Here is a 115,343-nt window from a genome sequence, read left to right as displayed (position 1 = left end):
GGCGTCGGGCCGCACCGCCTACAGCCATTCCGGCGGGTTCACCCTCGGCGCGGCCACCAACTTCCTGGTCATCCCGTCCGCCGACGTGGCCATCGTCGCGCTCACCAACGCGGCCCCGATCGGCGTCCCGGAGACGATCACCGCCGAGTTCGCCGACCTGGTCCAGTTCGGTGAGATCCGCGAGGACTGGCGCGGCCTGTTCCGCGACGCGCTGAGCTCACTGTCCGATCCGGAAGGCGACCTGTCCGGCCAGGCCCCGCCACCGAATCCGGCGCCCGCCCAGCCGCTCGCGAGCTACGTCGGCACCTACGCCAACGAGTACTGGGGTCCGGCGCGGATCACCGAAACCCCGACCGGCCTCGAACTCGCCATCGGCCCGGCCACCGAGCACTACCCGCTGCGGCACTGGGACGGCGACACCTTCGCCTTCGAACCCAGCGGCGAGAACGCCCCGCCCGGCAGCGTCTCCTCGGCGACCTTCACCGGCGGCGAACTCACCCTGAACTACTTCGACGAGAACGGCCTGGGCACCTTCACCAGGTGATCACGCCAGCGAATTCCAGGCGGCCGCCAGGCGCGCGGCCCGCACCTTGCCCGCGACCCCGAGCAGCGGCAGGTCCCGCTCCCAGCGCTGCCTGATCTCCGGGTCGACCCGCGCCCACAGCGGTTCCTGGTCGGCGCACAGCCGCGCCAGCCGGTCGAAGACGCCGCCCAGCGCGATGTGCACGCCCACCGAACCCGGGTCCTCGGCACCGAGGCCACGCACCGCCGCAAACAGCGCCAGCAGCTGTTCTACGGCCTCGGCGGGCCATTGTCCTTGCCGGGCCACCCGCACGAGCTGTCCGAGCAGAGCGGCGAGCACGTGGACGTCCTCGACGGTCCGGAAGGGCTTGAGGAAATCGGTGTAGCCGTCGCCGGGCAGCATGTCGCCGGGCGCGGCGTCGAACACCACGCTCGCGTGCGGGATCTCCGGCGCGAACGGCAGTTCGGGCAACGGTGTCACCACGGCGGCCGGACCGGCGGGTACCAGCACCGCGCGCAGCGCCGGCCTGCCGTCGGGCTGCTCGCCCGCGCGCGCGATCACCAGATACCGGGTGGCGAAGGTGCCGAGCGTGACGAAGGATTTGGTGCCGGTGACGTGCCCGTCCGCGGTGACGGTGGTGGCGATCGCCGAGGGCCGCCCACCGCCTGCTTCGGTGGCGCACATCGAGACGAGATCGGTGGGGGCGAGCGCGGGAACCAGCGCGCGCAATGCTTCGTGGTAGCCGGCGAGGAAGGCCGATCCTGTTCCCGCGCTGTCGAATCCACCGATCGCGGCACGATCGAGCGAACTCGGGAAATCAGCGGACAGTGCCCGATGCCGGGCCAGACCCGCCGGCGCGTCGACCGCGGCGGAATCGCCGGGGACGGCGGTGAGCAGGAAATCGAAAACCATGGAATTCACAGAAGTGGAGCCTAGGGGAATCGAACCCCTAACCCCTGCCTTGCAAAGGCAGTGCTCTGCCAATTGAGCTAAGGCCCCTTGCTGGCGTCAAACCAGTTGGCACACCCGAATCAGCGGGTGGTGACCTCTTTCCAGAGGTCAGCGTCATCGCGCTTGCGGAATTTGGTGATACCGATGAGAACCGCGATCACAACACCGACCGTGAGGACAATCTTCATGATTCCCACCCTACTGTGATGTTCGGGAGTGGGCCTAGGAGGACTTGAACCTCCGACCTCTTCGTTATCAGCGAAGCGCTCTAACCGCCTGAGCTATAGGCCCGAATGCATTCCGATCCCCTGCCGGAGCAGTGAACCGCAACGAGAAACGAGATTACCCCACCGCACCACGGAGTACCAAAACGGCCGGTCAAACCCGTTTTCCGGGTTCGACCGGCCGTGGCACGGCAGTGACTTTCCTAGTCCGGATCGGCCAGGGTCACCTGGATACCGCCGACCAGATCGCAGCACTGGTTGTAGATGAACACCCCGACCGTCGCCAGCGCGGTGAACAGCACCACATTGATCAGACCGATCACACCGGCATAGCCGAAGATCGTGCCCGCATCGATCAGGCTCGACGAGCTGCCCTCCTGGTTGAGCATCTCACCCAGCGAGTTGTCCAGGTTGTCCCACACACCCATGCCGGCCAGCACGATGTAGAGCAGGCCGACGGCCACCATCCACACGAAGAACAACGCCACACTGATCACCAGGGTGATCTTCAGCGTCGACCACGGGTCGATCCGGCGGATCTGCACCGTCGCGCGCAGCGGCTCACCCGTCGCGGCGGCCGCGATGGCCACCGGAACCGCGGGCGAGACCGACGGCGCCGCCACGGCCCTGGCGCTCGGTCCGGGATGCGACGGCACCTGGGCCATCGGTAGCCCAGGGGGCGCCGCAGGCGGCGCGTCCGGCGTGGGATGACGGACCTCGGACAGATCGGGCATGTCCTTGACCAGCTCCGGCCGCGCGATGCTGCGGGTCGGCCCGTCGATACCGACGGACTTCACCATCGCCGCTTCCTTGCGGGCCGCCTTGGCCGCGAGGTCGGCCGTGGTGCGGGCGTTGGACGCGCCGCTGCCCTTGAGCCCACCACCGCCGCCACCGGCCGGGGCGGGCGAGGACGGCCTGCCCTGGCTCGGCGACTCGCCGGGCCGGTACAGGTTCGACTGCGGCTCACGCTGCGGCAGCTGCGCCCACCCGTCCTGGTAGGGCGATTTGCCGCCCTTCCCGTTGTCGAACGATTCGCCGCCCGCGGCACCGGATTCCGGCGCCGGGGCACCTTCACCCTGGGCGCCCTGGCGTGGGATCGGTCGCGGCTGGATCGGAGACGCGGCGATCCGCTCGGTGACGCCGTTGGTCTGGTTCCGATCGTCGTTCGACTGATTCGGTGTGGTCAATGGAATCCTCAGATCCGTTCGTTGCCGCCGCTGGTTGGGTTATTGCTCCGAAGCCGCGTCGCCGGTGAGCTGATCGGGATCGGGCTCGTCGGCGTTGCGCGCGATCGCTAGCAAGGTATCGCCATCCGCGAGGTTCATCAATCGCACGCCCTTGGTCTGGCGTCCGGCCTTGCGAACTTGCTTGGCAGCGGTGCGGATGACGCCACCACTGGAAGTGATCGCGTACAACTCGTCCTCGTCGTCGACGATGAGCGCTCCGACCAGGCTGCCACGTTTCGGATCGTATTGGATTGTCAATACGCCCTTTCCGCCACGACCCTGCGCGGTGTACTCCTCGATCGCCGTACGTTTCGCATACCCACCGGCGGTCGCCACCAAAAGGTAGGTCTCGGCGCGCACCACATTGAGCGAGAGCAGTTCGTCGTCGGCGTTGAACCGCATGCCCTGCACACCGGAGGTGGCGCGGCCCATCGGGCGCAGCGCCTCGTCGGTGGCGGCGAACCGGATCGACTGGCCGTGCGCCGAGACCAGCAGCAGATCGTCGTCGGCCGAGCACAGCACGGCGCCGACCAGCTCGTCGTCGTCACGCAGGTTCACCGCGACGATGCCGCCGGAACGGTTGGAGTCGAAATCGGTGAGCTTGGACTTCTTCACCAGGCCCGCCCGGGTGGCCAGCACCAGGTACGGCGCGTCCTCGTAGGTCTTGAGCTGGATGATCTGGGCGATCTTCTCGTCCGGCTGGAAGGCCAGCAGGTTGGCCACGTGCTGACCACGCGCGGTCCGGTTGGCCTCGGGCAGCTCGTAGGCCTTGGCCCGGTAGACCCGGCCCTTGTTGGTGAAGAACAGCAGCCAGTCGTGGGTAGAGGAGACGAAGAAGTGCTTGACGATGTCGTCCTGCTTGAGGCCGGCGCCCTGCACGCCCTTGCCGCCGCGCTTCTGCGAGCGGTACAGGTCGGTCTTGGTGCGCTTGGCGTAACCGGTCTCGGTGATCGTGACGACCACGTCCTCGCGGGCGATCAGATCCTCGTCGGCGACGTCACCGTCATTGGCGATGATCCTGGTCCGGCGGTCGTCACCATACTTCTCGACGATCTCGGCCAGCTCGTCGCGCACGATGGCGCGCTGCCGCTCGGGCTTTTCCAGGATGTCCTTGTAGTCGGCGATCTCGAGCTCGATCTTGGCCAGATCGTCGACGATCTTCTGCCGCTCCAGGGCCGAGAGGCGGCGCAGCTGCATGTCCAGGATCGCGGTCGACTGGATCTCGTCGATGTCGAGCAGCTGCATCAGGCCGGTGCGCGCGGTGTCGGTGTTGGCCGAACGCCGGATCAGCGCGATGACCTCGTCGAGCAGGTCGAGCGCCTTGACCAGGCCGCGCAGGATGTGGGCCCGCTCCTCGGCCTTGCGCAGCAGGTAACGGGTGCGCCGGACGATCACTTCCAGCTGGTGATTGGTGTAGTACCGGATCATCTGATCCAGGCGCAGCGTGCGCGGCACCCCGTCGACGATCGAGAGCATGTTCGCGCCGAAGCTGGTCTGCAGCTGGGTGTGCTTGTACAGGTTGTTCAGCACGACCTTGGCGACCGCGTCCCGCTTGACCGTCACCACGATCCGCATCCCGGCGCGATCGGAGGACTCGTCGTGGATATCGGAGATGCCGGCGATCTTGCCGTCCTTCACCTGCTCCGCGATGGAGTTGATGAAGTTGTCGGTGTTGACCTGGTACGGCAGCTCGGTGATGACGATCTGGGTCTGCCCGCGGCTGCCCTCCTCGATCTCCACCACACCGCGCATCCGGATGGAACCGCGCCCGGTGGTGTAGGCGTCGTGGATGCCCTGACCGCCCACGATCAGGCCGTGCGTCGGGAAGTCAGGGCCCTTGACCCGCTCCATGCAGGCGGCGAGGGTGGATTCCTCGTCGGCGTCGAAGTTCTCCAGCGCCCAGTAGATGGCCTCGGCCAGCTCGTTGAGGTTGTGCGGCGGGATATTGGTCGCCATACCGACCGCGATGCCGTTGCTGCCGTTCATCAGCAGGGCGGGCACGCGCGCGGGCAGCACGGTCGGCTCCTGCGAGCGACCGTCGTAGTTGGGCACGAAATCGACCGTCTCGTGGTCGATCTCGCGCAGCATCTCCATGGCCAGCGGCGTCAGGCGGCACTCGGTGTAACGCATGGCGGCCGCGCCGTCGTTGCCGCGCGAACCGAAATTGCCCTGGCCGTCGACCAGCGGATAGCGCAGCGACCAGGGCTGGGCCATGCGCACGAGGGTGTCGTAGATCGACGAATCGCCGTGCGGGTGGTAGTTACCCATGGTCTCGGCGACCGGACGCGCGGACTTCACATAGCCGCGGTCGGGGCGGTAGCCGTTGTCGTACATCGCGTAGAGCACGCGGCGGTGCACCGGCTTGAGGCCATCGCGCACATCGGGCAGCGCGCGGCCGACGATCACGCTCATCGCGTAGTCGATGTAGCTGGACTGCATTTCGTTCTGGATGTCGACCGGTTCGATCCGGTCGCCCGCACCGCCGTTGGGGGGCAGCGTGGTCTCAGTCATCAAATCTCCTTCGAGGGCACGGCGTGGGGACGGGCGCGCGGGTCACCGCGCTGCGCCGGCTACACGTCGAGGAAGCGGACGTCCTTGGCATTGCGGGTGATGAAGCTGCGACGCGCCTCCACGTCCTCGCCCATCAGCACCGAGAACAGCTCGTCGGCCGCGGCCGCGTCGTCGAGCGTCACCTGACGAAGCACCCGCACCGACGGATCCATGGTGGTTTCCCACAGCTCCTTGGCGTTCATCTCGCCCAGACCCTTGTAGCGCTGGACGCCATCGTCCTTGTTGATCTTCTTGCCCGCGGCCAGACCGGCCTCGAGCAGACCGTCGCGCTCCCGGTCGGAGTAGGCGAACTCGGGATCGCTGCGCTGCCACTTGAGCTTGTACAGCGGCGGCTGGGCCAGGTACACGTGCCCGTGCTCGATCAGCGGGCGCATGAAGCGGAACAGCAGGGTGAGCAGCAGCGTCGAGATGTGCTGGCCGTCGACGTCGGCGTCGGCCATCAGCACGATCTTGTGATAGCGCAGCTTGGCGATGTCGAACTCGTCGTGGATGCCGGTGCCGAAGGCGGTGATGATCGACTGGACCTCGTTGTTCTTGAGGACGCGGTCGATGCGGGCCTTCTCGACATTGATGATCTTGCCGCGCAACGGCAGGATCGCCTGGTACATCGAGTCGCGGCCGGACTTGGCCGAGCCGCCGGCGGAGTCGCCCTCCACGATGTAGATCTCGGACTTGCTCGGGTCCTTGGACCGGCAGTCGGCCAGCTTGCCGGGCAGCCCGCCCAGATCGGTGGCCGACTTGCGGCGCACCAGCTCACGCGCCTTGCGCGCGGCGACGCGGGCCTGCGCCGAGGAGACCGCCTTCTGCACGATGGTCTTGGCGTCGGCCGGGTTGGCCTCGAACCAGTGCGTCAGGTGCTCGTTGCAGGCACGCTGCACGAACGACTTGACCTCGGTATTGCCCAGCTTGGTCTTGGTCTGGCCCTCGAACTGCGGCTCGCCGACCTTGACGCTCACGATGGCGGCCAGGCCCTCGCGGATGTCGTCACCGGTGAGGTTGCCGTCCTTCTCCTTGAGGAGCTTCTTCTCCTTGGCGTACTTGTTGACCACCGTGGTCAGCGCCGCGCGGAAGCCCTCTTCGTGGGTGCCGCCCTCGTGGGTGTTGATGGTGTTGGCGAAGGTGTGCACGGACTCGGAGTAGCCCGAGTTCCACTGCATCGCGACCTCGAGCTCGTGGCCGGTGCCCTTGCCGGTGAAGCCCACCACCGAGTTGTGGATGGCGGTCTTGGTGCGGTTGATGTGGCGCACGAAGTCGACCAGGCCGCCCGGGTAGTGGTAGGTGCGGGTCTTGACCTTGGGCTCGGCCGGGGCCTCGGCACCGTCCTCGGCATGCTTGGGCGCCTCGGCGGTCTCGCTGACGACCTCGTCGGTGACGTCGGATTCGCTGACCCGCTCGTCGGTCAGGGTGATGGTCAGGCCCTTGTTCAGGAAGGCCATCTCCTGCAGGCGGCGCGAAACCGTCTCGAAGTTGTAGGTGGTGGTCTCGAAGATGTCCGGGTCGGCCCAGAACCGGATCGTGGTGCCGGTGCGCTTGGTCGCCTCGCCCTGGATCAGCTTGCCCGGCTTGGCGTCCTTGTAGGTCTGGGTCCAGTGGTAGCCGTCGTTGTCGATCTCGGCTTCCAGCTTGCTCGACAGCGCGTTGACCACCGAGATGCCGACACCGTGCAGACCACCGGAGACGGCGTAGGAGTCGGAGTCGAACTTGCCGCCCGCGTGCAGCTGGGTCATGACGACCTCGACGGTCGGCACCCCCTGCGCGTGCATGGCGGTGGGGATGCCACGGCCGTCGTCGATGACCTCGACGCCGCCGTCGGCCAGCAGCGTGACATCGACACGGGAGGCGTAACCGGCCATCGCCTCGTCGACCGAGTTGTCCACAACCTCCCAGATGAGGTGGTGCAGACCGCGTTCACCGGTCGAGCCGATGTACATGCCGGGGCGTTTGCGGACCGCCTCCAGCCCTTCGAGGACCGTGATGGAGGAGGCACCGTAGCCCTGCTTGTTGCCCGATGCGTTGGAATCGTTGGCAGCCACTTGTCGGTAGCTCTCCTTACTTGCTGATCCCTGGCGCCGGACAGCTCGCGAACGGCTGCACAGCACGCGCCGAGGGTTCGCCGCTGGTTACGTCACCATCCTACTGGTAAGCCCAACTTACAGTGCACCTACGACACCCCTGGCGCCGCCGTGAATGCAAGAAATCGATCCACGGCGAGATGTTTCCGCCACGCAGAGAATTTTGCCGGTCGTAGACGCGAATAGGCTCGCGTCCGGGCCGGTGGTCGCCGGCGCACTGCCCACCAGCGGTTTATCCACTACCCGTAGGTGTCGCGCGGGCCACGGCCCTTGATGTGCCGTTCACCCTTGCGCCAGCTCGGGGCGGCGGGGCCGGTGATCCGCAGCTGGGTGACCACACCGTGGCCGACCGCCGCGTTGATCTTGGCCAGAAGCTGGCTCTGCAGCATGCGCAGCTGGGTGGCCCAGGCGGTGGACTCGGCCGCGATCTTGAGCACGCCGCCCTCGAGCGTCACCGGGGTGGCGTGCGCGGCGATGTCCTCGCCGACCACGCCGGCCCAGCGCCCGAACACCATGCCCTCGGCCACCTTGCCCGACCAGCCACGACTCTTCGCGATCGAACCGGTCAGCGCCGACAGCAACTGGGGATCGCGCGCGTCGGGACCGGCGCCGGACCAGCCGCTACGGCGGCGGCCACCGGCGCGCAGCTTGCGGACCGGGGAGGCCCTGCCCTGCCCGACCGACTTGCCACTGGCCTTGGCCGCGGCCCGCGCCTCCTCCAGCGCACGGCGGGCCAGATCGATCCCGCGCAGCTCCGGTGCCGGTTCGTCCTGCACGGGTGTTCCGCCTTCCGGGTCGCTGGGGGCTGAGTGTGCACAGAGTCTACGCCGGGGCACCGACAGCGCCGCGATGCGCCGAACCGGGATATGTCCAGCATGTTGCCGGTTTTCCACAGGTGCTGTTGATAACTATCGCTACCTGTGCATATCTTCGGCCGGCTCGGGCACGATCCGCGACACCCGCTGATCGGCCTCGCCGGTGGTCTGCACCCGCAACGGCTCGGCGGCCAGCTCCGGCGGCACATCCTCGGCAACCGCCGCGGTGATCAGCACCTGCTCGGCACCGGCGGCGAACTCGGCCAGCGCGGTCCGCCTGCGCCGGTCGAGTTCGGCGAACACGTCGTCGAGCAGCAGCACCGGCTCGGTGCCCGCGCTGCGCAGCAACTCGAACGAGGCCAGCCGCAGCGCCAGCGCGAACGACCAGGATTCGCCGTGGCTGGCGAATCCCTTGGCAGGCGCGCTGCCGAGCATCAGGTCCAGGTCGTCACGGTGCGGGCCGACCAGACACACCCCGCGATCGAGTTCGCGCCCCCGCGCGGCCGCCAGCTCACGCAACACGATCGCGTGCAGCTGCTCGGTGTCGTCGGCCGCGGGCGCCCTGGCCGGGTCGAGGAACTCCGGCGGCAGATAACCCGACCGGTAAGCGATTGCGGCAGGCCGTGATTCGGGCGCGATCGACCGATACGACTGTGCCAGAAAGGGATACAGGTCGTGGACCAGCCGCAGCCGCTGCGCCAGCAACACCGCGGCATGCTCGGCCAGATGCCCGTCCCACACGTCGAGGGTGCTCAGATCGGTCCGCGAACGCACCTGCCGCCCAGCGGTTTTCAACAGGGCCGAGCGCTGCCGCAACACCTTGTCGTAGTCGGCGCGCACCCCGGCCAGCCTGGGCAGGCGGGCTGTGCACAACTCGTCGAGGAACCGGCGCCGCTCCCCCGGGTCGCCACGCACCAGCGCCAGATCCTCCGGGGCGAACAGCACCGTCTGCAGAATGCCGAGGATCTCCCTGGACCGGCGTACCGGTGAACGGTTGATCTGCGCGCGATTGGCGCTGCCCGCCCGCAACTCGACATCGACTCGCAGCTCGCGGCCGGTGTTGACCACACTGGCCCCGATCCGCGCCTGGGTGGCACCCATCCGGATCAGCGGCGCGTCGGCGGAGACCCGGTGCGAGCCGAGCGTCGACAGGTAACCGACCGCTTCGAGCAGATTGGTCTTGCCGTTGCCGTTGGACCCCAGCAACACCGTGCGGCCTGGGGACAACTCCAGCTCGGCGTGTTCCCACGACCGGAAATCACGGACCGACAGCGCACGGATGAACATGCCGGACTACCCGCGCGGGCCGGCTCAGCCGGGCAGCCGGACCGGCATCAGCAGGTAGATGTACTGGCTCTCCAGCGCCGCGAACGCACCGGACTCCAGCACCTTGGGCTCCTCGTCGGAGGCGGGCAGCAGCACCGCGGGGCGGCTGGGCGTGGTGAATCCGAAGGTGACCCGGTCCGCGTGCAGCGCCGACAGGCCCTCGGTCAGGTAGCCGGGATTGAACGCGATGGTCAGCGCTTCGCCACGGAAGTCGGCCTCGAGCCATTCCTCGGCCCGGCCCGCGTCGTCCCCACCCGCCGACAGCAGCACGCCGTCGGTGGAGAACTCCAGGCGCACCTGGGCGCCGCGCTCGGCCACCAGGGCCACCCGCTTGATGGCCTCGGACAGGGCCGACACGGGCAGCGTGGCGATGGAAGTGTGCTCCTTGGGGAGCAACTGGCGGAACTTGGGGAATTCGGCGTCCAGCAGGCGCGTGGTGGTCCGGCGGCCCGCGTTGACGATGCCGAGCAGGCCGTCGGCCCCGCCACCACTGCCCAGCGAGAGCTGCACGGGCGCGTCGGTGGCGCCGAGGGTCTTCGCGGACTCCGACAGTGTGCGCGCGGGGATGAGCACCGCGGTCTCCATGTCGGGGCGGGTGGGCTGCCACTGCAGGTGCCGCACGGCCAGCCGGAACCGGTCGGTGGCCGCGAGCACCACGTCGTTGCCCTCGATCTCCACCCGGATACCGGTGAGCATGGGCAGGGTGTCGTCCCGGCCAGCGGCGACGGCGACCTGGCCGACCGCCTCGGCGAAAACATCCACACTCAGTTCACCGGTCTGCTGGGGAACCTCGGGCAGCTGGGGATAATCCTCGACCGGCATGGTCGGCAGCGAGAACTTGGCGCTGCCACAGGCGATGAGCACGCGGGTGCCGTCGACGGAGACGTCCACCGGCTTGTTCGACAGCGCCTTGGTGATGTCGGCGAGCAGCCGGCCCGAGACCAGCACCTGGCCCGCACCGGCGACCTCGGCCGCGACGCGCATCTGCGCGGAGACCTCGTAGTCGAACCCGGAGACCGTCAGGCCGTTCTCGTCGGCCACCAGCAGCACACCGCCCAGGACGGGCACGGGCGGGCGGGACGGGAGACTACGGGCCACCCAGGCCACCGACTCGGCGAAATCCTCCCGGGCGACCCGAAACTTCATGCTCGCAAGCTCCATCGCCCGATTTGTCCTCTCACCGAGTCTCGCACACCTGTCGACAACCAAACGGTACCCGGATTACCCGCGAACCCCACATCGACCCTCCCGGCGGATCCACACGTGCTCGACGGTCCCCCTCTCCTCCTTGCTGCCTGTGAGTGAACGAGCAACCGAGCCGAGCGTCCCGATCCGACTTTCCACACACCCTGTTTTCAAGAGATCTCTCCAAGAATGAGAACTGAAGTAGTAGTAGGCACTGTGGAATCTGTGGACTTCGCCCGAATCCCCAGGTCAGCGGGCATGTCGGCTTGGGGATGGCCGTGGAGTGACTCGAGGATGAATCGGAGCCGTCTGGGGACGGACGAAGTTGTCCCAGATCCATCCTCGAGTTGTCCTCGAGTTGTTCCACCGGATTCACCCTGTTGTTCACATGCGGGGGCACCCTGGTAGCAACCCCGTGGATTCCTCGAGGACTCCACACGAATTCCTCGAGGAATCCACAGGGCGATTTCGGCAGCGGCGCAGGTCAGCGAGCCTGTCTGCCTGTGAGCGGAGCAGCCTGTGGAAGATGTGGACAACTCCCTGTGGGTAGATTCTCCCCACTCGCTCCCCAGCCCCTGTGCGCAAACCGGTGGACAACCGGTGGATTCCTCGAGGATTCCACAGGGATTCCTCGAGGAATCCACAGGGCGAAAAAGAACACCGCCCCAGGTCAGGGCGGTGTTCGGGGCTGTGGATGAAATCAGCGCGAGCGCTGTTTGATTCGGGCTGTGAGTTCTTGAACCTGGTCGTACACGCGCCGGCGCTCGGTCATCTCCTTGCGCACCTTCTTCTCCGCGTACATCACCGTGGTGTGGTCGCGGCCGAAGGCCTGGCCGATCTTGGGCAGCGACAGATCGGTGAGCTCACGGCACAGGTACATGGCGATCTGGCGGGCCTGCGCGAGCGGGCGCGCCTTGCCGGGACCGGTGAGCTCCTCGAGGGTGGTGTTGAAGTACTCCGCCGTCACCGCCATGATCGTCGCGGCATTGATCTCCAGCGCCGCGGTGTCGGGCATCAGATCACGCAGCACCACCTCGGCCAGCGACAGATCCAGCGGCTGCCCGTTGAGCGAGGCGAAGGCCGTCACCCGGATCAGCGCGCCCTCGAGTTCCCGGATATTGCGTTCCACCCGGCTGGCGATCAGTTCCAGCACGTCGTGCGGCACGTCGAGCCGGTCCATCCGCGCCTTCTTCCGCAGAATCGCGATGCGGGTCTCGAGCTCGGGCGGCTGCACATCGGTGATCAGGCCCCACTCGAAGCGGGTCCGCAGCCGCTCCTCCAGCGTCGCCAGCTGCTTGGGCGGGCGATCCGAGGACACCACGATCTGCTTGTTCGCGTTGTGCAGGGTGTTGAAGGTGTGGAAGAACTCCTCCTGGATACCTTCCTTACCCTCGATGAACTGGATGTCGTCGACGAGCAGGATGTCGGTCTCGCGGTAACGGCGCTTGAACGCGACCTTGCGGTCGTCGCGCAGGCTGTTGATGAAGTCGTTGGTGAACTCCTCGGTGGACACGTACTTCACCCGCATCCCCGGAAACAGCCGCTGGGCGTAGTGACCCGCCGCGTGCAACAGGTGCGTCTTGCCCAAACCCGAGGCGCCCCAGACGAACAGCGGATTGTAGGCGCGCGCAGGTGCTTCGGCGATGGCCACCGCGGCGGCGTGCGCGAAGCGGTTGGACGCGCCGATGACGAAGGTCTCGAAGGTGTACTTGGCGTTCAGGCTCGCCGAGGACGACTGGTGGGGCGGCGCCTCGGGCGACTTGCTGAAATAGGTCGGCCAGTTGTTGCGCGCGTCGACCACGGGCTCGTCGTCGGTGGACTCGGCGCCGGGCTGGCCGGGGAACGGCCCCTCCGCGGCGGCCTCGGCCGGTGCTTCCTCGACCCGCGCGGCGATCGGCTCCTCGGCCTGCGGTCGCGGCCTGCCCGGCGCGCGCTGCGGCGGCGGATCGGGCGTGAACAACGATTCCTGACCGGGTGGGATGTGCTCGCGCCGCGGCGAACCACCCTGCTCGCGCCGCGACGGCGGGGCCGTCTCGGGTGCGCGCTGCTCGGGCCTGCCACCACGGAACTCACCGCGGCCACCGAACTCGCCACCGGCGAAGTCGGACACGGGGTACGCGGCGGTCGGCTCGTAGTCGGCACCGGGGAACTCGCCACGCTCGCCCGGGTACTCCTGGCTCTTGTACTCGGCGGCCTGCTGGAAGTCCGGCTGCTGTTGGTAATCGGACTGCTGCTGGTAGTCCGACTGTTGATAGTCGGCCTGGCTGTGCAGCTGATCTTCCCGTCGCTGCTGGTATTCGGGCTGCTGGTACTCCGATTCGGCCGGGTACTCCCGGTGCGCGGCGTAGTCGGGGCGCTCGCCGTACTCGCCGCGGCCGCCGTAGCCGTTGGCGTACTCCCCGCCGCCCGGATATTCCGGTGCGGACTGGTACTCGAACTCGCCGGTGCCGTAGCGCGGCCTGCCGTACTCCCCGCGCGCGGCGTAGTCGGGGACGCTGAAATCGGGACCGGGGTAGCCGGCCGGCGGGCGCGTCTGTTCGCGCGGGCGCTCGGGCCTGCTGGTCATCCTGGCGTGCCGGGGCGAACTACCGGCCCGCTCCCCCGCGGCCGGGACCGGCGCGGCGATGCGCACGCCGAGTCCTTCGACCTGCGGGCCGAGCCTGCGGCCCAGCGAACGCAGAATCGGTTCGCGCAGATCGCGCTCGATCGCTTCCTGTGCCAGGGAGGAGGGAACGGACAGCAACGCGAAGCCCTGCGCGACGGTCAGCGGTTTGACCAGTTTCAGCCACGCCTGCTGGGCGCGGCTGACCGCGGGAATGGCGCCGTCGGCCGAACCGGTGGTGAGTTCGGCAACAACTTCCGGCCATACCGTGGCCAACACGTTCTGCTCGTCATCCATGCAGAGTCCTCCCCGGACCGGTTCGTTGGAGCACCGAATATGCCACTCCGGCCGTTTGTCCACACAATTATCCACAGATGTGGACAAACCTGGGGATAGAGGAATTCTGCCAGCGTGTGGCAGTGAATGGGGCTGGTACCTGCGGTTCTGCAGCAATCCCCCGGCTACAGAGGCTAGCTGGCCGGGCCGCAGAAGGCCAGAGGTGTGGAAGAACTCACGAAAAGAGCCCCGGATAGGCCCCTGGCGCCGGGCGTGTCGAGCGACGCAGCGCCGGTTATGCCGGACTTCGTACCCGCTGCGCGGAGCTGGGGGCCGAGTTTGACCCTGTCCAGCGGTATCAGTACCCTCAGACAGTCACCCCTTGGCGCGGTGGCGGCTGTGTGCTGCACGTCGATCGCCAAGGCAATCTGCGCGTAGACCGCGGTCCGCTGCGCAGACATCCGAATCACCGAAAACTTCGGGCACCTCACCGGTGCCCACCAACTCGAGGAGTGTTGACCGTGGCCAAGGGCAAGCGGACGTTCCAGCCGAACAACCGTCGTCGGGCGCGCGTGCACGGCTTCCGCCTCCGGATGCGCACCCGTGCGGGTCGCGCCATCGTTTCGGCGCGCCGCCGTAAGGGCCGTGCCGAACTGACTGCCTGATCGCGCGTAGTCGGACGCTCGGGTGTTGCCTGAGCCGTATCGGTTGCACCACCGTGCCGAATTCTCCCGCACGGTGCGCCGCGGTCAGCGAATCGGGAGGCGAGATCTCGTCGTACACGCGTTCACGCACGCGTACGACGATGTCGCCGACGGCGATTCGCTGGTTCGCGTAGGCGGTCCGCGGTTCGGGCTGATTGTCAGCAAGGCGGTGGGTAACGCGGTGGTTCGCCACCGGGTGGCCCGCCGCCTGCGTCATATGTGCGGCCAGGTGGTCGACGAAGTACCCATCGGCACCGATGTCGTGATCCGGGCGCTGCCCGGCGCGGCGACCGCCGATTCCGCCGAATTGCTGCGCCAGCTGCGCACCGGACTGCGCAAGCTGGGCTTGCATCAGGCTCCGGAGCCCGCGCTCGGTCGCACCTCGGCCGGTGCCCCCTGATGCGGACCCTCACCCGACTCCCCGCGAACGCGCTGATCTTCCTGATCGAGCTGTACCGGACCTATGTCTCCCCCACCCGGATGCCGATCTGCCGGTTCACCCCCACCTGTAGTGAGTACGCGGTGACCGCGCTGCGGACGCGCGGCCTGCTGGTCGGGTCGGTACTGACGGTCGTGCGCCTGGCCAAATGCGCGCCCTGGCACCCTGGGGGGTGGGATCCCGTGCCGGAGCGCGGGTCGAATGCCTTCACAAAGTCATCGCCCGCGCTGATCGGCGATACGAACGACGGGAGTACCTAGAGCCGTGCTCGACATCATCTATTGGCCGGTATCCGCGATTCTGTGGTTCTGGCACAAGGCCTTCGGCTTTGTGTTCGGAGCTGACAGTGGGCTCGCCTGGAGCCTCGCCATCGTCTTCCTGGTCTTCACGCTGCGGCTCGTGCTGTACAAGCCGTTCGTGAAGCAGGTCCGCACGACCAAGCAGATGCAGGAGCTGCAGCCCCAGATCAAGGAGCTGCAGAAGAAGTACAAGAACGACCGCGAGACCATGGCGCGGGAGATGCAGAAGCTGCAGAAGGACCACGGCTTCAATCCCCTGATGGGCTGTCTGCCGGTCCTGGTGCAGGTGCCCGTCTTCCTCGGTCTGTTCCATGTGCTGCGCTCGTTCAACCGCACCGGCCACGGCTTCGGCCAGTTGGGTCTGACGCCCGAAGAGAACGCCAATATCGGCAACTACATCTTCTCGGCGGCCGACGTCCAGTCGTTCCTGAGCGCCCGCATCTTCGGTGCGCCGATCGCCGCCTTCATCACCGCGCCGCAGAACGAGCTCGAAGGCTTCGCCGACTGGGGCGGCACGCCGACCCGGTTGACCATCGCCCTGGTGGCGATTCCGCTGATGGTGATCGCCGGTGTCGCGACCCACTTCAACGCCCGCGCCTCGGTGCAGCGGCAGACGCCGGAAGCCGCGGCCAACCCGCAGGCCGCGATCATGAACAAGCTGTCGCTGTGGGTCTTCCCGCTCGGTGTGATGGTCGGTGGCCCCTTCCTGATGATCGGCATCCTGCTCTACTGGGTGGCCAACAACATCTGGACCTACGGACAGCAGCACCTGGTGTTCGGCCGGATGGAGAAGGAAGAAGAAGAGAAGAAGGCCAAGAAGCTGGAGCAGCGCGCGCAGAACGCGCCGAAGCCCGGCGTCAAACCGGTCGACGTCCGCAAGAAGCAGGACGCTCCGGCCGCCGACGGGTCTTCCTCGAACGGCACCGCCGCGAGCAACGGCACCCCCAAGCAGTCGGCCAAGCAGGGCGGCAAGCGCCGGCCCGGCGGGCAGCAACGGCCGGGAAACCGTGGCCGTGCGAACCAGAAGCGTAAGCGCTGAGACGCGACCGGATAGAGGGAATCCAATGACTGTTGAGACCGAGACCGACGGAGGGGACGCCACTGTGGCGACGACTGTTGACGTCGTGAACGACGCCGAGGAAGCGTTGATCGAAGAGGGCGAGATCGCGGGCGACTACCTCGAGCAGCTGCTGGATGTGCTCGACTTCGACGGCGATATCGACCTCGATGTCGAGGGTGATCGCGCCATCGTGAGCATCGACGGCGGCCGCGATCTGACCAAGCTGGTCGGCCGCAACGGCGAAGTCCTCGACGCGCTGCAGGAGCTGACCCGCCTGGCCGTGCAGCAGGCGACCGGTGTGCGCAGCCGCCTGATGCTCGATGTGGCCGGCTGGCGCGCGCAGCGCCGCGCGGATCTGAGCGAGCTCGGCGTGGCCGCGGCCAAGCGGGTGCTGGAGTCGGGCAAGCCCGAGGCGCTGTCGGCGATGACGCCGTTCGAGCGCAAGATCGTTCACGACGCGGTCGCCGATATCGAGGGCGTCGCGAGCGAGAGCGAAGGCGTGGAGCCGAATCGTCATGTGGTGGTCGTGCCCGAGTAGGCTGATTTCGCCGCTACCACGATTGCTTGTGGATAGGCCTCCGGTCGCGGACCGGGGGCCTTATTCATGCCCGATGATGCGAACGATCTCCACTCGGAAGGATGTTTCACGTGGAACGAGAACTGGGTGCGCTGTCCGCCGAGCTCGAACCGCCCGCCGCTGCCGCGCGGGTTTTCGGCGACCGCCTGGACCTCGCCCGCCGCTACTGCGCGGCACTGGCGACCGCCGGCGTGGAACGTGGTCTCATCGGTCCCCGTGAGGTGCCCCGGCTATGGGAGCGGCACATCCTCAACTGTGCGGTCATCGGTGAGCTGATCGAGGAGGGCGCCTCGGTCGTCGACATCGGCAGTGGCGCCGGGCTCCCCGGCATTCCGTTGGCCATCGCGCGACCGGATCTGCGCATCACTCTCGTGGAGCCGTTGCTGCGCCGCACGGTGTTCCTCAGCGAGTTCATCGAGGAGGCGGGTCTCGAGGTGCGGGTGGTCCGCGGCCGGGCCGAGCAGTCGGGAGTCATCAAGGAAGCGGGCGGCGCGGATGTCGTCACCTCGCGTGCGGTCGCCCCGCTCGCCAAGCTGGCGCACTGGTCGCTTCCCCTGCTGCGCGACCACGGCCGGATGCTCGCACTCAAGGGCACCAGTGCCGCCGAGGAACTCGAACGCGATGGCGCCGAGCTGATTCGCGATGGCGCCACCGATCTTCGCGTCGTCGGCTGCGGTGCGGGGATCGTCGAAATTCCGACGCTGGTGATCAGCGCGGAACTGCTCCCCCGGGCCGAGCGTCCGACGCGTCGCGCGGGACGCAAGGCCGCGGGTGCGGAGAAGAAGGCGCGCAAGCGCCGGTAGCCCTGACCTGATCCTTGCGGGAGCGGGTTTCCGCTTACGTAACGTGACGAAAGTGTCCGAGGGTGGTTGCCTAGGGTGCCCCACTTGCCAAATCCGGTTGCTCCGACGGAGAGTCGGAAACAGGCTCCGAGAAGCCTGCTGCACGAGCTGATTCGGTCAACCCGGCGCGTGTTTCACGTGGAACGCGGGCGGGCGCGCTGCGATGATTCGGCACCGCCCCTCCCCCGGTGTTTCCCGTGAAACAACTTCGCCGGGGGCGGAATTCGACACAGTCGGGCGTGTCCTCGCCGCCGTGCCGCGATTCAGCTTTCCTAACTGTCGTAGTGCTGGCAAGCTGTTCACAGTCGGGCGTGTGCCTCTGAACCACGGTGATGTGGATGATGCCACGCCGCACTGATATGCGATGACACGGCGCCGACGCTCGGTCGGGTACGTGATCTGAAGTTTCTCGGGTTAGGAGCAGTCTATGTCGAGCGGTCCGGCGAATGTTTCACGGGAAACAGCGTCGCGGGTCCCGGGGATGCTGGATTCCAGCAACTTCGACGCGGAGACGTTCGGGAATACTCCTTTCGGGCACATCTCCCCGGCCGAGACCCCGATCGCGGCGGAAGCGCAACGCGCCAGCCAGATTCTGCATCCAGGAAAGGTCACTGTGCCGAAACCCCGCGAGCAACGGATCATCACCATCGCCAACCAGAAGGGCGGCGTCGGTAAGACGACGACCACGGTCAATCTCGCTGCTGCGCTAGCGCATCAGGGCATGACGGTGCTCGTCGTCGATCTCGATCCGCAGGGCAACGCGAGTACCGCGCTGGGCGTCGCGCACCACTCCGGGGTGCCGTCCAGCTACGAGCTGCTGATCGGTGAGGTCGCGGTCAAAGATGCGATCCAGCAGAGCCCGCACAGCGAACGGCTGCTGTGCGTGCCGGCCACCATCGACCTCGCCGGCGCGGAGATCGAACTGGTGTCGATGGTCGCCCGCGAGGGTCGGCTGAAGACGGCGATCCACGAGGCGGCCATCGCCGGTTACGACATCGATTACGTCCTCATCGACTGCCCGCCCTCCCTCGGCCTGCTCACCGTCAACGCACTCGTGGCGGCCAAGGAGGTGCTGATCCCGATCCAGTGCGAGTACTACGCGCTCGAGGGCGTCGGCCAGTTGATCCGCAATATCGGCCTGGTGCAGTCGCATCTCAATCCCGAACTCCACGTGTCGACCGTGCTGCTGACGATGTACGACGGCCGCACCAAGCTGGCCGACCAGGTCGCCGAAGAGGTGCGCAACCACTTCGGCGATGTTGTGCTGAAGTCGATGATCCCGCGCAGTGTGAAGGTTTCGGAGGCGCCGGGCTACGGGATGACCGTGCTCGATTACGATCCGGGTTCCCGTGGCGCGATGAGCTACATGGACGCCGGCCGGGAACTGGCGAGTCGCGCTCAGCTGAAGCAAGACGCGTCGTAGTGGTGTGTTGGAACGAGGAAGGGATCGGTAGCCGATGAGTCAGGCGAAAAAGGGCGGTCTCGGTCGCGGATTGGCCGCGTTGATCCCGACGGGTCCGGCGGCGACGCCGGGTCTCAGCAGTGCCGCGGCGAGCGTGATCGGCATCAATCCGATCGGGCCGCAGCCGGCCGAGGCGTTCCTGCATCGCGTTCCGGATGCCGAACCGGAGCCGGAGCCGGCCGCCGAGCTGGTGTCCCCCGGCGACGCGGTGTACCGCGAGATCCCGGCGGATCAGATCGAGCCGAACCCGAAGCAGCCGCGTTCGGTCTTCGAGGAAGAGGCGCTGGCCGAGCTGGTGCACTCGATCCGCGAGTTCGGTTTGATGCAGCCGATCGTCGTGCGTCGCGTCGCGCCGGGGGCCGACAAGTTCCAGTTGGTCATGGGCGAGCGCCGGTGGCGCGCGTGCCAGGAAGCCGGACTGGCCACCATTCCGGCGATCATCCGCGATACCGCCGACGGCTCGATGCTGCGCGACGCGCTGCTGGAGAACATCCATCGCGTCCAGCTGAACCCGCTCGAAGAGGCGGCCGCCTATCAGCAGCTGCTCGAAGAGTTCGATGTCACGCACGAGGAATTGGCTACCCGAATCGGGCGGTCCCGACCCGTCGTGACGAATATGATCCGATTGCTGAAGTTGCCGATTCCCGTGCAGCGTCGGGTGGCGGCCGGAGTTCTCTCGGCCGGCCATGCCAGGGCGCTGCTCGGTCTGGATGCCGGGGCGGACGCACAGGAAGTGTTGGCGGCGCGGATCGTCGCCGAGGGACTATCGGTGCGAGCCACCGAAGAAGCGGTGACGCTCGCCAATCGCAACCCCTCGGAGGTCGCTCCCCCGGCGCCGAAGCGCAAGCCGATTCACATGCCGGGTCTGCAGGAAGTGGCCGAGCGGCTGTCGGGTTCTTACGACACTCGCGTCACGGTCAGCCTCGGTAAACGTAAGGGCAAGATCGTAGTGGAGTTCGGCTCCGTCGAAGATCTCGAGCGCATTGTGGCGCTGATGGAGCAAGCAGGCCCTGAAACGTCACTGTGACGGGGACCTCCCAGCCTAATTGAAAGAGGCGGCATTACTGTGGATAGTGATGTGGCGTGAGCGTGGATGAATCGGATAGCTGGAGGCTGAGCAGAGCAGTGTCGACCAGCGTCACGGCATTGACCCTCGACGGACTCGATCGGCTTCCGGCGCACACCCGGCGGTGTGTGTTCTGGGAGCTCGATCCGGCCGTCGCTGCCGACTCACACGCTTTCAGTGATCCGGTTTTCGAAAAGGAAGCCTGGCTCTCGACCGTGATGCTCGAATGGGGTTCGTGCGGTCAGGTGGCTCAGGTCGACAACAATATCGCCGGCTGCGCCCTGTACTCGCCCCCGAGTGCGGTGCCGCGGTCGTCGCTGTTCCCCACCTCCCCCGTGAGCCCGGACGCGGTCCTGCTGACCACGCTGCAGGCCGAATTCCCCTACGACGAGGCCGATGTAGCCCACCGGCTCGTGCAGGCGGTGGTGGCCGATCTGGTGCGTCGTGGCGTGCGCGCGCTGGAGGCGTTCGGCATTCGCAACGGACCGCCGACCAGCGCCCTGGCCGACCGTGGCCTCGGTTCGTCGATGCGGCTGATGGAACGGATCGCGGCTCCGCTGCGTGATCCGGCGGCGGCCACTCAGTGCACGCCCGAAACCTGCATGATCGACGCCGATTTCCTCACCGACGTCGGTTTCGAAGTGGTGGCCCCGCATCACCGCTTCCCCCGGCTGCGCCTGGAGCTCGACTCCGATCACGGCTGGAAGGAAGACGTCGAACACGCCCTCGACCAACTCCTCGCGCAGGCGCAGCTGCGATTGGTGACCACCGGCCAGGTCTGACGACAAACGGCCCCTGGAAAACCAGGGGCCGTTTTCGTAGGAATCCTCAGACGCGCGGGGCGGGGACGCTACCTGACTCCGCGGCGGCGAGTTCTTCGGCGAGGAGTTCGGCGAAGGTGTAGGTGCCGGTGGGCTGGTCGTCCTGGCCGAGGAGGTAGAGCCGCTTCACCGAGATGAGGATGGCTTCGGCGATCACATCGCGCATGCGCGGATTGGTCAGCACCGAGGCGTCGTAGTCGTTGGTGAGGTAGCCGAGGTCGACCTGCACGGTCGGCATCTTGGTGAGCCGCAACAGATCCCAGGTGCGCTGGTGGGTCCGGCAGTCCTGCACCGAGGTGCGGGCGACGACCTCGCGCTGGATGAACCCGGCCAGCACCTGCCCGATCATCGACACCGAGCCGTGCGAGTTGCCGAAGTAGAAGCCGGCCACGCCCTTGGCGGACGGGTTGTCGCTGGTGGCGCAGCGCAGCGAGATCATCAGGTCGGCGTCGAAGTCGTTGGAGGTTTCCGCGCGTTCGGCATCGGTGGGGTTGGCGCCCCACGGCCGCGACAGGAAGGTCTCCATGCCGGTGGCGGCCATCCGGCCCTCGAGCCGGGAGGCCAGATCCCACAGGATCTCCGACTCGAAGACGTCACCGAACTCGGTCGGCACCGCGAAACCCTTGTCCGGGCCGCCGAATCCGGGATCGATCACGATCCGCTTGCCGGTGAGCTGCGGGCCCGCCCGGTGCACCACCTCTTCCTCGGCGATGCGGTGCGGGTTGCCGCCGGTGACGCGGGCGCCGAGCAGATCCAGCGAGCGCAACGTGTCCGGACCGCAGATACCGTCGGCGGACAGGCCGATCTCGCGCTGGAAGGCGCTGAGTCCCTCGTGGGTGTGCGGGCCGAAATAGCCGTCGACGCGGTACACGTAGAAGCCGAGGTCCTGCAGCTTGCGCTGCAGGGTGGCCACGTCGTCACCGTAGAGCGGGGCGGACAGTTGATAGATCAGCGTGCGAGCACCCAGGCGGTAGGAAGCTTCCTTCAGCGCGCGATAGGTGGCCGGACCGACCACCCCGTCGACGAGCAGTCCGCGTTGCTGCTGGAACGCCCGCACCGACGAATCGAGCGGACGATCGAACACCGCGTCGGTGTCCTTCCAGGAGTCACCGTGCGGCGAATGCAGGAAACCGAGGCTGGCGAGGGTGCTCCGAACCTCTGCTACGGCTGGTCCTGAATCGCCGTGACGAAGTCGGTGCATGCGTGAGAGCCCTTTCCTTCGGCCGGAGCGTCCGTCGATTGTCTCAGACCCGGGCCGTATTGCGGGAATCCCGGGTGCAGGCATCCTACGGCGCGTCGGCCGGTAGGAGGCGCTTTTGTCAGATGCCGTCCGGCCCTAGATGAGGCCGTCCAGCTCGCGCAGCAGCGCCGCCTTACCCTTGGCGCCCACGATCTGCTTCACCGGCTTGCCCCCCTGGAACAGGATCATGGTCGGCAGCGACAGGATCTGGTAGTCGCGGGCAATGCCGGGGTTGGCCTCGGTGTCGAGCTTGGCGATCGTCAGCTTCTCGGCGTGGGTGCCCGCGATCTCCTCCAGCACGGGGGCGACCATCTTGCACGGGCCGCACCAATCGGCCCAGAAGTCGACCAGCACCGGCTTTTCGCTGAGCAGGACGTCGTCGGCGAAGGACTGATCGGTGACGGTGATGGTGTTGGCGCTGTCGGCCATGGGGTGTCTCCTAGCGAGGGGTGGAACTAGTTGGCGGAGCCGTCGGCGTTGGCAAGGGTGTTGGCGGTGATGTCGCCCTGCTCGGCGAGCCAGCGCTCGGCGTCGATCGCGGCGCGGCAGCCGGTGCCCGCGGCGGTGATCGCCTGCCGGTAGGTGTGGTCGACCAGGTCGCCCGCGGCGAAGACGCCGGCGACCTCGGTGGCGGTGCCCGGATCATTCACCTGCACATAGCCTTCCGCGTCGAGCGCGACCTGGCCCTTGACCAGTTCGCTGCGCGGGTCGTGGCCGATGGCGACGAACAGGCCGGTCGCGGCCAGCTCGGACTCCTCGCCGGTGCGGGTGTCGCGCAGGGTCAGGCTGCTGACGCTGTTCTCGCCGTTGACCTTCGCGACCTCGGCGTTGAGCACGAACTTGATCTTCTCGTTGGCCTTGGCCCGCTCGAGCATGATCCGCGACGCGCGGAACTCCTCGCGACGGTGCACCACGGTGACGCTCGAAGCGAACTTGGTGAGGAAGGTGGCCTCCTCCATGGCGGAGTCGCCGCCGCCGACCACCACGATGTCCTGGCCCTTGAAGAAGAAGCCGTCGCAGGTGGCGCAGGCGCTCACGCCGCGGCCGAGCAGGTCTTGCTCCCCCGGCACGTTCAGGTAGCGCGCGGCCGAACCCATGGCCAGGATGATCGCGTAGGCCTCGTAGGTCTCCTCGCCCACGGTGACCTTCTTGATCGGGCCGGACAGGTCGATCGCGTCGACGTCCTCGGTGCGCAGGTCGGCGCCGAAACGCTTGGCCTGCTCACGCATCTGCTCCATCAGATCCGGGCCCATGATGCCTTCGCGGAAGCCCGGGAAGTTCTCCACCTCGGTGGTGGTCATCAGGGCGCCACCGAACTGGGTGCCCTCGAAGACCAGGGGCGACAATTCGGCGCGGGCGGCGTAGACGGCGGCCGTGTAGCCGGCGGGTCCCGATCCGACGATGATCAGGTCGCGAACTGGCGTGCTCATGGGGGCCTTCCGAAAGACGAGCTGGGACGTGTCGGTCAACAACAGCCTAAACGGTGTTGTTCCCGGTGCGACGCTGCTCCCGCGACAGGTCGGCTCAGCCGATGTCGCGCAGCGCGAGCTGCTGCGGCGCACCGGTGGTGCAACCCGGGCCGACGACCAGCGCGGTAATGGTCGGCACGGCCGGCCCCTGCACCAGCACCAGCACCGCGTCGTCACCGCGGAAGGTGATGCTCGACGCACCGAGCACGCCGCGGTCGATGCCGTTGGCCTGCACACAGCGGGTGAGCGCCGTCTCGTCGGACAGTGGGCCGCGCACCTCCCGTTTGCCGAGCGCGCTGAGCGCGGCGGCGGTGGTGAGTTCGTCACCGGACGGGTCGGGGGCCGGGGCGGCGGTCGGGGTGCCCGCGGTGGTGTCCAGGGTGGTGATCACCGCGCCCGCCCCGGCCAAGACGACGACAGCGGCGGCGGCCGCGGCCAGCAGACCCATCCGGCGCCGGGAGCGGGATCGGTAGGCGTCCAGCGAGATCGGCGCCGGGCTCGGCGGCGCGGTGCCGAGTCGCTCGGTGGGACCGTCGTTTAGTGCGGTGGACAGCCGTTCGGTTGGCCCGTCGTCGAGTTCGGCGGCGGGTGCGGTGGTGAGCCGTTCGGTTGGCCCGTCCCCCGCGTCGAGTTCGGCGACGAAGCGGAACATGCGGTCGGCCACGTCGTCGGGCATGCGGTGCACGACGCGGTCGTCGGTGCCCAAGGCGCGTAGGTGTGCGTTGACTTCGTCGAGTTGGTTCAGGTAGCGCAGCGCGTCGGGGTCGGTGCTGACCTGGGGCCACAATTGCTCGCTGAGTTCGGGCGCGAGATTGTCGGCGTGCAGATCGGCCAGCAGTTCCGACGGGAACGGCGGCTGCGGCACGGATCGGGCCACCCTCGCACCTCCCCTGTTCTGTCGATATCGGATCGCAGGATTTACATCGCTGACTTGTTCGTCACTGTTAATGACGCATCCCGACTAGATCCGGTTCCCTGGATCCCGGAAAAATTCCAAACGTTCTTGCAAACGTACGCGCGCCCGGGAGCAACGGCTCTTGATCGTGCCCTCCGCCACGCCGAGCGCGGCGGCGGTCTCGGCCACGCTGCGGCCTTCCATCTCGGTCATCACCAGGGCCAACCGCTGATCCTCGGGCAGCGTGAACAACGCCTCCGCCACCACCGTCGACAACTCGTACTCGGCGAACTCGTCGCGCGGCTCGACCGCCTCGGGCATGGTGTCGGGTGTGATCGAGATCGCCCGGCGGGTCTTGTTGCGCCGGATCCGGTCCAGGCAGGCGTTGACGACGATGGCGTGCAACCAGCTGCGCACCTCGGCCTCGGCGCGGAACGAGCTCGCGGTGCGGTGCGCCGAGAGCAGCGCGTCCTGCAGCGAATCGGCGGCGTCCTCGCGGCTGTAGGAGGTACGCAGCGCCGTCTGCCACAGATGGTCCTGGTGCCTGCGCAGCAGTTCGGCGAACGCGTGCGGCGGCGCACCGCGCACATGGGCGGCCAGTAACTGCTTATCGCTGCTGTTCTCGAGAAACGAACGATCATGGGCCGCGTTCGGCCGAGTTGTCCCCCCACGGACTTGCTCGTTGACTTCCGGCGACAACACCTGACCCCTTGGACAGCGCTCATTACGGCGACAACACGTCGGCGAACGAGGCCGAACCATCACCTGACTACACGCGGCGTCCAGGACCGACGTCGACAGATCCTGGGTAGCTCCCTGCCGGGAGCGCGGCTGTGATCATATCGCCGATAACAATCGTGCACCAACCGGACCGCGGTTCGGTGAACAGCGGCTCTCGATCCGGAAACAGGCGTCGACCAGCGCTGATGGCGGTGGGAGGAGGTGCGGCGCGGGGCTAGGGCGCGGCGTCGAAGCGGACCTCGGCGATCGAGGTCTGGAACTGACCGCCCGAATTGGCCAGTCCGGTGATCCACACGAGCACGAAACGAGCTGCCTGATCGGTCTGCACGGCGATATCGGTGACACCCTCACCGAGTTCCGCCGAACCGATCAGCTGGGTCTGGTCGAGCGTGGGCGTCTCGGTCGGCGAGGTGCGGATCTCGACCTTGCTGCCCGCGCTGGGCGAGTCGATCGAGACATTGGTCAGCTTCGCCGGCGTGGGCAGGGTGGCCAGCAGGCCGACGCCCTTCTTGAGCGCCGGGAACTGCTGGAAGTACTGATCGGTGCGCCACAGCGTGGTCGGGTTCTGATCCAGGATCGCGCCTGCCGACTCCGCCCCGTCCGGGGTGCCCTCCGGGGAGAACACCGCGGCGCCGGTGACCGGCACCGGCACACTCGTCGACGACGGCTTCGGTTCCTCGGCGGGCGGCGCCGACGCGGCAGGCGGCGGCGCCACACTCGAGGTGAGCCCGATATTGATCTGCTGGTCCAGTGGCTTGTCCGAGGCCCCGGGCGCGAAGATGCTGACCATCCACCAGATCAGGATGCCGACCACCAGCGCGGCCAGCACACCGAGCCCGACCATGATCCACATCATCCGCTTGGAGCGTTCCCGCTCGGCGGCGAGCAGTTCCGGATCGGCCAGCGAATCGGGACCACTGGCCACCGCCCGCTGACCCAGCCGCAGCACCGGGATGAAATCGGTCTTCTGATCGACGACCGAGGCCTGCTCGAGCACGTGCTGCACAGTCGCCGCCGTGCGCACGCCCTTGTTCGACTCCAGCGAGCGGACCGCGACGGCCGAGATCTCGAACGGCACCTCGGGCCGGATCTGACGCGGCTCCACCGGCGTGCCGTCGGGGCCGAAATCGGCCAGGTGCAGGCCGCCGATGGTGGCCGCGCTGCCGGTGACGCCACCGACCCGGATCGGCCAGCGCGCGGTGATCAGCGCGTAGAGCATGGCGCCGAGACCGCGCACATCGGACTGCGCGTCGGAATCGCCGAGCGTGCCGGGGAAGGCCAGCACGGCGTCGCCGGAGGCGCTGATCCGGATGCGGTCGGGGTGATCGATCGACAGCGAGCCGCCGCCGCGATGAGCGAGTTCGGCCGCCGAGGCCAGCGCGCGGATGGCCCTGGCCGCGCCGATCGGCGATGGCACCGTCTCGGCCATCTCCCGCAGCGACCGGCCCGGGGTCCACTCGGCGACCACGATGCCGCCGGAGCTGCCACGCACCACGTCGAGGACCCTTGCCAGACCGGGCGAGTTGATCCGGCCGAGGCGCAGCGTGCGCGACAGGATGGCCTGCGGGCCGTCGTGGCCGGAGTTCTCGCCGGACTTCTGGTCGGCGTCGACGAAAGTCAGCGCGACCTCGCGGTCGAGCTTGATGTCGAGCGCCTGCCAGAACCGCAGCCCGCGCGCGCCGCCGTGTCCGGCCAGCAGCCGGTACCGGCCGCCGGCGACGGAGGCACCGGGGATCAGCTTGGGGCCGCGCTGGGACCGGCGAGCGTCGGCCGGCGGTACCGGGATCGGCAGCATGCCGGTGTCGTAGGCCGGATCGTGTGGCGGCATGGCCTGGGAATTCGCCGCTTTGTTATGCGGCGATTCGGCGTCGTCGGGCGTGTCGGCATGGTCGGATCCCATGGCGCCGGACGCGGCAGGATCGACATCGGTGGACATTCCTCCTGCTGCGCGCGCCGCAGAATCAGCGGCCGGGTCGCCGCCCACCGCGTCATCGCTCACCCTCGGTCCTCCTTCGAGCTGATCTTTCGAGGTTATGGCGAATTCGCCACCCGTGTCGGTCTGCCGAACAGCGTACGGGAACTGGGCCTGACCGGTGATGTCAACAGAGCCCGGCCGGATGATGGGCAGCACCATCGTCTGGGTGTCCAGCGAATGCTCGTAGGACGGGAACGCGTAGGTGTCGGGCCTGCGCAACACGGTGGTCGCGTAGATGTCGTCGGACGGCGTGTCGTCGAGACCCAGATCCGGCGCCGGGTCGGTGATGCCGAGCCGGCGCGAGATCGCCACCGTGATCGCCACGACCTCGGGAATCCCGGCCAGCCGCATCAGCGCGAACGCCACCGAGAACATCACCAGCGCGCCGACGAAGACCCGCAGCAGCGAGGCGAGGCCGCCGTCGAGCTGGTTCATCCGGGTCACGGTGTCGACGATGAGCATCACCGCGCCACCCGCGATCGAGGCCAGCAGCACCCGGGTGACGGTCCGGCCGACATTGGCCATCCGCAGATCACCGAGGCTGCGGTGCAGCAGCATGCCGCCGATCACCGCGCCCGCGGTGAAGCCGAGGCCGGTGGCGACGCCGAGGATGATCACCACGTCGTCGCTGTTGCGGGCCAGGATCGGCGCCAGCGAGGAGAACAGGATCTTGATCGCGGTGATGCCGAGGATGATCCAGGTCGGGGTCCAGGCCTGTTCGCGGGCGTAGAACACGCGCAGATGGATGAGCACCAGCGAGTACGGGATCAGCGAGAACGCCGACCAGCTCACCGCGGCGCCCAGGCGTTCGGCGTCGCCGGCGAAACGGGCGTAACCGTAGAGTGCCTCGCCGACCTGCGGTCCGGCCAGTGTCAGGAAGGTGACGACCGGGATCAGCGCGATCATCGTCAGCCGGGTCGCGACCGAGAGATCGTCGACCACGGCCGGGGTGTCGTCGGCGGCGGCGTTACGGCTCAGGCGCGGCATGATCGCGGTCAGCAGGGTCACCCCGAGCACGCCGTAGGGCAGCTGCAGCAGCAGCCAGGCGTTCTGGAAGATCGCCGGGCCCGCTTCGTCGGCCGAGGACGCGATGTGGTTCGCGACGACCAGGCCGACCTGGCTGATCAGCACGTACAGGATGATCGCGCCACCCATCCGGCCGAACTGCTTGAGCCGGGCGTCCACGCCCCACAGCGGCCGCAGATTGATCCCGTGCCTGCGGATCGCGGGTAGCAGGCTCAGCGCCTGGGTGGCGACACCGGCGGTGATGCCGATGCCGAGAACCAGCAGTTTCGGATCGCCCATCTTGACCGGATCGAGGCTGATCTCGCCCGGTGTGAGCGCGTAGACGGCCAGCACGACCAGCACGACGACGTTGTTCAGCACCGGTGCCCACGCACCCGGTTTGAACGCCTGTCTGGTGTTGAGAATGGCCGTGAACAGCGCGGACATGCCGTAGAACAGGATCGCGGGCACCAGCAGATAGGTGAGCGCGGTGGTGAGCTCGGTGTTCACCTTGCCGTCGGCGGCGACGAACACATGGGTGGCCAGGATCGGGGTCGCGGCCAAGGTCAGCACGGTGGCGGCGAAGAGCACGGTGAACGCCGCGGTCACCAGGCGGCGCACGAAGGCGGCGCCGTTGTCGGCGTCCTCCTGTTCGGCGCGGATGAGTGTGGGCACCACGATCGCGGTGAGCACGGCGCCGAGCACCAGTTCGGCGATCATGTTCGGGATCAGGTTCGCCGAGGTGAACGCCGAGGCGATGGCCGGGCCGAGCACGGTCAGTAACAGCAGCTGCTTGGCGAACCCGGTGATCCGGCTGATGAGTGTCGCGACCGCGATCGACCCGGAATCCTTGAGCAGCTTCGCGTTGGCGCTCTGCGCGGTCTCCGGCTTGTCGGCCTCGACCTTCTTCGGCCGCGCGATCCGCTGCGTCTTCGCCGAGGCGTTGTCCTCGACGGGCTGCCGATCGCGCCCGCGCTCGCCGCCGCGACGTGGGCGCTCGGACTCGGCGCCGAACGGTGTGCCCGGCATACCCGGATACGACGGCGGCGGCACCGTCCTGCGACCCTGCGGACGTCCCGGCGCATCGGGACGGCGATCACCGTGCCCGGCTCCCTGCTCAGGGCGCCGCTGCCGAGGAATGGCTCCGGACTGCGCTCCCCTGGCCGCAACACCGGGCTGACTCTGCTGCGCAGGGACGCTCGACTGCGCGCCACGAGCCGCCGGCTCACCCGGCCGATCGGCAGGACCGCGCCGGCCCGGTGGCTGCTGCGGGGAATCGCCCGGCTGCGCGCTGTAGGCCAACGGCGCACCGGGCACTTGCCCATCGCCACGGCCAGTCCCTGGCTGCTGCGGGAATTCGCCCGATTGCGGGCCGCGCGGCGGTGCCTCACCGGGGTACTGGCGACCATCGCGCCGGGGAGGCTCGCCGGAAGGGCCGCGGCCGCCGTATTGCTGGGGGAATTCGCCTGATTGCGGGTCGCGTGGGCGAACCTCGTCCGGGTTTCGTCGGCGAGGTTCACCCGGGAGGTCGCGAGGACCGAATCGCGGCGGCGGGAACTCGCCGGCTGGCCCGCGCTGGGGTGCCTCGGCGGGGTGGTTCTGGTCGGCAGGTTGCGCCGAATCGCCGGCGCGACTGTCCAGGCCGGGACGTTGTCCTGCTCGTGGGTGCTGCGCCTCGGGGCCACCGGGGCGGTGCCCGCCGCGAGGATCGGGACCACCAAGACGCTGCTGCGGTCCGCCGGGCTGAGGTTGCAGGGGGAACTCGCCCGATCGTGGGCCGAGCGGTTGCCCGGGGCCACGGTGCGACGGTTCGCCAGAGCGTGCGGCCTGGCCGGGGCGCTGCTGTTGCGCAGCGCCGGGGCGGTCGGTGAATCCGGCGCGGTTCGGGTACTCCGGTTCGCCGGGGCGTGCGGCCGGGCCTGGCCGATGCGGGGGTTCGCCGGGCCTGCCGGCGCCTGGCCGCTGACCTTGTTCGCGGTCGGCGGGTCCCAGACGACGGGTCCGCTCGGCCTCGTCGTAGCCCGGAGACTGCGGGGGCATACCGGGTCGGCCGGTCGCCGGGCGCTGCTGCGGGAACTCATCGGCCGGTGCGCCGGAGATGCGGGGCATCTCGCCGGAGCGGTTGGCCGGGCCAGGTGGCTGATGCTGCCGCGGATTCGGTTCGCCCGGCGGCTGGCGGAACTCATCGGCCGGTGCGCCGGGGACGCGGGGCATTTCACCAGAGCGGCCCGCGGGGCCCGGTTGTTGCGGCCGGTTCGGATCGCTCTGCGGCGGGCGCGGCTGGTTCCGGTAGGCCGACGGCGGTTGCGGCGCGCCGGGGTCGGCGGAACCGGGCCGGTATCCGGCTGCGCGCGGGTCATCGGCGTCGGCCGGGCCATAGGCGTAACCGGATCGAGGGGGCCGACCGGCCGGGTCCACCGAGCCGGGTCGTGTGGCCGACGCAGCGGGGTCCGCATCGCCGGAGTGGTAGCTGGGTCGCGCTGACGGGTCAGCTGAGCCGGGGTATTGGCCGGGTCGTGCGCCCGGGTCGGTCGAGCCGGGGTGGGATGTGGGACCTGGTGTGCCGTGGCCGCGGCCGGGCAGGTCGGGGGCGGGGCGGCGGCTGACGGGGGGTTGTTCGGTGGGGTCGTAGCCGGGGTGGTCCTGGTGGGGACGTGGGCCGGGGTCGGGTGGGTAGCGGCGGTCGGCCGGGTGGTCGACGCGGGGCAGGATGCCTGCGGATTCGTCGTGATCGCTGCCGGTCATGCCACGCTCCCACGGCGCGGCCGCCGCGCGGCGGGGTGCCTGCGGGTCGTCGCGTCGGTCGTCGTGGTCGTGCCGATGAGCGGATTCATCGTCGCCCATCATGCCTCCTGTACCCGGCGCGACCCGCGAATCCCGCCGGTCCGATGAGCGTTTCGCTCACCCGTGCCACTCTCGTCGTTTCACTGTCCCTGCAGCCGCTGTCGCGCGCGGCGCAGCCGACCGGCCCGTTCCACCGTCTCGGGAGAGAATCCCTCGTCGGCGGGATCGGGCTGTCCGCGGAATCGCCGCAGCAGCCGGCGCCCGGCCAGCAGCAGCAGCAATATCGCGGCACATCCGGTAATTATGGCCAAGGCCTGACCGTAGGCATTCGAGCGCACCGACACCGAGGTCGCCTCGCCTAGCGCGATTCCGTCCGGCGTGGTAAGCGCAATCGGAATGACCAGGCTACGGCTGTCGCTCACCTCGGTCGGAATCTGGAACGACCGGGTCCCGAACGGCGGAAGCAGCTGTTCGCCGATATCGGTGATGTTCGTCTCGGCCGGCGCCTCGATCCGGAACATCACCCGGATCGCGACCGGGAGTTCATTGCGCGCGACCAGCAACAACGGACTCTGCTCGGAGGCGAGGGTGTACACCCCGCCCGGCGGCAGCACCGACACCGACGCGAACATCGTGTCCAGTTCCTCGGTGGCCTGTTCCACCCGCCGCTGCGCGTATTGATCGGCCAGAGTGGTGTCGTCGTCGCGGCGATCCGACAGGCTCAGCACGCGCAGCAGATCCTCGCGCACCGGCGTCATGAAGGCATGCGGGGTGAGCTCGGACTCGGGCAGTTCGACCAGCGCCCGCATCAGATCGCTCACCCGCGCACCCTGATCGCGCACCGGCGCGAGGAAATGCTCGGGGACCCCGTCCTGGGCGGCGCGCGGCAGATATTCGAGGGTGAACGGGCGCGGGTCGGGCGCCTGGTTCACCAGTTCGGTGAATCCGCGCAGGCTCGCGAGATTATTGCTGACCAGCAGTTCCATCTGCTCGAGCAGCGCGATGCCCTCTTCCCGGCTGGCGCCCCACTGCTGCGGCGGCATCAGCAGCTGCGAACGCGGCCGCTCCGGATCGGGATTGAGCGCGGTCCAGGCCAGCGCGCCCAGCGCATCCTGCAGGCGTGCGGCCCGCGAGTCGTTGGTGACCTCGAAACGCACCTTCGACGGCGTGAACGAAGGCGTCGGCGGGTTGGAGCCCACCGCGGCCAGGGCGGTCGCGGCCCAGATGTCGTAGGTCGCCACGTGCAGGGCCGGGTCGGCGGCAGGCGCGGCGCCCGGCGCCGGCGCGGTGGCCGGCGGTGGCGTGCTCACCGCGGGCACCCGCACCAGATCCGGCGCGGCGTGCTCACCGCCGACGACCATGTCCGGTTCCTGGGTGACCGGTGCCGAGGTGAGCGTGTCCTCGGCGTCGACGGGCATGCCGTCGGTGGTCACGGCGGTACTGGCCAGCACGGCCGTGGTGTAGCCGTGGCCGCGCAGCAGGTGGCCGGCGGCGTCGTCGATGGTGCCCGAGTCGGGCAGGCCGACACCGCGCACCGAACGGGTCGCCAGAATCGCGTCGACCACGTCGGCCGGGGCGAGCAGCGCCCGCGCCGAGAGCCCCGGATCGTTGACCGCGGCCAGCGCCGACAAGTCGACCTGCGCGTACGGCAACGCCACCGTGCACATCCGGGCCGCCAGCGCCCGCAACCGGTCCAGCCAGGCCTGGGCATTGGCCGCGCCGGTACCCTCCCTGGTCGCGCCACCGGGATCGGACGGACTGGCCAGCACACGGTAGCCGCGCGTCATCGTCTGCACGGTCGACAGCAGGTCCGGATCGATGGCGATACACACCGCGCTCGCGATGCCCTTGTCCTGGCCGGGTTTGGGCGCCACCGTTTCCAGGGCGGCGACCAGCTGTTCGAGCCGTCCGCCCTTGCCGAGCGAGGCCGCGAGTTCGTCGTCGAGCAGTTCGGCCTGCCCGTTCACCGCCCCTGGCCTGCCAGCCACCATGCGCGGCCGGTCGGCCAACGGCCACAGCAGCGTGGTCGCCACCGGTGTGGCCTCCGGCGGCGCGGCGACCGGCAGCGACTCCGGCCCGCTCGTCGCGGTGCCGACCGGCGGCAACCCGAGTACCGGCAGCAGGAAACGCGCGTCGTCGAGGCGGGCCTGCTCGCCGTAGGCCGGCTCACCGTTGACATTGAGCAGCAGCGGATACACGCCCGGATCGGTCAACCCGAGCGAAGCGCCGTCCCCGCCGGCCCGCAGCGCGATCCGCACCGAGAACTGCTTGCGCTGACCGGGGCTCAGCTGTTCGGCGACATCCTCGAACGGCCCGGTGACCTCGTAGTTCACCTGATCCAGCCGCAGCGCGCTGCGCAATCCGCTCGGCGAACTCACCGCCGCGGCCCGCTGGATCCGCACACTGACATCGTCGACCACCCGGTCACCGATATTGGTGACCGTGCCCGAGACCGTCAGGATCGAATCGCTGGCCGTGGTGACCGTCCCCGGCGCCACCGCGTCGAGAGTGAGCTTGAGGAACTTCGGTGTCGCCGACCCGCTCGGCTGCGTGTGCGCGACCGCAGGGAGCAGCGTCACCGAACCCAAGATGGTCAGGACCGCCGTGATCAGCCGGAACAGTCCACCCGTCATCGCTTGCCGGTCTCCATCCGGTCGATCAATCGGTTCGCCACTTCGGCCAGCCGCCGTTCGTCGGCGTAGGCCAATCGGGAATCCAACTCGCTCAACGGGACCCACGCAACCTGGGTCACCTCGACGTCGGCATCGGAGAGTTCACCGCCGAGTGAGCGGAGCAGGAAATGGTGCACAGTCTTGTGTACCCGCCTGCCCTCGGTCACGAACCAATAATCGATACTGCCCAGTTCGGCGACCACTTCGCCGATGATCCCGGTCTCCTCGGCGACCTCCCGCATGGCGGTCTGCTCGGAGGTCTCGCCCTGCTCGATATGCCCTTTGGGTAGCGACCACAGCAGCCTGCCCCGCCGGTCGGTCCGCCCGATCAGCGCGGCGCAGCGCAGCTCACGCGGCCCGTCGAGCCCGTCGACGACGAGCCCACCGGCCGAGGTCTCACGCACCGTCCGCATGCGCGGCTTGCCGGCATTGCCCGCCGACCCGCGACGCCGCGGCTGGCGGCGTCGACTGTTCGCGCGATCGGCCGGAGGAGACACCCGCCCAGCTTAGCTGTGTCGGTTGGAGCGCTGGCGCGCTCGAGGTTCGCGGCCCCTTGGGTCCCGTCGATCAGGCACCGTTGCTTGCTCCTTCGTCGCCTACGCAACGGCACCTGATCGACGGGACGGCCGCGAACCCGCCGCTGCGCGGCGGATCCCTCCTCGGGGTCGGGATGTGCGGGCTGGGAGTGCTGTCATGCGGACTTCGCGGAAAGTGGTTCGACGGGAACAGTAAGCTTGCTTCTCGTGGTTTCCCCCGACGTTGTCCCCGATGCTGTGGCGGATCGCCGTGCCCGATTGCTGGCCGGTGCGGCGGTGACGTTGGGGCAGTTGGCGGATGTGTTGACACCGCTGGGTGCGATGTTCGCCGAGCGGGGGCATTCCCTTTATCTTGTCGGTGGCAGTGTGCGGGACGCGGTGCTCGGGCGGTTGGGCAACGATCTGGATTTCACCACCGATGCGCGGCCGGAGGTCGTGCAGGAGCTGTTGCGCGGGTGGGCTGATCATCTGTGGGACACCGGTGGTCTGGTGTTCGGGACGGTGTCGGCGGCCAAGGACGATCAGCAGCTCGAGATCACCACCTTCCGGGCCGACACCTATGACCGGGTCTCGCGCAATCCAGAGGTCAGCTTCGGTGATTCGCTCGACGGTGACCTGGTGCGCCGCGATTTCACCGTCAATGCGATGGCCGTGAAGATCGCCGCCGACGGGTCGCTGGAGTTCGTCGACCCGCTCAACGGCCTGGACGCGCTGCTCGACGGCGTCCTCGATACCCCGGCGCTGCCGCGGGATTCGTTCGACGACGACCCGCTGCGCATGCTGCGCGCGGCCCGGTTCGTCGCCCAGCTCGGTTTCGAGGTGGCCCCGCGGGTGCGCACGGCGATCGTGGAGATGGCCGAGCAGATCGACCGGATCACCGCTGAACGGGTGCGCACCGAACTCGACAAACTGATCGGCGCCGACCATCCGATCGACGGCATCAACCTCATGTGCGACACCGGGCTGGCCCAGCGGGTGCTGCCCGAGGTGCCCGCGATGAAGCTCGAGATCGACGAGCACCACCAGCACAAGGACGTCTACCAGCATTCGCTGACCGTGCTCGCGCAGGCCATCGACCAGGAGGAAGGCGACCCCGACCTGGTGCTGCGCTGGGCGGCGCTGCTGCACGACATCGGCAAACCCGACACCAAGCGCAACGAACCCGGCGGCGGCGTGAGCTTCCATCACCACGAGGTGGTCGGCGCGAAGATGGTGCGCAAGCGCATGCGCGCGCTGAAGTACCCGAAGGCGTTCACTGAAGAGGTTGCGCGCCTGGTGTTCCTGCACCTGCGTTTCCACGGCTACGGAAAGGGCCAGTGGACCGATTCGGCGGTGCGCCGCTACGTCACCGACGCCGACGACCTGCTCGATCGCCTGCACAAACTCGTCCGCGCCGACTGCACCACCCGCAACAAGCGGCGCGCGGCCGCGCTGCGCTCCACCTACGACGAGCTCGAAGACCGCATCGCCACGCTGCGCGCGCAGGAGGACCTGGCGCGGGTGCGTCCTGACCTGGACGGCAACGCGATCATGGAACTGCTCGGTCTGCAGCCGGGTCCGCAGGTCGGCAAGGCCTGGAAATACCTCAAGGACCTGCGCCTGGACCGTGGCCCGATGACCCGCGAGGAAGCCGAAGCCGCCCTGCGGGAATGGTGGTCACAGCAGTCCTGATCAGAACACGATCAGTTCGGTCCCCGCGATGATCGCCGAGCGCATCTGCGCCAGGTCGAACGAGCCCGTCGTCTCGGGCAGTTCGATCCGGAACTTCACCACGTCACCGCGCCGGTGCGCGAAGGAGATGCTGGCCCGGTTGGGCAGGTCGTCGAGCAGCAGCGCCGGGGTCTGTACCGCGCGGCGGGGCAGGCGGATGCCGTGCCAGCTGGCCTTGCGGATGTCGATGGTGAGCAGGTTGTCGTAGACCTGCGCGTCCACCACGGCGCTCATCTTGCGGGTGCGGTGCTTGGCCAGGATGTTGCCGTGTTCGTCGAGCCGGACCCGCCATTCCAGGTTCTGCGCGTCCACCCATGCCAGCAGGGCGCCGATCTCGATGGTGCCTTCGATGTCGAGCTGCTGGACCCGGACCTTGGTCGGCACGCCGGGGATCAGCCGCACGCCGTGCGCGATCACCGTCACCGTCTGGAACGGATGCGAGTCCCAGACCAGGTCGGAGAGCACGGTCTTGGACTGGAAGTGGGCGCCGCGTCTGCGCACCTTGAGCACGTCGAGGGTGGCGGTCAGGTCGTGTCCGAGCAGCGTGGCGTTGATCTCCTGGCCGCCGAAGCGGCTGAGGATGCCCTCGCTGAGCACGGTGATCAGCACATCGGGCATGAGTGCGGTGACGGTGCCCGAGCCCAGGTCGGCGACCGGATCGGCCCAGGACGTGGTGAAGCCGAGCCACTGGTCGATCCACGACGGGTCGAGCAGGCGTCTGCCCAGGTCGACGGCGCCCGACAGTGACCAGGACTTCGGATCGAAATACGTGGCCATGATGGGTCTGAGCGTACTTGGCCGGGCCGACGGCGGCTATGGTCGACGCATGCCGCTGGACCTCAACAGTGATCTGGGCGAAGGCTTCGGCCCCTGGCGCATGGGCGACGACGCCGCCGTCCTCGACATCGTGACCAGCGCCAACATCGCCTGCGGCTTCCACGCCGGCGACCCGGCGATCATGCGGCGCACCTGCGAACTCGCGGTGGCCAAGGGGGTGCGGATCGGCGCCCATGTCGGCTATCGGGATCTGGTCGGTTTCGGCCGCCGCGATATCGCCATCGCCCCCGCCGAGTTGCGCGACGAGGTGCTGTATCAGATCGGCGCGCTGGCCGCCTTCGCCCGGGCCGCCGGTGACCGGGTCCACTACGTGAAGCCGCACGGCGCGCTGTATCACGCGGCCGCCAAGGACCGGGTGCTCGCCGATGCGGTGCTGGCCGCGGTGGCCGAGTCCGGGCCGGGGTTGGCGCTGCTCGGCCCGGCCGACACCGAACTGGAACGTGCGGCGAGCCGCCTCGGTGTGCGGTTCGTGGCCGAGGGGTTCGCCGATCGCGCCTACACCACGACCGGCACGCTCGCCCCGCGCGGCGTAGCCGGGGCGGTGCTCGCGCCCGACGAGGCCGTGGCACAGGCTGTTTCTCTTGCACTGTCGGGGACCGCGCGTACCGTAGACGGTCCCGGCACGGTCGCTGTGTCCGTGGCGAGTGTGTGCGTGCACGGCGACTCACCTGCCGCGGTGGAGATGGCCCGCCGGATCCGCGGGGCGCTCGACGAGGCGGGGGTACCGGTGGAGCCGTTCAGCTGAGGGTGGGAGGCAGGATGGACGACTGGAACGCGCGGATCCGCCCCGCGGGCGATCGCGCCATGCTCATCACCCTCGACGATCCGCGCCCGGTGCAGCGGCTGGCCTCTGCCCTGCGGGTGCATGCCATAGCCGGTGTCCAGGATGTGCTGCCCGCGGCGGAAACCGTGCTGGTCACCATGCATGCGGTGAGCTACGGCGTGCAGGTCCGCCGGGAACTGGTCGCGCTGCTCGAACGGCTGGATCAGGAACCACCACAGCCGGATTCGCCCGATGTTTCCCGTGGAACAGTGCCGGGCAACGACATTGCCGAGGACATCGTGGAGATCCCGGTCCGCTACGACGGCGCCGATCTGCCCGAGGTCGCCCGGCTGCTCGATATGTCGGTGGCGGAGGTGATCGCCGCGCACACGGGCACCGTCTGGCGCTGCGCCTTCGTCGGTTTCGCCCCCGGTTTCGGCTACCTGACCTCCCCCGACGGCCGGTTGACGGTGCCGCGCCGCGATCGCGCCCGCACCGCCATCCCGCCCGGCGCGGTGGCACTGGCGGGCGGCTATTCGGCGGTGTATCCGCGGGGTACACCGGGTGGCTGGCAGCTGATCGGACGGACCGATCTGCGGATGTGGGTGGTCGAGCGTGACCCGCCCGCGCTGGTGCGAGCGGGCTCGGCGATTCGCTTCGTCGAGACCGCGACCGAGGAATAACCCCAAGGCTGCTCAACGACGCGCCGCCGCGACAGCGAATCGGGGAGTGACGAGCATGCTGATCTTCATCGAGCGGGTGGGGCCGCTCGCGACGATCCAGGACCTGGGCAGGCCCGGGTGGTTCGATTCCGGCGTCGGCCAGGCGGGCGCCGCCGATCGCGCCGCGCTCCGGCTGGCGAACCGGCTGGTCGGCAACCCGGAAGACCTGGCCGGCATCGAGGTGCTGCTGGGCGGGCTGGCGCTGCGCGCCGACGGGCACCTGACCGTCGCGGTGACCGGCGCGCCGGTGCCTGCGAGTGTGAACGGCACCCCGGTCGGCCATGCCAGCGTCCTCGAACTCGACGAGGGCAAGGTGCTGCGATTAGGCCTGGCCGATTCCGGCCTGCGCAGCTATGTCGCCGTGCGCGGCGGCATCGATGTGCCGAAGGTGCTCGGTTCCCGCAGCCGCGACACCCTGTCCGGGATCGGCCCAGCGCCACTGCGGGTGGGTACTCAGCTGCCGGTCGGTCACCCGCCGCGTTCGCTGCCGACGGTCGAGTTCGCGCCGGTCCCGGTGCCGCCCGAGGTGCTGGCGGTGCGCGCGGTGCCCGGTCCGCGGGCCGACTGGTTCACCGAACCGGACCGGTTGTTCGCCGGTTCCTGGGTGGTCTCGCCCGATACCGACCGCGTCGGCGTGCGCCTGGATCGCCTGCACGGTCCGCCCCTGGTCCGCGCGATCGGCGGGGAACTGCCCGCCGAGGGTGTCGCGCTCGGGTCGGTGCAGGTGCCGCCGAGCGGGCAGCCGGTCGTCTTCCTCGCCGATCACCCGATCACCGGCGGTTATCCGGTGATCGCGGTGGTGCTCGACGCCGATGTCGACCGGGTGGCCCAGGCCAGGCCCGGTGACCGGTTGCGGTTCGTCCCGGTGCGGTGAGGACTCAGCGCAGCCGCGCGTGCATGAGATAGACGTTGTAGCTGTCCCACGCCGACATCGTGAAATACAGATCGCGCCCGGTCGACCACGGATGGATAAAGCCGCCGTAGGCCTTCGGATAGTCCTCGGTGGACAGCAGCGGCACCGCGACGGTCCAGGCGCCCTGTGGCTCGGCGGCCGTGCGCAGCACGATCTTGCCCGCGACCGAGTCCAGGTAGATCATCTGCCACTGCCCGCTGTCGGCGTCGAAGCGCACCGACAGTTCGCTGGCGGTGCCGAGTGCCAGCGGCGTCGCCGAATTCTCCGCCGCCGGCGCCCAATTGCCGTCCACCCAATACTGGTAGGCGGTCTTGTTGAGCACGTCGTCCTTACGCACCCTGGCCAGGCCGATCATCCCGACCCGCCCGTTGGGCGTGCCGAACATGTAGACGTAGTCGCCGTGCGGCACCATCGCCGCGACCTGGAACTTGCCGAGCCCGAACAGGTTCTCCCAGCGCGCGTGCTGATCCTTGGTCCAGGTCTGGCCGCCGTCGTCGGAGTAGGCGAGGCCGCCGTAGTTGGTCAGCCACATGCCCGGGATCCGCGACCAGTGGTTGACCGACATGTAGCTCATGAACTGCCGCTCGCCCAGGGCGAAGCCCGAGGTGGGGATGGTGGTGGTCTCCCAGTTCTTGATCTTGCGGCTGCCCAGCAGTTCGGCGGCGTGACAGGGCTTGTCCTGCACCATCGCATCGATGCGCAGGCCGTCGGCCAGGTCGCGGTCGGAGCTGTAGGCGAGCACGTTGGAGCGCCAGTCGGCGGTGTCGGCGCCCGCGCCGCCGTAGACCCAGCCGTCGCCGAAGGTGTCACCGAAGACCATGGCGACCTTGCCCGGTTCGGTCTCCCAGAACAGGCCGAGGTCGGTGCCGTTGACCTGCCAGCGCTTGTCGGTCCGGTTGGCCGAGCCGTGCCCGGTGACCTGCTCGACCAGCCGCACCGACTCCACCACCGAGGGCATGACCGGTGCGGCGGCCGGTCCCGGCTCGATCGGGCGGATCACGGTCTCGGGTGCGGGCTGGGCTGGTTCGCCGTCCTCGCCGGGTACCGGGATCGGGATGGGCTCGATCTCCGGCTTTATCCGGATCCGCGGCAGGAAATCGGCGGAACCGGTGGACGTCTCGGTCGACTCGGCCGCCGGCTGCGGGACGTCGGTGACCTCGGGGCACGGGTTCTGGCACGGGTCGCTCGGCAGCGGTGCCTGTGCGACGCGGGTCTTGTCCTGGGGCGGATCGGGTACCGGCACCGGCGTCAGCTGCGGGACCGGGACCGGGATGTCGAAACTCGGGGGCAGCGCGGGGGCGGGCGGCGCCGACGGATCGGGCAACCGGTTGAGCGGGTCGAATCCCGTTTCGCCGCACACATTCACCGGTGGCGGCGCCCACGGCTGTGGCGCGGCCTGGGCGGGCACGACCAGCAGGGCGGCGAGTGCCACCCCCAATGCCGCTGATCCAGGCGGTGTGGTGCGCACATGTGCTCCTCGAAACGGTGTCCCGGCGAACACCTCTGCTGCGCGGAGAACTTACCGGAACCGAACGCCGTTGCCGTGCGTCCAAACAGATGTGAACGAAATCGGGTACGACTTCGGAACCGGGATCGACGACCATTGGGCCGGTCAGACAGACCTAGTACTGGCCGACACCGCGAGCGCCGACACCCTGTGGCAAGGGTTCGACGGCGGATCCGCCGAGTGGGAGTGCGAACCACTCCCCTTACCCGAGTGCGACATTCCGGTCGACACCCTGGCGGCGGCGGTCGAGCTGTTCCCGGACATCCCGGTCGGTGTCGACCACCGGTCGGTCCTCGCCCAGGAGCCCGCCGAGCCGGTCAGCCGGCCGCCCTGGCTCGCCGGGAGTTGACCGCGACGGCCAGGATGCCGAGCGCGTAGACCCCGGCCCCGGCCAGCACGACGCCCAGCGACCGGCCGTCCTCGGGGATCACCAGCGCGGCCACCGCGATCGCCAGCACGAAGGTGATGTTGAAAACGGTGTCCTGCAGGGCGAACACCTGGCCGCGCTGGTCGTCGTCGATGTCGATCTGCATGCTTGCGTCGCCGGTCAGCTTGATTGTCTGCCCGGCGAGGCCGAGGCCGAACGCCCCGGCCAGCAGCAGCCGGTGCGCGTGGTCGTTGCCCGCGGCGGCCACCGCGATCGGGGTCACCAGCGTCAGCTGCACCGCGATCGCGGTCACCAGGCCGACCAGCACGGTGCGCGGCCTGCCCAGCCGGGGGACCAGGATCGGCGTGAGAATCGCCGCGAGCAGCATGCCGGCCGCGGCGAAGCCGATCGCGACGCCGAAACCGACCAGCCCGCCGGTCATCTGGGTCTCCCCGGTCGGCTGACGCAGCACCAGCACCATGATCAGCGTGTTCATCCCGAACACGATGCGATGCGCGCCGATGCCGATCATCGCGGTCGTCACCTGCACCGATGCCCAGACCGCCCGCGCACCCGTGCGCAGTCCGGTCGCGATGGCGTGCACCGTGCTCTGCGAACCGGCCGAACCACTTTCGGGCCCGAGCACCAGCGCGGGGAACCCGATGGCGAGTACCGCCCCGATCACCGAGCCGACGCCACTGAGCGTCACCGCCACCGCCGAGGCGCTGTCACCGGCCCCGAGTATCGCGATCACCGCCACCGCGGCCGCGGCGCCGATCCCAGCGCAGGCCGAGGCCACCGTCGCCAGCAGCGAGTTCATCGGCACCAGCCACCGCTGTTCGAGTACGCGCGGCAGCGCCGCCGACACCCCGGCCAGCACGAACCGGCTCACACCCACCGTCGCCAGCGCCAGCAGCAACAGCGCCGACTCCCCCACCCCGGCGAACAGGCACAGCGCGGTCGCCGCGATCAGCAGCGCCCTGGCCACACTGGCGACCAGCAGCACGGTCCGCCGATCCCAGCGGTCCAGCAGCGCGCCCGCGTACGGTCCGAGCACCGAATACGGCAGCAGCAGCACCGCGAAACCGGCGGCGATGGCCAGCGGATCGGTCTCGCGTTCGGGGTTGAACAGGATCGCGCCCGACAGCGCCGCCTGGAACATGCCGTCACCGAACTGGGCCGCCAACCGCAGCACCGCCAGCCGCGGCATCTGCGGATTGCGGCGGATCAGCGGGCGTGGGTCGCGGAGCAGATCGCGGATCGGGATCGGCCGCTCACTCCCCGATTCGGAGCCGTCAGGGCGATGAGTCGACACCTCTGGAGGATAGTGGTGCCAGAATTGAGGGGTGATGCCCACACCGACGACACCCCGGATCGAGCTGCATCGCGGTGGCGACCGGCTGAAGACGCGCATCTCCTGGCTCGATTCCAAGCATTCGTTCTCCTTCGGCGAGCACTACGACCCCGACAACACCCACCACGGCCTGCTGCTGGTGAACAACGAGGACGTGGTGCTGCCCGGCGAGGGCTTCGACACCCACCCGCACCGGGACATGGAGATCGTCACCTGGGTACTCGGTGGCAGCCTGGTGCACCAGGATTCGCTCGGCCACAACGGCGTCATCTATCCCGGTCTGGCCCAGCGGATGAGCGCGGGCACCGGCATCCTGCACTCGGAGAAGAACGATTCCTGGCGACTCGACGCCGCGCAGCCCGAACACGACGAGCCGGTGCATTTCGTCCAGATGTGGGTGGTGCCCGACGAACCGGGCGTCGACCCGGGCTATCAGCAGCTCGAGATCGATGCCGAACTCGCGCGCGGCGAGCTGATCACCGTGGCGTCGGGCCTGCCCCGCTACCGCGACCGCACCGCCATCGCGATCAACTCCTCGCATGCGGCGATGCACGCGGCCAGAATGCCCGCCGGCAGTGCCGGAATCACCCTGCCCGATGCTCCCTACCTGCATGTTTTCGTCGCGCGCGGTGAGGTCGAGCTGGAAGGTGCCGGTACCTTGGCCCAGGGTGACGCGGTGCGGATGACCCGCACCGGCGGCCAGCGCGTGCGCCCGCGCGGTGACGCCGAGATCCTGGTGTGGGAGATGCACGCCCGGCTGGGTGACAGTTCGCGCGGCTGACGGCCGCGCCGAAGAGAGGGGAAGCAGATGTCGTATCCACCACTGGGAGGCCAGTACCCACCGCCGGGCGGCCAGTATCCGCCACCGGGCGGGCAATACCAGCGTCCGCCGGGTAAGGGCCTGGCGATCACCGCGCTGGTCCTCGGCATCATCGCGTTGCTGTCGTCGTGGACGGTGTTCGGCGGCATCGGTTTCGGTGTGCTCGCGGTGATCTTCGGGCTGATCGCGCTGATCAAGGCGCGCTCGGGGACCGCGGGCGGTGGCGTGATGGCCGGCTTCGGCCTGGTGCTCGGCCTGCTCTCGATCGTGATCGGCGTGCTGGTCGGCGTTTTCGCCTGGAAGGTCGTCGAGGAGACCGGCGGCGCCGACTACGTCAGCTGCCTGAACAAGGCGGGCAACGACCAGACCGCGATCCAGAAGTGCCTCGACGATTTCTCCACCACGCTGGAGAGCAAGTTCCCGACTACGCCGAGCCCGGCTCGCTGAGCAGTGCGGCCGACCGGGCATTGGTCCTGGTCGCGGCGACTATCTGGGCGAAATCCGGCCGATAGTCGCCGTCGGGCCCCTGCACCCACCGGCGGTAGCCGCTGCGTTCGTCGGCCGGGGAGGGCAGCACGATCTCGCTGCCGGGCAGGGCTACCGAGGCGCACACCCGGAACAGCTCGGCGAACAGCACGGTGTCGAGGTAGGAGTTGTCGGTGGGGCCGGTCAGGAAGGTCCAGCGCCCGGAGCGCGGATGGGCGATGATCGGCCCGCACCGCAGGCCACGGCCGGTGAGCAGCCCGCGGACCCGTTCGCCCAGGGTCGATGGCATGACCACGGCGCCGACCGCGCCGATTTCGAGCATGATCCGCCCCAGTGTGGAGTCGACAATGCCGTAGAGCCCGTTGTGCTTGCGGTAGTGGCGACACCGTGCCAGCGCGTCCTGCGTCGCCGTGTATTCCTCGGCGACGGTATATCCGCCCTTGTCTTCAGTGCGCGACGTGCTCATCAGACCTCGTCTCTGTCGACGGTGTACTCGATGTAGCTGTTGGTTCGCTGGATTCGGAAGAACCGTTGCATCACGACCGGGTGGATCGGGAAACTTTTCCATAACGGCTGGACGCGAGAGAAAATTGACGCTTATAGCAGCCTAGTGCCGCACAACCCGCCTGACAATAGTCAATAGCTGGTGTGTCGATCGGCGTACGATGTGGCCGCATGGCTCCCGTTTCGCCGACGGCCGCGCGCTGGGAACTGGTGCTGCGCCTGCGTGAGCTGCGCGAGCAGCGTGGGTTCGACTCGGCCGGTTTCGCCCGCCGCGTCGGCTTCACGCCCGCGAACTGGTCGCATGTGGAGAAGGGCAGGCGGGTGCTCACCCGCACCACCATCGAGCCGGTTCTCGATGTCCTCGATGTCACCGCCGAGGAGCGCCGCGAACTGCTCGCCCTGCTCGAGGTCAGCAAGCAGCGCGGGTGGTGGTCGACCGCCTCGGCCCTGATCGGCCCCGAGCTGCAGCGGCTCTACGGCATGGAGGCCGGCGCGCTCAGCATCCGCAGCTACGACAGTCTGCTGGTGCCCGGTCTGCTCCAGACCGAGGCGTATGCGCGTGCGCTGATCAGCGCCGATGTGATGATCCGGCCGGTCCAGGTCGACCAGCTGGTGGCGATCCGGCTGCGCCGCCAGCAGCGGCTGCGTGGCCCGGATCCGCTCGAGCTCACCGCCGTCCTGTCCGAGGCCACGCTGCGGCAGCAGACCGGCGGGGCCGAGGTGCTGCGCGGTCAGTTGCGGCACCTGGCCCAGCTGGTGCGCGAACTGGACACCGTCGACGTGCGGGTCATCCCGTTCAGCGCGCCCGAAGGTGCGGTGCTGGGCGGTTCCAGCTTCCATCTGCTCGATTTCGCAAGCGATCAGCTACCTACCTTCGCCTGGGCCGAGAGCGCGGTCTTCGGTGGTCCGGTCGAGGACGTCGAGCAGGTCCGCGATCTCGGCTTCGCCTACCTGCGGGCCCGCGAGCAATCCCTGTCCCGCACCGAATCTCTCGCGCTGATCAGCGAGTATGCGAGCGTGTAGGATTCGGGGTATGTCCACCACCGCTCGACGCCGCCCGGCCGAACACGGCTGGTTCACCTCGTCACGCTCCAATAACGGCAACCAATGTGTCGAGGTCCGCTTCGATGGCGACACCATCCAGATACGCGACAGCAAATTCCGTCGCAACCCCCGCAACATCGGTTCGGACGAGCCCATCATCACCGTCGACACCACCCTGTGGACAGCCTTCTTACACTGCCTGCTCACCCACCGCCGCCACCCCGACCTCGTCGCCCACGTCAGCCTCGACGGCTCAGCCACCCTCCGCCACGAAGACACCCTCCTCCACTTCACCGCCCCCGAATGGGAAGCCTTCACCGCCGGCGTCCGCGACGACGAATTCGTCTGTGCCTAGGATCGCTTCCGCCACTCGGTCGAGAATGCTCGTCGCCGGAGCGATCGCTGCGGCGCTGAGCGCCGGTGTGCTCAGCTGTTCGGCCGAGGAGGCCGCCGGACCGGGTACGCGGACGGTCACGACCCCCGCGCCGAATTCCGAAGCCACACCTTCTCAGGGCCCTGAGGCGTCGTGGGCCCTGGTGGCGGTTCCAGCGCCGCGCGATTCGAAAGGCGAGCCGCTCCTGCTGGCAAGATCTGCCGACCTCGACCATGTCCAGGTGATGACGTTCGAGTCATACGACGTGGATGACGGCGATACGAAGCTGGCGGTGCATCTTCCGTTCGAACTTCGGGACTGTCCGAGCTACGGTTACGACGTCAGCGCTGTCGAAACGCCTGGATCGGTCGATGTCACCCTTTCCCGTGGACTGCGCAAAGGGATGGAGCCGTGTCAGCAGGAACCGCTGACAGGGCAACGTGGCTTCCTCATTGTCGATCTGGAACGGCCGTTGGGTGACCGGATTGTCCGCAGCATGGACCGCAAATGACCGAGCGAGACGGCGAGGAACGTACGGGCGTTGAGTGAAATTTGGGCCGAGCTCGCCGCAGAGGACCCTGATCTCGGGAACGGCCGAACACCCGACGCATACGTGCAAGAACCAGCCAACTCCGTAGTCAGTCGAGCACGGCGTATGCCTCGACCTCGACGAGAACGTCGGGCTCGAACAGGTAGTCGACGCCGATCGCCGACAGGGGCGGCAGCGGCTGCGGTAGTTCGAGTTCGTCTGCGACGCGCTCGATTCCCGCGATGAAGTCGTGGTACTTGTCCGGGGTCCAGTGCGTGACGAAGAAGCGCAGCCGCACCACGTCGGCGAAGCTCGCCCCGGCGCCGGCGAGGCCCAGTGCGGTGTTGCGCAGTGCGTGCGCGACCTGACCGGTGAGGTCGCCTGTCGCGACGGGATTGCCGTCGGCGTCGCGCGCGATCTGGCCGGCCACGTGTACGTGACGAGTACCCGTGCTGATCGAAACATGGTGGTACGGAACAGGACTGAACATGCCCTCCGGGGTGAGCAGCTGTACTGCCATGGTGTTCCTTTCGCTGTTGGTGTTGGTATCTGATGTATACCTGGTACTCAAAGGGAACTTCAACGAAACTAGGTGTCATGCCGGAAACCGCTCCACCCCATTCGGTCAGCCCTCAGCTCACCGAGCAACACCGCGAACTGCTCGACCACGTGCTCGACAAGTGGTCACTTCAGGTCCTCGACACACTGTGCGAACACGGGTCCCTGCGCTTCAACGAACTGCGTCGAACGATCCCCGCCGTGACGCAGAAGTCACTCACCGCCGCACTCCGCCGCTTGGAGCGCAACGGGATGGTCGAGCGCGTGGTCACAAGTACGCGACCCGTCGCCGTCGAGTACCGGCTCACCTCCCTCGGCCGGTCGTTGCAAGACCTCATCGACGCCCTCCTGCGCTGGGTCACGACCACGCTGCCCGAGGTCGAGCGCGCCCGCGAGCGCTTCGACGACCAGGCTCGAACTGAAGAAATGTCATCGCTTCGAGGCCCGGCAGCCTCCGCCTGATCGTCAACTTAGGGTTGACGATTGCAGCATCGTCAACTTAGGGTTGACGGCATGGTGATGAAAGATGGATCGGGTAGGCGGGCGACGGTCGTCGGCGCCGGTATCGCGGGGTTGGCCGCCGCGTTGCGGCTGCGTCGGCAGGGGTGGGACGTGGTCGTGATCGAACGCGCGCCGAGCCGTCGTAGCAGCGGATATCTGGTGAACCTGCACGGACCCGGGTACGACGCCGCCGAACGGCTCGGGCTCGTCCCGGCGTTGGCGGCGCGCGATATCGGGTTCTTCACCTCCGTCCTCGTGCACGCGGACGGAAGGGAGAAGTTCCGGGTTCCGGCCGCGGTGGCCGAGGCGGCGGTCGGGAACCGGGCATTGAGCGTGTTCCGGGGCGATCTGGAGGCGGCGCTGTACAGCGCGGTCGCCGACCTGGTCGACATCCGGTTCGGTACCACGGTGCAGACCGTCGCCCAGACCGCGGAGGAAGTCGTGGTCACCCTCAGCGATGGCGCCCTTCTGCACGCCGACCTCCTCGTCGGGGCCGATGGCGTGCACTCCCGGGTCCGCGAACTCGTCTTCGGCGCCGAGCGCGACTACTTCGTCGACCTGGGCCACATGGTCGGCGCGTTCCCGCTGGAAACGGTTCCCGAGCACGTCCCGGAGGGTGCGGGCACCACCTTCATCGGACCCGGACGCACGGCCGCGGTGATGAATCTCGGACCCGAACGGTCCTCGGCGTTCTTCGCCTACCGCTGCCCTGACCCGGGCGTCGACCTGGCGCTCGGCGCCGCACCGGCGCTCGCCCGGGCGTTCGGGGACCTCGGCGGGGGCGTCGTCGATGCTGTCCGCCAGCTCGACGTCGATCCCGCCCCCGCCTACTTCGACACGGTGGGCCAGATCGTGCTGGATCGCTGGAGTCACGGCCGGGTCGTCCTGCTCGGCGACGCGGCCTGGTGCGTCACGGTCTTCGCCGGTTACGGCGCCGCCCTTGCCCTCGACGGCGCCGACCGTCTCGGCGACGCGCTGGCGACAGCCGGCGACGACATCCCGGCCGCACTCGACACCTGGGAGACCTCGTTGCGCCCGGAAGTGCGCAAACGACAGGCCCTGGCCCGCAAAGGAATCAGCCGCTTCGCCCCATCGTCACGCGCACAGGTCGTGGCCGGGGAACTGATGCTGCGCGCCATCGGGCTCCCCGGTATCCGCGGCCTGGTCCGCCGCGCCATCGAGCGCGCCAACAACTAGTCCGGCGCCGCGTTCGCCTTGGTCCGCAGCCTGTGGATCAGTACGCGGGTCAGGTGGTCGTCGTCGGCGCCGCAGCGACAGACCGCCACATCGAGCACGTCGACGACCCTCCGTCGGTGGTACGTCGTCTTCGCGATGCGGGCCGAGATCGCGGCCGCGCTCGGCTTCATCAGCGACCGCACTACTGGACCGCCAGGGCCAGCGCAATGTCGCGGAGACGATCGTCGCCGGCGACGAGGACGGCCGCCACCGCCACAGTGCGCGCGGACGCGGGCACGACCGACTTGCTGCTCGGCCTCGGCGGTGACGACGTCGAGCAGGCGCTGAAACATCGCCGGGGAACCGGCCCGCTCCGGGCAAGGACCCGAGCCGGGAACCCAGCGGCGCCGACCGCCGTGTCCCTGCATACTGGAGCGCGTGACCTCCGATCTGAGCAGCCCCTCCGGTATCGATCTGTCCTTCCGTGATCACGATGTGCGGGTGCAGGACGATCTGTTCGCGCATGTCAACGGGCAGTGGCTGGCCGGGTACGAGATCCCGGCCGACCGCGCGGTCGACGGTGCCTTCCGCACCCTCTACGACCAGGCCGAACTCGATGTGCAGGCGATCATCCAGGACAGTGCGGCGGGTGCGGGCGGCGACGCCGACGCCCGCAAGATCGGCGATCTGTACGCGAGTTTCATGAACACCGAGGCCGTCGCCGCGGCCGGTTTCACCCCGATCGCGGCCGAGTTGCGCGCCATCGCCGAGGTTGCCGACTCGCGCGCGTTCGCCGCGCTGCTGGGCAGCCTGCAACGCACGGGTGTGCGTGGCGCGCTCGGCTACTACGTCGACACCGACGACAAGAATTCCACCCGCTACCTGGTGCACGCGACCCAGTCCGGCATCGGCCTGCCGGACGAGTCGTACTACCGGTCCGAGGAGTTCGCCGAGATCCGCGACGCCTACCGCGCGCACATCGCCAAGATGTTCACCCTCGCCGCCGCCGATCCGGCGCTGGCCGGCCTGCTCCCCGCCGATCCGGCCGACGCCGCCCGCCGCGTCTTCGACCTGGAACACACACTCGCCGCGGGACATTGGGACGTGGTCCGCCGCCGCGATGCCGAGAAGAGCTACAACCTCACCACCTTCGCCGACCTGGTCGCCGAGCATCCCGAATTCGACTGGGCCGCCTGGGTAACCGCGATCGCCACCGGCCTGGACCGCGACGGCGCCGAGCTGTTCGCCGAACTGGTCGTGCGCCAGCCCGACTATGTCACCGCCTTCGCCAACGCCTGGACTGAACTGCCGCAACGGGATTGGCAGGACTGGGCGGCCTGGCAGGTACTGCACGCGCGTGCGGCCTTCCTCACCGACGAGATCGTCGAGGAGAATTTCGACTTCTACGGCCGCACCCTCACCGGCGCCCAGGAGAACCGGGAGCGCTGGAAGCGCGGGGTGTCGCTGGTGCAAGAGCTGCTCGGCGAGGCTGTCGGCAAACTGTATGTGGCCCGGCACTTCCCGCCGCAGGCCAAGGCCCGCATGGTCGAGCTGGTGGCCAATCTGCAGGAGGCCTATCGCCGCAATATCGCCGAGCTGGAGTGGATGGGTCCCGACACCCGCGCGGCCGCGCTGACCAAACTGGAGAAGTTCACCCCCAAGATCGGCTACCCCGACACCTGGCGCGACTACTCCGCCGTCGAGATCGACGCCGCCGACCTGGTCGGCAACTACCGCCGGGGCTACGCCGCCGACCACGACCGTGACCTGGGCAAACTGGGTGGCGAGGTCGATCGTGGCGAATGGTTCATGACCCCGCAGACGGTGAACGCCTACTACAACCCCGGCATGAACGAGATCGTCTTCCCGGCCGCGATCCTGCAACCGCCGTTCTTCGACTCCAACGCCGACGACGCCGCCAACTACGGCGGTATCGGCGCGGTGATCGGCCACGAGATCGGCCACGGTTTCGACGATCAGGGCGCCAAATACGACGGCGACGGCAATATGAAGGACTGGTGGACCGACGCCGACCGCGCCGAATTCGGCAAGCGCACCAAGGCGCTGATCGACCAGTACGACGTGCTCTCCCCCGCCGATCTCGACGACGAGCACACCGTCAACGGCCAGTTCACCATCGGCGAGAACATCGGCGACCTGGGCGGCCTGTCCATCGCCCTGGCCGCCTACATGATCTCCCTCGACGGCACCGAACCCCCGATCATCGACGGCCTCACCGGCCTGCAACGCGTCTTCTACGGCTGGGCCCAGGTCTGGCGCACCAAGGCCCGCCAGGAAGAAGCCATCCGCCGCCTCGCCGTCGACCCCCATTCCCCGCCGGAGTTCCGCTGCAACGCGGTGGTCCGCAATATCGACAGCTTCTACGAGGCTTTCGACGTCACCGACACCGACAACCTCTACCTGGCTCCGGCGGAGCGCGTCACGATCTGGTAGCCGAACTGGTGCGGAGCATGAACATGCCATGAGCATGCTATCCTGAGGTATGACTATCGCGATCCAGATCAAGGGTGTGCCCGAAGAGGTCCGCGATGTGCTTGCCAAGCGTGCCGCGGAGCGTGGGCAGTCCACCCAGCAGTACCTGCGCGGACTCCTGGAACGCGAGTACCGCCGTGAGCGGAACAAGCGACTGTTCGAGGATATGCACATCCAGCGAGGTACGACGATGCCCGCAGACGAGATGGTGGAGTTCATCCGGAGCGGACGGGACTAGCTCGTGCTCGTTGTCGATGCGTCCGCGATGTGCGCGGCGTTGTTGTGGCAGGACGAGTTCGGGCAGCGCGCGAGGCTCGAACTCGGCAAAGATATCGACTGGGTTGCCCCGTCCCACATGCCGCTCGAGGTTATCCGCACGCTCCGCAAGGCGGTCCTCTCCCGGCACACCGATCAGGATGACGCGAACGAGGCGTTCCGCGCACTCGCGTACTCCGGCATCGAGTACGTCGACGTGGACAGCTCGCTTCTGGAGCGAGTGTGGGCGCTGAGCCACAACGTCTCGTCCTACGACGCGGCGTACCTGGTGGTGGCCGCCGAGAACGAATCACCACTGGTGACCTGCGACGCGCGGCTCGCCAAAGCCGCCGAACAAGCCAGGATGGATGTCGAGATTCTCCTCGTCCGCTAGTCAGGGAGTGACGTCGTGCGGCAACGGGACGAGGAGAGGATTCGATCAGTGCGTTACCAGCAAGTCGCCGACGAGGTGTTCGTCATCCGGGGCACCGATGTGAACATGGTCCTGCTGCGGGACGGGCGTGACCTCACGCTGATCGACGCAGGCTGGCTCGGCGATGCCGGCGTCATCGAGCGGGCGGTGCGGGAACTCGGCCACCGCCCCGAGGACATCGTCGCCATCCTGCTCACGCACGCTCACCTCGATCATGTCGGCGCGCTGAATCACCTGCACCGGCGGTACGGGATTCCCGCGTACACCAGCGCCGTCGAGGTGAAGCATGCGCGTGGGGAGTGTCATGAGTCGGCCACTCCGCTGGATGTGATCAAGCGGCTCACCGATCGCAGCACGATCGCTTGGGCCGCCCGGATCACCGCGGCGGGTGGTCTGCGCAAGAACACCGTCGCCCATATCCAACCCTTCCCCACCGAAGGGGCACTGGACTTTCCGGGTAACCCGGTCCCGATCGCCTGCCCCGGCCACACCTCGGGCCACTCCGCCTTCCACCTGCCGGCGGCGGGCGCCATCGCCACCGGTGACACTCTCGTCACGGCCCACCCGACATCGAAAACAATAGGTCCCCAGTTACTTCCGAGCTTCTTCAACCATTCCACTCCCGCCACCCTGGCCGCACTCAGCACGCTCGAGCCGGTAGCCGCCGATATGGTTCTGCCCGGCCACGGCCTCCCCTACCGCAGGGGCATCGCCGAAGCTGTCGCGCGAGCCCGCGAGACGGCCGCCGAGCTCTGAAATGCCAACAGCGAGTAGTCGACTCATTAGTGGCGTTTGTCCCCGAAAACACGAACAGCGGCAGAGCAAGTCGCGTTTCCGATAGTGAAAGTGCAGTACTAGCTCATGGATTGGCCTGCTCATCATGTCGAGCAGCGCTCGTGGACGCCCCTCGACGGATCGCGAGCCGGCTCCGCGCCCGAGTGGATGGCGGTGTCCATCCCGCCATGCATCGCCGACCTCGACTTCGATTCCAGGCGAACCACATCGGCCAGTGAGGCCGCTCTGATCGCGGTGACCCACCTCGAAGCCGGCCAGGGCCAGTATTCGGCGTCACTGCGTGAGTTCCTGTTGCGCGCCGAGGCGGTCGCGTCCTCGCGCATCGAGCACGTCGACGCGGGCTGGCGAGCATTCGGCAAAGCTTTCGGCGGCGCGGCGACACGCGCTGAAGCGGCCGCGCAAGTCAGCGCGGTGCGCAGCCTCACCGACCTGGTCGACGCGGCGGCGACCGGCCGGATCACCGAGGCAGACCTGCTCAGCGCCCACCGGGTGCTGATCGCCCCGGAGTGGGAGAAGGCAGGCCGGTTCCGCACGGTGCAGACCTGGATCGGCGGCAGCGACTACTCCCCGCTCAATGCCCTGTACGTGCCACCGCCGCCGGAACTGGTGCCCGCCTTGGTGGCCGACCTGCTGGCCTTCGTCGCGCGCGACGACCTGCCGATTCTGGTGCAGGCCGCGATCGCGCACGCACAGTTCGTGTCGATCCACCCGTTCGTCAGCGGCAACGGCCGGATCGGCCGGGCACTGATGAGCGCGATCCTGCGCCGGCGCGGCCTGACCGACCGGGTGACAGTCCCCTTCTCCTCGGTCATGCTCGCCGACACCTCCCGCTACTTCGCGCAATTGGACGCCTACCGGGGCGGCGCCGCCGACGAATTCGTCGTGTACCTGGCGCTCGCGGCGGTCTACGCCAGCGAAGCCGCCATCGACTCCGCCCGCGCCCTGGCCACCCTCCCCCAACGCTGGCGTACCCACGCCCGCCCACGCGGCGGCTCCGCCGACGAGACCCTGCTAGCGAGCCTGCTCGAGCACCCGATCCTCACGATCGCGGTAGCCAACAAACTCACCACGACCACAGAATCAGCCACCTACCGCGCCATCGAACGACTCGTCGACTCCGGCATCCTCGAGGTCGTCTCCGACTCCAAACGCAACCGCATCTGGGCCGCCACCGACGTCTTCGCCGAACTCGGCGCCCTCGACGCCGTCATCGGCCGCCGCACCATGGCCGGTCTGTCGTAGCGCCGAACCACACTCCGGTGCCCGGGGCTCGCCAACTCGCGTCCTTCGGTGATTGTCCGCCTTGCACCGCTGGGAGCGTGGAAAGTGGCGGGAGGGCGGGGGTACCCCAGTACCGCGGGTACTGGGTGCGCCCTTGAAGCTGGGGTTTCCGCCGGTCGGCGATCGTTTCGATCGGTTGGTTCGCACAGGACGCCGGGTATTGGTCGGCCGGTCCTCGGGACTGGGGTATTGGGCAGAGTCCAGCTGTCGGACGCAGCGCACGGGGAACCCGGATGTCGTCCGACGGCTCGTCCCGCAACCACGCGGGAGCACTCCGAGTCCGCCTTTACGTGCGGCTCTGCCTCATCGGAACAGGTGCACTTGCCCCTCTGACGGGCGACGACTGCGCGGGTGAGGCGCATCGCCCTGTGTGTTGGCTGGGGCGCGCAGCGGACAAGCGGGAAGGTGGCTGAATTGCCGAATGCGGTAGGCTCCTGGCCTACGGCGTCGGACTGGTCCTATCAGTTCCTCGCCCAGGGCCTCACGGGAGTTGCTACCTCCTGTGGGGCCTGACTTGTGCTGTGAGAGTAACACATTGGTTAACCCGGTGATTTCGGTACGGCTTCCGCTGTGCGCGGGCTACGCCCAGGTCAGCTCGCTGACAGAGCAGCGGAGTTGTCCGGCCAGTGTGGTGGCCGACTCGATGCTGGATCAAGAAGCGACCGCCGGAGTGGGTCGGTCGCCGTAGCTGTCGACGTAATCGGCGAACCCGGCGGCATCGCGTGCGGCATCGGCGCTGACGGGCGAGAACATCGGCCCTGGTCGGAGCCTGGATCGGGCAGGGACGTCATTGCTGTAGTTTTCGGTGCGAAAGTACAGCAATGGCATCGTTGCTGTACTTTCCGAGGCCGGTCTCGCCGTGGTGTCCTAGCGAATCCGCAGGTCGGTATCCGCGTCGAAGAAGAACACCTCGTCGGGTTTCGGCTGAAGGTGGAGGGTTTCGCCGGGGGTGGTGTGGAAGCGGCGGTCTACGCGGACGACGAGTTTGCCGGAGCGGGTGGACCAGTTGGTGCCGGTGCTGTGGGTGTAGACGAAGGATTCGGCGCCGAGTTCTTCGAGGAGTTCGGCGGTGACGGGGATTCCTTCGGTGGTGATCTGCCAGGATTCGGGGCGGATGCCGAGGATTACGCGGGGGCCGGGGACGGTGTGGGGCACGGGGATTCGCAGGTTGTCGAGGACGGCGGCGCCGTCGATGACGGGGGCTTCGAGCAGATTCATGCCGGGTGAGCCGATGAAGCCGGCGACGAAAGTGTTGACCGGGTCGTCGTAGAGCTCGCGGGGTGAGGCGATCTGTTGCAGGGTGCCCTCGCGTAGTACCGCGACGCGGTGGCCCATCGTCATGGCCTCCACCTGGTCGTGAGTGACGTACACCGTGGTGGTACCCAAACGTTGTTGCAGCGCGGCGATTTGGGAGCGCGTGCTCACCCGCAGTTTCGCGTCCAGGTTGGACAGCGGTTCGTCCATGCAGAACACCTGTGGCCTGCGCACGATCGCGCGGCCCATCGCCACTCGCTGACGCTGCCCGCCGGAGAGCTTGGCCGGTTTGCGGTCGAGCAGTGGTTCCAGTTCGAGCATGGCCGCCGCTTCCTTCACCCGAATCAGCGTGTCGGACTTGCTCATTCCCGCGTTGCGCAGCGCGAAGCCCATGTTCTGCGCGACGGTCATATTGGGGTACAGCGCGTAGCTCTGGAACACCATGGCGACATCGCGTGCTCGCGGCGGCAGACCGGTGACATCGCGCTCGCCGATCCGGATCGTGCCCCGCTCCACCGATTCCAGCCCGGCCAGCATCCGCAGACTGGTCGACTTGCCGCAGCCGGACGGCCCGACCAGTACCAGGAATTCGCCGTCGGCGATGTCGAGGTCGAGCGCGTCGACGGCGGGCGCCTCGGTACCGGGGTAGCGGTGCGTCACACCGTCGAACTGCACTGTCGCCATGGTGAATCCGTCCTCTACTTCGGCAGTTTGGGGGTGATCTGCCGGTCGATGATCGCCTGCACGTCGGCGGCGACCTTGGCCAGAACTGTTGCCGGATCGGCGTTCTGGAGCCCGATCTGCTCGTAACCGGTGCCGATGATCTGGTCGGCGCCGGGCACGAACACCCGCGCGTAGTCCTGCGACTTGGTGACGGCCAGCTGGTCGATGGCGACCTTGGAGTTCGGGTTCTTCGCCAGGAAGTCCACCTCGGACGGATCACTGACCGCCGACTTGCGCACCGGCATGTACCCGGTGTTCTGCGAGAAGTACGCGGTGTTGGCCGCGTTGGTGGCGAACTCGATGAACTTGAGCGCGTTGGCTTTCCGTTCGTCGGAGATCCGCGACGGGATCGCCAGGCCCGCGCCGCCGGTGGTCACGCCGGGCCCGTTCGGGTGCGGGAGGAAGGCCGTGCCCACCTCGAACTTGCCGTCGGCGTTCTTCTTGATGCCCTCGAGATCGCCGGTGGAGGCGATGGTGGAGGCCGCGACGCCGGTGCCGAAGTCGACCGCGATCTGCGGCTTGATCGCCGCGTACTTCTTGACATTGATCGAATCGCGCAGGTAGGTGGCCGCGGCGATCGAGCCCGGATCGGTGAAGCGCAACTTCCACTGGTCGGAGTAGGCGCCGCCGAAGGTCCAGTTCGGGCCCTGGAAGGTCCAGGCCAGGTAGTTCTTGGCATCGCCCCAGGCGTGCGCGATCTTGTCGGCGCCGACGATCGACTGCAGCTTCGGGCCCCACTCGTCGAATTCCTGCCAGGAGTTCGGGCCGCGGTCGGGCAGACCGGCCTTGGCCCACACATCCTTGTTGTAGTAGAACAGCGGCGTCGAGCGGGCGTAGGGCAGCGCGTAGTGCTTGCCGTCGAACAGGTAGTCGGCGGCGAGGGAGTCGACATAGTCGTCGAGCTGGACCCCGGCGGCGCCGAACAGGCCGTCGAGCGGTTCGATGGCGCTGCTCAGCGCGTAGTTGAACCACCAGACATCGGAGAGCACGACGACATCGGGCAGCTCGCCGCCGGTCAGCGCGGCATTGAACTTCTGCGCGACCTCCTCGTAGTTCTTGCCGGCGTCGACCAGGTTGACGGTGAGTTCGGGGTACTTCGCCTGGAACCGGTTGATCAGTTCCAGCTCCAGGTCCTTGGAGGTGCCGGGGTGGTTGGACCAGAAGGTGATGGTGTTCGCGTCACCGGAACCGCCGGAGCCGCCGCCGGTGCCCGCGCACGCGGTCAGGGCGAGGCCCGCGGCGACACCGCCGGTCAGACCGAGGAACCCGCGTCGGCTCAGGGCCGGGAATCGTGAAGTGGACACGTGGATCTCCTTGAGAATCAACCCTTGACCGCACCGGAGGTGAGGCCTTTGATCATGTGGCGTTGCAGGGCGAGGAAGACGATGAGGATCGGCAGCATCGTCAGGACGGTGCCCGCCATCACCGGCCCCCAGTTGGTGACCGAGGGGTTCTCGGTGTTCTGCAGCAGCGTCAAGCCGACCGGCAGGGTGGCGACGTCGGCGGAGTCGGCCATCAGGAACGGCCACAGGTACTCGTTCCACTCGTTGACCAGCGTGACCACCGCGAAGGCCACCATGGTCGGACCCGACATCGGTAGCACCACCCTGGTCAGCAGCCGCCACCAGTTGGCGCCGTCCATCCGCGCCGCCTCGATGACCTCACCGGGCAGCGACAGGAAGTGGTTGCGCATGAGGAAGGTGCCGAAGGCGACGCCGCAGAGCGGAATGATGATGCCCTGGAAGGTGTTCCGCCAGCCCAGCTGGGCGATCAGCGCGTAGTTGGAGATCACGGTGATCTGGTTGGGCACCATCAGCGCCGCGATGATCACCAGGAACACGATGTTCTTGCCGGGGAAGCGCAGGAACACCAGGCCGTAGGCACTGAACACGCCGAGCGTGAACTTCACCGCCGACACCACCCCGGTGACGATCAGCGAATTGCGCAGGAAGGTCCAGAACGGGACGGTGGTGGTGGCGTGCGAGTAGTTCTCCGGATGCCAGCTGCGCGGCCAGTACACCGCGGGCTGGGTGTAGATGTCGGGCCGGTCCTTGAACGAGGTGATCAGGATCCAGAACAGCGGCACCCCGACGATGATCAGCACACACGCCATCGCGGCGTAGCCGAGCACGGTGACCGCGCGCTCGCGGCGGCGATACGACAATGTCTGGGGGCCGAGGTGTTTCATCGTTCGCCCCGATCCATCACGCGCACCTGGATCAACGTGACCACCAGCAGTACCGCGAACATGATGGTGGCCACGGTGGCGCCGTAGCCGGCCCGGAAGTTGCGGAAGGATTCCTCGTAGACCTGGAAGACCATGGTGGTCGTGCCGTTGCCCAGCGGACCGCCGCGGGTCATCACATTGATGATGTCGAAGACCTGTAGCGAGTTGAGCAGGACGGTGATCGAGAGGAAGAAGGTCGTCGGACGCAGCTGGGGCAGCAGCACTTTGGTGAAGGTGGTCCAGCGGCTCGCGCCGTCCATCTCGGCGGCCTCCATCAGCTCGGCGCGCACGCCTTGCAGCGCGGCGAGGTAGATGACGAAGGTGTACCCGAGGTTCTTCCAGATGTAGGTGATGGTCACCATGAACAGCGCCCAGTGCGGGTCCTGGTAGAAGTCGGGCACCTGGCTGACGCCGATCCGGTGCAGCAGGTCCTGTACCAGACCGAAACTCGGATCGAAGATGAATTGGAAAGCCACGCCGATCGCCGCGCCGGAAATCACGAATGGCGCGAAGATGGCGGAACGAACGACATTGCGTCCGAGCAATTTTCGATCGAGCAGTAGCGCGAGGGCGAGGCCGAGCGCCATACTCACCACAACGGCGGCTACGGTGAAGATCACCGTATTGCTCACGACTTTCCAGGAGTCGTCGCGCTGCCACCACTCCAGATAATTTGCGAAACCAATTGGTTTCGCAATGGGATCGGCGATGTTCCAGTCGGTGAACGAGAGCCGGATATTGTCGGCCAGCGGCCGATACACGAACAGCGCCAGCAACACCAGATTCGGCACGACCAGCACCAGGAACAGTGCATAGTCCGGCCACGGGCGGTTTCTCAGGCCGCGCCCACGTGGTGCGGGTAGTACCCGCTCTGGACTGGTTCGCACCGCGGCAGCTTTACGGCGCACGGCGAACCGCCGGTTAACCCTGCCCGCCGGCTTCCTGAACATCGGGCGCACACTCCCGAGTACAGCAAAAGCCGAACAACACGACCTGGTTTGATCGTATTGTTCGGCTCTTGTTCAGTAGGTCAGTTCCAGTCGCCCAGACCGTCACCGGCACTGAGGGTTCCGCCCTCGGTGTTGGACACGATGACCGCGTCGCCCCGGTGCGAGTTCTCCAGGAACCACTTGGCGTCGGCGGTGCTCACGTTGAGGCAGCCGTGGCTGGCGTTGGAGTAGCCCTGCTGGCCGACCGACCACGGGGCGGCGTGCACGAAGATGCCGCTGTTGGACAGCCGGGTCGCGTACTCGACCTCGAGCTTGTAGCCCTCGGGATCGGTGACCGGCACGCCGTAGGTCGAGGAGTCCATGGTCATCTTCTCGAGCCGCTCACCCACGATGTAGGTGCCGTTGGGGGTCTCGTAGCCGGGCTTGCCCAGCGAGGTGGGCATTTCCCGGACGACCTCACCGTTGACGGTCACCGTGATCATCTTGGTGTCGTCGTCGACATAGGACACCACCGCGTCACCGATGTGGAACGAGCTGGTGGTGCCGCCTGCGACGACGTTCACGTCGGTGTTGGCGGGCCAGAACTCGGCGGGCTTCCAGCGGACCTGCCTGCTGGAAGTCCAGTAGAAGTAGCCGGCCGGGTTGGTGCTCGAGGTGATCTTGATGTGGCGCTCGGCGGCCGCGCGGTCCTCGACCGGCTCCTTGAAGGTGACGATGATCGGCTGGGCGACGCCGACCGTCTCGCCGTCGGCGATATTGATGTTCGGCGGCGCGAACGGCGCCTGCTCGACGGGCTGGTCGACGGCGGGCTGGGTGGAGCCGGTACCGACGCCCGGGAGGACAGGCTGGGCCTGCGCGGACACGGTGACCAGCGCACCGGTCACCGCGACGGCCGCCGACAGCAGCAGGCCCCGGCGAAGCCAGCGCGCTTGCTGTGTATTTGCCTGGAAGTGCATAGGTTTCTCGTCCATTCCATCTCTCGCCTCCGCGCTGGGCGCGGGCGCGAGATCTTCGTAAGTGACGCGGAGACCGCAACGTGGGGGTCTCCACGGGGTAACGACGCCCCGACCCTGACCGTCCATTCCTACCCGCCCGAGGTCATCGTGTGCCAGCGGCGCGGCCCGGCGATAACAGTCCGGCAACTATGTGTCGTGGGTCACATAACGTGTTGTTATCCATCGGCTTTCGGTAAACGCCGCGCTCACAGCGGTGCGTCGTGGTCGGTGCGCGTCAACAGGGTGGAAGCACACCGGTGTGACTCTCAAACCTGGCGTGAGCGAGATCACTGCGCCGATGTGAACTGGATCGCTCGATCCGGCGCGCTCGCCAGATTGCGCGGCACCGAGCGGGGCCTGCCGCCGAGCGCCAGGCCGGGGACCAGACGTAAGCGGACCGTGGTCAGCACGGTCGCCAGCACGATCCGCAGTTCGTATTCGGCCAGCGTGGCGCCGATACAGCGCCGATGCCCACCGCCGAACGGCGCGTACTCGAACGGTGTGACCTTGCGGTCGAGGAACCGGTCCGGATGGAACAGCCGCGGCGCGGGCCAGCAGGCCGGGCTGCTGTGCAGCACGCCGACGGCCAGCCCGATCGTCTGGCCGGCCGCGAGGTCGACCCCGAGCCAGCGCCACGGCTCGGTCAGGGTGCGCAGCACGATGGGCACCGGCGGGTGCAGGCGCAGGGTCTCCAGGCAGACGGCGTCCAGTAGCGGCAGGCTCGCCTGTTCGGCGGGGTCGTCGCTCGCGCCGGCCAGTTCGGCGGTGGTTCTGGTGAGCAGGCCGGGTTCGCGGTGCAGGTGGTAGAGCGCCCAGGTCAGCGTGGTGGCGGTGGTCTCGTGACCGGCGACGATGAGGGTGCGTAGCTGTTCGCAGAGTTCGGCGTCGGTGAGCGCGGTGCCGTCGTCGTAGCGGATTGCCAGCAGCAGATCGAGCAGGTCGCCGGTGCCGGGACCCTGCGTGCGGCGCCGGGCGATGTCGGCCAGGATCAGCCGGTCCAATTGTGTTCTGGCCGTGACGAACCGGGCCCACGGGTGGTACCCACGACGGCGCAGGGCGGGCGCTGCCAACAGGGGCATGGTGAAGGCGTCGAGGAAGGTGTTGACCGCGCTCGCGTAGTCCGCGTCGCGGCCGTCACCCGGGCCGAACACCGCGGCGAGGATGACCCGCCGGGTGATGGCACGGGCCATGGTGAGCGCGTCGAACGGTGCGGAATCGCCGGGGCGGTACCAGGATTCGAGCTCAGCCAGTGCGGTGTCACGAATCATCGTTCCCAGCGCGCGTACCCGCTGTCCGTGCAGTGCCGGGGCCAGCAGCGCGCGTTCGGTGCGGTGCCGGTCGCCCGCGCTGAGGATGAGCGAGGCGGCCCCGACCATCGGCTCGATCGGATTCGGCCGTGGCGGGGTGACCAGCGGCACCGGCACCCGGAACAACTCGCGCGCCCCCTCGGGCGTCCCGGTGAACAGCACCGGCGGGAATCCCGGGAACCCGACCTGGAAGGGGTCTCCCGTGGCGGCGCGTTTACGCAGGTAGGACTCGAAATCGCGTCCGGCGGCCATGGCATGCAGCAGCGGCCACCGTGGTGCTGCCGGGGCCGGGCGATGCGCGGTCATATCACTGGGTACGACTTGCGACGCCGGTCAGTTCACTGCGCCCGGAGTTTGTGCACCGTGCCCTGGGCGATGGCGGACAGTTTGGCCAGGCGCGCGTCGCCCAGGGCCGTGACCGCATTGCCCAGCCGGTTGGTGACGAACGCGATCGACATTCGCAGGTCCGGGTCGGCGTAGGCGCCCGAACCGCCGATTCCGTAGTGGCCGAAGGCGTGTCGCGGTTGCTGTTTGGTCATCAGGACCGGGCGGTGATAGCCGAGGGTGAAGCGCAGCGGCAATCCCAGGACGTAGTCGCGGCTGTCGGTGCGCTGGGTCCGGTTGATCGTCTCGATGGTCTCGGCCTTCAGGAAGTGCAGCGGGTCCTCGCCCACGTAGACCACCCCTTCGTTGGCGAGCGCGCCGTACATCCTGGCCAGCGCCCGCGCCGAGAACACCCCGTTCCAGCCCGGCATCACCGCGTCGTGCACCCGCGGATCGCGCACCAGTTCGTCGAAGCTCTCCGGCATGCCCGCCTCGGCCAGCCCGCGCGCCGGACGCACCCACGACAGCACCGAGGACGCGGTGTTCCAGCGAATCCCCGGCGGCGCGAGATGCGGGAAGATCTTCGCGATCCGATGCCGGTGCGCCGCGGGCACTTTGAACCAGAATTCCTCGATGCCGAGCGGGCGCGCGATCTCCCGGTGCAGCACCGCGGTGAACGGTTCCCCGGTCACCCGCTGCACGATCTCGGCGACCAGCCAGCCGAAAGTGATCGCGTGATAGCCCGAAGTGCGGATGCGGCGCGGGTCGGCGGGGCTCTCCGCCAGCGCGGTCACCACCGCGTCGTAGTCGAGAATCCCCTCGCGACCGGGCACCAGGCCGCGTACCCGGTGCAGGCCGGCGCGATGCGACAGCACATCACGCACGGTGATCTCGGCCTTGCCGTGCGCGGCGAACTCGGGCCAGTACTGGGCGACCGGTGCCTCGTAGTCGATCAGGCCGCGTTCGGCGAGCCGATGCACCACCGTCGCGGCCACACCCTTGCCGGTGGAGAAGGTGAGCGCCACGTTCTCGCCGTTCCAGCGCTGATCCTTGGCCGCCCACCCGGCCCAGATGTCGACCACCGGTTCGCCGTCCAGATAGATGGCCAGTGCGCCGCCACCCCGGCTGGGCTGGGCGAACATGCCGAAGAAGTGGTCGGCCAGGCGGATGAAGCGTGGATCGATGAGCATCTGCCGCGGTGCGGCGACGGTCTGGCGACCGGGACGAACTGCCACCATCGGATTCACCTCCTGATGCGGGGTCGGCCCGGGAGGCCGGAAAACCCAGGGTAGCCCAGTGACCCGGCTCGAGAGTTGGAGTCGACGCCGGTGGCTCCGGTGGTGTATTCACATTGAGTGTTTGCAGATCTGTCCATCGGCCGGTTCGCCGGCGCCGTCGCCCTCACGGTGACAGCGTTCGTCGCGACCGGGTGCGGTGGCACCATCGACGGCCACGCGCAGCCCGCGATCGACGTCGTCCCCGCGACCAGTGGCACTCCGACTACCACCAAGCCGAGCAAACCGACCACCAGCAAGCCGGCACCGACCTCGAGCCGGGGCGGCGACACCGACTTCGACGCCGAGATCGGCGACTGTGTGCAGCTGGGCGGCACCGTCGACGACGCGACCATCGAGAAGGCGTCGTGCGGTAGCCGCGCGTCGAACTACAAGGTCATCGGCAAGGCCAAGACCAGCGACGGCTGCGTCGGCGACCGCGACAACTTCTACGCCGAGACCCTCAACGGCATCGAGACCGGCGCCCTGTGCCTGGACATCGACTGGGTGGTCGGTGGCTGCATGGATGTCGGCGGCGACGAGCCGAGCCGCATCGAATGCACCGAGTCCGGCATCGAGCCGGTCAAGGTGATCACCGTCATCAACGACACCGTCAGCGTCGACGACTGCCCCGACAGCGCCGACTCGGGCTTCAAATACCCCGAGCGTCGCGTGGTGGTCTGCGTGCAGAGCCTGTAGTTCGCGCCGGGCGGCTAGCGTGGAGTGATGCCAGCGACCCGCACGGTTCGGCTGAACTCGGCGACCGGCCGGTGGATCCTGCTCGCCACCATCCTGGGTTCGTCGATGGCGTCGCTGGATGCCACGGTCGTCTCGGTCGCGCTGCCGCGCATCGGCGAATCACTGCACACCGATGTCGCCGGCTTGCAGTGGACGGTCAACGGCTACACGCTCACCCTGGCCTCGTTCATCCTGCTCGGCGGCTCGCTCGGTGACCGGCTCGGGCGCAGGCGGGTATTCGTCTGGGGCATCACCGGATTCGCGATCACCTCGCTGCTGTGCGCGGCGGCGGTGAATATCGAGATGCTGGTCGCCGCGCGTCTGCTCCAGGGCGTGGCCGGCGCGCTGCTGACACCGGGCAGCCTCGCGCTGATCTCGGCCTCGATCGACGAGCAGGACCAGGGCAGCGCGATCGGTCTGTGGTCCGGGCTGGGCGGGGTGGCGGGCGCGTTCGGGCCGCTGCTCGGCGGTGGGCTGATCGATCTGGTCGGCTGGCGCGCGATCTTCCTGCTCAATGTGCCGCTGGCGGTGCTCGTCGCCCTGGTGGCGACCCGGTGGGTGCCGGAGAGCCGCGATCCCGAGGCGGCCGCGCGGCTGGATGTCCCTGGTGCCGTGATCGTCGCCGTCGGTCTCGGCGCCCTGACAATGGGCCTGATCAACGCCCATCTCGTGCTCACCCTCGCCGGTGTCGCCGCGCTGGCGGTGTTCGTGGGGGTCGAGCTGCGCAGCCCGAATCCGCTGGTCCCGCCCACGCTGTTCCGGTCACGGGTGTTCACCGCCGCGAATCTGGTGACGCTGGTCGTCTACGCCGCGCTCGGCGGCGTGTTCTTCCTGCTGGTGCTGCAATTGCAGCTGGTCGCCGGATATTCGCCGATGGCCTCGGGTGCGGCGAGTCTGCCGGTCACCCTGCTCATGCTGTCGGCGCCCGCCGGGCGGTGGGCGCAACGGCACGGGCCGCGCCTGCCGATGACGCTGGGCCCCCTGCTGGCCGCCGCAGGCGTGTTCGCGCTGCAACGAATCGGGCCGGGCGCGAACTATCTCACCGATGTCCTGCCCGGCGTGTTCGTCTTCGGTCTCGGCCTGTCGGTGCTGGTCGCCCCGCTCACAGGGGCAGTGCTGGCCGCGGTGCGGGCCGGCGAGGCCGGTATCGCCTCCGGGGTGAACAACGCCGTCGCCCGCACCGCCCAGCTACTGGCCGTCGCCGCCCTACCCGGCCTGGCCGGCCTCACCGGCGCGTTCACCGACCCGGCCGCCTTCGCCACCGGTTTCGACACCGCGATGCGCTGGTGCGCGCTGTTGTTGCTGGTCGGCGCGGCATTCGCGGCCGTACTCCTCCGGGTGCCGCGCCAGGCACCCGACCCGGAACGCGTCGACTGCCTACCGCACTGCGCCGGCGCCGACGGCCCCGCACTGGCACCGACGACATCTACCTGACCAACCCGCGGCGCCAGCCGCTGATTACACCGGCTGATAGCCCGCGCCTGGCCCGCCGCGGGCATTGATGTCGTCCATGATCGCGCTCATGTTCGTGCCGACCTCCGGGCCGAAACAGGCCACCGCGAGGTAGGCGTTGACCATGCCGACCAGCGTCGAACCGACGACGACCGGTGCGCCGGAATCGCCTTCGATCACGCACATCTGCGACCAGGTCTCCATCTTGGTCTGGAAGATGTCGCCCCAGGTGATGCCGCAGGTGTTGCCCGTGGTCCGGCCTTCTTTGCACACGATGGTCGGGAACTGGGCAGGCCCGCCGAGGCCGGTGATGGTGACATTGCCGATCCGGTTGACCGGGATGATCCGGCCGGGGGTGAACTCGATGACCGCGTAGTCGAGGTCGGGGTTGGTGTGGACGAACCGGCCGACCTCGCCGTAGCCGCGATCGATCTCGGCCGCGACGGAGGCACCGGTGTCACCGCAGTGGCCCGCGGTTAGACCGATCAGTCGTCCCGCGCCGTCGTAGCCGACCGTGGTCAGGGTGCATTCGAACATATCGTCGATGACGATGCCGGAGCCGCCGCCCAGGACCGGTGGGCCGGGTTGAGCCTGGGCAGCGCCCGCTCCGGTGCCGAGCAGAACTGCACCGAGGGTGACAGCGAAGGCGGCGGTGGCCGCCTTGGCGAGGTTGCTGAACATGTCCCTCCAGACGTCGGAAGCCCGCACGATATCAATTCGGTTTGCCTATCGTGGCTGTATTCGGTCCCGGGCGCGCCCACTGGCCGCGCCGGTCGGCGCACATTCCGCGAACAGTGTGCGGTTGCTGTTCATCGCCGCGGGGGTTCGACACTCCGCGATAGCGAATCCCTATCGCGATTGTGATCTATTGACCGATCGCGAGTCTGGATCGTGATTGTTTCCGATTATTCGGCGCGGCCTTCGTTATGAATGACAGTTCTTCGCGATATTCCCGCCCCGGCAGTGTTGACGCTGGAATCGCTCATCCCGAGCGACATCCCGAGCAATCGACCAAGCGCTGACAATTTGTCACTGTATGGTCCGAGTTGGCAGGTCTCATAGCGGATTCGAACAGTGACCACTGTCTATGACAGCGCTCACATGTTGTTGATGTGTTCTGGGCTACTCCGTAGTAAGGTGCGTCAAGCAAACAAGTCGTCGGGGTAATGATGACCTGGCGTCGAGAGGGGTAGAAGTAGTGCAGTCGACCAAGAGTCCGCCCACACGTTCACGAGTCAGCGACGCTGTCGACTGGACGAAGGGCCTTTGGGACGACCATCCGAAGAAGTCCCTCGAGACCTTCGGTCGACAGATCACGATGGGTTTCGAGGCGATCACGGAGTTGATTGTCGCGATCTTCCGCAGACGCTTCCCCTTCGACGAGTTCGTCCGGCAGTGCGCGTTCATGGCCAATGTGGCCGCCGCACCGACCCTGCTCGTCGCCATCCCGATCGCGGTGATCGTGTCCATCCAGGTCGGCGCCGTCGCCGGTCAGGTCGGCGCGACCTCGTTCATCGGCGCGGCCAACGGCCTCGGCATCATCCAGCAGGGCGCGCCACTGGTCACCTCGATCATGATCGCCGGCGCGGTCGGCTCGGCGGTCTGCGCCGACCTCGGCTCGCGCACCATTCGTGAAGAGATCGACGCCATGAAGGTGATGGGCGTCGACCCGCTGCGCAGGCTGGTGGCCCCCCGGCTCGGCGCGGCGATGCTGGTCAGCTTGCTGCTGTGCGGGTTCGTCGTCTTCGTCGGCTTCATCACCGGCTACATCTTCAACATCTTCGCCCAGGCCGGTACCCCCGGTTCGTACATGAGCACCTTCGCCTCCTTCGCGGTCACCCGCGACCTCGCGGTGGCGCTGCTCAAGTCGGTGATCTTCGGCATCATCGCCGCGGTCATCGCCTGCGACTCGGGCCTCAACGCCCGCGGCGGCCCCGGTGGCGTCGCCAACGCGGTGAACTCGGCGGTGGTGAGCTCGATGGTCATGCTGCTCGGCGTCAATGTCGCGATCACGCAGATCTACGCCGCAGTCTTTCCCCCACAGGTGGTCTGAGAGTCATGTCATCAACCTACGTACCTCCGCTGATGCGGCCGATACGCCAGCTCAAGGCGGTCGGCAAGGCGCCGGTCGACCTGCTCGCCCGCCTCGGTCACCAGGTGTTCTTCTTCCTGCGTTCGGTCGGCTCGATTCCGCTGGCCTTCAAGCAGTACCCGAAGGAGATCTGGCGGCTGCTCTCCGATGTCACCTGGGGCAACGGCAATATCGTCGTCGGTGGCGGCACCATCGGCGTCATTCTGATCATCAGCGCCTTCGGCGGCATGACGGTGGCCATCCAGGGCTACACCTCGCTGAACCTGCTCGGCCTGAGTCCGCTCACCGGCGCCATCTCGGCCTTCGCCACCACCCGTGAGCTCGGTCCGCTGCTGGCGGCACTGGCCTTCGCGGCCCAGGCGGGTTGCCGATTCACCGCCCAGCTCGGCGCGATGCGGATCTCCGAGGAGATCGACGCGCTCGACTCGATCGCCATCCGCCCGCTGCCCTACCTGGTCAGCACCCGGATGATGGCGGCGGTCATGGCCATCGTGCCGCTGTACGCGATCGGTCTGGCCACCGCGTACGTGGCCTGCTCGGTGACGGTCGGGCTGATCGGCGGTACCGCCTCGGGCACGTACTCGCACTACTTCTACCAGTTCCTGGTACCGACCGATGTGCTGTACTCGCTGCTCAAAGCGGTCATCTTCGTCATGATCACGACCTTCATCCAGTGCTACTACGGCTTCTTCGCCTCGGGTGGTCCCGAAGGCGTCGGCGTCGCGGCCGGTCGCGCGATCAAGATGTGCATCATCATGGTCGTGTTCGCCGACCTGTTCATGACATTGGCGATCTGGGGCGTCGACCCCGGCATCAGGATCTCGGGGTAGGGCGCGCGATGATCATCGATCCCAGTGGGCGCGGACCCACGATGAAACAGCTGTACATCGCGGGCTTCTGCGGCCTGGTCGTCTTCGCGGTGATCCTGGCCTTCCTGATGGCCCGCTACCAGGGCTATTTCGTACCGAAGGTCCATGTGGTCGCGAACCTGTCGACCACCGGTGACGGACTGCCGTCCAAGGCTGACGTCAAGTTCCGGGGCGTGCTCGTCGGCGCGGTGAAGAACGTCGACATCGCCGACGGCGGCGCCGAACAGAACGTGAACATCGAACTCAAACCGGAGTTCGCCGACGGCATCCCGAGCAATGTCACCGCTCGCGTCGTGCCCAGCAACCTGTTCGCGGTCACCTCGGTGGAACTGGTCTTCAACGGCCCGTCGAATCAGTATCTGACCGCGGGCGACCAGATTCCCGAGGACCGCAGCAAGGGCACCATCGCGCTGCAGGACACGCTCACCACGGTGAGCGACATCCTCGATCAGATCGACCCGGTGCAGCTGGGGCGGGTGCTCGGCACGCTGACCCAGGCACTCGACGGCAGCGGCCGCGTCCCCGGCTCGACCATCCAGCGCCTGGACCACTGGCTGACCACCGTCGCCGAGGCAGGCCCGAACCTGGGCGGCATGCTCGACGACTTCTCGGCCTCGGCGCACGCGCTCAACGAGTCGGCACCGGAACTGATGAATGTGCTCGGCAGCTCGGTCGAGACAGCGAGCACCATCGCCAGCAAACGCGATCAGCTGATCGCCCTGCTGGCGGGGGCCAGCGCCACCACCGACCAGGTCAACGATCTGTTCGCCAGCAACCCCGATGTCGGCAAGGAGCTGACCGTCGGTCTGAACGCGACGCTGGGCGCACTGGCGTCCGACCCGGGTTCGATCACCAAGACCTTCGAGGTCTTCGGTCCCTCGCTGGCCGCGCTGAACACCACGATGCACGGTGGCCCGTCCAACCAGATGGTCTGGAACGCCGGTCTCACGTTCACCCCGTACAAGCCGAACACCGTCGCGGATTGCCCGCGCTACGGCGACCTGCTCGGACCGAGCTGCTTCACCGCGCCCGCCGAGGTGACGCTGCCGCCGATTCCGGAGAACCTGCGGCCGCGTGCGCTGGAGTCGGCCGCGGGCCTGCCGCCGCTGGAGCTGATCCCGGGCCTGCCCGCGATTCCCGGATTGACCACGCCCGGCCTGCCGGTGGACACCGCAGGCGGCGTCGAGGTGACGCCGTTCGCGGGTACCCCGCTCGAAGGCCTGGTGCCGCCGATCCAGCTTCCGGGCGTGCCCGGCCTGCTGGGCGGAGCGCCCGCCGCGGCCCCGGCCGCCGCGCCGGAGCCCGCCGAGCAGCCCGCGCCGGAGCCGGCGGGCACGCCGATCTCCTACCACGGTGACGAGGCGATATCGAAACTGCTGGGACGTGAACCGAACGTCTCGGAATATCTGCTGCTCGGTTCGATCATGAAGGGCGGAACCCTGCAAGTGTCCGAAAACGGGGGTGGCGCATGAGCATCCGCAAACCGCTGATCGGGTTCAGTGTCTTCGCGATCGTCTCACTGCTGGTGACGGTCGTCGTGTGGAACACCTTGGCCCGCACGGTCGACGGTGACACCCGCAAGTACACCGCGATCTTCACCGATGTCCTCGGCCTTCGCCCCGGCGACGATGTCCGCATGGCGGGCGTGCGCGTCGGCAAGGTCGAGACCATCGAGCTCGACGGCAAACACGACGCCAAGGTGTCGTTCATCGTGCAGAGCGACCAGACGGTCTTCGACGACACCAAAGCCCTTGTCCGCTACCAGAACCTGATCGGTCAGCGCTATGTCGCGCTGACCCCGGGCGAGGAGCCGAACCCCGAGGCGCTCGCGAGCGGGTCGACCATCCCGATCGACCGCACCGAGCCCTCGTTCGACATCTCGGCGCTGCTCAACGGTTTCCAGCCGCTGTTCCAGGCGCTGGAGCCGGCCGAGGTCAACGCGATGTCGCAGACGTTGATCCAAGCGCTGCAGGGCGACGGCGTGTCGCTGTCGGCGTTCATCGTGCAGGCCGCCCAGCTGGCCACCGATTTCCAGCGTCGGGACGCGATCCTGTCCGACGTGATCACCAACCTGTCCGGCGTGATGGCGGGGTTGGCCAAGCGAGGGGATGAATTGGAGACCCTGGTTACCCAGACCCGGGCGTTGATCGGTGGTCTCTACGACCAGGGGCAGTCGCTGCAGGCGTCCACGGTGACGCTGGCGGAGAACACGACGGCCCTGGTCTCGATGATGACCAAGGTCCAGCCCAAGCTGGCGATGGCGCAGAACTCGACCACCGCGGCGCTGAACCTGCTGCTGGCCAACGGCGCCAAGCTCGACCAGGCGGCCATCGACATGCCCGCGATGCTCGCCGACCTCGGTCGAGCGACCTCCGAGGGCACCTACGCCAACTCCTACCTGTGCAGTCTCGACATCTCGCTCTACGGTGTGCTCTTCCCGCGCGGGCTGTTCAGCCAGATCGGTGGCACCGGACACACGGAGGTGTGCCGATGAGCAAGCTGAAGGCCACTTTCCTCGGCAATCGCAATTTCTGGCTCGGCATCATCGGCTCGCTGGTGATCGTGCTGCTGCTGGTCGGTTCGACGGTGTACCAGTTCATCGGACTCGGCAAACAGTCCATCGAGGCGGAGTTCGTCCAGGCCGCGGGCATCAAGGTCGGCGACAAGGTCGCCGTGTCCGGTGTGCAGGTCGGTACGGTCTCGGGCGCGCAGATCGACGGTGATCACGTAGTGGTCACCCTCGATGTGGACAGCTCGCTGAAGTTCGGCCCCGACGCGCACGCCGCGATCAAGATGGCGACTCTGCTCGGCGCGCGGTATGTCGATCTGCGGCCCGGCGACGGCTCCGGCCTGCCCGATGACACCATCCCCCGCACCAATACCGATGTGCCGTACGACATCGCGGATGTGGTGCAGGTCGGCACCCCGAAATTCGAGGCGCTCGACACCGAGCTGCTGGCGCAGTCGCTCACCACCATCGACTCCCAGCTCGGCGATTCGCCCGAGCTGGTCGCGCAGGCGCTCGACAGCGTCGGCGCCGTGGCCAAGGTGATCGACCAGCGCAAGTCCGATGTCGACGGGTTGCTCAAGGACCTCAACCGGGTCACCCAGCTGCTGGCCGACAACCGGAACTCCATTCTGCTGGTGATCACCCAGGGCGAGGCGATCGCCAACCGGGTGATGGAGCGCCAGAGCCTGCTGCGCCAGCTGCTCGACAACATCGCGACGCTGACGCGCCAGCTCGAGGAGATCGGCGCCGAGAACGGCGATCAGATCGGCGGCACGATCAGCCAGCTCAACACCATGGCCGAGGGCCTGCAGAAGAACAAGGACAATATCGACAGGCTGTTGCAGATCGGTCAGCCCACCGCGCGCTACTTCAACAACGCGGTCGGCAACGGCAACTACGCCGAGGTTTCGCTGCCGTGGCTGTTCCCGGACAACTGGTTGTGCTTCGTTCAGGTGGTTCAGGGGTGCGCAGGATGAAACTGACCGACAGATTCCATGGCGCGCGCCTGGTCGCGCGGACGGTGATGATCGGCGCCACCGCGCTGGCACTGGGTAGCTGCTCGCTGCTGCCCAGCCAGTTCGATGACGCGCTCGGCCGCTCGACCAAGATCACCGCCGACTTCCAGAACATCGCGGGCATGTACGAGGGCAACGAGATCATGGTTCTCGGTCTCGCGGTGGGCACAGTCGACAAGGTGGTGCCCAAGGGCACCTATGTCGAGGTCCACATGACCGTCGACGCCGGCGTGAAGATCCCCGCCGACGCCATCGCCGCGATCATCTCGCCGTCGATCGTGACCGACCGCCATATCGAGATCACCCCGCCCTACACCGGTGGTGACAGCTTGGAGTCCGGCGATCACCTGCCCCTCGCGCGGACCAGGACCCCGGTCGAACTGGACACGATGATCAAGACCATCGACCAGTTCGCCGCCGCGCTCAAGCCGCAAGAAGGGCAGCAAGGTCTCGGCCCGCTCTCGGGTCAGGTCCTCTACCCGGTGCTCAACGGCAACGGCCAGAAGATCCGGGAGACCCTCGACGCGCTCTCCGGCGCGCTCAAGGTCGGCATCGACAACAAGGACGCCATCTCCAACATCATCATCAAGCTCAACGAGCTGACGACGATGCTGGCCGACAACGACCAGTCGGTGCGCGATTTCAGCGACCGGGTGACCGCCATGTCGGGGCTGCTCGCGGAACAGGCGCCCGGTCTGCAGGCCACTCTCGACCAGCTCAACGCGTTCCTGGCGAACACCTCGACGACCTTCTCCGAGCACGCCGACGAGCTGTCCGCGTCGCTGACCGGCCTGACCAATGTCAGCGATCAGTTGCGCGCCAACGCGGGCGCCATGATCGAGATCGTCGATGTGGTGCCGCTGCTCATGCAGAACATCGACGGCGCGATCGACAAGGAGCAGCGTTTCGTCCGGCTGCACGCACTGATCGGTACCGCGCTCTCCGGCGAGATCGTCAGCGTGTTCTGTGAACGGATCCAGCTGAGGTCCGATGGTTGCCGCACCGGAAACGTGCAGGATTTCGGTCCCGACTACGGGCTCACCGCCGCACTGCTCGGCCTGACGAAATGAACCGATCTATGACGACGAAACTGCGCCGCGCGCTGCTCTCGGCGACCGCGTTGTCCACCGTGGTGGTCACCACCGGCTGTGGGTTCACCGTGGAGGACCTGCCGCTACCGACGCCGGGGGCCGGTGGCGAGACCTACACGCTGCACGCGGAGTTCGACAACGCGCTGAATCTGCCAGACCAGGCCAAGGTGAAGATCGGCGGCTCCGATGTCGGTGTGGTCACCTCGATCAAGACCAAGGACTTCACCGCGCTGATCGACATGGAGATCAGCACCGACATCACCCTGGCCGAGGGCAGCACCGCGGAGTTGCGTCAGGCCACTCCGCTCGGTGACGTCTTCATCGCGCTGAGCGAACCGAAGGACGCCATGGGCGCTTCCACCCTGACCGACGGCGACACCTTGACGCAGGATTTCACCTCGGCCGGCGCGACCGTGGAAGAGCTGCTGATCTCGGTGTCGATGCTGTTCAACGGCGGCGGTGTCGCCAGTCTGAGCCGCTTGGGAACCGAACTGGGGTCGATCGTCAACGGGCACGGCGGCGAGCTGGCTCACCTGATCACCGAGATGACCGGTGTGGTCGGGGAACTGAACGCCAACAGTGCCCGCATCGATACGGTGCTCACCGAGTTCAACACCTTGGCCAACACCGTCGAGGTGAACAAGGTCCAGCTCGGTCAGGTGGCCGACACCCTGCCCCAGGCGATCGGCGCCATCGCCGAGAACAATCAGGCGATCGGTGATCTGCTCACCAAGCTCGCCACCGCCACCGCGGCGATCGGCGACTACTCCAACACCACCGGTGACCAGCTCGCCGATCTGCTCACCAACCTCGACAATCTGATGGCCGCGCTGGCCGCCAGTGGTGACAGCTTCGGCTATGTGCTCGACCAGTTGCACGCGGTCCGCCCCGGCACCGACGCGACCTTCGAAGGCAAGTCGCTGGCGCCGTACGCGACGATCACCAACCTCGATATCGGATTGCTCACCGATCCGGCGAACAGCAAGTTCCCCGATCTCAAAGACATGAACGACTTCGTCGGCACCTTCATCCAGGTGCTGCAGATCGTCAAGGGCCGAGTGGAGGGCCACCGATGAGCGGCGTCAAGAAGTTCAAGATCAACAAGATTCTGCTGGCGAACGGCGCGCTCGTCGTGGTTCTGCTCGTCGGTGTCGCCTACCTGCTGATCGATGTGATGCGGGTGAATCCGCTGCGGTCCGAGTACGAGGTGACCGTCAACCTGGACAGTTCGGGTGGGTTGCAGCCCGGCAATGATGTGACGTTGCGTGGGCACCGGATCGGCAAGGTCACCTCGATCGAGTTGACCGACCAGGGACAGTCGATCGCCGCCAAAACCCAGATCGACCAGAGCTACAAGATCCCGGTCGACACCGCGATCCAGGTCGCGGCGTTGTCCGCGGCCGGTGAGCAGTACATCGACTTCCGCCCGCGCAGTGATTCCGGTCCGTTCCTGCCGGACGGGGCGGTCATCGAGTTCAACCCGGACCAGATCAAGACCCCGGTGCCGGTGTGGGCGGTGCTCGACGACACCAGCGCGCTGATCTCTCAGGTCGATCCGCAGAAGTTCCAGACCATCCTCAACGAGCTCGACATCGCGCTCGGCGCCGGTCCGGACGCGCTGCGCGGGCTCATCAATGGCATCAGCCTGGCGGTCGCCGGCCTGGACAACCTGCTTCCCCAGACCGTGAACCTGATCGAGAACCTGCGCGTGATCGCCGACACCACCTCGCACGCGCAGCCGGACCTGCAGACGCTGACCAGCAACTCGGGTGCGCTGTTCACCCAGTTCAACAATGCCAACGCCGAGTTGCAGGGCATTCTGGACAACGCCCCGGCCCAGTTCGAAGCGCTCGGCGCGGTGCTGGACAAGACCGCCGATCCGATCACCGCGCTGTCGGCCAACTTCGTCGCGATCACCAGGGCGGCTCAGTTGCGTCAGCCCGCGCTGCGGCTGCTGTTCCCCTCGCTGGCGCAGGGTCTCGGCGCGATCGGTATCCCGGCTCACGACGGTGAGTTCTACGCCGTATTGGATATCTGGCCGCGCCCGACGTGTAATTACGACACCGAGTACCGTCGTAACGAGGAAGTCCAGGACGGATCCATTCCGAAGTGGAACTACTGCACCAACCCGCCCGCCGACCAGCAGATCCGTGGCTCGGCCAACGCCCCGCGGCCGAATGTGCCCAACAATGGCGCGCAGATGCCGCCCGGTGTGGACCCGAACGAGCGGACTCCCCGCCCGGTCAACTGAGAGTTTGCTGCCCGGTCCGGACGCACGGCGACCGGACCGGGCATACTCGCGGGAGAGCATGTGGCCCGGCTCACGAGCCACATGAAGGAAATCGGTGCGATGTAGGTGCCGGGAAAGAGCAGGATTGATTCGATGACCAGCGACGACGCCGAGAGCAAGAAGGACGCTGCCGCGGCGGACAAGCCCGATCTGGCGAAGGCCGAACCGAGCGAGAAGCCGACGGCCGCCCCCGAAGTAGCCGAGCCCACCGTCAAGGTGGTGACCGCGCCCGAGGTGAAGGCTCCGGCCCCCGCCCCGACCGGGAAATCGAGCTCGACCGGCTGGATCGCGGCCGGTGTCGCCGGCGTGGTCGCCATCGGTGCCATCACCGCGGGTGTGGTGTTCTTCCTGCAGAACAGCAGCAAGGCCGACAAGCTCGACGCCATCGCCGATTCGACGAAGGCGGCCTGCGACTACGGCAAGATCCTCGCCAACTACGACTACTCACAGGACCTCGACGCCTACATCGAGTCGATGAAGGCCGGTGCCACCGGTGATTACCTCAAGGAGTTCACCGACGCCAGCGATGCGCTCAAGGGCGCGATGGTGCAGGCCCAGGTGAAGTCGCGGGGCGAGGACGTGCAGTGCGCGTACATCTCGGGCAGCACCGACGACGTCAAGGCCATGGTCACCATGACCCAGTACCGCACCAACTTCACCCAGACCGAACCCGACCGGATGATCTTCGCGATCGAGATGACCCTCGAGCGCAATGGCGACGGCAAGTGGCTGGTCAGCAAGCTGGACTCGCCGCTGCTCAAGGGTGATAGCGGCGCGGCCGGTGGTCAGCCGGCTCCGGCGACGCCCGCTCCGGAGACTCCCGCTCCCGCGCCGGCTCCGGAGACCCCGGCTCCCGCGCCGGCTCCGGGCAACTGATCCACCGCTGAGAACGCCACCGGCGGCCGACCACATGGTCTGCCGCCGGTGGCGTTTCTCGTGCGGATCCACTCCGGTCGCACCCGCTCAGAACAGGGTGAGTGCCCCTGGCGTGGCCGGTGCGACCGGCTTCCCTGTGGTGGTCCGCGGTTCGGTGGTCTTGGTGGCGGGCGTGGTCTTGGTGGCCGGCGCCGGATGCTCGCGGCCGGTCGCGGCGGCTTCGCGCGCGGCCAGCCCGGCCAGCTTGTCGGCCTGCTCGTTGAAGTAGTTGCCCACGTGTCCGCGGACCCACCGGAAGCGCACCGGGCCTTCGCGGGTGGTGATGGCCCGGTCGATCTGCTTGATGATCTCGACGTTCTTCACCGCGCCGCCGGTGGAGGTGCGCCAGCCGTTGCGCCGCCAGCCGGTGATCCATTCGGAGGCGCATTTGATGGCGTAGAGGGAGTCGCTTTCGATGAGCATCGGCTCGGCGCCCGGGTGGGCGAGGATGGCTTCCAGTACCGCGCGTAGCTCGGCGATCTGATTGGTACCGGTGACCGCTCCCCCGCTGGCGGCGGGACCCTGATGATTCACCCAGGCCCAGCCGATCGCCCCGCCCGGATTACGCAGGCAGGACCCGTCGGTGCTCACGATGATCATGACCGCCACCCTAGGCGATCCGGCCGACAAGATCGGTACCGTGGAATGCCTCTATCTCCCTTCGCAACCGCGACTCCGTGCGGCGCAGTGCCGATTTCGCGGCCGCGTCGACGAGGCCGTGGCACAGGCGGCCGAACACACCGCGTGGTGGTGGATAGTCGGCTTCCGACGTCAGGACCGACCGTTCGTAGCCGAGTGGGTCGAACCGTAGTGTCACGGTTCCGTATATCCGCCCACGCAGGGTATACCCGATCACCGCGTTGCGCCGGTATTCGGTGATCTCGCAGGTCGTGCGCACCGGGAGCACGCCGAGGAGACGGAGTTTCACGGTGAAGACCGCGCCGAGGCCGCTGCCGGGTTCGCCGCGGGCCACGATCTGGCTGACGCCGTACATCCAGTCCGGAGCATGCTGGAAGTCCTCGGCGTAGGCGAAGGCCGCTGCGACCGGAGCGCCGACGTCGCTCGCATACCTGATGTGGCCCATCGGCCCTCCCTGATGACGGATGGTGACAAAAGTACTACAAAAGTCCTCTTTATTTCCGGATATGAGGCATTACAGCTGGTCGACGAGGTATTCCGCGATGGGCATCGCCGAGGTCGCGGCCGGTGAGGGCGCGTTGAGGACGTGGATCGAGCGCGGGGTGCGCTCGATCAGGAAGTCGTGCACCAGGGTGCCGTCGCCCAGCACCGCCTGCGCGCGGATGCCCGCCCGATGCGGGAGCAGATCGGCCGGGCCGAGCTCCGGGCAGTACTTGCGGCATTCGGCCAGATAGCCCCGCTTGAACAGCGAATTGCGCAGCTCCCGCGCCCCGGTGCGCAGATGGTCGCGGGCCACCCGGCGCATGCCGGGGAAGCCGAGCACGTCGAGGGCGTCGCGGCGGTTCACGCTGCCCTTGCGATAGCCCTCCCTGGACAGGCCGAGCACCGCGTTCGGGCCGACGGTGAGCTCGCCGTCGATGGTCGGGCTCAGATGCACGCCGAGAAACGGCAGCGCCGGATCGGGCGCCGGATAGATCAGCGTCGAGACGAGGTCCGCACGTTCGGCGGGCAGCCGGTAGTACTCACCGCGGAACGGGACGATCCGGAAATCGGTGCGGATACCGGCCATTCGCGCCATCCGGTCGGCCTGGAGTCCGGCGCAGACCACCAGCGTCCGCGCGGTGATCGAGCCGGTCGGGCCGGAAATGGTGACGGCCGAATCGGATTCGCTGATCGCGGTGATCGGGGCGTCGAGCAGGACCTGCCCACCCAGCTCGGTGACCCGCGCGGCCAACGCGGCGGTGACCAGGGCGTAGTCGATGATTCCGGTGTCGGGGACGAACAGCGCGCTGACACCGGTGATGTGCGGTTCGCGGCGGGCCAGTTCGGCGGCGTCGAGCGCCTCGACGTCGACATTGTTCTGGATCGAGCGCTGATAGAGCACCCACAGCCGTTCGTCCTCGACGGAATCGGTGGCCACCAGCAGTTTTCCGCATTCGCGGAAGGGAATGCCGTTGGCGGCGGCGAACTCCTTGGTCCAGGCCGCACCGGCGCGACACAGCCGAGCCTTCAAACTGCCGGGCGGATAGTAGATCCCGGAGTGGATCACGCCGCTGTTGTGCCCGGTCTGATGCGTGCCGAGAGCGGACTCCTTGTCCACCAGCGCCAGACTCGCGCCGGGGTGGGTGCGCAGCAGCCGATGCGCGGTCGCGACGCCGACGATGCCGCCGCCGAGCACACAGAAGTCGTAGGTCACACGCCGACGGTAGTCGCGTCGTCGGTGGCGGGCGACTGCGCCGCGGGAGCGTCATCGGCGCCCGGTTGCGGTGCGGGAGCCGAATCGGCGGGCGCGACAGTGCCCGGTTGCGGTGCGGGAGCCGGGTCGGCGGGCGCGACGGTGCCCGGCTTCTGGATGCGTTGTACGTGCAAGGTGTGGGTGCCCAGGGTGGGATCGGTCAGCACGAAGACCACTCCGCCACGGCGCGTGTCGAACTCGGTGCGCAGCGCGGTGACCCCGGCCGGATCGGCGGTGATCCCCAGGTATTTCGAGGCGATCGTCCCCAGATTCGTGTCGAGGGTGAAGGCGACGGCGTCCGAGCGCGCGGGCACCACCTGCGCGCCGACATAGGTGTTGCCCACCCGTACCCGGCCGGCCAGCGACGAATAGTCCGGTGTCGCACCGACTCCGGACTGGTGGACGGTGGCCTGCTCGGCGACGCGCTCGGTGCTGAAGGCGGCCAGCTCGACGAGGGCGCCCGTGGCGCGCGGAGCCGGTGTGCCGGCGGGGAGCGGCCTGGCCTGGCCGGGATCGGGGGCCGCGAGCGGTGCGGACTGCTCGCTGCCGCCCGGCGGCGCCAGCGTGGGCATGTTGTTGACGATGTAGGCGCCGGCCGCGAAGGTCAGGCAGAGGCTGGCTGTCCCGGCGACGACGGTCGCGCCCAGCCGGACGAGCTGGGCAGGGCGATGTGCGGCCACGATGCGTTCCTTCCTGTACCTGTGCGTCAACCCGAGGTGGACGGGCCCGCATCGTTGGAAGCCACGCGTTGATTTCCACGGTACGGGTTCACCGCTGCGGTTACCCGCTCCGCATCCTGAGATCAGGCCCACATCTGAAACGCTCGCGTATCAATACAGGTCATCATGGGGTTTCACCCCGCTGACGGGTTTCTCACACCGGATAGCGGGTACTCCGGGAAAGCAGGCGAGCGTCATTCACGACTGCCACGGAGGTCAACCCCCGGCCAACGATGTCCGGGGCAGTCGGCACGAATGGCGCTCGAGTTGGTGGCGCTCGCCTGTTCGTATCCGCCGGTCAGGCGAATTGTCCCTGTTCACGGCCTTCCCCGGGCGGCCCGGCGAAGGCCTGGGCGATGCTGAGCCAGTGTTCGGCGTCGGGGCCCTCGGTACGCAGCGCGGTGTCGGCGCGGTGCCGGCGCTGGGTGGCGACCAGGCAGAAATCCACGGCGGGACCGGTGACGCGCTGAGGTGCGTCCTCGGGGCCCCAGGTCCACAGCGTGCCGTCGGGGGCGGTCAGTTCCACCCGGAATTCCTCGGCGGGGCCGGCTTCGCCGTGCACCGTGTAGGCGAAGTTCCTGGTCCGCACGCTGATATGGGCGACGGTGCGCAGCCGGGCGGTCGGCGTGCGCTCGACCTTCAGCGCGTCGGCCACATCCTGGCCGTGTGCCCAGGTCTCCATGATGCGCGCCGAGATCATCGACGCCGGGCTCATCGGCGGGCCGAACCAGGGCAGCTTGGTGCCGGCGGGGACGGCCGCCAGCGCCGCGATGAGCTGCGCGCGGCCGCTGCGCCAGCGCGGCAGCAGCTCGGCGGGCGGGATCTGGGCGATCTCCTCGGCGCCTTCGTCGACGAAGGTGAACATCTTGGGCGCGGCCTCGGCGAGCAGTTCGGCGAAGCGCGGCTGGTCGGTGACGGCCAGCAGCGATACCTCATCGGTCCAGGTCAGATGCGCGATCTGGGTGGAGATGTCCCAGCGCGGTGACGGGGTCGGCGTCTGCCACTGCGCGGCGGTCAGCGGGGCGAGGAGGTTTTCCAGATCCGCGCATTCGGCGGCGAAATCGTCGAGGAGTGCTGCGAGGTCAGCCATCTGTTCCCTTGCCGAATCGTGGCGCGACCTGGGCCGGGCGCGCCGTCGTCACCAAGAATCGCAGCGGGCCCGAAAAAATGCAAGCATGCGTGCTTGTTCTTGCGGGGCTACCACCCGAAGGTGATCAGGTGGATCGCGCCGACGGCGATACCGAGGACACCGCCGTGCAGGTACAGCAGCCAGGCGTCCTGCTCGACGGCCGCGTAGAACATCTCCATGAACTCGCCGGGCGTGAGTTTCTGCAGCTTGCGGTCGGCGAAGGAATCGATCTTCTCTGCCTGTTCGCGGACGAACTTCTCGTCTTCGACCATGGTCGGCGCCAGGCTCAGCCCGGCTCCGGCGCCCGCGGTCGCCAGGTTCTCGAAGCTCTTCTTGCCGATCGCCGCGCGCACCATGAACGCGGTCGGTCCCAGCTGCTGGTGGATCTCCTCGGCGACCACGCGCTCGATGAGCTGACGGGTCTTGTCGCCGTTGGGGCCATCGAGCAGCTCGTTGGACAGGTTCTCCACGGTCAGCACCTGGTAGGCCAGGATGTGCGCGAGGTCGGTCGCGGCCTGCGGCTGGCGCTTGGCCAGCAGCGCCTGGCGCCACAGGTACTTGTAGCGCGGCTGCGGATCGCCGGGCTCGAACACCATCTTGATCGCGATGACGTTCACCGTCACCCCGATCATCGCCGAGGCGAACAGCACGATCGCCCAGGCCGGGATCGCCGAGATGTAGGGGATCTGCGGGTGCACATGCAGATACAGCGCCAGGATCAGGCCGAACGGCGCGCCGAGCAGGCCGACCCGCGACATGAACTTGAGCTCCGGCGCCGCGATGGTGGTGGTCAGGTCCTTGAGGATGTACGGGTTCTTCTCCAGGTACCGGATGACGAAGTTCTTCACGTCGAGCAGCTGGTCGATATTGTCGCCCAGGTTCTCGAACGCGCGCCGGCTCAACGCGGGCAGCTGCCGGTCCACCCGCTGGTAGACGGCCTGTTTCACCTGCCGCGGCAGCGAGCGCCACAGATCGGGGTTCTCCCGGTACATGATCTCGTCGACGATCGGCTGCACCTGCGGGCGGGCGCGTTCGGCGAGGTAGTCGGCGATGCCGTCGAGGTCGAGTTCGTGGATGAAGTCACGCGGGCTGCCGATCCGCATCAGCGCCTTGTCGACGCAGATGCTGGCCATCTTCTCCGCGCGGGCGGGGATGAAACCCTGGAAGCCGAGCCTGCGTCCGTCGCCGGAGAAGGTCGGCAGTACCTGCACCCGCCGCGGCAGGTACGGGTACAGGATGTGCAGCATCGGCACCCGAAATCCCTTGAACTGCACCGGCCAGAACAGCATCAGCACGCCGGTCCAGTTGGTGAGCCAGCCGGCCAGCGCGCTGAAGATCGGGAAACTCACCAGGTCGACCACGAACTTCGATTGCCCCGTCAGTTCTTCCCAATCGATGAAGAGGCCGGAGGCGAGTGTGGTCATCGAAGAGCCCCCTAGTACTGACGCGCGAAGAACGTAAAACCTCGAGAACGTTGAGGATAAGCCAATCACACTTCTGTCTCGCCGGAACCCGGCCGAACTGGAACAGGTTGCCGTCCGATTGCCCGTGGTGGTGGGCCCCTACTCGCCAGTAGTCGAGCGTCCAGAATATTTTCCGGCGAGCCATCTACCGTCGGTGTCCTGCGGAATCGGTGATCGATGACATTTCCGCAGGTGATGACAGTCTCAGAAATTCAGCCGTTGCGATTTGGGTCACTGTTGTGTAAAACTCTCGGACCACACTGTGGAGCCGACCGGTCTCACAATGTCCGGAAAGGGAGAGGGTTGAGCTTGCAGCACGTGCGCGAAGTTGCCACCCTCCCGTCGGCTGCGCAGAAATCAGTCCGACCCGATCAGCGACAGGGCCGCCCTGGTGAGCAGTTCCACGAGCTCGTCGACCGGCGGACGCGACTCGCGCAGCAACCACTCGTGCGCCATGCCGTTGACCGCGCCGGTGATCAGCGCGGTGGTCAGCTGGGCGTCGCCGCGCAACCGCTGGCCGATGCCGTCGAGTGCCGCCTCGATCAGCGCCGACCAGGCGTGCCTGCGCGTGCGCCTGCGATCCTCCATCCGATCGCTGACCCCGACCACCTCGATCAGCGCCACCTGGGCCCGGTACGGATCCGAACCGAGCGATTCCAGGTAGGCCGCGAAGCCGGTCCGCAGCGCGGTCTCCGGATCGGTCGGCTTGGGCAGCGCGACCAGATCGGCCGCGACCGCGTTCGCCGCGTCGTCCTGGATCCGGTCGTAGGCCGCGAGCAGTACATCCTCGCGGGTCTCGAACTCCTCGTAGAACTGCCGCTTGGACAACCCTGCCGCGGCACACACCTCGGCGAGGGAACACGTGGCGTAGCCGCGTTCGGCGAAGATGCGCGTTGCTGCTTCCAGGAACCGCTGTCGCCGTTCGGCTTTACGCGCGACGACTGTACGACCCCCATACCGTCTGTCCGCTGTAGTCACCTCTCCAAAGTATCTGAAACCCGGGATCACACTGACGTTTCCGGTGTGTTCTATTTATCCCACGAAAAGAAGGACGGCTGACCAGTGTTGCGCACCCGAGGATCGCGGACCGCTCTGTCCGCATTCGTACTAGCGGTGAGTGCGTCACTCGCTGCCCCGACGCCGGCGATGGCTGCCCCGCAGCCCGCCGCGGTCGCGCCGAGCGTTCCGGCGGTCCCGGAGAACGTGTCCGCCGAGGCGCTGGCCGCGCTGGCGCCGACGATGGTGGGCGCCATCTCGGCGCCGGCCCCCATCGCCGGTGGCGCGCAAGCCGCGATCCTGGCGCAGGCGCGTGTGCTGCTGGCCACCCCCGGCATCCCGGAGAAGGTCAAGACCACGCTCGAGAAGGTCATCACCTTCCTCGACGGCAGTGGCGGCGGCGGTCCCGACCTGCCGCCCGCCGACGGCCCGGTGATCTCGCAGTTCCTCTACCCGACCATCGGTAAAGGCTGCATCAGCGATTCCGGCGACTCGGTCGGCACCGCGCTCGCGGTCGCAGGCCCGGCCGAACTGCCGCCGCCGGGACCGCAGGCGGGCCAGACCGGCTTCGTCTTCACCGCGCTGGGCACCGAGACGCCCACCGTCACCCAGGATCCGCCGATGACGGTGCAGTGGATCAACCTCAGCACGGGCCGCACCGGCAACACGCCGCTGACCACCGAGGCCGGCATCAACCCCGACGGCCCGGCCACCCTGTCCGCCGTCGCCGACACCGGTTCAGGCCGGATCGCCGCGGTGATCTCCGGTTCGCTCACCACGACGACCGCCGACGCCGAGGTCCGTACCTGCTCGTTCGCCCCGACTCTGGGGTTCTTCTCCGTCGCCTGAGTCGACACCACGTATTGGAGTTCGATCTTTATGAAGTTCGCCGTTCCCGGCCTGATCAGTGGGCTGGCAGGCGCGGTTCTAGGGGTGATTGTCGTCATCGGCATCACCGCGGCCGCACAACAGAATTCGATACCGGCACCCGAGGCCACCGCTGACCCGGGCTCCTCGCTGCTGGGCGACGTACAGTACGGCAGCCGATGAGCGGCGCGCGCAGGACCATCGCCTGCGTTCTCGTCGGCCTCGGCGCGCTGCTGCTGGCCGCCGCCGTCATGATCCCCACCTACACCGTCGGCAAGGTCGGCAAGACCCCCCTCGACCTGAAGATCACCACCATCGCGCGCAGCGTGCCCGGCGAGGACAGCATGGTGCTGGACTCCAAGTCGCTCACCTCGCCCGAGGGCGCGGCTCGGGTGGAAACCGATGTGCCCCTGTTCTCTCAGCGGTACCTCACCGTGGAAGAGCCCTCCGGTGCCGAGCAGATGACCATCCAGGCCGGTCAGACGCTGAGCCGTACCGACATCGACGGTGCCGCCGGTCTGCTGACCGCCTCCATCGACCGCGTCACCATCGACCGGATCAGCGGCGAACCGATCGATGCCTCGCCCAACGGTTCGATCGCCGTGCTGAACAAGGACGGCACGCCGCTGGCCGATGAGTCGCAGCGGGTCGGCCTGCAGTACCGCTTCCCGATCGGCACCGAGAAGAAGTCCTACCCGTACTTCGACCTCAACGCGCGCGCCACCTACGACATGGAATTCGTCGAGGAGACCGAGATCAACGGGATGCCGGTCTACTACTTCAAGCAGACCGTCCCGGTGACCAACATGTGGGATGTCATCGAGTCCCCGACGCACAAGCTCACCCTGCCCGCCGCCAAATGGGGCCTCGAGGGCGAGGAGCCGGTCACCATGACCCGCTTCTACACCAACACTCGTGACGTGTGGGTCGAGCCGAAGACCGGCACCGTGATCAAGGGCGGCGAGCAGTTGCACCTGTTCTACGGTCGCTCCGCCGACCAGGTCGATGTGACCGCCCTCAAATCGCACCTCGTCTTCGACGAGCCGACCATCGAATCCCAGATGGCGGTCGCCCAGGACAGCATCGACAAGCTGTCGCTGTTCGGTAGCACCCTGCCGATCATCCTCGGCGTCCTCGGTGGCGTCTCGATCATCGCCGGCGTCGTCCTCGGCATCCTGAGCGGCCGTGGCCGTGGCCGTCTGATCGATCCGCCGACCGAGCGCTTCGACCGAAACCTCTAACCCCCTGCAAGAAGAACGCCCCGGCTGCCTGCCCGAACCGCAGGCAGTCCGGGGCGTTCTCCTTTTCGCCCACAGTGAACGGCGCGACCTGGTGGAACAAAGGGCGGAGAGGCCATGTTGAGTCAGCAAAGCTCAACTTTGGAAGGGTCGACATGACTTCAGCTCAGAACCTGCCGGTGCTGTTCCTGACCGATCCGATCGTGCTGCCGGGCATGGTCGTGCCCATCGAACTGGACGAGTCGGCGCAAGCCGCCATCGACGCCGCGCAGGCAGGCAAGACCGGGGCCGTGCTGGTCGCGCCGCGGCTGGACCAGGGCTACGCGTCCTACGGCGTCGTGGCCACCATCGAGCAGGTCGGGCGGATGCGCGGCGGCGCCCCCGCCGCGGTGTTGAAGGCCGAACGCAGGGCGCGCATCGGGCACGGGGTCACCGGGCCGGGCGCGGCGCTGTGGGTGGAGGCCGAACCCGTCGAGGCCGTCGAGCCCGACGAGCGGACCCGCGCGCTCGCCGCCGAATACAAGAAACTCGTCGTCGCGGTACTGCAACGGCGCGAGGCCTGGCAGATCATCGACATCGTCAACCAGCTCGACAGCCCCGACGCCATCGCCGACACCGCAGGCTACGCGCCCTACCTGTCCGACGAGCAGAAGCGCGAACTGCTCGAAACCCCCGACATCGCCACCCGGCTGACCAAGCAGATCGCCTGGATCACCGACCACATCGCCGAGGTCGAGGTCACCGACAAGATCTCCGAGGACGTCCGCGACGGCATGGAGAAGAGCCAGCGCGAATTCCTGCTGCGCCAGCAGCTCAACGCCATCCGCAAGGAACTCGGCGAAGACGAACCCGACGGCGCCGACGACTACCGCACCCGGATCGAAACCGCCGACCTGCCCGAACATGTGCGCGCCGAGGCGCTGCGCGAAGTCGGCAGGCTGGAACGCGCCAGCGACCAGAGCCCGGAATCGGGCTGGATCCGCACCTGGCTCGACACCGTGCTCGACCTGCCCTGGACGGTGAAAACCGAAGACAGCGCCGATGTCCCGGCCGCCCGTGCCGTGCTCGACGCCGATCACCACGGCCTCGACGAGGTGAAGGACCGCATGGTCGAGTACCTGGCGGTGCGTGCGCGCCGGGCCTCGCGTGGTCTGGAGGTCGTCGGTGGGCGCGGCTCCGGCGCGGTGCTGGTGCTGGTCGGCCCGCCCGGTGTCGGCAAGACCTCGCTCGGTGAATCGGTGGCGAAGGCGCTGGGCCGCAAGTTCGTTCGCGTCGCCCTGGGCGGTGTGCGCGACGAGGCGGAGATCCGTGGGCACCGCCGCACCTACGTCGGCGCGCTGCCCGGCCGGATCGTGCGCGCGGTCAAGGAGGCGGGGTCGATGAATCCCGTTGTCCTGCTGGACGAGATCGACAAGGTCGGCTCCGATTTCCGCGGTGATCCGGCGGCGGCGCTGCTCGAGGTCCTCGACCCCGCGCAGAACCACACCTTCCGCGACCACTATCTGGACCTGGACCTCGACCTGTCCGATGTCCTGTTCATCGCGACCGCCAATGTCATGGACACCATCCCCGGCCCCCTGCTGGACCGGATGGAGCTCATCACCGTCGACGGCTACACCGAGGCCGACAAGGTGGCCATCGCCCGCGACTTCCTGGTGCCCCGGCAACTGGAACGCAACGCGCTGACCACCGAAGAAGTCGCGATCACCGACGCGGCCCTGCGCGAAATCGCGGCCAACTACACCCGCGAGGCCGGTGTACGCCAGATGGAACGCCTGGTCGCGAAAGCCCTGCGCAAGGCGGCGACCCAGCTGGTCACCGCCGGTGACTCGCTCGGCTACGACCCGTCGCTCGGGTACGGCAATGTGGTCGACTTCAACGTACCCACCACCCCGGCCCGCCCGGTGGACGCCGACGCGCCCTCCGCGGTGGCGCCAGAGCCGGGTGCGCTGGGAGACGACGATTCTGCCGCCGCGAGGTCGGGTTCGGCGGGTGCTGGCGATTCCGTCGCCGGGGCATCGGAGTCCGGGTCGGCGGACACTGATACGCGCCGGGTGTCGGCCGCCAAGCCGGGTGATGTCGGGTCGCCCGGTGCGGTGCCGACGCTGACCGTCGATGTCGACAACCTCACCGATTACCTCGGCCGTCCCCGCTTCACCCCGGACTCGGTGGAACGCACCGCCGTCCCCGGTGTGGCGACGGGCCTGGCGGTGACCGGGGCCGGCGGCGATGTGCTCTACATCGAAGCCAATGCCGCCGAGGGCGAGCGCTCGCTCACCCTCACCGGTCAGCTGGGCAAGGTCATGAAGGAGTCGGCGCAGATCGCGCTGACCTATGTGCGTTCGCACCTCGAGGAGATCGGTATCGAGCCGAAGGTCCTGGACCGCAATATCCACATCCACTTCCCGGCGGGTGCGGTGCCCAAGGACGGGCCGTCGGCGGGCGTCACCATGGTCACCGCGCTGGTCTCGCTGGCGCTGGGGCGTCAGGTCCGCGGTGATGTGGGGATGACCGGCGAGGTCACCCTCAACGGGCGTGTCCTGCCGATCGGCGGGGTGAAGCAGAAGCTGCTCGCCGCCCAGCGCGCCGGCCTGAAGACGGTCTTCATCCCGGCCCGCAACGAGCCCGACCTCGACGAGGTCCCCGCCGAGGTGTTGGCCGCCCTGGATGTGCGTCCCGTCGCCGATGTGGCCGACATCCTGGCCTACGCGATCGAACCGATCGCCGAGCCGGCGGCGGAGGGCCTGGCCTTCACCGCCTGACCCGAACGAACCGGCGTAATCGTGCAATCTGGCGGCGCTCAGTCAGTTTTCTGACTGTGGCGCGGCGGATTGCACGATTACGCCGGTGTTCTACCGGCTGACGGTGGGCGGCAGCGGCGCAGCCTCCCGCTCGACGACCGGGAGCTGGTCGGTCTCGTAGGTGTCGGGGTCGTCATCGTCGAATTCGTCGTCGAATTCCTGGTCCTCGGCGGCATCGGTGGCCGCCGAGGGTGCGAGGTCCTTCTCCACCCGGCGGGTGGTGCCCTGGGCGACCGCGCACAGGATCGGTTCCTCACCGTCGATCTCGGCGTAGACATCGCAGTGGGTGACGGCCTGGCGCCGGGTCGCGCCGAGCACGGTGGCGTGTACGCGCAGGCGCTCGCCCATGGCCGGGCGCAGGTAGGTGATGGTGAAGCCGCCGGTGAGCACATTGGGGCCGAGGACGGTGCCCGCGGCGAAGGTGAGCGCGTTGTCGGCGGCGTAGGCGAGCACACCGCCGTGCACGAAGCCGAACTGCTGGCCGTGCTCGGGCTGGATCTCGATCACCAGCGTGGCCGCGCCGTCGCCGAATTCGGTGAGTTCGGTGCCGACGAGCCGGGCGAACGGCTGCGCGGCGAGTACCTGGCGCGCCAGGTCGAGGTCGAGGGTGGTGGCTTCGGTCGGCATCGGGGGTGTTCCGTTCTTCGAGCGGGCAGCGATATCGGTTGGCGCGGTACGGATATTGCCATCAAGCCAACGGCGCGGGTACCCGGTGTACCCGGCCCGGCCACGCAGCGCGTGAGCGCCGCCTACTCCCGATTGTCCTACCGTGCGGTAATACTTCATCTGTGCCCCAGTGGCTGCTGCACGTCGATCTCGACCAGTTCCAGGCGGCGGTGGAATTCCGGCGCCGTCCCGAGCTGCGCGGTGAACCGGTGATCGTGGGCGGCGAGGGTGATCCAGCGCAGCCGCGCAAGGTCGTGACCTGCGCGTCCTATCCGGCCAGAGCCTTCGGCGTGCGGGCCGGGATGCCGCTGCGCACGGCCCAGCGCAAGTGTCCGGAGGGGATCTTCCTGCCGGTGGACATGTCCGCCTACGAGGCGGCCTCCACCGAGATCATGGCGACATTGGGCCGGGTGGCGGGCGCGGTCGAGGTGTGGGGCATGGACGAGGCCTTCGTCGCCACCGACGGCGATCCCTGGGCACTGGCCACCGAAATCCGCAGGGCAGTCGGCGAACTCGGCCTCACCTGCTCGGTCGGCATCGGCGACAACAAGCTCACCGCCAAACTGGCCACCGGCTTCGCCAAGTCAGCGGGCAAATCCTCGGCCGAACCCGAGCACGACCCCGGCGCCGCCGCCGGGATCTTCGAACTGACCGCGGCCAACTGGACCGAACTGATGGGTCACCGCCCCACCGACGCCCTGTGGGGTGTCGGTGCCAGGATCGCCAAGCGCATGGCCGCGCTCGGCATCGACACCGTCGCCGACCTGATGGCCGCCGACCGACAGCGCCTGGCCGCAGAATTCGGCCCGAACACCGGTCCCTACCTGTGGGTCCTCGGCCACGGCAAGGGCGACACCGAACTCGCCACCGTCGCGCGGATCCCGGTGGGCCGCAGCAAGTCCGAAACATTCCCGCACGACCTCACCGACCCCGTCGAGATCCGCCGCGAACTCGCCCGCATCGCCACCGAGGTCGCCGACGAGATGCGCGAACACCACCGCATCAGCACCCGCGTCGCGGTCACCGTCCGCACCAAAACCTTCTACACCCGCAGCAAGCAGCAGAAACTCCCCTCCCCCACCGACGACGTCCCCACCCTCGTCGCCACCGCCCTTGCCATCATCGACCGCTTCGACCTCGACCGCCCCATCCGCCTGCTCGGCGTCCGCCTCGAACTCCTCCCGGAGCCGCCGGACAGGTGATCACCACGCTCTGGTGGCGCGGCTCTCGGTCGACGCCGCCGCTGGGGCGGGGTGATCAACTGTCCAGGATCGCGGGTCTGCCGCTGGGGTGGGGTGGGCTCGTATGCTCGGGGTCATGGAATTCTCCGCGATGGTGGCCCGTGAGTCCGATGGTGGGATTGTGCTCGCTCGTGAGCAGGTGGGGGAGGAATTCCTCGGCGTCGGTGAGGTGACCATCAAGGTCCATTACTCGAGCGCCAATTACAAGGATCTGCTGGCGATCACGCCGCGTGGTGGGGTGGTGCGCGACTATCCGATCGTGCCGGGCATCGATCTCACCGGTGAGGTGGTCGCCTCGGAGACCGACGACTTCGCCGTCGGCGATCAGGTGATCGCGCACGGCTACGAACTCGGCGTCTCCCGCAACGGTGGCTTCGCCGAGTTCGCGCGGGTACCGGCCGAATGGGTGGTGCGCCTGGACGGCCTCGACACCCGCGACGCCGCCACCATCGGCACCGCCGGCTTCACCGCGGCCATGAGCGTGCAGGCACTGCTCGACCACGGCCTCACCCCCGACGACGGCGCGGTGCTGGTCACCGGCGCGACCGGCGGTGTCGGCACCGTCGCCATCGACATCCTCTCCGGCCTCGGCTTCGAGGTCATCGCCTCCACCGGCAAGACCGACGCAGGCGATCTGCTCGCCGAACTCGGCGCCAACGAGGTCATCGGCCGGCTCCCGCTCGACCCCGACGCCAAGCCGCGCCCGCTCAACAAGGCAGTGTGGGCCTCGGCGGTCGACAGTGTCGGCGGCGCCTCGCTGGCGCATGTCCTGAGTTCCATCGGCTACGGCGGCGCGGTCGCCGCCAGCGGCCTCACCGGCGGCCCCGAGCTGCCGACCACCGTGCTGCCGTTCATCCTGCGCGGGGTGAGCCTGCTCGGTATCGACTCGGTCTTCCTCCCGATCGAGAAGCGCCGTGCCCTGTGGACCGCGCTGGGCAAACAGCTGCGCCCCCAGCATCTTTCGACGATCGAGTCGTTCGCCCCGATCACCGAGGTCGGCGCCGTGCTGCGGTCGATCAAGGAGGGCACCCATTCCGGGCGCACGGTCATCGGCGTCGCGAACGAGTTTTGACCGACGTCGATACCTCCCAGACCCGGCGGATCTACGACGAGCTGCGGCGCGACATCATCACCGGTGTCTTCCGGGAGGGCGAGAAACTGCCGGAGTCGCGGGTCGCGACCATGCTGGGGTGCTCGCGGTTGCCGGTGCGCGAAGCGCTGGCGCTGCTCGAATTCGACGGCATCGTCAGCGCCCGGCCTCGCCGCAGCGCGGTCGTCCGCCGCTGGGACCGCACGGCAGTGGAGGAACTGTTCGATGTGCGGATCGGCCTGGAACCGCTCGGCGCCCGGCTCGCCGCGGCCCGCATCCGGCAGGGTCAGGACAGCACGCCGTTGCGGGCGGCACTATGCGGGGCCAGGGAGGCCACCGCCGCCGGTGACCGGCTGCGGATCGCCGAGAGCAACGCCGAATTGCACGGCGCGATCGTGGAACTGTCCGGCAACAGCCTGCTCACCCAGCTGATGCGAACCATCCTGGCGCGGATGGCGTGGCTGTTCTACCTCACCGCCGACCGCGACACCGATGTGCAGCGCGACGAACACGCCCACCTCATCGAAGCGATCTGCTCCGGCGACGAGCGCCTGGCCGAATACGCCATGCTCAGCCATACCGAGGCCGGGCGAGCGCCGACGTTGGCGCTGGTCACCGCACTGCGGCACGCCGGCCCCGAGGTCTAGCCAGGGACCGGCGTGCGGCGAGGTCAGGCGACGGCGGGTGTGGGGATCGGGTCGTCGGCGAATTGGGTGCGGTAGAGCTCGGCGTAGCGGCCGTCGGCGTTGAGCAGGTCGGCGTGGGTGCCGCGTTCGACGATGCGTCCCTGCTCGAGGACGACGATCAGGTCGGCTGCGCGGATGGTGGAGAGCCGGTGCGCGATCACCAGGGCGGTGCGCCCGGTCAGCGCCTCGGTGAGGGCTTCCTGCACGGCCGCCTCGGAGGTGGAGTCCAGCGATGCCGTCGCCTCGTCGAGGATCACCACGCGCGGCTGCTTGAGCAGCAGGCGGGCGATGGTCAACCGCTGACGTTCGCCGCCGGAGAGCCGATAGCCGCGTTCACCGACCACGGTGTCGAGGCCATCGGTCAGCGACTGGACCAGTTCGCCGAGACGGGCCCGCTCCAGCGCGTCCCACAGCTGCTCTTCGGTGGCTTCCGGTCGCGCCAGCAGCAGATTGGCGCGGATGGTGTCGTGGAAGAGGTGACCGTCCTGGGTGACCAGGCCGACGGTGCGCTGGATCGACTCGGTGGTCAGCCCGCGCACGTCGGCGCCGTTGAGTTTCACCGCGCCGGAATCGACATCGTAGAGCCGCGAAACAAGTTGGGCGATGGTCGATTTGCCCGCGCCGGAGGAGCCGACGAGTGCCACCAGCTGACCTGGTTCGGCCCGCAGCGACACCTCGTGCAGCACCTCGACACCGCCCCGGCTGTCCAGCGTCGCGACATCCTCGAGCGAGGCCAGCGACACCTTGTCCGCCGACGGGTAGCCGAAGTTCACCGCGTCCAGTTCGACGGCCACCGGACCGTCGGGCACCGCGACCGCGCCGGGCGCGTCCTCGATCAGCGGCCGCAGATCGAGCACCTCGAAGACCCGCTCGAAGCTCACCAGGGCCGACATGATCTCGAGCCGGGCGCTGGCCAGCGCGGTGAGCGGGGAGTAGAGGCGGGTCAGCAGCAGCGACAGCGCCACCACCGAACCGGCGTCCAGGCTGCCGCGCAGCGCGTACCAGCCGCCGAGCCCGTAGACCAGGGCCAAAGCCAGGGCGGAGACCAGTGTCAGCGAGGTGACGAACGTGGTTTGCAGCATGGCGGTGCGCACGCCGATGTCACGTACCCGGGTGGCCCGGGTCGCGAACTCCGCCGACTCCTGGTGCGGGCGGCCGAACAGCTTGACCAGGGTGGCGCCGGGTGCGGAGAAACGCTCGGTCATCTGGGTGCTCATGGCCGCGTTGAGCTGGGCGGCCTCGCGCTGCATGGCGGCGAGCCGGTTGCCCGCGCGCCTGGCCGGGATGACGAAGACCGGCAGCAGCACCAACGCCAGCAGGGTGATCTGCCAGGAGATGCTGAGCATCACGGCCAGCGTGAGTACCAGGGTCACCAGGTTGGTGATCACGCCCGAGAGCGTGTCGCTGAACGCGCGCTGCGCGCCGATGACGTCGCTGTTGAGCCTGCTCACCAGGGCGCCGGTCCTGGTGCGGGTGAAGAACGCGACCGGCATTTTCTGCACATGGTCGAACACGGCGGTGCGCAGGTCCAGGATCAGGCCCTCGCCGATGCGCGCGGACAACCAGCGGATGACCAGCCCGAGCCCGGCGTCGAGCACGGCCAGCCCGGCGATGGCCAGCGCCAGCAGCACCACCGTGCGCGGCGGCGAACCGCCGACGATGTCGTTGACGACCCGCCCCGCCAGCACCGGCGTCGCCACGCCGAGCACCGCGGCCCCGACGCTGAGCAGCAGGAACGCCGAGATCCGGCGGCGGTGCGGCTGGGCGAACTGCATGATGCGGCGCGCGGTGGCCAGGCGGAACGGCCGGTCTTCCTCCGGTGCGTTCATCCTGCGGTACATCTGGCTGTAGGCCACGGATTCGATACTCACTGCCACTCTCCTCGACGCTGTTCAACCATCGAACACCTGCCCACCGACACTAAAACCTCAACAAAGGTTGATTTCAAATGCTTTCCGGCGATCGGTGGTTCCGCGCACAGCGAAATCGGGGCAATAGGCTGGTCGGGTGGACGACGAGCGGAGTGCGGAGCGGCTGGCCGATGCCCTGCGGGCCCGGATCGACGGCGAGGTCGACGCCTCGGTGCGCAGGCGCGTGGAATATTCCGCCGACGCCTCCAACTACCGGGTGCGTCCGGCGCTGGTCGCCTTCCCTCGCGTCGACGGCGATATCGCCGCCACCGTGCGTTTCGCCCGCGACAACGGGCTCGCGGTGACCGCCCGTGGCGCGGGCACCTCGGTCGCGGGCAATGCCATCGGGCCCGGCGTCGTGCTGGATTTCAGCAGGCATCTGAACGCGGTTCTCGCGGTCGACCCGCAGGCCCGCACGGCCCGGGTCCAGCCCGGTGTCGTGCTGTCCGACCTGCAACGCCTGCTGCGTCCGGCCGGGCTGCGCTTCGGGCCGGACCCGTCGACCCAGGATCGCTGCACCCTCGGCGGGATGATCGGCAACAATGCCTGCGGACCGCACGCGCTGGCCTGGGGTCGCACCGCCGACACCGTGCGCACGCTGCGCATTGTCGACGGGACGGGCACGCAACGGCTGCTCGGTACCGAACTGTCGGCGGTGCCCGGCCTCGACGATTTCACCCTCGCCAACCTCGCGGTCGTGCGCACCGAGATGGGCCGGTTCGACCGGCAGGCCTCCGGTTACGGCCTGGAACATGTACTGCCGGAACATGGTTCGTCGGTGGCGAAGGCGTTCGCCGGCTCCGAGGGAACGTGCGGGCTGCTGCTGGAGGCCGAGGTCGGGCTGACCCCGGTGCCCGCCGCGACGGTACTCACCGTGCTCGGCTACCCCGATATCGCCACGGCCGCAGACGATATCGCCGCGGTGACCAGCTGTGCGCCGATCGCGGTGGAAGGGATCGATGCCGGATTGGTCGAGGTGGTGCGGGCCCATCGCGGGACGGTGCCCGAGCTGCCGCGTGGTCGCGGGTGGCTGTTCGTCGAAACCGCTGGTGCGACAACGGCCGAGGCGTTGGCGGCCGCCGAGCGATTGTGTCGGGAGAGCCATGCCGATGACCATCGCATCGTCACCGATCCCGCTGCCACGGCGGCTCTTTGGCGGATCAGGGCCGATGGTGCCGGGCTGGCGGGCCGCACGCCGTCGGGAGCTCCGGCCTGGCCGGGCTGGGAGGATGCCGCCGTACCGCCCGAGAATCTGGGCGCCTACCTGCGTGAATTCGCATCGCTAACAGCACAATACGATGTCGGCGGGCTGCTGTACGGGCACATCGGGGACGGTTGTATCCATGTGCGCCTGGACTTCCCGATAGCCGACGCACCCCAGCGGTTCCGGGAGTTCCTGTTCGATGCCGCTGAACTGGTTGTCGGCCACGGCGGTTCGCTCTCCGGCGAGCACGGTGACGGCCGCGCCCGATCCGAGCTGCTCGAGGTGATGTACTCCCCCGCCGCCCGATCCGCCTTCGCCGGGTTCAAGTCCCTGTTCGATCCCGACGACGTCCTCAATCCCGGAGTCCTGGTCCGCCCCGCCCCCGTCGACGCTGACCTGCGCGTCGCGGGGTTGCGCCCGTTCCCGGCCACCGGTTTCGCGCTGCACACCGACGCCAACGATCTGTCCACAGCTGTGCACAGATGTGTAGGAATCGGCAAGTGCCGCGCCGACACCCGTGCCACGGGCGGCTTCATGTGCCCGTCGTACCTGGCCACCGCCGACGAGAAGGACACCACTCGCGCCCGCGCCCGCGTCCTGCAGGAAGTCGTCCGCGGCGAACTCGACTGGCGCGCACCGGCAGTCGCCGAATCCCTCGACCTGTGCCTGTCCTGCAAGGCCTGCGCCACCGACTGCCCCGCCGGCGTCGACATGGCCACCTACAAATCCGAAACCCTCCACCGCGCCTACCACCGCCGCCCCCGCCCCCGCGACCACTACACCCTCGGCCAACTCCCCCGCTGGCTAGCCATCGCCCAACGCTTCCCACACCTGACCAACACCCTCGCCACCCACCCCCACCTCCGCCGCCTGGCCATGCGCACCGCCGGCATCGACCCCCGCCGCCCAGCCCCCACCCTCGCCCCCACCCCCTTCCGCCGCATCTGGCAAGACCTCGGCGGCAACACCCGCACCGAACCCCTCCCCACCGCCCGGCCCGGATTGGCAGGGCCGGTCCCGGACAGCTCGCCCGGCTCCGTCTGCGGACCGGATGTCGTCGGTGCGGCGGGGTCGGAAGTGATGTTGTGGGTGGACTCGTTCACCGACACCTTCGCGCCGGAGAACGCGCTCGCGGCGACGGTGTTGCTCGAAGGGCTCGGCTATCGGGTCCGGATTCCGGAGGCACGGGTGTGCTGTGGGCTGACCTGGATCACCACCGGGCAGCTCGACGGTGCCCGTGCCCGGCTGCGCGCGACCGTCGATGCGCTGGCTGAGCATGTGGCCGGTGGTGGGCTGGTGGTGGGGCTCGAGCCGTCGTGTACGGCCGCGCTCCGCTCCGACCTGCCCGAGTTGCTCCCGGACGACCCGCGCGCACGCCCGGTCGCCGGCGCGGTCCGCACCCTGGCGGAGTTCCTGCTCGACCACGGCTGGCGCCCACCGCAGCGCCCAGGCGAGACCGTGGTCGTCCAGCCGCACTGCCACCAGCACGCGGTCGGCGGGTTCGCGGCCGAGCGCGCCCTACTCGCCGCGATGGGAGTCACGGTCGATGAGCTGGCAGGCTGCTGCGGCCTGGCCGGCAACTTCGGCATGCAGCGTGGCCACTACGAGGTATCGGTGGCAGTCGCCGAGAACGCCCTGCTCCCGGCCCTGCGCGCGGCCCCCGACGACGCGATCTTCCTCGCCGACGGCTTCTCCTGCCGCACCCAGGCCGACCACCTCGCCGGCATCACCGGAGTACCCCTGGCGACCTACCTCCTCGGCTGGTGACCCCAGCCCGGTGGAGGTCAGCTTCCGCCCGGGAGGGTGCCAGGGGGGATGTGGTAGCCCGAGCTGCCCGCCGATCCGCTTCCCACCGCCGCCAGCAGCCAGTTGAGCGCATTGGTGATCATCGGGTTACCTCCTGCGTCGACGCCGATGCCGACTGTTTGCCGACGGGTGCTAATCGCAGTCAACGTGGCGGAGATTACGAAGCAGTGTCGGCACGCTATCGCCACGCGCACAATGGTCTGGTGCGCGATCAGACCCTCGACCCCGGCCTGACCTCGACCGGGCTGTCCAGGACCGTCCGGTCGAGCAGGCCGTTCGATGTCGGGCTCACGATCGCCCCGCTGCGGCGCGGCGGCGGTGACCCGTGTCATCACGTCGACGCCGACGGTGCCCACTGGCACGCCTCCCGGATGCCGACCGGGCCGGTCACCTACCGGCTCCGCCAGGACGGCCGCGACGGCGCGCACGCCAGCGCCTGGGGCCCGGGTGCGGCGGAATTGCTGGCCGGGCTGGACTCGATGCTGTGCCTCGAGGAAGACCTCGCCGATTTCGCCCCGGAGCATCCCACGCTGGTCGAAGCCCATCGCGTGGTGCCGGGCCTGCGCATGTTGCGGACCGGGCTGGTGTTCGAATCGCTGGTGCCGGCGATCCTCGAGCAGAAGGTGCACACCAAGTCCTCGTTCGCGTCCTGGCGCGCCCTGGTACGCGAGTTCGGCACCCCTGCTCCAGGCCCGGCGCCCGCCGGGTTGCTGCTCGCGCCCGACGCGCGGACCTGGCAGCACATCCCGTCCTGGAAGTACCACCGCGCCAATGTCGGCCCGCAGCGCGCGCAGACCATCGTGCGCGCGGCCCGGGTCGCCGACTCGATCGACCGCACGGCGGCGGTGTCGCCCGGGGAGGCCGCGCGCCGGTTGCGCAGCCTGCCCGGGATCGGTGTCTGGACGGTTGCCGAGACCGCGCAGCGGGCCTTCGGTGACGCCGACGCGCTCTCGATCGGGGACTATCATCTCGCCGCGACCGTCGGCTGGAGCCTGCTCGGCCGCCCGATCGACGACGCGGAGATGGTCGAGTACCTGGAACCACTCCGGCCGCACCGCTATCGAGCGGTGCGGCTGCTCGCGCTGAGCGGGCAGGCGCGCAAACCGAAGTTCGGCCCGCGCACCCCGCTCACCGATCACCGCGACCGCTAGCGGATCGCCCGCTCGTCGAGGACGCAGAGTCCGGCGTCGACGAGCGTCTTGCGCGCGCGGCGGCGGACCCGGCACTCGTCGACCGTGCAGTCGAGGTGCAATTGCATTGCGGCATGGGCTTGTTCGGAGTCCATCGGTCCCGGGTCGTCGCCGCAACCCAGCAGTGCAGCGGCGATTTGTCTGTTCAGCTCGCTCAATTGCATGACCCAAGCACAGCACGCAACCGCTCGGCTACCTGTGAGTACACGCCGATCGTGATATTTACCCGCGAATTCCCAGCACAAGATCCAAGGGGGAGTGCAGGATTCCCCATAGTGGACGAATGTGGCGGGTGGCGAACACAGGAGGAGTGGGGCTGTGGCGACGAATACCTCGACCGGAAGCGGTGGACCGGCGGCGGGCGTCTCCTCGACGCTGCCGCGGCGGCAACTGGGACGCTATCTGCGCGACTGGCGCACCCAGGCCGGCCTCACCATCGCGGAGGCGGCCAAGCTGATGGAGTGGGGCGCCAGCACGCTGCAACGGCTGGAAAAGGGTCAGGCCGACCGCATCCGGACGATCGACATCGGCGAACTGTGCCGCATCTACGGCATCCCCGACGATCTCGCCGAGGGACTCACCGGCCTGGCGCAACAGGCAGCGGTCAAGAGCTGGTGGCATGCCTACGGCGATCTCATCCCCGAAAACTTCGATATCTATGTGGGATTGGAGGCTTCCGCACACGGCCTACGTACTTATCAGTCCGAATTGGTCCCGGGCCTGCTCCAGACCGCCGACTACGCGCGGGCGCTGAATCAACTGGGCTATCCCCAGGATTCGGTCGACGAGCTGGATCGCCGGGTCGCGCTGCGCCTGCAACGGCAGGCGCTGATCACCCGCAAGCATTCGCCGGCCGAGATCGACGTCATTCTGCACGAATCGGTATTGCATCGCATCGTCGGTGATGCAAAGGTGATGGCTGCGCAGTTGCGCCACCTTGCCGACACGAGTACCCGAAGCAATGTGACGCTGCGTATCCTGCCGTTTGCCGCCGGGCTACCACTCGGAGTCTCCACCGGACCTTTCACGGTTCTCGAGTTCGGCACCGACAGCAAGGGGCAACCGGTCGAACCACCGGTGGTGTACGCCGAAGGCTTCACCGGCGATCTCTACCTGGAACGACGCGCGGATGTCAGAAGGTACGACCGGGCTCACGAGTGCCTCCAGCGTCATGCGCTGGATATTCAACCGAGTAGACACCTGCTGCGGCAGGTCGCGAAGGAGTATGTGGCATGAGTTTCGATCTCGTCGGCGCACACTGGTTCAAGAGCACGCGCAGCGGCGCGGGCAAGGACTGCGTCGAAGTCGCGTTCCTGTACGGCGGGCACGTCGGCGTGCGCGACAGCAAGAATCCGGCCGGCCCCGCGCTGGTCTTCGACGGACCGAGCTGGGATGCCTTCACCCGTGGCATCGACAACGGCGCGTTCGCCTGCGCGCTGGGCGCCCGGTGAACACCAAGCGTGCCATCGACATCTCCGGTGCCACCTGGCTGCGCGCAGGCTCGGCGGGGGAGGGCAGCAGCGTCGAAGTGGCCATGCTCGCCGAGGGCCATGTGGCCCTGCGCGACGGCAAGAATCCGGACGGTCCGGTGCTGATCTTCACCCCGAGTGAATGGGCCGCGTTCACCGCGGGCGTGCACGACGGCGAGTTCGATCGCCCTTGATCACGTTTGGATCACTGTCACCGGGGTAGTCCTGGACTATGGACCGAGGGTTGAAGAAAATGCCACCCCGGTACCGGAGGCTGGCGCCTGAGGACGGGGTGGAACGCCTGATCGTGCTGCTGCTCTTCGCAGTATCCGCGGTGGGAATCTACGTGCTCACCAGCTCGTTACTGTCGGCGCTGTTCATCGGATTACTGGTCGGATTAGTCGCTGTAGGGACTGTAGCCGTGTTGTAGGCGGATGTCTCTGCGGGGTTCGCTGCATCAGCGAACCCCGCAGCATCCGCTGAATTACCTTCTGAAGAGTTTGTTGCCGAGCCAGACGATCGGATCGTACTTGCGATCGGCGACGCGTTCCTTCAACGGGATCAGCGCATTGTCGGTGATCTTGATGTGCTCCGGGCAGACCTCGGTGCAGCATTTGGTGATATTGCAGTAGCCAAGTCCGGCGTCGTCCTGAGCCAATTCGCGACGGTCGCCGGTATCGAGCGGATGCATCTCCAGTTCGGTGATGCGCATCAGATAGCGCGGGCCGGCGAACGCCGCCTTGTTCTCGTCATGATCGCGCACGACGTGACAGGTGTTCTGGCACAGGAAGCATTCGATGCATTTGCGGAACTCCTGGGAGCGTTCCACATCCACCTGCTGCATCCGGTAATCGCCGGGCGCGAGATCGGCCGGTGGCGTGAAAGACGGTATCTCCCTGGCCTTCTCGTAGTTGAACGAGACGTCGGTGACGAGATCCTTGATGATCGGGAAGGTCCGCATCGGGGTCACCGTGATGACCTCATCGGGAGTGAAGGTCGACATCCGGGTCATGCACAGCAAACGCGGCCGCCCGTTCACCTCCGCCGAACACGAACCACATTTGCCCGCTTTGCAATTCCAGCGCACCGCGAGATCTGGTGCCTGGGTGGCCTGGAGGCGGTGGATGATGTCGAGCACCACTTCGCCCTCGTTGACCAGCACCGTGAAGTCCTGCAGGCCGCCGCCGTCGATGTCACCGCGCCAGACCCGGAACCGGGCGTCGTACCCCATCGTCACGCCTTTCCCTCGGCCGCCGGATGGGCGGCCAATTCCTGCCGGGTGTAGTACTTTTCGAGTTCGCCGAATTCGAACAGCGCGAACAGGTCGTCGCGCATCGGTGTCTGTGCGGCGGCGGTGACGGTGACCCGGGGGACCAGCTCGTCGGCGGCCGCCGGATCAATAGCGCACACCAGCAGGGTGTTTCGCCAGTCCGCGTTCATGCCGGGATGGTCGTCACGGGTGTGGCCGCCGCGACTTTCGGTGCGCTGCAACGCGGCCTGGGCGACGCATTCGCTGACCAGCAGCATATTGCCCAGATCCAGGGCCAGATGCCAGCCCGGATTGAACGGCCGCTGCCCCGCAACCCTCACCTGGGCGTACCTGGCGCGCAGCTCGGCGAGCGTGTCGATGGCCGCGCGCACCTCGTGTTCCTTGCGGATGATGCCGACCAGGTCGTTCATCGTCTGCTGTAGCTCGGCGTGCAGGGTGTACGGATTCTCGCCCTCGCCGGCGGCGGGCGGCTCGAACGGCGCGAGGGCGGCGGTCTCGGCGGCGACGATATCGGCTTCGGCGGGTTCGGGTCGGGTGCTGAGCTGCTTGACGTAGGCGGCGGCACCGAGCCCCGCCCGGCGGCCGAAGACCAGCAGGTCCGACAGCGAATTGCCGCCGAGCCGGTTGGAACCGTGCATGCCACCGGAACACTCACCGGCGGCGAACAATCCGGGCGTCAGGGCCGCGCCGGTATCGGGGTCGACCTCGATACCGCCCATCACGTAGTGGCAGGTGGGGCCGACTTCCATCGGCTCGGCGGTGATGTCGACATCGGCCAGTTCCTTGAACTGGTGGTGCATCGAGGGCAGCCTGCGCACGATCTCCTCGGCCGGCATCCGCGAGGCGATGTCGAGGTAGACGCCACCGTGTTCGGTGCCGCGCCCGGCCTTGACCTCTTCGTTGATGGCGCGGGCCACCTCGTCGCGGGGGAGCAGGTCGGGGGTGCGGCGCGCGGAATCGTTGTCGCGCAACCACTGATCGGCCTCGTCCTCGGTCTCGGCGTACTGGCCCTTGAACACCGCGGGGATGTAGTCGAACATGAATCGCTTGCCCTCGGAGTTCTTCAGCACCCCGCCGTCGCCGCGCACACCCTCGGTGACCAGGATGCCCTTCACGCTCGGCGGCCAGACCATACCGGTGGGGTGGAACTGCAGGAACTCCATATTGATCAGCGTCGCGCCCGCGCGCAGGGCGAGCGCGTGGCCGTCGCCGGTGTACTCCCAGGAATTCGAGGTCACCTTGTAGGACTTGCCGATTCCGCCGGTGGCCAGCACGATCGCGGGCGCGCGGAACAGCACGAACTGCCCGGATTCACGCCAGTACCCGAACGCGCCGGCGATTTGGCCTGCGTCGGTGAGCAACTCGGTGATGGTGCACTCGGCGAAGACCTTGATCCTGGCCTCGTAGTCGCCGGTGGCCGCGAAGTCCTCCTGCTGCAGCGAGACGATCTTCTGCTGCATGGTGCGGATGAGTTCCAGGCCGGTCCGGTCGCCGACGTGCGCCAGGCGCGGGTAGGTGTGACCGCCGAAGTTGCGCTGGCTGATCCGGCCGTCGGCGGTGCGATCGAACAGCGCCCCATAGGTTTCCAGCTCCCACACCCGGGCGGGCGCCTCTTGCGCGTGCAGTTCGGCCATCCGCCAGTTGTTGAGGAACTTGCCGCCGCGCATGGTGTCGCGGAAATGGGTCTGCCAGCTGTCCTTGTCGTTGGCGTTGCCCATCGAGGCCGCGCAGCCGCCCTCGGCCATCACGGTATGCGCCTTGCCGAACAACGACTTACACACCACCGCGACCGAAAGGCCTTGCTCGCGAGCCTCGATCACCGCGCGCAAGCCCGCGCCGCCCGCCCCGATAACCACGACGTCGTAGTCGTGCCGTTCCACTTCTGACATCGAAACAAAGCTCCTCGAGTTGGGCGCGGGTCAGTTGACGAACCGCAGGTCCGAGATGGTCTGGCTGGCTACCAACATCACGTAGAAGTCGGTGAGCGCCAGGGTGGCGAGGGTGGTCCAGGCCAGCGCCATATGGCGGGTGTTGAGCTTGGAGACCTGCGTCCAGAACCAGTACCGCACCGGATGCGCGGAGAAGTGCTTGAGCCGTCCGCCCGCGATGTGCCTGCACGAATGGCACGACAGCGTGTACGCCCACAGCAGGATGACGTTCACCGTCAGCACGATATTGCCGAGCCCGAAGCCGAAACCGCCGCTCTCGCCATGGAACGCGGTGATCGCGTCGTAGGTGTTGATCAGCGAGACCACTACCGCGATATAGAAGAAGTAGCGGTGCGAGTTCTGGATGATCAGCGGCAGCCGGGTCTCGCCGGTGTAGCGCGTGTGCGGCTCGGCCACCGCGCAGGCCGGCGGGGAGAACCACACCGAGCGGTAGTAGGCCTTGCGGTAGTAGTAGCAGGTCAGCCGGAAGCCGAGCAGGAACGGCAGGACGACGAACCCGAGCGGGATCCACATCGGCAGCTCGCCGAACGGGGTACCGAAATGGCTCGAGCCCGGGACGCACGAATCGCTCAGGCAGGGGGAGTAGAAGGGCGTCAGATAGTGGTATTGCGGCACCCAATAGGCCGTGCGCGCAAACGATCTGATCGTGGCGTAGACGACGAAGGCGGCCAGGCCGAGCGCGGTCAGCAGCGGTGGCAACCACCAGCGGTCGGTGCGCAGCGTACGCGCGGAAATGCGGGCTCTGGTCCGGCTGAACACACCCGTCCCCGAGTCGGGGGCGGCGGTCGGTGCGGCACTCACGATGGATGCCTCGCTGATCTTGGTGTGCGGCGGTCGATCATGCCCCACCGCGGCGGATTGTGATGTGGAGCACCATACGCCTGTGCTCGCGCCGCTCGAGCGGGGTCTCGCGCAACCAGTTGTCTCAGACGCTGGTGATCTCGGTCACAGCGAAGGCGCGATCGTTGGCCGGCCGGGGTGGGCCGGACAGGGGTCGGCGCGGCGGTCCTGGGTGGCAGGTCCGCCGCGCCGGTCTGGGGTTTGTTACTTGGTCCGCGGCCGGGAGTGGAAGCCGAGGCCTTCGTCCTGCGCGCCCATCCAGGCCGCCTCGTCGGACTTGCTGTCCGGGACGTAGATGGGCTCGGACCGGCGGGGGACCGCCAATTCCGGCGGTGGTGTCTGCTCGAACTCCTCGGCATCGATGACGAGGCGCTCGAGGTCGTTCTCCAGCCGGCGCACGGTGGCCGCGTCGCCGTAGTTGGAGCGCAGTGCGCCGATCGATTGCCGGAGCTGGCCGACCGCGTAGCGCAGTTCCGCGATATCGCTGCGTGTCATCGTTACCTCCTGTGTATATGGCGGGCATACCGACTCGTCTGATCACCAGGCACGCCCGTAAAGTCCCGGGCCGCGCTGCACCGAGCCGTGTGACTCACCACACAACGTGATCTCCACCACAGTAGCCGAACTTTTCGGATCACGCCCGGAGTTGCTCCGGATTCCGCGGTTGCCGTCCGGTAACTCTTGGGTAATCAGCCCGCCACCGCGAAGCCACCGCGCACTACCGCGCCCGCGCGTTCCACCAGGCCGGCAATCGAGTGGGCAACCTCCTCGGCGCGCTCGAGGATGACGCTGTGCCCCGCCCCCTCGATCCGCACCAGCTCGGCGCCGGCCAGCTGTGAGGCCAGCACCACCGAGTGGGTGAACGGCACCATGAGGTCGGCCGAACCGGCCAGCACCAGCGCGGGCAGATCGCCGAGACGGGCCAGCGTGCGTGCCTCGTCGAAGTCCAGCAGCGAGCTCAGGAATCCGGACACCGTCAGCAGCGAGGTCTCCCCGAGCACCGCGGTGGCGATCGAGGCCACCCGCGGGTTCACCCGCCGGGTGCCGGTGCTCGCCTCCCGGATCAGCGGACCGAAGATCCAGCGCGACAAACGCTTCGAGGCCTGCATCACGCGCGGCGCGTGCACCACCGCGCGCTGCAGCGAGGCCACCGCGTGCCGATTGAGCAACCGGCCCAGGCCCACCTCGGTGATCCCGCCCGCCGCGCCCGCGATCAGCGCGATCCCGGCCACCCGCGCGCCGATCGCCGCCGGGAACAGCCGCGCGTAGGCCAGCAGCACCATCGCGCCCATCGAATGCCCGACCAGCACCACCGGCCCGCTCGGCGCGATCGCGCGCAGCACCGCGTCGAGGTCGGTGGCGAGCTGGTCGATCGTGTAGGTGGCGTGATGGGCATGGCCGGACTCGCCGTGCCCGCGGTGGTCGTAGAAGACCATCCGGATATCGGTGTCCCACTGCCGCAGCAGCTGTTCGCGCAGGAAGGCCCAGGATTCGGTGTGCAGGCAGTGCCCGTGCACGAAGACAACGGTCAACGGCGCCTCGGCCGCCCCGTAACTACGCACCGCGATCGGTACCCCGTCATCGGCCACGACGGTGGCTCTACTTGTTGGAGCGCTGGCGCGCTCGAACACCGACTGCGTCGGCCGATCCCTCCTCGAGGTCGGGATGTCTGGGGGTGGGAGTGTGGTCATCGCGGCCTCCTCCGGGTCCGGCAGGGGCACCTGTGTGGTGGGTCCTGCTGAGCATTTCGGAGGGGATTTCCGGCGCGTTAGCTGGTCAACCCTGGCGTTATGCACCCGATGCGCAACCGATCCCGGGTGGCCCTCAGTCGTTACCCAGGGAAATCTTGGGGTTTCTAGCCCTTTTCCAAGAAATCTTCAGATAAGCCAGGTGAGGCGGGTGTTCAGGGGTTTCTGCGGAAGTATTGGGAATCAGCTAGATACGGGCAGAGACTCATACGCTCCGGAGATAGCGGCCGAAGTGCGGGACGGTGAAGCCGATGGTGCCGCGTTCGGCCGAGTAGATCAGGCCCTTCTTGATCAGGCCGTCGCGCGCGGGGGAGACCGAGGCCGGTTTGCGGCCGAGCTCGGCGGCCACCGCCGCGGTGGCGACCGGGCCGTCGTCGCCGGACAGGTCGGCCATCGCGCGCATGTATTCGCGTTCGGCGGGCGTCGCGCGCTCATAGCGCGAGCCGAAGAAGCCGACCGCCAGTTCCTCCTCGGCGGCGGGGGAGGCCACCTCGACGTCCTCGGCGGTGATCGGGCTCTCCGGCGCCTGATCCCAGGCTGCCTTGCCGTAGGCCTGTACGAAGTAGGGGTAGCCGTCGGCGCGCTGGTAGAGCGAATCCAGCGCACCCTCGGTGAACTTCACCTCTTCGCGTTCGGCGGGGGCGATCAGGGCCAGGTCGGCGGCCTCGCGGTCGAGCCGGTCGATGCGGTGATAACTGAACAGCCGCTCGGAATAGCTCTTGGACGCCGAGAGCGCCGCGGGCAGATGCGGCAGCCCGGCGCCGACGACGATCAGCGGCGCCCCGTCCTGGCTCAGCTCGTGGCAGGCACCGCAGATCGCCGACACATCGGCCGGCCCGAGATCCTGCATCTCGTCGATGAAGACGCCGATGCCGACACCGACCGCGGCGGCCAGTGCCGCGGCCTCCTTGAACAGCTCGATCAGGTCGATCTCGATATCGCCGGAATCGGCGCGGCCGGTCACCGCGGGCACATCGATGCCGGGCTGCCAGCGTTCGCGCATGCCCTTGTCGGCGGTGGCGCGCAGGGCGAAGGCCTTGAGGATGCCGAGGAAGTCGTCGACCTGTTCGGGATTGCGATGCGCCATCGCGATCGCGCGCACCGCCATGTGCAGCGCCGAGGACAGCGGCCTGCGCAGGTCCTGGTCCGGTCGCGCCTCGATCTTGCCGGTGCCCCAACCGCGCGAGATCGCGGCCGAGCGAAGCTGATTGAGCAGCACCGTCTTTCCGACGCCGCGCAGGCCGGTGAGCATCACGCTGCGCTCCGGCCTGCCCCTGGCGACACGTTCGAGCACGATGTCGAAGGCGGCGAGTTGCTTGTCGCGCCCGGCCAATTCGGGTGGACGTTGGCCGGCGCCGGGTGCATACGGATTGCGCACGGGGTCCATGCCGGACAACCGTAGCGCGTCGGCACCGGGGAATCTCGGTAACTCTGGGCCGTGTCCTAGATACTGCTAGCGATGCCGAGAAAGCCGCTGGGACGGGAACGGAGACCGATGTCCGAGGAGCCTCAGTACGAGGACGCCACAGTGCCGACGTGGACTGCCGCCGAGATGGTCGAGCAGAGCTGGGTGCTGCCGCCGGACGCGCATCTGGCCGACACCATCAAGCAGGTCGTGCTCGGCATGATCGAGCAGGGCTTCGAGGACCCGCAGCTGGTCGCCGCCTTCGCGATCGGTCCCGCGGTGATCGCGATCGGCCGGCTGGAGACCGATCTGGCCGATGCGCGCCGCCGGATCGACGAGCTCGAGCAGGCGCTGCGCGAGCGCGACGGGCTGGCTCGGTAACGATCGGGGCCGGTTGGCGATGTCGGTCCGTTACGCGTGGCGACACGCCGGTCGTGCCCCTGGTTTCCAGGGCTTTCGCCGCGGCGGGAAAACAACTTGCGTGCTTCGCTGGACACTGTGCATCACAGGCCGTAATCTTCTCGTGACTTAGTGGAGTCTGTCGCTTCGTCAGAGAAACGGCGCCATTGAGTCACCGCCGAACAGCCGTCGTCGCCAAGCGATTCCGGCCCCGGTGGTGGAGCAGCAAGATCGGAGACTCGTCTCGGTGGGTAAACACAGCTTGCAGCGGGATTCTCGTCTGCCGAATTCCGTCAAGGGCGCCCTGGTCATGGGCGCGGTGGCCGCTACAACCGGTGCGATGCCCGCGATTTCGCAGGCTGCCACGATCAACATCCCCGGCCTCGGCAACTTCGATCTGCCGCCCGAGCTCGAGCAGCCGGCCCAGCAGCTCGAGAAGCAGCTGCAGTCCATGGTCGCTCCGCAGGGCCAGGCGGCTCCGCAGCTGCCGAGCATCGAGTTCGACAACCCGTTCCAGGCGCCGCAGCAGCAGTCGGCGGGCAATATCGCCCTCGACGCAGCGCGGACCAAGCTGGGCGCCCAGTACAACTGGGGTGCCGCAGGCCCGTCGAGCTTCGACTGCTCCGGCCTCGTGCAGTGGGCCTACCGCCAAGCCGGTGTCGAGCTGCCGCGTACCAGCTTCGAGCAGTCGCATGTCGGCGCTCCGGTGTCCTTCGACAACCTGCAGGCCGGTGACATCGTCATCACCAACGGCGGCGGCCACGTCGGCATCTACGCCGGCGACGGCAAGCTGCTCAACGCTGTGCAGTCGGGCACCCCGGTGTCCTACACCCACCTCAGCGCCGACGACGTCGTGACGGCCCGCCGTATCGTCTAAGGGGTGTCCCCCGCCGAACAACGCTCCACCACCCAGGCCCGCGTCGACTCGTGGATCTGGGCGGTGCGCCTGTTCAAAACCCGGTCATCGGCAGCCGAAGCCTGTCGAGCAGGCCATGTCCGCGTCAACGGTGTGACGGTCAAACCCGCGCAGCAGGTGCGTCCCGGTGACGAGATCAGGATCCGGCACGCCGGACTCGAACGCATCGTCGTCGTCGAGCGGATCATCCACAAGCGGGTCGGTCCACCGGTGGCCGCGCAGTGCATGATCGACCGCAGTCCGCCACCGCCGCCCAAGGAAGTGCTCGCCACGCTGCCGCAACGTGATCGCGGCGCGGGCAGGCCGACCAAACGTGAACGCCGCGAGACCGACCGGCTGATGGGCCGCACCGACTAGGCAGGCGCCTTCGCCGCCAATCTGCTCGCCGCCACCGTCGCGGCCACGATGGTGCACAGCGCCGCCAGCATGATCGCCGAACCCTCGCCCGGCACCAGCACACCCAGCTGACTGCCCACCGTCACCGCCGCGACCGGCACCCCGATCTGCGCGGCGGCCAGCGCACCGTAGGGCAGCGGCTGGCCGAGCACGCGCGGCACCAGATGCACCGCCACCGCGCCGACGCCGAGCACCAAGCCGAGCACGATGAAACGCGGATGTTCGCCCAGTTCACGCAGATCCAGCCGGGCACCCAGCCAGACGAAGAACAGCGGCGCGAGCAATCCGTCGCTGATCGCGAACACCTGCCTGGCCACCCGGCGTGGTTCGCCCACCCCGGCCACCGCGAGCCCGGCCGCGAACCCGCCGAGCATGATCGACACGTGCAGCGCGCTGGCCACCCCGCACAGCGTGAACACCAGCACCAGGCTCACCCGCAGTTCGAGGGTGAACTTGCGTTCCTCGGACACCTCGTGCACCTGCCGCTGCGCTCCGGTCCGCTGCAGATAGCGCAGCACCAGGAACATCACGCACGCGCACGCCGCGACGACCACCGCGCCGATCGCCGCCCGCACCGCATTGCCCGGGTCGATGACCAGCGGTAACGCCACGATGCACGCGGTGTCGGCGATGGCGACCTGCGCTGTCAGCGCGAGCACCGGCGGCCCGCTCAACCGCATCGAGTCGATGATCGGCAACGCCATCGCCGCCGAGGACGACGCCATCAGCACCGCGTAGACCGCCGCGTGCCCACCCCCGAACACCTGCGCCACCGCCACCCCGGCGACCGCGGCGACCACCCCGACCAGCGCGGCCCGCACCAGCCCACTGCCGAGCGCCCCGCGCACCGCCGGATCGCGCACCGGCACATGCGTGCCCGCCGCGAACATCACCAGCGCGAAACCCATATCGGCCAGGAACAGGAAGATCGGGTCGCCCGGATCGAGCACTCGCAGCCCCGTGGTGCCGAAGGCGATGCCGGCGAGCAGCTCGCCGAGCAGCACCGGCAGGTGCCAGCGTTTCGGCAGGGCCAGCAGCGGCCCGGCCACCCCGAGCGCGACCACCAGCGCCAGGGTCGCGAAGGTCACGGCATCGCGGCGATCTTGGCGGGGATCTCGATGTTCTCGTCGGCCCAGTACAGCGCGCACACCCGGTGGTAGCCGTCGGCGATCAGCATGGGTATATCGGCCCGGCAGTCACCGCGCACCAGCAGGATCGGCGAGAGCTTCTTGCCCTCGGCGACCTTGAGCAGATCCCGGCGCACGTGCGGGTTGTCCGGGGTGAGGGCGTCGAGCTGGGAGGCGCGCAGAATATCCTTCGCCTTCTTCACGACCACCGGTGCGCTGCGCAGATCGGCCACGATGGCCGCGACGACCGAGTCCTCGGCGAGCAGGGCGAGATAGTCGGCGGCGGCGGGGTAGTCGTGGTCTTCGGGCTCGGACTTCCACTGCACCTGGAGGAGAGGAGCTGCCATCGACACATCATCCGCCCCGCCCGGTCGTGTTAGCGGGAGAGTCGCTAGCTGTTGTCGTTTGTTTGCGGGATCGGTACGGGCGGCGGCAAGGGCGCGCAGACCGGTGGTCGTGGTGTGGGCGATCGCCTACGGTGGCAGCTATGGCCGACCGCACGCGGATGTTATCGACACTTCTCGCCTGCTGTGCCGGTGCGGTTACCACGGTTCCGCGGCTGGTGTGCCCGCGCGGGATCGACCGGGCCTTCCTGGCCGGGCTCGAGTCGACGCCGATTCCGCCCGCCTACAACACCGTCGAACTCGTCGCGCTGAACCAGGCGCGGCTGTCCGCGCCGACCACCATGGTCGCCGAGGGCGTGCGGACCCTGGGCTCGACGCCGCTGACGATGTCGGCGTTCCTGATCCGTCACCCCGGCGCGACCTTCCTCGTCGACCCGGCGCTGTGCGCGGGCGTGCACGAGCGGGTGCTGCCCGAGCTCCCCTTCCCGATGGCGAAGCTGGTCGCGCCCGAACACCCGGTACTCGGGCTGTCCGAGCTGCTCGCCGAACACGAACTGACCGGCGTCGACATCGATTTCGTGCTGCCTACCCACCTGCACTGGGACCACGTCTCCGGGCTCTACGAGCTGCCCGGCTGGGTGCCGATCCGGGTGCCCGGCATCGAATACCGCTGGGCCATGGGCGGATCGCACGTCCCGATCGGCGTCGCCCGCGGCCCGCTGCTCGGCCGGGCCTTCGACCTCTACGAGCTGGACGGGCCCGCTGTACTCACCTTCCCACGCAGCCACGACCTGTTCGGCGACGGTTCGGTGGTGCTGGTCGACCTGGCCGGGCACACCCCGGGCAGCGTCGGGATGCTGCTGGCCGTGAACGACGGTTCGCGGGTCCTGCTGGCCGGCGACGCGGTCTTCACCACTTTGCAGATCGACCTGGTGCGGGAGAAGGCCCCGCTGCTGGGCGAACTCGCCGACACCGATCGCGACGCCACCTTCCGCACCATCCACCGCCTCCACGCCCTACCCCCCGAGATCGAAGTGATACCCGCCCACGACCACGCCGCCGTCACCACGCGGTCCGGTCACTGAGGTCGCGCCCGGCGCCGCTGCGACATGACTACGTCGCGAGGTTCGGTCGCTGCGGTCCGCGCCCTGCCGCCGCGCCGCGACCACATTGCGGCCACGCCGCCGTCACCGCGCGGTCCGATTACTGAGGTCTCCGCTTGGCGCCGCCGCGCCGCGACTATATGGTGCGGTCTGGTCATCGAGGCCGCGCTCAGTCTCGCCGCCGCGACGCGACCACGTCGTGTGGCTCAGCCGGCGGCCAACCCCTCGGCGACGCTGGAATACTGTGGCCGCCAGCCCAATGCGTCGTGTGCCAGTGCGCTCGAGATCCGCATCGACGTATCCGCCATGAGCGCACCGAGATAGGGGACCGCCAGCCGGATCGCCCAGGCGGGCAGGCGGATCGGGCGTGGTGTGCCGTGGCTGCGGGACACCTCCGTGAAGAACTCGCGCCAGGTGATGGGGGTGTCGTCGGCGATGTTGTAGGCGCGGCCGGGGGTGCCGTGTTCGAGTGCGGCGACGGTCGCGGCGGCGGCGTCCGCGACGTGGACCCAGCTGTTCACTCCGCCCGGCCCGAGCGGCCCGACCGGGACGTGCTTGCGCATCAGCCCGGCGAACAGATCGCTGAACGCGCCCGGACCGTAGAACAGCCCGTACCGCAATGCGATCCCGTCCACCCCGGCGGCCGCGAAGACCTGCTGTTCCCCGTCGACGCAGGCGCGCACGACCTCGTCGGCGACCCCGCCGTCGTACACCCCGAACCGGTCGCGCTCGGTGAGCGGCCGCTCGCCGTGGTCGTGGTAGCCGTAGCCGAGGATCAGCGACTGGGTGAGGAAGCGGCGCGCGCCGACCACCTCGGCGGCCGCGAGCAGATGCGCCGTCCCGACCGTGCGCAGCAGCCCGGTGGGGTCGTCGGCGGGAATCCGGCGCTGCGGTTTCGCGCTGCGCAGGGCCGTCGCCTGGTGCACGACCGCGTCGGCCCGGACGCCGTCGAGCGCGCCGAGCAGACCGTCACGGTCGAGCACATCGGCGGTGATCGGCTCGGCGCCGAGTTCGCGAACCAGCGGATGTGCCGCGGGCGAGCGCACGATCGCCGACACGGAATGGCCGTTCGCGACGAGCGCGCGGATCAGCGGACGGCCGATGGCGCCGGTGGCGCCCGCGAGCAGAACCTGCATGATGTCTTCCTTTCAGCGGGGCGAGTGTTCGTCTGCCTACTTCGACGTTCCGGAGCGCGCGTTTGTGATGGCTTGTGACCCGCCTCACGTGCGATGTCACGGCGGGTCGACGGCGTGTCGGTGTGTATCGTGCGGCTCATGCGAGTCGACGGTCGGGAGATTCCGGTCACGGGAAGTCTCCTGCAGCCGCTGATCCGGCGTACCAGTGACATCGTCCGGGTCGTGCTGGCCGGGATCGGTGTCGCCGTGGTGATCGCGGGCTCGCTGATCACCCGGCCGGAGTGGCTGGCGCTGGAGCGCTCGGTCTCCAAGATCGTCGACTTCCTCAGCCCGGACCAGTCCACGCTCGTGTATCTCGTCTACGGAATGCTCATCCTGGCACTGCCGTTCGCCATCCTCATCGAGCTGGTGCTGCGCAGGCAATGGAAGCTGATGGCAGGCTACGCCGCCGCCGGCCTGCTCGCGGTGCTGGCCCTGTCGATCACCGGTTCGGGCATCTCCACCCCGAAATGGCATCTGCCGGTGCCCGACCGGTTCGACACCTTCCTGTCCCAGTTCCTCGACGATCCACGCTGGATCGCCATGCTCGCGGCCATGCTCACCGTCTCCAGTCCCTGGCTGCCGGTGCGGCCACGACGCTGGATGTGGTTTCTGCTGTTGATGTTCGCGCCGATCCACCTGGTGGTCAGCTCGGTGGTGCCCGCGCGGGCGATGCTCGGGCTGGTGGTCGGCTGGCTGGTCGGCGCGGTGATCGTCTGGCTGGTCGGCACGCCGGCGCTGGAGGTGCCGCTGGAGGCCGCGGTGCGGGTACTCGCCCAGCGCGGGTACACGGTGCGCTCGTTCCATGTCGACCGCCCGGCCGGGCGCGGGCCGCTGCTGCTGGCCACCGAGGTCGACGGGCCCGAGTCCGAGATCGTCGTCGAGATGTACGGCAAGAACCAGCGCAGCTTCGGCGCGATCCGGCAGCTCTGGCGCTGGATCACCTTCCGGTCCAGCGAGACCGCGCCGCTGCACGGTTCGATGCACCGCGCGGTCGAGCATCGCGCGCTGCTCGGGATCGCGATCGGTGAACTGAGCATGGCCGACTCCCGGCAGGTCGCCGTCGCCGGACTGGCCCGCGGCTGGGTGCTGTTCGCGCACACCGTCCCGCGCGGCACACCGCTGCGGAAGCTGTCGGCGCAGGTGCTGCCCGGGGTGTGGCGGTCGCTGCTGCGCCTGCACGAGAACCAGATCAGCATGGGCGATCTGCCGCCGGACTATGTGCGGGTCTGCCAGGGCGACACCCTGTTCGGCGGCTTCGCCTCCGCCGAGTTCGGCGCCTCCGAGGCGCAACGTGAGTCCGATATCGCCCAGCTGCTGGTCACCACGACCTCGCTGTTCGGCAAGCACGCGGCGGTGTCCTCGGCGATCGCGGTGCTCGGCGAGGCCGCCGTGATCACCGCCGCCCGGCGCCTGACGAAATCGGCCATGCCCACCGGCGTCCGCAAGGCGGTGCCGCAGTGGACCAAGGTGATGGCGACCGCGCGCGAGGAGATCCGCGAGCAGACCGGCCACGACCGCATCCAGGCCGCCCAGCTCACCCGTTTCACCCGCAACCAGCTCATCCAGCTGGTGCTGCTGGTCGCGTTGGTCTATGTGGCCTACCCGTTCTTCAGCCAGGTGCCCACCTTCTTCAGTCAGTTGCGCACGCTGAACTGGTGGTGGGCGCTGCTCGGGCTGGTGATCTCCGGTTTCACCTATGTGGGCGCGGCCGCCGCGCTGGGGGCGTGCGCCGACGGGCTGGTCCGGATGCGCGATCTGATCCTCGAGCAGCTGGCCAACACCTTCGTCGCGACCACCACCCCCGCCGGCGTCGGCGGGCTGGCGCTGAGTGTGCGGTTCCTGCAGCAGGCGGGCATGTCGACGCTGCGCGCCACCGCCGCCGTGGCGCTACAGCAGTCGATGCAGGTGATCACTCACCTGGTGCTGCTGGTGGTGTTCTCGGTGGTGGCCGGCACCTCGACCAATCTCGCCCACATCGTGCCCGACGCGACCGTGCTGTATCTCGCCGCCGGTGTCGGTGTCGGCCTGATCGGTGCGTTCATGTTCGTGCCGACGCTGCGGCGCTGGGTGAATCACTCGGTGCGCCCGCAGCTCAAGGAGGTGGTCGGCGAGCTGGTCGACCTGGCCAAGGATCCCAAGCGGTTCGGGATCATCGTCGCCGGTTGTGCCGCGATCACGCTGGGTCAGGCGCTGGCGCTGTGGGTCAGCGTCGAGGCGTTCGGCGGCGGTACCGATTTCGTGGCCGTCACCATCGTCACCATGATCGGTGGCACCCTGGCCTCGGCCGCCCCCACGCCCGGTGGTGTCGGCGCCGTCGAAGCGGCCCTGATCGGTGGTCTCGCGGCCTTCGGTGTGCCCGCCGAGATCGCCGTCCCCGCCGTACTGCTCTACCGGGTGCTGACCTGCTGGATCCCGGTCGCCCTCGGCTGGCCGATCATGCGCTGGATGGGCGACAAGCACATGATCTGACCGGTCGGCTCAGGCGGGCTGTTTAGCTGCTCTGTTGCCATCTCGGTCAATCGTGGTGTCGCACAAGGCTGTCTGATCCAGCAGGGGTGCTCCCAGGTGATGTTTCCGCTGGTCGGGTTCTTGTGGGTGGTGATTACACGGAATTGCCAGTTACTTGCCATACATGCTGTTCGGTCGGTTCCCGGTGATGATCGGCCGGGCGAGCCGGACAGGCCCCGCGCATTCGAGGTGGGTGCGAGGTGCGGATTCAGCGCCTAAACTGTCTGGGACGTAGCCGGAGCATGATCGGAAGGTGTTTTCTCGATGGGATCCCGGACGGTGGTCGCCGACGTCGCCGACGAGTTGGCGCGTCGTGTCGCGACCGGCGAATACCGGCCCGGCGAGCTGATGCCCTCGGTGCGCCAGGTCGCCGACGAGTTCGGGATGAACCGGGCCACTGCGCAACTCACCCTCGGCCGGCTCGAGTCCTACGGGTTCGTCGAGGCACGCCGCGGCAAAGGCTTCACCATTCGCGATGTGCGCGAAGAGGGCGGCATGGACGTCTACCGGCACCTGTTCCGGTTCTCCATCACCGCCCCCGAGACCGCCGCCGAGATGTTCACCGACATCGTCGCCGTGGAACGCGGCATCGTGCTCGAGGCTCTGCTCGCCTACACCGCCGCCGAGAAGGTCCTCGACCCGGGCGAGCTGGCCGCCGCCGTCGACGAACTCGAGGCACTGGCCCGCGAGAGCGTCCCCGACTACCCGCGCATCATCGCCACCGAGATCGCCCTCATTCGCAAGGTGCTCGGCGTACTCGGGATGAGCATGCAACGGGCCGTACTCAATTCGATCGCCGACATGGTGATCGAGGTGCCCGAGGCGGTCACGGCCTACTTCGCCGTCGCCGCCGATCTGCACGTGCTGGTCTGGCGTGCGCTGCTGGCGGTGTGGGACGCGGAGTCTGAACCGAGCGAGGCACAACTGGCCCTGTTCGAGGATCTGTTCGCCCTCTACCACGAAAAAGTGATCGCCCGCTTCGACGAACTCGTCGGCGTGACACCCGTCGCGGAGACGGCCGCGACCGCATAACCCGAACCCCAGCTGTCTGGGTCGGAATTGTCCAGATTCGCCGGCGCAGGCGATCGGCGCGCGGCGTCGACGCCCGTGACCTCGCAGCAACCGAGCCCCCACGCGCAAGCGACCACCGACCTCAGCTGCGAATCGCAACCTCGAAACCCTCCCAGCCCCCCATCCCGACCTCGAGGAGGGATCCGCCGGTTCGCGCCCGTCCCCTCAACCCGGCACCGAGACGTCCACCCGAAGAAGCGACACGCGCACTCAAACCCAGCTCCGCACATCCCGACCTCGAGGAGGGATCCGCCGGTTCGCGCCCGTCCCCTCAACCCGGCACCGAGACGTCCACCCGAAGAAGCGACACGCGCACTCGACCCAGCCCCGCCCATCCCGACCCTGAGGAGGGATCCGCCGCGCAGCGGCGGGTTCGCGCCCGTCCCGTCGATCAGGTGCCGGTGCGTAGGCGACGAAGGAGCAAGCACCGGTGCC

At 68.1% G+C, this 115,343-nt stretch carries 106 protein-coding genes, 2 tRNA genes and 1 pseudogene (1 of these 109 running past the window's edge); 57 read left to right on the top strand and 52 right to left on the bottom strand.

What is annotated here, in order from left to right:
- Positions 1-544, top strand: partial view of a serine hydrolase gene (locus tag ACFXK0_RS03700; protein ID WP_379408173.1) — the final stretch only. Its footprint begins 1,022 nt before the window's first position; 544 of the gene's 1,566 nt are visible here — the last part of the coding sequence; the start codon falls outside the window, past its left edge; its stop codon occupies positions 542-544.
- Here ACFXK0_RS03700 and ACFXK0_RS03695 read toward each other — a convergent pair whose 3' ends face one another.
- From ACFXK0_RS03695 to dnaA, 11 genes are all read right to left on the bottom strand, one after another.
- On the bottom strand, positions 545-1,444 hold the full coding sequence (locus tag ACFXK0_RS03695) for an acyl-CoA dehydrogenase (protein ID WP_379408172.1): 900 nt from the start codon (positions 1,442-1,444) through the stop codon (positions 545-547).
- A 5-nt stretch (positions 1,445-1,449) separates the two neighbouring features.
- A tRNA-Ala gene (locus tag ACFXK0_RS03690) sits at positions 1,450-1,522 on the bottom strand.
- 32 nt (positions 1,523-1,554) lie between these two features.
- Complete coding sequence (locus tag ACFXK0_RS03685; RefSeq protein ID WP_278260913.1) at positions 1,555-1,662, bottom strand: DLW-39 family protein; 108 nt, start codon at positions 1,660-1,662, stop codon at positions 1,555-1,557.
- A 29-nt stretch (positions 1,663-1,691) separates the two neighbouring features.
- A tRNA-Ile gene (locus ACFXK0_RS03680) sits at positions 1,692-1,765 on the bottom strand.
- A gap of 136 nt (positions 1,766-1,901) precedes the next feature.
- Positions 1,902-2,885, bottom strand: coding sequence for a DUF3566 domain-containing protein (locus ACFXK0_RS03675; protein WP_379408171.1), 984 nt, complete (start codon positions 2,883-2,885; stop codon positions 1,902-1,904).
- Positions 2,886-2,924: 39 nt separating this feature from the next.
- The gene (gene gyrA, locus ACFXK0_RS03670) at positions 2,925-5,435 is read right to left on the bottom strand and encodes a DNA gyrase subunit A (protein WP_379408170.1); all 2,511 of its coding nucleotides are present in this window, start codon (positions 5,433-5,435) and stop codon (positions 2,925-2,927) included.
- 59 nt (positions 5,436-5,494) lie between these two features.
- Entirely contained in the window at positions 5,495-7,528 is a 2,034-nt protein-coding gene (gene gyrB / locus ACFXK0_RS03665; protein ID WP_379408169.1) for a DNA topoisomerase (ATP-hydrolyzing) subunit B, read from the bottom strand.
- A 278-nt stretch (positions 7,529-7,806) separates the two neighbouring features.
- Positions 7,807-8,343, bottom strand: coding sequence for a DUF721 family protein (locus ACFXK0_RS03660; protein ID WP_379408168.1), 537 nt, complete (start codon positions 8,341-8,343; stop codon positions 7,807-7,809).
- Between the two features lie 138 nt (positions 8,344-8,481).
- Positions 8,482-9,669 (bottom strand): DNA replication/repair protein RecF, encoded by a 1,188-nt coding sequence (recF, locus tag ACFXK0_RS03655; protein ID WP_379408167.1) that lies wholly within the window; start codon positions 9,667-9,669, stop codon positions 8,482-8,484.
- Between the two features lie 24 nt (positions 9,670-9,693).
- Positions 9,694-10,869: a DNA polymerase III subunit beta gene (gene dnaN, locus ACFXK0_RS03650; RefSeq protein ID WP_379408166.1), complete on the bottom strand. Its 1,176-nt coding sequence runs from the start codon at positions 10,867-10,869 to the stop codon at positions 9,694-9,696.
- A 724-nt stretch (positions 10,870-11,593) separates the two neighbouring features.
- A complete protein-coding gene (gene dnaA, locus ACFXK0_RS03645) occupies positions 11,594-13,792 on the bottom strand; it encodes a chromosomal replication initiator protein DnaA (protein WP_379408165.1) in 2,199 nt (732 codons plus the stop codon).
- A gap of 500 nt (positions 13,793-14,292) precedes the next feature.
- Between dnaA and rpmH the strand changes: the two genes are divergently transcribed.
- From rpmH to ACFXK0_RS03600, 9 genes are all read left to right on the top strand, one after another.
- A complete protein-coding gene (rpmH, locus tag ACFXK0_RS03640; protein ID WP_005516618.1) occupies positions 14,293-14,436 on the top strand; it encodes a 50S ribosomal protein L34 in 144 nt (47 codons plus the stop codon).
- Positions 14,437-14,458: 22 nt separating this feature from the next.
- On the top strand, positions 14,459-14,875 hold the full coding sequence (rnpA, locus tag ACFXK0_RS03635) for a ribonuclease P protein component (RefSeq protein ID WP_379408164.1): 417 nt from the start codon (positions 14,459-14,461) through the stop codon (positions 14,873-14,875).
- The gene (gene yidD, locus ACFXK0_RS03630; protein ID WP_336084606.1) at positions 14,875-15,174 is read left to right on the top strand and encodes a membrane protein insertion efficiency factor YidD; all 300 of its coding nucleotides are present in this window, start codon (positions 14,875-14,877) and stop codon (positions 15,172-15,174) included. Before rnpA ends, yidD begins: the two co-directional genes overlap by 1 nt.
- Positions 15,175-15,178: 4 nt before the next feature.
- Positions 15,179-16,252 carry a membrane protein insertase YidC gene (gene yidC, locus ACFXK0_RS03625; RefSeq protein WP_379408163.1) on the top strand — a complete coding sequence of 358 codons (1,074 nt, stop codon included), beginning with the start codon at positions 15,179-15,181 and terminating at the stop codon, positions 16,250-16,252.
- A gap of 25 nt (positions 16,253-16,277) precedes the next feature.
- Entirely contained in the window at positions 16,278-16,811 is a 534-nt protein-coding gene (locus ACFXK0_RS03620) for a protein jag (RefSeq protein ID WP_375932076.1), read from the top strand.
- 101 nt (positions 16,812-16,912) lie between these two features.
- Entirely contained in the window at positions 16,913-17,653 is a 741-nt protein-coding gene (gene rsmG, locus ACFXK0_RS03615; protein WP_379408162.1) for a 16S rRNA (guanine(527)-N(7))-methyltransferase RsmG, read from the top strand.
- 520 nt (positions 17,654-18,173) lie between these two features.
- Positions 18,174-19,115 (top strand): ParA family protein, encoded by a 942-nt coding sequence (locus ACFXK0_RS03610; RefSeq protein WP_379408468.1) that lies wholly within the window; start codon positions 18,174-18,176, stop codon positions 19,113-19,115.
- A gap of 34 nt (positions 19,116-19,149) precedes the next feature.
- Entirely contained in the window at positions 19,150-20,181 is a 1,032-nt protein-coding gene (locus ACFXK0_RS03605) for a ParB/RepB/Spo0J family partition protein (RefSeq protein ID WP_379408161.1), read from the top strand.
- Between the two features lie 98 nt (positions 20,182-20,279).
- Positions 20,280-21,002: a GNAT family N-acetyltransferase gene (locus tag ACFXK0_RS03600; RefSeq protein ID WP_379408160.1), complete on the top strand. Its 723-nt coding sequence runs from the start codon at positions 20,280-20,282 to the stop codon at positions 21,000-21,002.
- Between the two features lie 46 nt (positions 21,003-21,048).
- Here ACFXK0_RS03600 and ACFXK0_RS03595 read toward each other — a convergent pair whose 3' ends face one another.
- The 6 genes from ACFXK0_RS03595 to ACFXK0_RS03570 all read right to left on the bottom strand — a co-directional run bounded on the left by ACFXK0_RS03595 (position 21,049) and on the right by ACFXK0_RS03570 (position 29,395).
- Positions 21,049-22,242: an N-acetylmuramoyl-L-alanine amidase gene (locus ACFXK0_RS03595; RefSeq protein WP_379408159.1), complete on the bottom strand. Its 1,194-nt coding sequence runs from the start codon at positions 22,240-22,242 to the stop codon at positions 21,049-21,051.
- A 135-nt stretch (positions 22,243-22,377) separates the two neighbouring features.
- Positions 22,378-22,710 carry a thioredoxin gene (gene trxA, locus ACFXK0_RS03590; protein ID WP_379408158.1) on the bottom strand — a complete coding sequence of 111 codons (333 nt, stop codon included), beginning with the start codon at positions 22,708-22,710 and terminating at the stop codon, positions 22,378-22,380.
- A 26-nt stretch (positions 22,711-22,736) separates the two neighbouring features.
- Positions 22,737-23,711, bottom strand: coding sequence for a thioredoxin-disulfide reductase (trxB, locus tag ACFXK0_RS03585; protein WP_379408157.1), 975 nt, complete (start codon positions 23,709-23,711; stop codon positions 22,737-22,739).
- Positions 23,712-23,805: 94 nt separating this feature from the next.
- On the bottom strand, positions 23,806-24,627 hold the full coding sequence (locus tag ACFXK0_RS03580) for a hypothetical protein (RefSeq protein WP_379408156.1): 822 nt from the start codon (positions 24,625-24,627) through the stop codon (positions 23,806-23,808).
- 84 nt (positions 24,628-24,711) lie between these two features.
- Positions 24,712-25,344, bottom strand: a complete 633-nt coding sequence (sigM, locus tag ACFXK0_RS03575) for an RNA polymerase sigma factor SigM (protein WP_379408467.1) — start codon at positions 25,342-25,344, stop codon at positions 24,712-24,714.
- Positions 25,345-25,600: 256 nt separating this feature from the next.
- Positions 25,601-29,395 carry a murein biosynthesis integral membrane protein MurJ gene (locus ACFXK0_RS03570; protein ID WP_379408155.1) on the bottom strand — a complete coding sequence of 1,265 codons (3,795 nt, stop codon included), beginning with the start codon at positions 29,393-29,395 and terminating at the stop codon, positions 25,601-25,603.
- Positions 29,396-31,012: 1,617 nt separating this feature from the next.
- Here ACFXK0_RS03570 and ACFXK0_RS03565 point away from each other — a divergent pair.
- Positions 31,013-31,258, top strand: a complete 246-nt coding sequence (locus tag ACFXK0_RS03565; RefSeq protein ID WP_379408154.1) for a hypothetical protein — start codon at positions 31,013-31,015, stop codon at positions 31,256-31,258.
- 32 nt (positions 31,259-31,290) lie between these two features.
- Here the strand turns inward: ACFXK0_RS03565 and ACFXK0_RS03560 are convergent, their stop codons facing one another.
- Entirely contained in the window at positions 31,291-33,783 is a 2,493-nt protein-coding gene (locus ACFXK0_RS03560; RefSeq protein ID WP_379408153.1) for a DUF6049 family protein, read from the bottom strand.
- Entirely contained in the window at positions 33,780-34,235 is a 456-nt protein-coding gene (locus ACFXK0_RS03555) for an NUDIX hydrolase (RefSeq protein WP_379408466.1), read from the bottom strand. Before ACFXK0_RS03555 ends, ACFXK0_RS03560 begins: the two co-directional genes overlap by 4 nt.
- Positions 34,236-34,565: 330 nt before the next feature.
- Between ACFXK0_RS03555 and ACFXK0_RS03550 the strand changes: the two genes are divergently transcribed.
- Positions 34,566-36,029, top strand: coding sequence for a CCA tRNA nucleotidyltransferase (locus tag ACFXK0_RS03550; RefSeq protein WP_379408152.1), 1,464 nt, complete (start codon positions 34,566-34,568; stop codon positions 36,027-36,029).
- Here ACFXK0_RS03550 and ACFXK0_RS03545 read toward each other — a convergent pair whose 3' ends face one another.
- Positions 36,030-36,845: a hypothetical protein gene (locus ACFXK0_RS03545; protein WP_379408151.1), complete on the bottom strand. Its 816-nt coding sequence runs from the start codon at positions 36,843-36,845 to the stop codon at positions 36,030-36,032.
- 49 nt (positions 36,846-36,894) lie between these two features.
- Between ACFXK0_RS03545 and ACFXK0_RS03540 the strand changes: the two genes are divergently transcribed.
- The 3 genes from ACFXK0_RS03540 to ACFXK0_RS03530 are packed head-to-tail and all read left to right on the top strand — an operon-like array spanning position 36,895 to position 39,264.
- Positions 36,895-37,650: a LamB/YcsF family protein gene (locus ACFXK0_RS03540; RefSeq protein WP_379408150.1), complete on the top strand. Its 756-nt coding sequence runs from the start codon at positions 36,895-36,897 to the stop codon at positions 37,648-37,650.
- 14 nt (positions 37,651-37,664) lie between these two features.
- A complete protein-coding gene (locus tag ACFXK0_RS03535; RefSeq protein WP_379408149.1) occupies positions 37,665-38,351 on the top strand; it encodes an allophanate hydrolase subunit 1 in 687 nt (228 codons plus the stop codon).
- 55 nt (positions 38,352-38,406) lie between these two features.
- On the top strand, positions 38,407-39,264 hold the full coding sequence (locus ACFXK0_RS03530; protein ID WP_379408148.1) for a biotin-dependent carboxyltransferase family protein: 858 nt from the start codon (positions 38,407-38,409) through the stop codon (positions 39,262-39,264).
- A 4-nt stretch (positions 39,265-39,268) separates the two neighbouring features.
- On the opposite strand, the gene ACFXK0_RS03525 is transcribed toward ACFXK0_RS03530, so the two are convergent.
- Positions 39,269-40,771 (bottom strand): DUF4185 domain-containing protein, encoded by a 1,503-nt coding sequence (locus ACFXK0_RS03525; protein ID WP_379408147.1) that lies wholly within the window; start codon positions 40,769-40,771, stop codon positions 39,269-39,271.
- Positions 40,772-40,862: 91 nt separating this feature from the next.
- Here ACFXK0_RS03525 and ACFXK0_RS03520 point away from each other — a divergent pair, with 91 nt between their 5' ends.
- Positions 40,863-41,159: a hypothetical protein gene (locus tag ACFXK0_RS03520; protein WP_379408146.1), complete on the top strand. Its 297-nt coding sequence runs from the start codon at positions 40,863-40,865 to the stop codon at positions 41,157-41,159.
- On the opposite strand, the gene ACFXK0_RS03515 is transcribed toward ACFXK0_RS03520, so the two are convergent.
- Positions 41,128-42,387, bottom strand: coding sequence for an MFS transporter (locus ACFXK0_RS03515; RefSeq protein WP_379408464.1), 1,260 nt, complete (start codon positions 42,385-42,387; stop codon positions 41,128-41,130). The two genes, ACFXK0_RS03520 and ACFXK0_RS03515, sit on opposite strands and share 32 nt — an antisense overlap.
- A 139-nt stretch (positions 42,388-42,526) precedes the next feature.
- Between ACFXK0_RS03515 and ACFXK0_RS03510 the strand changes: the two genes are divergently transcribed.
- On the top strand, positions 42,527-43,312 hold the full coding sequence (locus ACFXK0_RS03510; RefSeq protein WP_379408145.1) for a pirin family protein: 786 nt from the start codon (positions 42,527-42,529) through the stop codon (positions 43,310-43,312).
- Between the two features lie 27 nt (positions 43,313-43,339).
- Positions 43,340-43,798, top strand: coding sequence for a DUF4190 domain-containing protein (locus ACFXK0_RS03505; protein ID WP_379408144.1), 459 nt, complete (start codon positions 43,340-43,342; stop codon positions 43,796-43,798).
- On the opposite strand, the gene ACFXK0_RS03500 is transcribed toward ACFXK0_RS03505, so the two are convergent.
- Positions 43,776-44,303, bottom strand: a complete 528-nt coding sequence (locus ACFXK0_RS03500) for a hypothetical protein (protein ID WP_379408143.1) — start codon at positions 44,301-44,303, stop codon at positions 43,776-43,778. The two genes, ACFXK0_RS03505 and ACFXK0_RS03500, sit on opposite strands and share 23 nt — an antisense overlap.
- A gap of 209 nt (positions 44,304-44,512) precedes the next feature.
- Here ACFXK0_RS03500 and ACFXK0_RS03495 point away from each other — a divergent pair, with 209 nt between their 5' ends.
- The 3 genes from ACFXK0_RS03495 to ACFXK0_RS03485 are packed head-to-tail and all read left to right on the top strand — an operon-like array spanning position 44,513 to position 46,269.
- Complete coding sequence (locus ACFXK0_RS03495; RefSeq protein ID WP_379408142.1) at positions 44,513-45,364, top strand: helix-turn-helix domain-containing protein; 852 nt, start codon at positions 44,513-44,515, stop codon at positions 45,362-45,364.
- Between the two features lie 10 nt (positions 45,365-45,374).
- Complete coding sequence (locus ACFXK0_RS03490) at positions 45,375-45,740, top strand: DUF397 domain-containing protein (RefSeq protein WP_379408141.1); 366 nt, start codon at positions 45,375-45,377, stop codon at positions 45,738-45,740.
- Positions 45,741-45,765: 25 nt separating this feature from the next.
- The gene (locus ACFXK0_RS03485) at positions 45,766-46,269 is read left to right on the top strand and encodes a hypothetical protein (RefSeq protein WP_379408140.1); all 504 of its coding nucleotides are present in this window, start codon (positions 45,766-45,768) and stop codon (positions 46,267-46,269) included.
- A gap of 127 nt (positions 46,270-46,396) precedes the next feature.
- On the opposite strand, the gene ACFXK0_RS03480 is transcribed toward ACFXK0_RS03485, so the two are convergent.
- Positions 46,397-46,807, bottom strand: coding sequence for a Rid family hydrolase (locus ACFXK0_RS03480; RefSeq protein ID WP_379408139.1), 411 nt, complete (start codon positions 46,805-46,807; stop codon positions 46,397-46,399).
- Positions 46,808-46,884: 77 nt separating this feature from the next.
- Between ACFXK0_RS03480 and ACFXK0_RS03475 the strand changes: the two genes are divergently transcribed.
- Both ACFXK0_RS03475 and ACFXK0_RS03470 read left to right on the top strand, forming a co-directional pair.
- Positions 46,885-47,307: a winged helix-turn-helix transcriptional regulator gene (locus ACFXK0_RS03475; RefSeq protein ID WP_379408138.1), complete on the top strand. Its 423-nt coding sequence runs from the start codon at positions 46,885-46,887 to the stop codon at positions 47,305-47,307.
- A gap of 51 nt (positions 47,308-47,358) precedes the next feature.
- Positions 47,359-48,543: an FAD-dependent oxidoreductase gene (locus ACFXK0_RS03470; protein WP_379408137.1), complete on the top strand. Its 1,185-nt coding sequence runs from the start codon at positions 47,359-47,361 to the stop codon at positions 48,541-48,543.
- Here the strand turns inward: ACFXK0_RS03470 and ACFXK0_RS03465 are convergent.
- A complete protein-coding gene (locus ACFXK0_RS03465) occupies positions 48,540-48,713 on the bottom strand; it encodes a hypothetical protein (protein WP_379408136.1) in 174 nt (57 codons plus the stop codon). The two genes, ACFXK0_RS03470 and ACFXK0_RS03465, sit on opposite strands and share 4 nt — an antisense overlap.
- Positions 48,714-48,960: 247 nt before the next feature.
- On the opposite strand from ACFXK0_RS03465, the gene ACFXK0_RS03460 reads away from it, so the two are divergent.
- From ACFXK0_RS03460 to ACFXK0_RS03440, 5 genes are all read left to right on the top strand, one after another.
- On the top strand, positions 48,961-50,976 hold the full coding sequence (locus ACFXK0_RS03460) for a M13 family metallopeptidase (protein ID WP_379408135.1): 2,016 nt from the start codon (positions 48,961-48,963) through the stop codon (positions 50,974-50,976).
- A gap of 49 nt (positions 50,977-51,025) precedes the next feature.
- A complete protein-coding gene (locus ACFXK0_RS03455) occupies positions 51,026-51,253 on the top strand; it encodes a hypothetical protein (protein ID WP_379408134.1) in 228 nt (75 codons plus the stop codon).
- 3 nt (positions 51,254-51,256) lie between these two features.
- Positions 51,257-51,664, top strand: a complete 408-nt coding sequence (locus tag ACFXK0_RS03450; RefSeq protein WP_379408133.1) for a type II toxin-antitoxin system VapC family toxin — start codon at positions 51,257-51,259, stop codon at positions 51,662-51,664.
- 48 nt (positions 51,665-51,712) lie between these two features.
- A complete protein-coding gene (locus ACFXK0_RS03445) occupies positions 51,713-52,459 on the top strand; it encodes an MBL fold metallo-hydrolase (protein WP_379408132.1) in 747 nt (248 codons plus the stop codon).
- Between the two features lie 105 nt (positions 52,460-52,564).
- Complete coding sequence (locus ACFXK0_RS03440) at positions 52,565-53,740, top strand: Fic family protein (protein ID WP_379408131.1); 1,176 nt, start codon at positions 52,565-52,567, stop codon at positions 53,738-53,740.
- A 906-nt stretch (positions 53,741-54,646) separates the two neighbouring features.
- Here ACFXK0_RS03440 and ACFXK0_RS03435 read toward each other — a convergent pair.
- The 7 genes from ACFXK0_RS03435 to ACFXK0_RS03405 form a co-directional block, all read right to left on the bottom strand.
- Positions 54,647-55,717, bottom strand: coding sequence for an ABC transporter ATP-binding protein (locus tag ACFXK0_RS03435; RefSeq protein WP_379408130.1), 1,071 nt, complete (start codon positions 55,715-55,717; stop codon positions 54,647-54,649).
- A gap of 14 nt (positions 55,718-55,731) precedes the next feature.
- Positions 55,732-57,060, bottom strand: coding sequence for an ABC transporter substrate-binding protein (locus tag ACFXK0_RS03430; RefSeq protein WP_379408129.1), 1,329 nt, complete (start codon positions 57,058-57,060; stop codon positions 55,732-55,734).
- A 17-nt stretch (positions 57,061-57,077) separates the two neighbouring features.
- Positions 57,078-57,944, bottom strand: coding sequence for a carbohydrate ABC transporter permease (locus ACFXK0_RS03425; RefSeq protein WP_379408128.1), 867 nt, complete (start codon positions 57,942-57,944; stop codon positions 57,078-57,080).
- A complete protein-coding gene (locus ACFXK0_RS03420) occupies positions 57,941-58,870 on the bottom strand; it encodes a carbohydrate ABC transporter permease (RefSeq protein WP_379408127.1) in 930 nt (309 codons plus the stop codon). The genes ACFXK0_RS03425 and ACFXK0_RS03420 overlap by 4 nt, the downstream gene beginning before the upstream one ends.
- Before the next feature lie 143 nt (positions 58,871-59,013).
- Positions 59,014-59,904, bottom strand: a complete 891-nt coding sequence (locus tag ACFXK0_RS03415) for an Ig-like domain-containing protein (protein ID WP_379408126.1) — start codon at positions 59,902-59,904, stop codon at positions 59,014-59,016.
- 311 nt (positions 59,905-60,215) lie between these two features.
- On the bottom strand, positions 60,216-61,541 hold the full coding sequence (locus ACFXK0_RS03410) for a cytochrome P450 (RefSeq protein ID WP_379408125.1): 1,326 nt from the start codon (positions 61,539-61,541) through the stop codon (positions 60,216-60,218).
- Positions 61,542-61,573: 32 nt separating this feature from the next.
- Positions 61,574-62,797: a serine hydrolase domain-containing protein gene (locus ACFXK0_RS03405; RefSeq protein ID WP_379408124.1), complete on the bottom strand. Its 1,224-nt coding sequence runs from the start codon at positions 62,795-62,797 to the stop codon at positions 61,574-61,576.
- 117 nt (positions 62,798-62,914) lie between these two features.
- Here ACFXK0_RS03405 and ACFXK0_RS03400 point away from each other — a divergent pair, with 117 nt between their 5' ends.
- Together ACFXK0_RS03400 and ACFXK0_RS03395 are read left to right on the top strand one after the other, a co-directional pair.
- On the top strand, positions 62,915-63,532 hold the full coding sequence (locus ACFXK0_RS03400; RefSeq protein WP_379408123.1) for a hypothetical protein: 618 nt from the start codon (positions 62,915-62,917) through the stop codon (positions 63,530-63,532).
- Positions 63,533-63,559: 27 nt separating this feature from the next.
- Positions 63,560-65,005: an MFS transporter gene (locus ACFXK0_RS03395; protein WP_379408122.1), complete on the top strand. Its 1,446-nt coding sequence runs from the start codon at positions 63,560-63,562 to the stop codon at positions 65,003-65,005.
- A gap of 24 nt (positions 65,006-65,029) precedes the next feature.
- Here the strand turns inward: ACFXK0_RS03395 and ACFXK0_RS03390 are convergent, their stop codons facing one another.
- The gene (locus ACFXK0_RS03390; RefSeq protein WP_379408121.1) at positions 65,030-65,704 is read right to left on the bottom strand and encodes a serine protease; all 675 of its coding nucleotides are present in this window, start codon (positions 65,702-65,704) and stop codon (positions 65,030-65,032) included.
- 517 nt (positions 65,705-66,221) lie between these two features.
- Here ACFXK0_RS03390 and ACFXK0_RS03385 point away from each other — a divergent pair.
- The 9 genes from ACFXK0_RS03385 to ACFXK0_RS03345 all read left to right on the top strand — a co-directional run bounded on the left by ACFXK0_RS03385 (position 66,222) and on the right by ACFXK0_RS03345 (position 75,766).
- Positions 66,222-67,076, top strand: a complete 855-nt coding sequence (locus ACFXK0_RS03385; RefSeq protein ID WP_379408120.1) for an MlaE family ABC transporter permease — start codon at positions 66,222-66,224, stop codon at positions 67,074-67,076.
- Between the two features lie 5 nt (positions 67,077-67,081).
- Positions 67,082-67,945 (top strand): MlaE family ABC transporter permease, encoded by an 864-nt coding sequence (locus tag ACFXK0_RS03380; protein WP_379408119.1) that lies wholly within the window; start codon positions 67,082-67,084, stop codon positions 67,943-67,945.
- A gap of 41 nt (positions 67,946-67,986) precedes the next feature.
- A complete protein-coding gene (locus ACFXK0_RS03375; protein WP_379408118.1) occupies positions 67,987-69,456 on the top strand; it encodes an MlaD family protein in 1,470 nt (489 codons plus the stop codon).
- Positions 69,453-70,478, top strand: a complete 1,026-nt coding sequence (locus ACFXK0_RS03370; protein WP_379408117.1) for an MCE family protein — start codon at positions 69,453-69,455, stop codon at positions 70,476-70,478. Before ACFXK0_RS03375 ends, ACFXK0_RS03370 begins: the two co-directional genes overlap by 4 nt.
- Positions 70,475-71,470, top strand: coding sequence for an MCE family protein (locus ACFXK0_RS03365; RefSeq protein WP_379408116.1), 996 nt, complete (start codon positions 70,475-70,477; stop codon positions 71,468-71,470). The genes ACFXK0_RS03370 and ACFXK0_RS03365 overlap by 4 nt, the downstream gene beginning before the upstream one ends.
- Positions 71,467-72,579: an MCE family protein gene (locus ACFXK0_RS03360; RefSeq protein ID WP_379408115.1), complete on the top strand. Its 1,113-nt coding sequence runs from the start codon at positions 71,467-71,469 to the stop codon at positions 72,577-72,579. Before ACFXK0_RS03365 ends, ACFXK0_RS03360 begins: the two co-directional genes overlap by 4 nt.
- Before the next feature lie 8 nt (positions 72,580-72,587).
- Positions 72,588-73,676: an MCE family protein gene (locus tag ACFXK0_RS03355; RefSeq protein WP_379408114.1), complete on the top strand. Its 1,089-nt coding sequence runs from the start codon at positions 72,588-72,590 to the stop codon at positions 73,674-73,676.
- On the top strand, positions 73,673-74,851 hold the full coding sequence (locus ACFXK0_RS03350; protein ID WP_379408113.1) for an MlaD family protein: 1,179 nt from the start codon (positions 73,673-73,675) through the stop codon (positions 74,849-74,851). Before ACFXK0_RS03355 ends, ACFXK0_RS03350 begins: the two co-directional genes overlap by 4 nt.
- A 132-nt stretch (positions 74,852-74,983) precedes the next feature.
- Entirely contained in the window at positions 74,984-75,766 is a 783-nt protein-coding gene (locus ACFXK0_RS03345; protein ID WP_379408112.1) for a hypothetical protein, read from the top strand.
- Between the two features lie 87 nt (positions 75,767-75,853).
- Here ACFXK0_RS03345 and ACFXK0_RS03340 read toward each other — a convergent pair whose 3' ends face one another.
- From ACFXK0_RS03340 to ACFXK0_RS03310, 7 genes are all read right to left on the bottom strand, one after another.
- Positions 75,854-76,405 carry a ribonuclease H gene (locus ACFXK0_RS03340; protein WP_379408111.1) on the bottom strand — a complete coding sequence of 184 codons (552 nt, stop codon included), beginning with the start codon at positions 76,403-76,405 and terminating at the stop codon, positions 75,854-75,856.
- A gap of 10 nt (positions 76,406-76,415) precedes the next feature.
- Positions 76,416-76,889 (bottom strand): SRPBCC family protein, encoded by a 474-nt coding sequence (locus ACFXK0_RS03335; protein WP_379408110.1) that lies wholly within the window; start codon positions 76,887-76,889, stop codon positions 76,416-76,418.
- A gap of 69 nt (positions 76,890-76,958) precedes the next feature.
- Positions 76,959-78,140: an L-2-hydroxyglutarate oxidase gene (lhgO, locus tag ACFXK0_RS03330; protein ID WP_379408109.1), complete on the bottom strand. Its 1,182-nt coding sequence runs from the start codon at positions 78,138-78,140 to the stop codon at positions 76,959-76,961.
- A complete protein-coding gene (locus ACFXK0_RS03325; protein ID WP_379408108.1) occupies positions 78,137-78,859 on the bottom strand; it encodes a hypothetical protein in 723 nt (240 codons plus the stop codon). Before ACFXK0_RS03325 ends, lhgO begins: the two co-directional genes overlap by 4 nt.
- Positions 78,860-79,196: 337 nt before the next feature.
- Entirely contained in the window at positions 79,197-79,988 is a 792-nt protein-coding gene (locus tag ACFXK0_RS03320) for a TIGR03084 family metal-binding protein (RefSeq protein WP_379408107.1), read from the bottom strand.
- A gap of 107 nt (positions 79,989-80,095) precedes the next feature.
- A complete protein-coding gene (locus ACFXK0_RS03315) occupies positions 80,096-81,451 on the bottom strand; it encodes a hypothetical protein (RefSeq protein ID WP_379408106.1) in 1,356 nt (451 codons plus the stop codon).
- Positions 81,452-81,847: 396 nt separating this feature from the next.
- Complete coding sequence (locus tag ACFXK0_RS03310) at positions 81,848-82,468, bottom strand: TetR/AcrR family transcriptional regulator (RefSeq protein WP_379408105.1); 621 nt, start codon at positions 82,466-82,468, stop codon at positions 81,848-81,850.
- A 168-nt stretch (positions 82,469-82,636) separates the two neighbouring features.
- Between ACFXK0_RS03310 and ACFXK0_RS03305 the strand changes: the two genes are divergently transcribed.
- The 4 genes from ACFXK0_RS03305 to lon all read left to right on the top strand — a co-directional run bounded on the left by ACFXK0_RS03305 (position 82,637) and on the right by lon (position 87,353).
- The gene (locus ACFXK0_RS03305) at positions 82,637-83,335 is read left to right on the top strand and encodes a hypothetical protein (RefSeq protein WP_379408104.1); all 699 of its coding nucleotides are present in this window, start codon (positions 82,637-82,639) and stop codon (positions 83,333-83,335) included.
- 30 nt (positions 83,336-83,365) lie between these two features.
- Positions 83,366-83,536: a DUF2613 domain-containing protein gene (locus tag ACFXK0_RS03300; protein ID WP_379408103.1), complete on the top strand. Its 171-nt coding sequence runs from the start codon at positions 83,366-83,368 to the stop codon at positions 83,534-83,536.
- Positions 83,533-84,594: a DUF3068 domain-containing protein gene (locus tag ACFXK0_RS03295; RefSeq protein WP_379408102.1), complete on the top strand. Its 1,062-nt coding sequence runs from the start codon at positions 83,533-83,535 to the stop codon at positions 84,592-84,594. Before ACFXK0_RS03300 ends, ACFXK0_RS03295 begins: the two co-directional genes overlap by 4 nt.
- Before the next feature lie 152 nt (positions 84,595-84,746).
- A complete protein-coding gene (gene lon / locus ACFXK0_RS03290; RefSeq protein ID WP_379408101.1) occupies positions 84,747-87,353 on the top strand; it encodes an endopeptidase La in 2,607 nt (868 codons plus the stop codon).
- Positions 87,354-87,611: 258 nt separating this feature from the next.
- Here the strand turns inward: lon and ACFXK0_RS03285 are convergent.
- Positions 87,612-88,019: pseudogene (locus tag ACFXK0_RS03285) on the bottom strand (PaaI family thioesterase); the annotation flags it as partial.
- 161 nt (positions 88,020-88,180) lie between these two features.
- Between ACFXK0_RS03285 and ACFXK0_RS03280 the strand changes: the two are divergent.
- From ACFXK0_RS03280 to ACFXK0_RS03270, 3 genes are all read left to right on the top strand, one after another.
- Complete coding sequence (locus ACFXK0_RS03280; protein ID WP_379408100.1) at positions 88,181-89,260, top strand: DNA polymerase IV; 1,080 nt, start codon at positions 88,181-88,183, stop codon at positions 89,258-89,260.
- A 115-nt stretch (positions 89,261-89,375) separates the two neighbouring features.
- On the top strand, positions 89,376-90,371 hold the full coding sequence (locus tag ACFXK0_RS03275) for an acryloyl-CoA reductase (protein ID WP_379408099.1): 996 nt from the start codon (positions 89,376-89,378) through the stop codon (positions 90,369-90,371).
- Positions 90,368-91,036 (top strand): GntR family transcriptional regulator, encoded by a 669-nt coding sequence (locus tag ACFXK0_RS03270; protein ID WP_379408098.1) that lies wholly within the window; start codon positions 90,368-90,370, stop codon positions 91,034-91,036. Before ACFXK0_RS03275 ends, ACFXK0_RS03270 begins: the two co-directional genes overlap by 4 nt.
- Before the next feature lie 23 nt (positions 91,037-91,059).
- Here ACFXK0_RS03270 and ACFXK0_RS03265 read toward each other — a convergent pair whose 3' ends face one another.
- Entirely contained in the window at positions 91,060-92,946 is a 1,887-nt protein-coding gene (locus ACFXK0_RS03265; RefSeq protein WP_379408097.1) for an ABC transporter ATP-binding protein, read from the bottom strand.
- A gap of 136 nt (positions 92,947-93,082) precedes the next feature.
- On the opposite strand from ACFXK0_RS03265, the gene ACFXK0_RS03260 reads away from it, so the two are divergent.
- Positions 93,083-95,956: an FAD-binding and (Fe-S)-binding domain-containing protein gene (locus ACFXK0_RS03260; protein ID WP_379408096.1), complete on the top strand. Its 2,874-nt coding sequence runs from the start codon at positions 93,083-93,085 to the stop codon at positions 95,954-95,956.
- Positions 95,957-96,198: 242 nt separating this feature from the next.
- On the top strand, positions 96,199-97,146 hold the full coding sequence (locus tag ACFXK0_RS03255; protein WP_379408095.1) for a DNA-3-methyladenine glycosylase family protein: 948 nt from the start codon (positions 96,199-96,201) through the stop codon (positions 97,144-97,146).
- Here the strand turns inward: ACFXK0_RS03255 and ACFXK0_RS03250 are convergent.
- Positions 97,143-97,349: a hypothetical protein gene (locus ACFXK0_RS03250; protein WP_379408094.1), complete on the bottom strand. Its 207-nt coding sequence runs from the start codon at positions 97,347-97,349 to the stop codon at positions 97,143-97,145. The genes ACFXK0_RS03255 and ACFXK0_RS03250 overlap by 4 nt on opposite strands.
- A 154-nt stretch (positions 97,350-97,503) precedes the next feature.
- Between ACFXK0_RS03250 and ACFXK0_RS03245 the strand changes: the two genes are divergently transcribed.
- From ACFXK0_RS03245 to ACFXK0_RS03235, 3 genes are read left to right on the top strand one after another with little or no spacing between them, the layout of a single operon-like run.
- Positions 97,504-98,421 (top strand): helix-turn-helix domain-containing protein, encoded by a 918-nt coding sequence (locus tag ACFXK0_RS03245; protein WP_379408093.1) that lies wholly within the window; start codon positions 97,504-97,506, stop codon positions 98,419-98,421.
- On the top strand, positions 98,418-98,636 hold the full coding sequence (locus tag ACFXK0_RS03240; RefSeq protein ID WP_379408092.1) for a DUF397 domain-containing protein: 219 nt from the start codon (positions 98,418-98,420) through the stop codon (positions 98,634-98,636). The genes ACFXK0_RS03245 and ACFXK0_RS03240 overlap by 4 nt, the downstream gene beginning before the upstream one ends.
- Complete coding sequence (locus ACFXK0_RS03235; RefSeq protein ID WP_379408091.1) at positions 98,633-98,848, top strand: DUF397 domain-containing protein; 216 nt, start codon at positions 98,633-98,635, stop codon at positions 98,846-98,848. The genes ACFXK0_RS03240 and ACFXK0_RS03235 overlap by 4 nt, the downstream gene beginning before the upstream one ends.
- A gap of 290 nt (positions 98,849-99,138) precedes the next feature.
- On the opposite strand, the gene ACFXK0_RS03230 is transcribed toward ACFXK0_RS03235, so the two are convergent.
- From ACFXK0_RS03230 to ACFXK0_RS03205, 6 genes are all read right to left on the bottom strand, one after another.
- Positions 99,139-99,885, bottom strand: a complete 747-nt coding sequence (locus ACFXK0_RS03230) for a succinate dehydrogenase/fumarate reductase iron-sulfur subunit (RefSeq protein WP_379408090.1) — start codon at positions 99,883-99,885, stop codon at positions 99,139-99,141.
- Positions 99,886-99,887: 2 nt separating this feature from the next.
- Positions 99,888-101,813, bottom strand: coding sequence for a fumarate reductase/succinate dehydrogenase flavoprotein subunit (locus ACFXK0_RS03225; protein ID WP_379408089.1), 1,926 nt, complete (start codon positions 101,811-101,813; stop codon positions 99,888-99,890).
- 30 nt (positions 101,814-101,843) lie between these two features.
- Positions 101,844-102,674 carry a hypothetical protein gene (locus ACFXK0_RS03220; protein ID WP_379408463.1) on the bottom strand — a complete coding sequence of 277 codons (831 nt, stop codon included), beginning with the start codon at positions 102,672-102,674 and terminating at the stop codon, positions 101,844-101,846.
- A 243-nt stretch (positions 102,675-102,917) separates the two neighbouring features.
- The gene (locus tag ACFXK0_RS03215) at positions 102,918-103,208 is read right to left on the bottom strand and encodes a hypothetical protein (protein WP_379408088.1); all 291 of its coding nucleotides are present in this window, start codon (positions 103,206-103,208) and stop codon (positions 102,918-102,920) included.
- 194 nt (positions 103,209-103,402) lie between these two features.
- Entirely contained in the window at positions 103,403-104,302 is a 900-nt protein-coding gene (locus ACFXK0_RS03210) for an alpha/beta fold hydrolase (protein ID WP_379408087.1), read from the bottom strand.
- A gap of 364 nt (positions 104,303-104,666) precedes the next feature.
- Positions 104,667-105,848 carry an AAA family ATPase gene (locus ACFXK0_RS03205; protein WP_379408086.1) on the bottom strand — a complete coding sequence of 394 codons (1,182 nt, stop codon included), beginning with the start codon at positions 105,846-105,848 and terminating at the stop codon, positions 104,667-104,669.
- Positions 105,849-105,956: 108 nt separating this feature from the next.
- Between ACFXK0_RS03205 and ACFXK0_RS03200 the strand changes: the two genes are divergently transcribed.
- From ACFXK0_RS03200 to ACFXK0_RS03190, 3 genes are all read left to right on the top strand, one after another.
- Positions 105,957-106,247, top strand: coding sequence for a hypothetical protein (locus ACFXK0_RS03200; protein WP_379408085.1), 291 nt, complete (start codon positions 105,957-105,959; stop codon positions 106,245-106,247).
- 328 nt (positions 106,248-106,575) lie between these two features.
- Positions 106,576-107,142 (top strand): C40 family peptidase, encoded by a 567-nt coding sequence (locus tag ACFXK0_RS03195; protein ID WP_379408462.1) that lies wholly within the window; start codon positions 106,576-106,578, stop codon positions 107,140-107,142.
- Between the two features lie 3 nt (positions 107,143-107,145).
- Positions 107,146-107,538 carry an RNA-binding S4 domain-containing protein gene (locus tag ACFXK0_RS03190; RefSeq protein WP_379408084.1) on the top strand — a complete coding sequence of 131 codons (393 nt, stop codon included), beginning with the start codon at positions 107,146-107,148 and terminating at the stop codon, positions 107,536-107,538.
- On the opposite strand, the gene ACFXK0_RS03185 is transcribed toward ACFXK0_RS03190, so the two are convergent.
- Together ACFXK0_RS03185 and ACFXK0_RS03180 are read right to left on the bottom strand one after the other, a co-directional pair.
- The gene (locus ACFXK0_RS03185; RefSeq protein ID WP_379408083.1) at positions 107,535-108,665 is read right to left on the bottom strand and encodes a cation:proton antiporter; all 1,131 of its coding nucleotides are present in this window, start codon (positions 108,663-108,665) and stop codon (positions 107,535-107,537) included. The two genes, ACFXK0_RS03190 and ACFXK0_RS03185, sit on opposite strands and share 4 nt — an antisense overlap.
- Positions 108,662-109,051 carry a hypothetical protein gene (locus tag ACFXK0_RS03180; protein WP_379408082.1) on the bottom strand — a complete coding sequence of 130 codons (390 nt, stop codon included), beginning with the start codon at positions 109,049-109,051 and terminating at the stop codon, positions 108,662-108,664. The genes ACFXK0_RS03185 and ACFXK0_RS03180 overlap by 4 nt, the downstream gene beginning before the upstream one ends.
- Positions 109,052-109,191: 140 nt before the next feature.
- On the opposite strand from ACFXK0_RS03180, the gene ACFXK0_RS03175 reads away from it, so the two are divergent.
- Positions 109,192-110,133, top strand: a complete 942-nt coding sequence (locus ACFXK0_RS03175; protein ID WP_379408081.1) for an MBL fold metallo-hydrolase — start codon at positions 109,192-109,194, stop codon at positions 110,131-110,133.
- A gap of 224 nt (positions 110,134-110,357) precedes the next feature.
- On the opposite strand, the gene ACFXK0_RS03170 is transcribed toward ACFXK0_RS03175, so the two are convergent.
- Positions 110,358-111,287, bottom strand: coding sequence for an NAD-dependent epimerase/dehydratase family protein (locus tag ACFXK0_RS03170; RefSeq protein WP_379408080.1), 930 nt, complete (start codon positions 111,285-111,287; stop codon positions 110,358-110,360).
- Between the two features lie 138 nt (positions 111,288-111,425).
- On the opposite strand from ACFXK0_RS03170, the gene ACFXK0_RS03165 reads away from it, so the two are divergent.
- Positions 111,426-113,798 carry a YbhN family protein gene (locus ACFXK0_RS03165; protein ID WP_379408079.1) on the top strand — a complete coding sequence of 791 codons (2,373 nt, stop codon included), beginning with the start codon at positions 111,426-111,428 and terminating at the stop codon, positions 113,796-113,798.
- A gap of 303 nt (positions 113,799-114,101) precedes the next feature.
- Positions 114,102-114,869 carry a GntR family transcriptional regulator gene (locus tag ACFXK0_RS03160; protein WP_379408078.1) on the top strand — a complete coding sequence of 256 codons (768 nt, stop codon included), beginning with the start codon at positions 114,102-114,104 and terminating at the stop codon, positions 114,867-114,869.
- Positions 114,870-115,343: the final 474 nt, after the last annotated feature.

The organism is Nocardia sp. NPDC059177 (assembly GCF_042755165.1).
Lineage (GTDB): Bacteria > Actinomycetota > Actinomycetes > Mycobacteriales > Mycobacteriaceae > Nocardia.
Note: the sequence above shows the minus strand (reverse complement) of the source record. Positions and strands in the feature narration are given on the sequence as shown.

Coding starts and splice junctions, on each gene's coding strand:
- ACFXK0_RS03390 (WP_379408121.1), bottom strand. CDS start 65,704: ATGTTCAGCAACCTCGCCAAGGCGGCCACCGCCGCCTTCGCTGTCACC.
- ACFXK0_RS03160 (WP_379408078.1), top strand. CDS start 114,102: ATGGGATCCCGGACGGTGGTCGCCGACGTCGCCGACGAGTTGGCGCGT.
- ACFXK0_RS03410 (WP_379408125.1), bottom strand. CDS start 61,541: ATGACCGCGCATCGCCCGGCCCCGGCAGCACCACGGTGGCCGCTGCTG.
- ACFXK0_RS03240 (WP_379408092.1), top strand. CDS start 98,418: ATGAGTTTCGATCTCGTCGGCGCACACTGGTTCAAGAGCACGCGCAGC.
- lon (WP_379408101.1), top strand. CDS start 84,747: ATGACTTCAGCTCAGAACCTGCCGGTGCTGTTCCTGACCGATCCGATC.
- ACFXK0_RS03475 (WP_379408138.1), top strand. CDS start 46,885: ATGCCGGAAACCGCTCCACCCCATTCGGTCAGCCCTCAGCTCACCGAG.
- ACFXK0_RS03295 (WP_379408102.1), top strand. CDS start 83,533: ATGAGCGGCGCGCGCAGGACCATCGCCTGCGTTCTCGTCGGCCTCGGC.
- ACFXK0_RS03540 (WP_379408150.1), top strand. CDS start 36,895: ATGCCGCTGGACCTCAACAGTGATCTGGGCGAAGGCTTCGGCCCCTGG.
- ACFXK0_RS03455 (WP_379408134.1), top strand. CDS start 51,026: ATGACTATCGCGATCCAGATCAAGGGTGTGCCCGAAGAGGTCCGCGAT.
- ACFXK0_RS03230 (WP_379408090.1), bottom strand. CDS start 99,885: ATGGGGTACGACGCCCGGTTCCGGGTCTGGCGCGGTGACATCGACGGC.
- ACFXK0_RS03335 (WP_379408110.1), bottom strand. CDS start 76,889: ATGGGCCACATCAGGTATGCGAGCGACGTCGGCGCTCCGGTCGCAGCG.
- ACFXK0_RS03510 (WP_379408145.1), top strand. CDS start 42,527: ATGCCCACACCGACGACACCCCGGATCGAGCTGCATCGCGGTGGCGAC.
- ACFXK0_RS03685 (WP_278260913.1), bottom strand. CDS start 1,662: ATGAAGATTGTCCTCACGGTCGGTGTTGTGATCGCGGTTCTCATCGGT.
- ACFXK0_RS03380 (WP_379408119.1), top strand. CDS start 67,082: ATGTCATCAACCTACGTACCTCCGCTGATGCGGCCGATACGCCAGCTC.
- ACFXK0_RS03215 (WP_379408088.1), bottom strand. CDS start 103,208: ATGACACGCAGCGATATCGCGGAACTGCGCTACGCGGTCGGCCAGCTC.
- ACFXK0_RS03225 (WP_379408089.1), bottom strand. CDS start 101,813: ATGTCAGAAGTGGAACGGCACGACTACGACGTCGTGGTTATCGGGGCG.
- ACFXK0_RS03315 (WP_379408106.1), bottom strand. CDS start 81,451: ATGACCACACTCGCCTCCGGCCTCTTCATCGATTGGGAAGAACTGACG.
- ACFXK0_RS03175 (WP_379408081.1), top strand. CDS start 109,192: ATGGCCGACCGCACGCGGATGTTATCGACACTTCTCGCCTGCTGTGCC.
- yidD (WP_336084606.1), top strand. CDS start 14,875: ATGCGGACCCTCACCCGACTCCCCGCGAACGCGCTGATCTTCCTGATC.
- trxA (WP_379408158.1), bottom strand. CDS start 22,710: ATGGCCGACAGCGCCAACACCATCACCGTCACCGATCAGTCCTTCGCC.
- ACFXK0_RS03320 (WP_379408107.1), bottom strand. CDS start 79,988: ATGGCTGACCTCGCAGCACTCCTCGACGATTTCGCCGCCGAATGCGCG.
- ACFXK0_RS03495 (WP_379408142.1), top strand. CDS start 44,513: ATGGCTCCCGTTTCGCCGACGGCCGCGCGCTGGGAACTGGTGCTGCGC.
- ACFXK0_RS03425 (WP_379408128.1), bottom strand. CDS start 57,944: ATGAAACACCTCGGCCCCCAGACATTGTCGTATCGCCGCCGCGAGCGC.
- ACFXK0_RS03395 (WP_379408122.1), top strand. CDS start 63,560: ATGCCAGCGACCCGCACGGTTCGGCTGAACTCGGCGACCGGCCGGTGG.
- ACFXK0_RS03480 (WP_379408139.1), bottom strand. CDS start 46,807: ATGGCAGTACAGCTGCTCACCCCGGAGGGCATGTTCAGTCCTGTTCCG.
- ACFXK0_RS03485 (WP_379408140.1), top strand. CDS start 45,766: ATGCTCGTCGCCGGAGCGATCGCTGCGGCGCTGAGCGCCGGTGTGCTC.
- ACFXK0_RS03365 (WP_379408116.1), top strand. CDS start 70,475: ATGAGCAAGCTGAAGGCCACTTTCCTCGGCAATCGCAATTTCTGGCTC.
- ACFXK0_RS03345 (WP_379408112.1), top strand. CDS start 74,984: ATGACCAGCGACGACGCCGAGAGCAAGAAGGACGCTGCCGCGGCGGAC.
- ACFXK0_RS03560 (WP_379408153.1), bottom strand. CDS start 33,783: ATGACGGGTGGACTGTTCCGGCTGATCACGGCGGTCCTGACCATCTTG.
- ACFXK0_RS03605 (WP_379408161.1), top strand. CDS start 19,150: ATGAGTCAGGCGAAAAAGGGCGGTCTCGGTCGCGGATTGGCCGCGTTG.
- ACFXK0_RS03405 (WP_379408124.1), bottom strand. CDS start 62,797: ATGGTGGCAGTTCGTCCCGGTCGCCAGACCGTCGCCGCACCGCGGCAG.
- ACFXK0_RS03360 (WP_379408115.1), top strand. CDS start 71,467: ATGAAACTGACCGACAGATTCCATGGCGCGCGCCTGGTCGCGCGGACG.
- ACFXK0_RS03250 (WP_379408094.1), bottom strand. CDS start 97,349: ATGCAATTGAGCGAGCTGAACAGACAAATCGCCGCTGCACTGCTGGGT.
- recF (WP_379408167.1), bottom strand. CDS start 9,669: ATGTTCATCCGTGCGCTGTCGGTCCGTGATTTCCGGTCGTGGGAACAC.
- ACFXK0_RS03570 (WP_379408155.1), bottom strand. CDS start 29,395: ATGCCGGGCACACCGTTCGGCGCCGAGTCCGAGCGCCCACGTCGCGGC.
- ACFXK0_RS03530 (WP_379408148.1), top strand. CDS start 38,407: ATGCTGATCTTCATCGAGCGGGTGGGGCCGCTCGCGACGATCCAGGAC.
- ACFXK0_RS03610 (WP_379408468.1), top strand. CDS start 18,174: ATGCTGGATTCCAGCAACTTCGACGCGGAGACGTTCGGGAATACTCCT.
- ACFXK0_RS03555 (WP_379408466.1), bottom strand. CDS start 34,235: ATGCGGACGGTGCGTGAGACCTCGGCCGGTGGGCTCGTCGTCGACGGG.
- ACFXK0_RS03470 (WP_379408137.1), top strand. CDS start 47,359: ATGGTGATGAAAGATGGATCGGGTAGGCGGGCGACGGTCGTCGGCGCC.
- ACFXK0_RS03180 (WP_379408082.1), bottom strand. CDS start 109,051: ATGGCAGCTCCTCTCCTCCAGGTGCAGTGGAAGTCCGAGCCCGAAGAC.
- ACFXK0_RS03515 (WP_379408464.1), bottom strand. CDS start 42,387: ATGCCGCGGCTGGCGGTGCTGCGGTTGGCGGCCCAGTTCGGTGACGGC.
- ACFXK0_RS03595 (WP_379408159.1), bottom strand. CDS start 22,242: ATGCACCGACTTCGTCACGGCGATTCAGGACCAGCCGTAGCAGAGGTT.
- ACFXK0_RS03195 (WP_379408462.1), top strand. CDS start 106,576: ATGGGCGCGGTGGCCGCTACAACCGGTGCGATGCCCGCGATTTCGCAG.
- ACFXK0_RS03620 (WP_375932076.1), top strand. CDS start 16,278: ATGACTGTTGAGACCGAGACCGACGGAGGGGACGCCACTGTGGCGACG.
- rsmG (WP_379408162.1), top strand. CDS start 16,913: ATGTTTCACGTGGAACGAGAACTGGGTGCGCTGTCCGCCGAGCTCGAA.
- ACFXK0_RS03200 (WP_379408085.1), top strand. CDS start 105,957: ATGTCCGAGGAGCCTCAGTACGAGGACGCCACAGTGCCGACGTGGACT.
- ACFXK0_RS03490 (WP_379408141.1), top strand. CDS start 45,375: ATGTCCACCACCGCTCGACGCCGCCCGGCCGAACACGGCTGGTTCACC.
- ACFXK0_RS03440 (WP_379408131.1), top strand. CDS start 52,565: ATGGATTGGCCTGCTCATCATGTCGAGCAGCGCTCGTGGACGCCCCTC.
- ACFXK0_RS03205 (WP_379408086.1), bottom strand. CDS start 105,848: ATGGACCCCGTGCGCAATCCGTATGCACCCGGCGCCGGCCAACGTCCA.
- ACFXK0_RS03165 (WP_379408079.1), top strand. CDS start 111,426: ATGCGAGTCGACGGTCGGGAGATTCCGGTCACGGGAAGTCTCCTGCAG.
- ACFXK0_RS03275 (WP_379408099.1), top strand. CDS start 89,376: ATGGAATTCTCCGCGATGGTGGCCCGTGAGTCCGATGGTGGGATTGTG.
- ACFXK0_RS03465 (WP_379408136.1), bottom strand. CDS start 48,713: ATGAAGCCGAGCGCGGCCGCGATCTCGGCCCGCATCGCGAAGACGACG.
- dnaA (WP_379408165.1), bottom strand. CDS start 13,792: ATGGATGACGAGCAGAACGTGTTGGCCACGGTATGGCCGGAAGTTGTT.
- ACFXK0_RS03300 (WP_379408103.1), top strand. CDS start 83,366: ATGAAGTTCGCCGTTCCCGGCCTGATCAGTGGGCTGGCAGGCGCGGTT.
- ACFXK0_RS03545 (WP_379408151.1), bottom strand. CDS start 36,845: ATGGCCACGTATTTCGATCCGAAGTCCTGGTCACTGTCGGGCGCCGTC.
- ACFXK0_RS03350 (WP_379408113.1), top strand. CDS start 73,673: ATGAGCGGCGTCAAGAAGTTCAAGATCAACAAGATTCTGCTGGCGAAC.
- gyrA (WP_379408170.1), bottom strand. CDS start 5,435: ATGACTGAGACCACGCTGCCCCCCAACGGCGGTGCGGGCGACCGGATC.
- ACFXK0_RS03535 (WP_379408149.1), top strand. CDS start 37,665: ATGGACGACTGGAACGCGCGGATCCGCCCCGCGGGCGATCGCGCCATG.
- ACFXK0_RS03375 (WP_379408118.1), top strand. CDS start 67,987: ATGAAACAGCTGTACATCGCGGGCTTCTGCGGCCTGGTCGTCTTCGCG.
- trxB (WP_379408157.1), bottom strand. CDS start 23,711: ATGAGCACGCCAGTTCGCGACCTGATCATCGTCGGATCGGGACCCGCC.
- ACFXK0_RS03170 (WP_379408080.1), bottom strand. CDS start 111,287: ATGCAGGTTCTGCTCGCGGGCGCCACCGGCGCCATCGGCCGTCCGCTG.
- ACFXK0_RS03500 (WP_379408143.1), bottom strand. CDS start 44,303: ATGAGCACGTCGCGCACTGAAGACAAGGGCGGATATACCGTCGCCGAG.
- ACFXK0_RS03435 (WP_379408130.1), bottom strand. CDS start 55,717: ATGGCGACAGTGCAGTTCGACGGTGTGACGCACCGCTACCCCGGTACC.
- dnaN (WP_379408166.1), bottom strand. CDS start 10,869: ATGGAGCTTGCGAGCATGAAGTTTCGGGTCGCCCGGGAGGATTTCGCC.
- ACFXK0_RS03505 (WP_379408144.1), top strand. CDS start 43,340: ATGTCGTATCCACCACTGGGAGGCCAGTACCCACCGCCGGGCGGCCAG.
- ACFXK0_RS03305 (WP_379408104.1), top strand. CDS start 82,637: ATGGCTGCCCCGCAGCCCGCCGCGGTCGCGCCGAGCGTTCCGGCGGTC.
- ACFXK0_RS03340 (WP_379408111.1), bottom strand. CDS start 76,405: ATGATCATCGTGAGCACCGACGGGTCCTGCCTGCGTAATCCGGGCGGG.
- ACFXK0_RS03370 (WP_379408117.1), top strand. CDS start 69,453: ATGAGCATCCGCAAACCGCTGATCGGGTTCAGTGTCTTCGCGATCGTC.
- ACFXK0_RS03355 (WP_379408114.1), top strand. CDS start 72,588: ATGACGACGAAACTGCGCCGCGCGCTGCTCTCGGCGACCGCGTTGTCC.
- ACFXK0_RS03415 (WP_379408126.1), bottom strand. CDS start 59,904: ATGGACGAGAAACCTATGCACTTCCAGGCAAATACACAGCAAGCGCGC.